The sequence below is a fragment of the Psychrobacter cibarius genome, assembly GCA_030686115.1.
Lineage (GTDB): Bacteria > Pseudomonadota > Gammaproteobacteria > Pseudomonadales > Moraxellaceae > Psychrobacter > Psychrobacter cibarius_C.
Genome location: CP131612.1, coordinates 2,305,889 through 2,421,231, shown reverse-complemented (window position 1 = coordinate 2,421,231; position 115,343 = coordinate 2,305,889). Strand labels below are relative to the sequence as shown.

Here is a 115,343-nt window from a genome sequence, read left to right as displayed (position 1 = left end):
ATGAAAATAAGGGTAGAGCAGCTGCATTACCACTAGCGTCTAATTTATGGTTATTAATAGATTGATGCCCAACAATACCGTCTGGTAATGAAGATTGTGGCTCAAAACTAATGTTGTCCCCTTTAGAGCCTGAATGAACACCTTTAGAAATGTGAGTACCAAAACTGATTTGGTTAGCCATTTTGTTAGCTGCGTTATCCATCCAGTTATCAAGTTGGTACTTATCTTTAGCTATTGTTAACTTTTCATTTAAGGTGCTAATTAATAGTAAGTCATTACTTTCGACTGCTTTAGCGAGCTGCTTTTGCTCCGTTTCAGTCTTTTTATCGTATTGGCTGGCAAGGAAGGCCTTGACAGCATTACTTGCTAGCTCTAGTGGTATGTCGTTCAAGACAATCTCCTTTTGTAACTTGTAAAATTAGTCTGTCAAATTATTGATCAGTGATACTTTTTTATGCCTGTAAGTTAGTCGCGAACAAAGCCAAAAAACTCGTGAAATGCCCAGCCACGACTATTGCTAGACTTAATGCTGTCTAGCGATACGGATGAATAAGTAATTGCTAACGAACGTAGGCTTTTGTCAGAATGTGAGTGTTGCAAATCTTGTAAGACGTCATTCAATGAAGTCGTCAACCAAGGTTTTATTTGTGCATGCTCAAATTTAAAGGCTAGTGGCTGAATCGCTTTATTCTGAGGGGTAGATTTGGTTAAACCTTTTTCAAAGACATCTTCTGCATAGTACGCGTCAAACCCTATACTTGGCATGTCAGTATCTTCATCATTGACCATTCTCGGGATTAATAGCCAGTCCTCCTGTGGCGTTCCTGCTCGAAAGGGGCTAATTTGCTGTAAATAAGTATGAGTACGATTAGCCGTAGCCTTGCTATCCCAATATGCGTTAACGTAGTTAAGTTTAGGGCTATTTAATAAATGCCGCATAACTCGATGTTCAAGGTCGCTTAGCGTCTCTATAGTTTTATTTTGAGACGTTAAAATCCTAGGTCTTGCATCGACTTGTGCTAACTGCTCTTGAGTCATCAGTTTATTTAAATCGTAGCTTGGTGGCTTGAATAGCGTGGTCTCAAACCCTGGATGTGTGAAAATAGGTCGTTGACCGTTAGGGTGCTTAAAGTAGCGGATATTGTATTGTAGTAATAGAATGTTTGGCTCATTGGCAACTTTATTAGGACGATGTCGCCAAACACGCCCAGCCAACTGAATAATAGAGCGCATAGAGGAGGGTTCTACGATCGCCCAATCATAGTCGTGGTCACGTCCGACCTCAGCGACTGGAGTGGCGAGTACCATAAAGATATGGTTTTTAGCAGGCTGATTGGCAATGGCTTGTTCAATCTCAGGATGATTAAAGATACTAACTTTAACTTCGCTACGGTCTAAGATTCTATCGAGCTTATTCTCTAACGCATTGCGTAGTAGAAGTAGCTGCTTGGCGTGATAGCACACTACATGCATCACCGTATTTTTGGGTACTATTATGCTGTCTACTTTGAACAATTGCATCGCAATATTAGTAATGTTATTGATATTTGCGACACGTACTAGTCCAATACTTATTTGGGTGCTTTCGATAGATTTTTTCTTATTAGAATTAGGTTGTAATTCATGATGTTTACTATGCAAATTGATAGCCGCATCGACTATGGTTTGTGCCAAAGCACTATAAAACGGTGTAGCTTTATCCTTTGTATAAGAGGCTGAAAAGGGTAGTATTGCTGCTTGACGTCTAACAAGCTGTTTAGCTAAATAGCTGGCACGCTTATCACAAAATTGTTTATGGTTATTTTGAAAAACATCAACATCGGCGCATTGTTCAGACATCATCGCTTTAGGTTGTTCATCAAACCATGCACAGACTACTTTTGGTACAGGCTTATTTTGACTTTGATTAAATAGTTTGCGCCCTTCCATATAAGCTTCAAATAATCCTGTTACCAAATCAGGGGTCAAAGTCGCAGACGAGAGTAATACGCGCGTACCAAACAGTCCAGCAAGATGCACCAAACGCGACAGCGCAGGCAAGTCTGCTTGATCAAAATCATCGGGTTCATCTAATATCAAATCACTACTGAGCAGGCGCAGCATCGGAGCAATGTATTTACCGCCGCGTTTGCATTCGCTAGCTTGGATAATATGGTCAACGGTGCAAGTCACGATAGGCGCAAAGATTAAATCACGCGCTTTAGGGCTGGCGATAACGGTATCAAGATTCAGCGCTTCATAATCTTGATAGTCTATGTCGCTATCGACGATTTCATCTAATAAATCTTCGCTGGATTCACTACCAAAGGTCGCAGACTCGTTATCGGGTTCATTGTCCTTTTTGTATTCATCGATAATGTCTGTAATATCGTTCGTCTTGTTATCGTACGCCAGCTCGAACAGTTTTTTATTGGCACTGCCACCGACCAATATGGCTAATTGATCGCCTTTTAACTTCAAGTCTTTACGAAAACTTAGCCCTGTTTGTAACGTTAAAATTCGCAGACCTAATGCAATAGTAAAGCGCGCACCCTTCTTAGGATCAGCCAAACCATACATAATCCGTGCATTACCGATAGTCTTACCTGCACCTGTCGACGCCATATTAACGCCGAAAAACCCATGTTCGTGCGTGGCTTCTTGCAGACCATAGCTCATTTTAAAAGCTTGATTTTGCCATTTAAAACGCTCAATACCTGTTGGTTTGGCCAATGGGTCATGGTTACGCAAGGTTGGCATTTCACTGGCAATAATAGGTAGCGCGCGACAGAAGTGAGCAGTAAAAGTACCTACTCCTAATAAGTGTTCCTCCAAAGATTGCTTGACCGTTGGTATGCTAGCCGTGCGATCCGTATTTGCAGCTAATTTCTTAAATTGGCTATTAACGGCTACACAGCGTGAATCGTTTTCCTTAAGACTAGAATAATTATGATCACCAACCATTAGGCATAGGCGAGACAAATGTAGCAAAAATGGATCACTAATTGCTTTGTTAGATTCAACAGCTTTTTGGCCGATTTGCATTAGTGTAGAGTCATTTAGTGCTTTTTTAGACCAACGTCTAATATTTTTTTGCCAAGTTGAACTATTAATAACTAAATAATCAAATTTCCAAAAGCTTTTAAGTTGAGTTTGTGTCATTTCCTCTAACGATTTAGGGTTTTTAACCCAATAATCAAAAGGTTTTAAGCGACCGTAGGACTGCTGTAGGTTTCGCTTGTAAAGTGCTGTTTCTTGAGGCTGCTGCATACGTTGAATAGCGGTAAAAGAATGAAATACTTTATCAGCAGGCGGTAATCGGTGATGAGTGACAATTAACCAAGCGACCCACTGAGCAAGTGGTGGCATCGCTTCTATATTGACAGTATCTTGATTGGCATTAGCAAGACGTTTTTCTATATCGTTATTCTTTAACCAATCACCCAATTGCATTAATCGTTCAAGCCATACCTCATCTGCGTTACAACCTTCAATCATCAACTCAAATAGTTTTAATGATATCCACTCATGACGATAAGAGTCACCTTGCTTACTACCTTTTATGAGTTTATTTTGAAAACCAATTGTTGATTTGCCGATATCATGGAGCAGGGCAGCAATGGTGGCGATAATTTGCATACTACTGGCATAAGCCCAGTCATTTTCCCATTCAGTATGCATAATATTTCTTTTGGTACGGTTCACAGGAACAATTCCAACCTCATTAAACTTACGTTTATTACCTACCACCCATACCAGTTCAGTCAGCTGGCGTGTCTTATTGCGATGACAGCTCACCGCCGTTGACTTAGTCGCTGAACTGCGTAATAGCTGCTTAACCGTCTTAAGACCTTCTTCAGTGATAGCCGTTTGCCAGACATTATCGCCAATGCGGTTAGCAAAGGCATCTAAGATTCGTCGAGTACGCCCCAGCGCCTTTTTTTCACATTGCGAGACTAAAGTGACAATCATTTATCCCTCCCAGTCTTTAGTCATAGCAATCTGCTTGATGACTTCAAATTGATAATCTAGCGCCTTGTGTTTAGTAAACATATTCAGACATTCTTGACGAAACTCTTGCTCGCTCATGTTTTCGCTCGCGCAAATGAAGGCGAGAGGTAGTACCAGAGCGTCTTTGATAATATCGGCGATATCAAACACCAATGCACCGCGCCGAGTCTTGCCATGCATCACCGCAAAGCCATGCGGAATGCCCAATGTCCATGCTGTTGTCGCTCCAAGTCCATAGGCTAAGTAGTTACCGTGATTCAAAAAGCCATTAGCCTTATCGATACCTTCATGCTCACGAGTAAAGCCATCATAGCCGGTATTCTTTGCCGCAAGTTTATAGAGTTGTTTGGTCAAGCGGGCTTCAAGCTGGAGTAAATGCATGACCTCTTGTTGTTTATTAATTTGGTGAGTATTGGCGTCAAATAGGGTTTGTACCGCTTCTAGAGTACTATCAAAGCCCCAGCGCTTTAGATCGCCGTCTTTATTCCATACAGCTTTTAGATAGGCAAGGCGGGCATGCTGCAAGTGCTTAGCAGCGGCCAAACGCTTGTCATCATCCCACCACCAGCTCATCCATCCTTGGATATATTCTGTGGGTCGATATTCACTTTGGGGTGTCATCCACTCGATAAATATTTCACGCTCTGCGCCCATAAATAACGGCGATCCGCCGCCACCGCAAAAACCTACTAAGACTCCAGCTTGTGAGAGTAGGCGCATTGCTGCTTGGGTGATGGAGGTGCCTGTACCGAGAAGGATTGAAGTGGTATTGGCGATAGGAATATTGTAGTAAAGGTTGGCTTTGTCATCTTCAGTAAGATATAGCACGCGACCGTCTTTTTGCATAACGCGGCAGTGCGATAGATAGTAGATATTGGCACGTTTGGAGTGAAGAATAGTTTTGAGGTCGGATGATGCAAAACTGTTGTCAGTATAGGCATTATTGGGTTTCGCCATTATAGTTCCGTCTATTAACAGTGATAAACAATTGAATATGAATTCACTTTAGCGGAACTTTGTTGACAAGACAATATGTAAAAGGACTTTAGCGACAACAGATGTCGCTAAAGATTTAAAAAACAATAAAAAACCAGATAACCTAAGTTACCTGGTAATAAGTGACCTCTAAAGCTTTACCTACCTAAGACAAGCTGCCCACCAGAAAAGCTGATACATCCCTCACAAAACCAAGAATTTAATCTCATTGCATAAGGTACATCTGCTGGGACATCTAATTGATAGGGACGACCACAGTACTCGCAGTGTACGTCATTTAAATAAACCTGACATTTTGCAAGTGTAGCAAATAATACATCAATCTCCGTGTTGTGGTCATAACAAAGCAGTTCTAAATGCGCTACATAATCATTTGGCGACACATATGACCAATACTCATTGCACAAACGCTTTGTCGTATCATCAAAAGCTGAATCAAATACAAAGTTTACGCTCATAATATCCTCCTTAACAACCATAGCCAGTTTGTGGTAAAAGCCCGTAAAGCTCACTCTGTAGCTGACTATACATATCATCAACGACATAGTCAGGATTGGCCTCTAAGCGCGTCTGAACCCATATGCGCAGCGCCATATGATTATCAAAGCAACTATCAACACTCAGGAACCTAGCTAAACCAGTACCTGACTGAATACAAAGCTCACAAATGAGGTAGTTAGCAATATTATCTGCGCCATTACTGATGTAGCCACTAGGTCTAAACGTCGCATGCAGTTTATCGTAATCAATCATTTTCATCGTGACGTCTCCTTGTCAGTAGATACCTGAGCAATCTGACTGCGATTGACCAATGCCTCAAATGCACTACCATCCTGCCTAGTCATATTCGGTACGTAACGGCTATACGTGTTAAATAGCATCTTGGTCGTAGAGTGTCCCATTTGACTGGCAATCCACTCAGGACTTTCGCCAGCAGCTAACCATAGCGTTGCTGCAGTATGACGAGTCTGATAAGCATTACGCTTCTTCAGACCCAGAATCTTAAGAGTAGGGTGCCAAACACGCTTATTCACGTTGTTATAGTCAAGTGGCTCACCGGTATGTGCGCAAAACACATAGTCAGATCGCTTATAAGTGATGGTCTGCTGTTCCTTCAGAGCATCGTAGACCCAAGGTGACATTTGAATTGCACGGTAAGACTCTTGAGTCTTAGGAGGAACAATCTTGCCTTTGACATAAGCTTGTTTGATCACAATCTCACGTCGATTAAAGTCAATGTTCTCCCATGTCAACCCATCAATCTCACTCGTACGCATACCTGTGAAAAATCGTACCAGATAATAATTGCGATAGTCTGTTCTCACACCATTAATAAACGTCCAAACCTCATTCAGTGTGAATGGTTGAATATCCGTTTTAGGTTGCTTGAGCGCATTGATATCGTAGTAAGGATTATCAAACTGATAGCGTTTAGCCGCTTCTTTTAGTATCATACCTAAAGGTACCATGATCGAATTGATGCGTGCCGCTGACAGATGTTTGTTAGCTTTTCCGTACGTTACTTTGGCGAGCGATGAACGGAAGGCTAGTACATCTGTCTTTTTTATGAGATGAATGGGCTTAGTCCCAAACTTAACAATCAAGTACATATCAATAATCTCCTTTATTTTGCGCTTGTAAGTATCACGCCATTCAATTTCTTTTTCAGAAAACCATAATTTTGCAAACTGTTCAAAAGAGGGCGTATCGGTATTAATGCATTCCTTGCGATCGTTTAACGCTACCATTTCTGCCGCTCTGTCACTTTTTGGAAAGTACTTAACGTAGTTGAACAGTCCTAGAATGATTTCTGCTTCCATCTTCTCAATCACTTTTTCAAGCTTCTTACGATTCGCTGGCGTGTCCGTCAGGTTTGTCGTCTCCCGACAGCGTATACCCATATAATAAAAATCGACAACCAGCTTACCGTATCTACTTCTGATACTAGCCATCCTATTTCTCCTTATTGAAGTGCCATGGCATTGATGCTACCGGCGACGCCAGTGCGCATATCTTTTTCAATCTCCTCCCAAATGTACAAAATCTTACGACCACCGAACGGGCGTATATAATGAATGCCCTCAATAAGCACACTATCTTTGAGCTCATTACGGATAGTACGAGGGTTGTATTTGATGAGCTCAGAAAGCTCTTGGGTAGTTAGGTAGGTATGTGACATAATATGTTCCTTATATAAAGTTTAACCATAATGGTACTTTGATATACCATAGTTGTAATTTATCATAAATTTATAACTATGCAAGTACTTTTTATAATTATAATTGGAGTTTATAGGATGATAGTTAACCATCTCCCAACTTTGCTAGCTGAAAGAAGGCTAAAAGTAGCGGATGCCGTACGAGCAACAGGAGTAAGCAAAACAACGTTGCACAAGATATATAATGATCAATCATCTAGAATTGATTTCGATACTATAGATAAGCTTTGTGAGTATTTAGAAGTAGAGGTAGGAGATATTTTTGAATATGTAAAAGAGGATAAAGAGAGAAATACTGAGAAATAGGTTCTAGCTTAGAATTTGAAGTAGAGGTCAAAAAGAGGGTTTTAATTTTAATGGTTGGTCACGTTTTGGTCACCGTCGCTTTTTCAATTGATTTGAAGCTGATTAAATAATCATAACTATGAGTTGATGCAAGCAAGAATTTTCCTCTACAGCCCATATATTACAGACAAAAAAAAGCCCCAATCGTGAGATTGGGGCTTTCTAAATTTGGTAGGCATAAGCAGACTCGAACTGCTGACCTCTACCATGTCAAGGTAGCGCTCTAACCAACTGAGCTATACGCCTATTTAGGTTGAGTATTCTATCAAGTTTTTGAGACTTTGCAAGCTTTATTTCTAATAAATTTTTTTATTAGCATAATAATGATTATCACACTTTATATTAAGTGACTTTTAATATTTTTTTATGTAGTTATATTAAATAGTGATTGAAATTGGTTTATTTTTTATTGTCAGTAGAACTACAAACCTTAATAGCTAGGTGATATATAACTGGTATCATCATTCTCAAAGTAAAGTGAGGATTGTGATAATAGTTTCACAGTACTCATAGTGCAAAAAAATTATATCAAAATAGAATGTTGAGGAGAGTGATATGGGTCTATTGGTTGATGGTCAATGGCAAGACAAATGGTATGACACAGAGGCGAGCGGTGGACGCTTTGAGCGAGAAGATGCCGGTTTTAGAAATTGGGTCACGGTCGATGGCAGCGCAGGCCCATCAGGTGTTGGCGGTTTTAAAGCCGAAGCTGATCGCTATCATTTATATATCTCGCTTGCATGTCCTTGGGCACATCGTACCATTATTTACCGTCAGCTAAAGGGTTTGCAAGACCTGATTTCGCTGTCAGTGGTGCATCCATTTATGGGCGATAAGGGCTGGACGTTTTCAGAGGGCGCAGGCGTGATTGCTGATCCTATCGTAAATGCTAATTACTTATATGAGATTTATACGGCGGCAAAGCCTGACTATACAGGACGGGTGACGGTGCCAGTATTATGGGACAAAAAAACCGATACCATTGTCAGTAATGAGTCCTCTGAGATCATTCGTATGTTTAACTCAGCTTTTGATGAGGTTGGGGCGCTAGCAGGTAATTTTTTACCAACCGAGTTATTAGCAGAAATTAATGCAGTTAATGAGCTCGTTTATTCTACGGTCAATAATGGCGTTTATAAAGCAGGATTTTCAACCACACAAGAGGCTTACGAAGAAGCGGTGACGGAGCTATTCGATGCATTAGAGACACTAGAGGCACGTTTGACAGGCCAGCGTTATTTGCTGGGTAATACGATAACTGAGGCGGATTGGCGCTTATTTACTACGCTGGTGCGTTTTGATGCGGTATATGTCGGACACTTTAAATGTAATATTCGCCGCATTGTTGATTATCCCAATCTTTGGGGTTATCTGCGTGATTTATATCAAGTGCCAGGTATTGCAGAGACGGTAAGCATCGAGCATATTAAGCAGCATTATTATACTAGCCATGCCAATATCAATCCCACGCGTATCATTCCTGTTGGTCCAGTGCTTGATTTTAATGAGCCACACGAGCGTACACGTTTATAAGTTTTATTGAGATGTTAAAATAAGGTAATAAAAATCGCGCCAGCTGATTAATCACAGTTGGCGCGATAGATTGATGGTATAAATAAAAAGCTGCTTAATTTATATTAGGCATTATTCAACTGACGAGCGGCTTCTAGCGCAAAATACGTCAAAATTCCATCAGCGCCTGCACGGCGGAAACCAATCAACGATTCTAAAATCACCGCGTCGGTTAGCCAACCATTTTGAATCGCAGCCATGTGCATGGCATATTCGCCAGACACTTGATAAGCAAAGGTCGGTACGCCAAAGGTATTTTTAACTTCGCGAATAAGGTCTAGATACGGCTGACCCGGCTTAATCATGACCATGTCTGCACCCTCGGCTATGTCCATCGCCACTTCGTGCAACGCTTCGGCACGATTGCCGAAATCCATCTGGTACTGTTTCTTGTGTCCACCTTTTAGGTTGCCAGCACTGCCGACTGCATCACGGAACGGACCATAATATGCAGAGGCGTATTTGGCAGAGTAAGCCATGATAGCGGTATTCACAAAGCCTTCGGCTTCAAAGGCGTCACGCATGGCTTTGATACGGCCATCCATCATATCACTAGGCGAGATGATATCAGCACCAGCGCGGGCATGTACCAATGCTTGCTTGACCAATACTTCAACCGTTTCATCATTAACCACATAGCCTGAATCATCCAGCAGTCCATCTTGACCGTGCGAAGTATAAGGATCTAACGCCACATCGGTCATTACTACCATTTCAGGCACAGCATCTTTGATCGCTTTTACGGTACGAGCAGTAAGGGCATTTTCATCATAAGCTGATTTACCGTCGGGTGTTTTTAAGGAATTATCAATAACAGGGAAGATGTCGATGGTAGTGACGCCCTCGCTTAATAATTCTTTGGCATAGTTGATCAACAGGTCAATCGATAAGCGTTCAACGCCTGGCATACTAGCGATTGCTTCGCGCTTATTTTTGCCTTCTAAGACGAAGACAGGGGCGATAAAGTGCTTAGGATGCAGCTCAACTTCACGAATCATCGCGCGTACGTTATCGTTGTAGCGTAATCGACGTAGACGAGTTTCAGGGAATTGACGGTTAAAGGTATAAGTCATGATTTGTCCTCATTAGATTTTAGTCATTGTTATTTATCAGCTTGATTAAATAAGCTGTTTTGAAGCATATTTTTTTATAGAACGGACATTAATAAGTGGATAAAAGTATGTGTAAGCTAATTTGTCTACTATAACTAAAAGCGCCTTACAAAAGCAAAAAGCCCTACCAAGTCGGTAGGGCTTTTTGTACTTATCGACTATCAATGTGAAGGAATTCACCTCACACTATTTATGAGTGTTTAAGGCTCAACGATCTGCGTGACCGGTACTTGCTCAACGCTGGTTTCGTTATACGTCGTCTGTTTGGTAACCACTCCTACAGCAGCATCTTTTTTACCATCATTATTGACGTCAACGACAGCGGTTGGCTCAAAGGTGGCCGTTTCCGATGGTTGCGCCTGTTTAATGGCGTTTGCTTCTTGTGCAGAAGCAACTCGCGCTGAGCTAGCCGCATCGATAGCATTTGCCGCTTTTGCTTTATTGCTATTGGAAGGTAGATTCACTAGTTGCACTAAGTTTTTATGCGGTACAGGAATCGCCGTTGGTACATCCAGATTGGCACCGCCACCCAGCACTTGGTATAGCTCGACTTGGCTCACAATTTTTTGTAGCTCTAAATCCAAAATACCTTGCTGCGTTGAGAACAATGAACGCTGTGCATCTAGCACATCTAGATAGTTGGCAATACCTGCTTTAAAGCGTGCATCTGCTATCTGGAATGTTTGTTCAAAGTTATCTTGTAGACGGTATTGTGCTTCGAGCTGCTCACCCAGTGTGGCTCGTGTCGCGAGTACGTCTGACACTTCACGGAACGCAGTTTGGATAGATTTCTCGTAGCCTGTGAGCGTTTGTTCACGCTCAATTTTAGCCACATCGTAATTGGCGTCTAAGCGACCAGCGTCAAAGATAGGCACGCTAATGCTTGGACCAAACGACCAACCGACAGCGCCGCTTTTGAATAAGTCATCTAAACTGCCGCTACTAACCCCAATGCTACTGGCTAAGCTGATAGACGGGAAATAAGACGCGCGTGCCACTTCGATATTGGCACCAGCAGCTTTTAGGTTGTATTCTGCTTGCAGTACATCTGGGCGATAACGTAGCAACTCACTTGGTAAGCCTGCACTAAATATCTGCTGGCTAGTGATGTTGCTGACTGCTGGTGTTGGAATTAGATTGGTTGGAATCGGTCCACCCACCAAGAACTGCAAGGCGTTACGTGATTTTAAAATGCTACTTTGTGCCCGTAGGACAGCAAGTTTGGCATTTTCTAATGACGCACTGGCTTGTAAAGATGGCAGCTTCGGATCAATGCCTGCTTCAAAGCGTTTATCAGCGATAAACAGGGACTTTTCACGACTCTCAACCGTGGCTTCTGCCAGCTTTAACTGCGCTAAGCTATAGCTCAAGTTGGCATAGCTCTGAGCGATATTACTAATCAAGCTGATTTGGGTCGAATCTTTGGCCGCTGTAGTGGCTAAGAAATTCTGTAGCGCTTGATCTTTTAAGCTAGCAATTTTGCCCCAAAAGTCCAACTCGTAATTAGCCAACCCTAGGTTGACGTTATAACTACTATTGGGGTTTTTGTCAGTTCTATTTTGTGCTTGACGCGTGTATCCACCATTACCATTAATCGCTGGTAGATCATTAAGATCAGTAATTTGATACTGTGCGCGTGCTTTCTCGATTGCTAAACGAGCACTTTCAAAATCTTTGTTGTTCTCTAGCCCTAAAGCAATCAAGCCCTTTAAACGCTCATCGCTATAAAAATTCTGCCAGCGTTGACCCGCAATACTTGCTTGATCAGCGTTACTAACCGTTTCTTTATCGAATGCCCCATAGGTTTGTTCGATAGGGATATTTGGCTCAGCAAGCACAGGGCGCATATCTGCTTTTGGAATCGTGTTACAAGCAGCCATGCTCATCGCTAAAACGGTCAAGCCGATTAGGCGACCAGCATTTCTGCGCATATGTGAGCCCGCTGGTTGCGCAGTGATAGCAATGTTTGCTACCGCTGCTGAGTTGGTGTTATATGTTTTCTGAACACTCATTGTGTATTGTCTCCAAAGCTTGCAGGCTGATAATTCTCAGAAGGCGTTGGGTTTTTCGGGTCAGGCGTACTATTATCATCATCTTTATCGTTTGGTTTATTATTCTCGTATTTGTACGGGAACATACTACGTACCCAAATATAAAACATGGGAATAAAGAAGATACCTAACAATGTCGCGGTCACGACGCCACCTAGTACACTGGTACCGATGGCATTTTGACTGCCTGAACCAGGACCTGTGGCGATAAATAATGGCACAACACCCAGTCCAAAGGCAAGCGAGGTCATGATAATCGGGCGCAAACGTTGACGCGCGGCTGTCATGACGGCTTCTCTCAGACTATAGCCTTCCTCTTGGTGCTCTTTTGCAAACTCAATGATCAAGATAGCATTTTTAGCGGATAGACCAACGACTGTGAGTAGACCTACCTGCAAATAAATATCGTTATTAAAGCCACGTAGCCAAGTAAAGATGACTGCACCTAATACCCCAAGTGGAATGACCAATAGCACAGAGAAGGGGATAGACCAGCTTTCATACAAGGCTGCTAGACATAAGAATACCACCAAGATTGAGAGTGCGTATAGCATCGGCGCTTGTGCACCTGACTTTTGCTCTTCAAGTGACATACCCGTCCACTCATAGCCCACACCTTCAGGCAGATTCTCCATCATTGCTTCCATAGAACTCATCGCTTCACCCGTACTTAGACCGGGTGCAGCACTACCTTGAATATTCATCGATGGTAAGCTGTTATAACGGGTCAGACGCGGTGAGCCAGATTGCCATTCGCTGCTAGAGAACGCATCAAATGAAATCATTTCACCTACATCGTTGCGTACATACCATTTGGCAATATCTTCAGGATTAGTACGGCTGCTTGGTTCACCTTGAACAAAGACGCGTTTAATACGCCCGCGATCGACGAAGTCATTAATATAACTTGAGCCCCAAGCGGTAGAAATAACGCTATTAATACTAGCAAGTGATAAGCCATAAGCAGCGGCCTGCTCTTGATTAATATTCACTTTTAACTGCGGTGCATCTTCTTGACCATTTGGACGAACGCCTGCGACTTTGTCGTTTTGCGCAGCCATGCCAAGCAGCATATTACGTGCTTCGAGTAGACCCTCATGTCCAAGGTTACCGGTGTCTTGAATCATTAAGTCAAAACCACTGGCGTTACCAAGTTCGGTAATGGCTGGCGGTACAATCGCAAATACTTGTGCTTCATTTAGTTGGGTAAAGAAGTAACCCATGGCGCGATCAGCGACAGCCTGTGCAGTGTTTTCTTCACCGGGACGATCAGCCCAATCCGATAAACGTACAAAGGCCAGTCCCATATTCTGCCCTTGTCCTGCAAAACTGAAACCTGCGATCGTAAAGACTGAAGCGATATTATCGCCTTCTTGGGTACTGTAATAATCACTGACTTTATCGAGCACTTCTTGCGTTTCATCAAGCGTCGCACCAGCAGGTAACTGAACCAAGGTAAACATAATACCTTGATCTTCTTCTGGTAAGAACGAGCCGGGAATACGTAAGAATACCACTGCCATAATACCGATAATGGCAGCATAAAGAATTAAGTATAGCCACTTCAAGCGGAAACTTTTGCCAACTAAATTCTCGTAACTACGACTGACTTTATAAAACGAGCGGTTAAACCAACCAAAGAAGCCTTTTTGCTCTTCTGTATTGCCTTTATCATGGCTCTTGCTACGCTTGAGTAAGGTCACACAAAGGGCAGGGGTAAAAATAAGTGCTACTAAGGCTGATAGCACCATACTGGTAATCAAGGTGATAGAGAACTGACGATAAATCACACCTGTTGAGCCACCGAAGAATGCCATCGGTACGAATACGGCAGAGAGAATCAGCGCGATACCAATAACGATTTTACTAATCTCGCCCATCGATTGTACGGTAGCATCCTTAATAGAGATATCAGGATCTTCTTCCAAGATACGCTCGACGTTTTCGACAACGACGATCGCATCATCGACCAACAGACCGATGGATAGTACCATGGCAAACATGGTCAAGACGTTAATACTAAAACCAGCGATGTAAAGTACAGCGAAGGTGCCAAGTAGTACCACAGGCACAGCGAGAGTAGGAATGATAGTCGCACGCCAGTTCTGTAAGAAAACGAACATAACGATAAATACGAGAACAATTGCCTCAAGCAGTGTCATAACCACTTGTTCGATAGACAAGCGCACAAATGGTGTGGTGTCATAAGGGATAACGGATGTTAGACCTGCTGGGAAGTTTGCTTCCAGCTCTGCCATACGAGCCCCAACAGCTTCACGAGTTTCCAGTGCGTTTGCACCACCCGCCAATGAAATACCAAGACCAGCTGCTTCTTTACCATTGTAGAGCGACACTACGCCGTAGTCTGCACTACCAATCTCAACCTCTGCCACATCACCTAAACGCACTTTTGCGCCAGCAGTATCGGTTTTTAATAGAATGTTTTTAAATTCATCAGGCGTTTGTAGGTAGCTTTGAACCGTGACAGTCGCATTGATAACCTGTTGACTGGTATCAGCAGGTGCTTGACCTAGCTGACCGGCAGATACTTGGGCGTTTTGTGCACGTACTGCCTCAACCACATCCGCTGGTACCATGTTATAGCTACGTAAGCGCGCCGGATCTAACCAAATGCGCATGGCATAAGCAGAACCGAAAACTTGTACTTCACCAACACCTTCCACACGGCTTAACTGGTCAACAACGTTTGAGTTGACATAATCGGCGATATCCGCACGATCCATACTGCCATCTTCAGAGATAAAACCTTGCACCATTAAAAAGCTGCTAGAGGATTTATTAACGTTGACGCCTTGACGCTGTACCGACTCGGGTAGTGAGCTCATGGCGGCTTGGAGTTTGTTCTGTACCTGTACCTGTGCAGTATCAGAATCTGTACCATTTTCGAAAGTGAGCGTAATGGATGCAGCACCATTCGAGGAGCTCGATGACGACATATACATCAGACCATCAAGACCCTTCATGCGTTGCTCAATAATCTGAACGACTGAATCTTCAACCGTCTGAGCATTAGCACCAGGATAGCTTGCGCTGACTGAAATCGTCGGTGGTGCAATACGTGGATACTGCTCAATCGGTAAGTTAATGACCGATATCACCCCGATGAGCATGACTAAAATAGCCATAACCCATGCAAAAATAGGGCGATTAATAAAAAAACGTGACATAGTATATTCCTAGTCTTCCTATCTTTGAATGGAATTAGTTAGCGGTAGACTCTGCTGGTTTCTGAGCAGTGGCATCTTTGCTAGCTGGCTTATCCATCGCTTTAGCAGCTTGCGGCGGTGTCTGGGCATTAGGGGCACCTTCTTTAGCTGGTGCTGGGTTTGGATTCTCTAATGGCTTAACGACCACCTCTTGTTCAGGCTTAACTTTTGAGCCGCCGATAACAACTATCTTGTCCCCTGCTTGTAAGCCGTCAGTGACAACCCACTGGCCTTTATAGGTGCCATTAATAGTGACAGGACGTACTTGGATTTTATTATTCTCATCAACAATGTAAACTTGCGTCTCACTTTTCGGTGTACGCATTACGGCGCTTTGCGGTACCAATGCAGCATTGGTAATCACGCTCTGTGTCAAACGTGCCGTCACATACATACCAGGCAGCAAGATGTTATTGCTGTTTGGGAAAATAGCACGCAAGGTCACAGCGCCTGTTGACTCGTCAACCTTTGCTTCAGATAAAGCAAGCTTGCCGCGTGCTGGGTAGACTGAGCCATCTTCTAATACCAACTCAACCGAATTCATACCCGGCTGTGCTTTGCCTTCAGCGATTTGCTGACGCAGCTTTAATAGCTCAGAGGATGATTGGCTGATATCAACATAGATAGGATCTAAGCGTGAGATAGTCACCAGCGGATCAGCTTGACCTGCGCTGACTAAAGTACCAGCGGTGACACTAGAGCGGTCAGTACGACCTGACAGCGGGGCACGTACGATGGTACGGTTAAGATCTAGGTTACTAGCATCTAAACCCGCTTGAGCAGTTTGAATGCCTGCTTTTGCACTTTCGATGCCTGCTTGTGTCTGTCCAACAGCGGCGGCCGCACTTTGTACCGCTGCTTGTGCAGTACGTACTTGTGTTTGTGCTTGCTCATACTGCTGCTTTGAGATGGCGTCGATGCTGACCAAGCCTTGTAAGCGCTGTAAATCATTTTGCGCTTGTGCCAATGATGCCTGACGGCTGGCTAGCTCGGCTTTTGCATTGGCATTATTTGCTTGTGCTGTCTGGTAATTTGCTTGTGCTTGTTGCACTGCTGCTTGACCACTGGTGACAGAAGAAGCGTAGTTATCAGTATTGATACGATAAAGTGGCTGGCCTTTTTTGACGTTGCCGCCTTCACGGAACAATACTTCGTCAATAACGCCATTAACTTGTGGGCGGACGTCGGCAGTCTGATAAGCCGTGGTACGTCCAGAAAAAGTCTGCACTTGGGGTACAGTATCGAGCGTGACAGTCTGGACGTTAACAACCGCAGGCGGCATCTGCTGCTGTGCGGCATCTGCGCCAGCGGCGTCCTCGTTTTTGTCACAGCCAATCAGTACAGCTCCAGATAGTACAGATGCTATTACAAGCGCAAGAGTAGAGTGCTTCATCAATGTCCTCGGCAATAGGTATAAAATAAGTAATGACAGTATAAAAAGTTTATCAATAAATCTAAGCGTATTGAATATAAAAATGAGTATTGATTCTAATGATCTTTACTTTCTCGGCTAAATTTGTTCTTAATAATATGAATTTAGCCAAACATCACTATTAGAACCTCTAATAGCGATATAAGTATCAAGTATCGGTGTAAGAATCTTAAGCATCAAAGCTGTAGCCAAACCACAACCTTGATTAGTAAAGTTAACGAGTAATTATAAACTATCGGGATAACCCCACAGTCAAGTAGTTGAGCGCAGGATTTATGGTTAGAAATCGTAATATCAGCTTTTGTGAATGCATTAAATGCTGTCATGGCAAGCGCCATCTTCATTAACAGCTAATATACAGTCATACAATGGTCAGTGAGAAATAATTGTAAACTTTTGTGAAAATAGCATAACCATATAGATTGTAAGGTCTTTAATGAATGATAAATAAGGTTTGCCAACAAAACAAAAACTTTAGCAACTATTAACTGTGACCATTAACACAATTACTCATTAATGGTCTTTATCAACAGCTAATGGCTGCTAGCCGCAAGTATTGACAGCTGTTATGACGATACTGACTACAGCAAGCGCGCGCTAGCCAATTCAGTCAATTGATACAAGCCTGTGCGATAACGATTGTCAGGTAGCGTACTCAATGCTTGTTGCGCCAGCTTGGTTTCTTCCCAAGCTCGCTGCTTACAGTAATCTAATGATCCTGAGCGGCGCACTAACTCAATAAGCTGCTCAGCGTTCGGTGTCTTTCCAGTTTGTACAGCGACACGCAACTGCTCATAGCCTTCGATGTCGCTGTCTTTGAGCAGCTCAAGCGCTTTGATGGTCGGTAGGGTTGGCTTGCCTTCAGCGAGGTCGTCTCCTAGGTTTTTGCCCATTACCTCACTATCACCACTATAGTCGAGTACATCATCGATAATTTGAAAAGCATTGCCAAAGTGCTGACCAAAATCGCCTAAAGCCTGCATATGCTCTATTCTGTCTTGTAAAATTGCAGCGCCTTGAGTCGCCATCATAAACAGCCGCGAGGTTTTACCGTCAATAATGCGCAAGTAGTCCTCTTCTGTCGCGGCAGGGTTGTGCTGATGCTGGAGCTGTAATACTTCGCCTTCAGCGATATCGCAGGTGCCATCTGAGAATACTTGCAACAGTGGTAAGCTTTGGAAGCCAACTAATAAATTAAAGGCGCGAGCAATCAGATAGTCACCGACTAGTACCGCGGTGGCATTATCCCATGTGGCATTAGCAGTCGGCTTACCACGGCGCTGTCCTGACTCATCAATCACATCGTCATGAACCAAGGTCGCTGTATGCAGCATCTCAGTAATAGCGGCTAGATGCATGGCTTTTTCTGAGGGCTTGTCCTCAAACATGCGTGCACATAACAAGGTAATCAGCGGGCGCATGCGCTTACCACCAGCATTAATTACATGCTGTGAGACGCTCATTACCAGCTGAACTTTGGAATTAAGATTACCGAATACTTGCTTGTCCATAATCTCAAAATCATCCGCCACGATACTTTGAATATCAGCATAATTAGGCATTGATTGAGTCATTGAATCTGTTTTATATGAAGGGATGCTGGTCATAATAAATAGTCATATTAATAAGAATAAAGAGAATTTTTTATAGCCTTAGTTTTATAGATAGGTCAGGCATTATTTTCTATAATAGCATAGCTATGCCTTTAGATTGTGGGTTAAAACGTGCCTAAAACATCGCGCCTATCTTTCATATAAGATTTACTATATATAGAAATTGACATAAAAACTGTAAAAATTGGCTGAAATTTCACTATAATTAATGGTCATTTATCGGCGACATTTAAGGTCATTTAAGAGATGTATAAAAGGCTGTAAGTCGCTGATTATATAAGTTATAATAGCCGCTATTATTATATAGTGTTTTTTTGTTGGAGTAGCATCTTAGATGCGCTCCTAATCAGCAGTAGATATAATAAAAAGTGAGGTGGTTATTCGTGTAACTGCCTTACAAAAACCAGTTAAACAAGTGAGATAGACGGCTTGCTTTTATGAGCAAAAAGCCGTAAAATCTTGCCTTTAATTTTTCCCTGTCGTGTTCGTCGTAAAAGCGTTGGTATAACATCAGCCACGGCACACGGGTTAAACGGAGTCATACAATGTACGCAGTAATCAAAACTGGTGGTAAACAGCACCGTGTAGTTGTCGATGAGTTGCTTAAAGTTGAACTACTAAAAGCAGAAACTGGCGCAACAATTAAATTCGAAGATGTATTGATGATTGTTGACGGCGAAACTGTCAAAATCGGTCAGCCTATCGTTGAAGGTGCTAGCGTTGAAGTTGAAGTGGTTGAACATGGTCGCGGCGAAAAAATCCGTATCGTTAAGCACAACCGTCGTAAGCATTATCACAAAGAGCAAGGTCACCGCCAATGGTATACCTTGTTAAAAATCAAAGCTATTAATGCCTAATTATCCACTTAGCAATTACTGCTAAATAGTGCACTAAATGCTTAAGAGTTATCGCATCAGCGATAAGTCAAATTAACAAGGAGATTTTCCCATGGCACATAAGAAAGCTGCCGGTTCAAGCCGTAATGGTCGTGATTCAAACCCAAAAATGCTAGGCGTTAAAATCTTTGGTGGCCAAGCTATCACAGCTGGTAACATCATCGTTCGTCAACGTGGTACAGAATTCCACGCAGGCGAAGGCGTTGGCATGGGTCGTGACCATACTTTATTTGCACTGAATGACGGTGTGGTAAAGTTTGCGACCAAAGGTAAGTTCAACCGTCGTTATGTAATGGTTGAAAGCGCATAATTGCCCCTCTAGGTTGTTTTAGTCAAAGACTAAAATAATCAGATGACTAAAAAGCCTCTATTACCGTTTGGTAGTAGGGGCTTTTTTTAGTTATTTTCGTAGTGGTTATGGATACTAAATTGGCTTAATGCTGCTAAACAATATTAGTAAATAACGTTAGGAAATAATGAATAGGTAAAAAACTCACCATCCATGCGGTTTATTATTGTGTAGCCACTTATGATCACAAAAATGGTCAAAAGAGTAGTTACAAGCGTGTATGGCAGCGGTAGTAAAGATTGCAAATCATGACTAGGCGTGTAATAAAAAAACTGGCACACTGTTGTCATTGTTTATGAGCCGCTATTTTATGGCTGCTAGATAAACATTTATGGAAAACAAAAATTTTAATAAGATGTCTTATTTTTAAGCGACAATTTTTAAGCGATTATGCATTTTTAGAGAGGATTTATGATGACTTTATTAACCAACAAAACAACTTTAAAACAAAAAATGATGAGCGGTGCTTTAGCTGGTGTATTAATGACATCGCTTGGTGTTGCAGCCCCGATGATGGTATTGACACAATCAGCTACTGCTGCACCAGCTGATAATTTGACCGCTGCCAAACGTTTAAACAAGCTGCTGACAAATACCAAAAGCATGACGGCTAACTTTAGCCAAACGACCAAAGGTGCCAACAGTGGTACTTTTACGGGTACGATGAGTGTACAACGCCCAAATAATTTCCGCTGGGAAACAAAGTCGCCGTCACAGCAACTGATCGTCGCTAATGGTAACTCCATGTGGGTTTACGATAAGGATTTAGAACAAGCGACCAAGCAAAACGTTGATAGCCAAGTTGGTAATACACCAGCACTGCTGTTATCAGGCGACCCAAGCCAAATTGACAAGAATTTCAAAATTACTCAGCCATATGATAATAAAAATTACTATGTGCTGTACCCAAAATCAGACAGTGCCAGCTTTAAGAGTTTATCAATGAGTTTTAGCGGTGGGAAGCCAGTAATGATGGTGCTAAATGACAGCCTTGGTCAAACCACTTCCATCAAATTCAGTAGTATCAAACTAAACCCAAGCATCAGTAGCAGTCAGTTTAAGTTTACGCCACCAAAAGGCGTTGATGTTATCAATCAATAACAGGTCGTTATCAAGAGCCAATGCTTAAAAGTTAATTCTTGAGAGCCAGTCAAAGACTTTCTTGATTAAATAAAAAAGACAGATCCTATGCGGTCTGTCTTTTTTTTGAATAAAGATTCTCTGGAGAATAATGCTAAATCTCTTCTATACTATGTTTTAATTGCTTAACGCTTTTTAAAGGCTTCACGCTCTAAAGGCTTAAGACATCGCTTTGATGGCGCTTATATCTGGCATCGGTGGTAACTCGCTCAACTCACTCAGTCCAAAGGCATCTAAAAATTGTGGCGTGGTATGTAGCAATGCTGGGCGACCCAAGGTTTCCTTGTAGCCCTTCTCTTCAATCCAGCCTTTATCGAACAACTGACGCAGTATATTGCTCGATAGCGTGACACCGCGCACGTGCTCTATGTCGCTACGAGTCACTGGCTGCTTGTAAGCAATCACACTAAGCGTCTCAAGTAAGGCTTGGCTCAGGCGTTCTTGGCGCTGCGGGAAGACGCGTTGAATTAATGCACTATAGTTATTCGCGATTTGCAGTCGATAACCGCTGGCAGTTTCGTGCAAGCTTAGTACGCCCATATCCAAGCGCTGTCTTAGTAGCGCCAAAGCCTGTGTTAGCTCTTTAGCCGTTAAAGACAGGTGTTTTCTTAAGACAGTGGCGGTGAGGGGCGCTTCGGACGCATGTAATAGCACTTCGATATGCTTGCTTAAGTCTTCTAGATGCTGTCGCTGCTCATCGGTCAATGACAGTAAAGCGCTAGATAATGAGGGTGGTTTGTCATAATCTTGCTTGGTATTGTCAGTATCTGTCATTAGAAAGCGACTCTTTTTAAATGATAATGTGTATCGATATTTATAGGAATAGACAGGTCGATAATAACTATGCCAACCACTGTAACGTTAAGGGTTTAATATGACTGTCTTCAGCATCATTATTGTCAGTGGTAGGGTGACTTTCTAACTCAGTATTTACGATACCAACCAACTGTCGTTTTATCAGCTCTAGTATGGCGACGAAGCTGACAACCACACCTATTTTACCTTGTGTTTTATCTAGTAGCTCATAAAAAGAGTGCTCACCATCCGTACTGAGCTGTCGGCTAATACTGGCAATACGATCAGCAAGGGGAACAGCGTCGACTTTAATGGTATGCATTTGATAATCGGGCTGCAGTTGCATTTTAAATAAGCTGTCAATCAAAAGGTTTGGCGAATAGCTAGGTAATTCCGCATTCATGACGTCTTGACCGGGCATACTGACCATGGCTAAAAACACATCACGCTCAAGACGCACCAGATTATCTAAGCGTTGACTGGCTACTTTGATTTGCGCATATTCTTCAAGGCGCTCAATCAGTTCTGCTTTTGGATCACGCTCATCGCTCGGAGTTTCAGGTTTGGGCAGCAACAGCTCGGTTTTAATGGCAATCAACGTGGACGCCATCAACAGATAATCGCCTGCCAATTCAAAATGCTCGGTATCTAATTCGCTGATGTAAGCCAAATACTGCTCAGTTATGGGTAGTATCGGCATTTGGGTCAGATCAACATTATTTTTTTTGACCAAATATAATAAAAAGTCTAATGGTCCGGCAAACTGCTCAAGCCAAATGGCAAAGGCTTGCGGCGGCACATAGAGATCTTCTGGTAGATGTTGTACGGATGTCTGGTAAATGCGTAAAGACATATCATTGATAACTGAGCCGTCGTGCGCGCGCTTAATATCTAAAGAATCAGAGGCTTGAGGCACAGTTAAAAGAAGAGCGGCTTTTGGTAAAGCCGCTTGTTCATTTTTTAGCTCAGTCTGCACGCTTAGTATCCATCTTGGTTAACATAATCAAATGATTATTTAAGTTTGGCAAGTGGACGGATACCAATGGCACGACGAGTCTTGTCTAGTTGCTTACGGCTATGACGACGGGCTTTTTCTGCCCCCATTTGTAAGATTTCTTCTAGCTCTTTTGGGTTAGCCATAAGATGCTCATAACGCGCGCGGAAGGGTGCTATTTCCGTATTTATTTTCTCAAACAGGGCTTGCTTGGCATCGCCCCAGCCAATACCAGCAGCAAACTGCGCGCGCATATCGGCAATCTCAGCAGGGGTCGCAAAGGCTTTATAAATCTCAAAAATAGCCGAGTCGTCAGGGTCTTTTGGCTCAGCAGGTAACTGTGAGTTGGTCACAATTTTCATGATGGCCTTATGCATCTGCTTTTCGGCGCTAACTTGTGGATTAGAATCACCAAATAGCGGAATGGTGTTGCCATAGCTCTTACTCATCTTGCGACCATCCAAACCCGTTAGTAATGGGATATCGTCATCTACAACGGCAAATGGTAAGGTAAAGAGCGTTTTATAGCGATGATTAAAGGTACCAGCAATATCACGTGCCATTTCAACATGCTGAATTTGGTCGCGACCGACAGGCACATGTGTGGCATTAAACATCAAGATATCTGCTGCCATGAGTACAGGGTAGCCAAACAATCCCATGTTGATACCTTGATCAGGATCGACGTCTTCTTTTTTCATATTAATATCAACAGCTGCTTTATAAGCATGAGCACGATTCATTAAACCTTTGGCACATGAGCAGTTCAAAATCCAAGCAAGCTCTGGTATTTCCGGCACATCTGATTGACGGTAAAAAGTGACGCGCTCAGGATCAAGTCCACAGGCAAGCCAAGTCGCTGCAATGGCTTTGGTCGATTCGTGAATAATAGCAGGATCATAACAGCCGATAATGCCATGGTAATCTGCTAAAAAAAAGAATGCTTCGTCATCACTGTTTTGGATAGACTGAATGGCTGGACGAATCGCGCCAACGTAATTTCCTAAATGTAAGGTACCCGTCGGTTTGATGCCCGTCAAAATACGCTTGGCTTGCGTTGAGTGATCAGGAGCTTGGTTGTCAGAACTTTGGTTATCAGAAATATGAGTGTTATTCATGGTAAATCCATTATTTGGTTCATCAAGGTTTTATTTATAAAAGTTTTGTTTTTCAATTTATTATAAATTCATTGTTATTTATATGTAGGTAATATAAAAAATATAAGCTGCAAAGTATAGCAAATTTTCTGGCGATCTTTCGTAGCAATACACGCTTACTTATAGATATCAGTACGACCATCAGGACCATTTTTGAAACGACGATGGAACCACATCCACTGAGTGGGATCAATACGAATCAACCCCTCTAGCAACTCATTGACTCGCATCGCATCAGCCAATTCATCGTTACTTGGATAGTTTTGAATTTCTGGGGTAATCGTTAGATGATAGTGCGGGCGTTTGCCTTTGGGTAAACTGTCTGGTGTCTGCCGGTAAGTATGCAGCGCCATTAATGCGGGTGGATGTGCCTTGTCGCCCAATTTTGCCATGCGCCGTGATGCTGTAATAGTCGCTGCTGGCACACCAAAGAATGGTGCCATGACGCCTTGTTTTAGACCATAATCTTGGTCAGGTGAGTACCAAATCACGTGACCGGCTTTCATTGATTCAACAAAACTGCGCATGTCACGACTGGCTATTTGCTTGCTAAGAATACTGGCACGACCATTATAAACAAACCAATCAAGTAGCGCGTTATTCTGCGGTCGATACATCCCATCCATCGGAAAAAATTGCGTACAGAGCATGCCGCCCAGATCAAGCATCGTATAATGAGCGCCCAGTAAAATAACAGGACGACCCTCATTCTGTGCATTGATAACGTGCTGTAATCCTGAAATTGAAACGGTACGAGTAAAAACATTTGGACGATACCAAGCGCATAAGGTTTCAAAAACACCAATGCCCTGATTGACAAAGACTTGTTTTGCCATCAATTCGCGCTCGACGTCTGGTTTTTCTGGAAAAGCCAGTTTCAAATTGATAAGCGTATCACGCCGACGTGAGCCTGCTATTTTATAGATAAGTATGCCCAGCTGACGTCCCAGCCAAAACTGCCATCGTAGCGGCAAATATATGATGGGTAAGATCATTGCTGCCAATAGCCAAATGCCCCAATATTTAGGCAACAAAAACTGCCATTGAAAAGGCTTTTTTTCTATGGGTGCTGTGCGCTTATGATTTTGGGTAATCGTTGGCATGCCAGCAGGTATCGTTGGGGACTTAGCAGGCTGCTGTGTACTTGGCAGTGGCAGGCTGCTTTTGGCAGATGGTTTGCTGGGGTCGTATTGTTCAGGCGCTTTCATAAAATTGTTACTAATAATGAAAAGTTATCATCATGATGGGGTAGTCAGCATTGCTTTGCAAGGTGGTTTACGCACAAAATCACGAGCAAATGCAAAAGTCATCAGCCATAAAAAAACCTTATAAGCTGCGAACAGCTTATAAGGTTTTGCAAATCTACTCTTTTCTTTAATATTATGACTGTCGCTCTGAGATAAAGACAACAGCCGCAAAAAGATAAGAGATAGCTTTGATTAACGTTTCGAGAATTGTGGACGTTTACGTGCTTTACGTAGACCCAATTTCTTACGTTCAACTTGACGTGAGTCACGAGTAACAAAGCCAGCTGCTTTTAGTGCAGGTTTGTTGGCTTCGTTTAGCTCAATCAATGCACGCGTGATGCCGTGACGGATTGCGCCAGCTTGACCACTAATACCGCCACCTTTTACAGTGATGTAAAGGTCATAAGCAGTAGGTGAGTCAAGTAATTCTAGAGGCTGACGAACAACCATACGTGAAGTTTCACGGCTAAAATACTCATCAAGTGGCTTACCGTTAACAACGATGCTACCAGTACCTTTAGCTAAAAAGACACGAGCAGTAGACGTCTTGCGGCGACCAGTTCCGTAATTGCGTTCCATAAGTATATCCTTAGATGTCTAGTTCTTTAGGTTGCTGTGCAGTATGTGGATGTTCAGTACCCGCATATAGCTTCAGCTTCTTGATCATCGCATAGCCAAGAGGGCCCTTTGGAAGCATACCCTTAACTGCTTTGTGTAGAACATCTTCAGGCTTATGTGCAAGCAACTTACTGAAGTTGGTTTCCTTGATACCACCTGGGTAGCCACTGTGACGATAGTATTTTTTATCTTGCGCTTTTTTACCCGTTACCGTGATTTTATCAGCATTGATGACAACAATGAAGTCACCAGTGTCAACGTGCGGCGTAAAAGAAGGCTTGTGCTTGCCACGTAAGCGACTAGCGATTTGAGTGGCTAAGCGACCAAGGGTTTTGCCGTCAGCATCTACGACATACCAGTCATGGGTCACTTCAGCTGGTTTTGCACTAAGTGTTTTCATGATAAAACCTTAAAATTAGAATTCGTTGAGAGTTTAGCTGGGAACGGGGCTCTCAAAAAACAGACTGCACATTATAAGCAGTAGTGCCTACGCTTGCAAGCTGCATTGGGGTTTATTTTCGCCTTATATACATTAAACTGCAGCGTTGGCCAGTTTTTAGCGGTTCTAAACATTTGTAAAATTTGTTAATGGCAGGCATTAACCCGACAATTATGACGATGATAAACGATAAAGTCCAGCAACAACTTGTCCAACCTTGGTCTGTTTGACACATTCAAAGCGGATTATTTGCTGAATAGTACCTGATTGGATATCTGGATTTTTATTAAGCGTCTCTTCCAGTTGCTTCAATTGGCTCTCTAAATCTTTATCCGCTTCTAGATAAATCAGGGTTTCACTATCAATTAATGACTGGGTAATCAATGCCATTAAAATAGGTTGCCACAGATCTTGAGCATACGGTGGATCGATAAATACAATATTAAAAGGGCGCGGAACAATCTGCTCTTGCATCAATACTCTCTCTGCAGTGCCTTGGATAATTTGATGGGTATCAGTGCTCAGATGCAACTGTTCAGCACTTTGACGTAGCATATTACTTTGCGCAGGATTTATTTCGATAAAGGTGGTATGCGCGGCACCACGAGACAGTGCTTCAAAACCTAAGACACCGCTACCGGCACAGCTATCAAGCACATAAGCGCCATGAATATCAGGAAGTAGCCAGCTAAATAGCGTCTCTCGCAAGCGATCTGGGGTCGGACGTAGACCCTCTGCGTCGATAAACCGTACAACACGGCGTTTAAACTGACCTCCAATGATCCGCACGTCGCCCGCAGCTATATTTTTGCTCTTATGATTGTTCCTATGCTCGCGGCTGCTTATAGATTTTTTCATAATATTTATATGTACCGTATCTCGTTTAGCGTATTTTTACTCAGAGGTCGTAGTGGCCGTAGCTGCTTCCGCCTCTGCCTTTTCTTCTAGCGCTTTTTCTTCTTTTTCACGCTGGGCATCACGCATCAATTTTTCAAAAGCTTTTTGGCGTTTGATGACTTTTAGTTGATCAGCCGTTGGTGGCAAGATAGGGTCGTTTTTGCGCTGTAATATCCAGTAGTCAAATAGTGCGCGACCTATCGGTGCAGCGACTTTACTACCGCCACCGCCATTTTCGACCAATACGGCAAGCGCAATCTCAGGATTTTCTACGGGTGCAAAACCATTGAACCAAGCATGATCCCAGTGACGTTTGTCTATGGCAGATTTATCATAACGTTTGCCTTGCGCAATGGACTTGACTTGCGCAGTACCTGTTTTGCCCGCAATACGATAGCGCGGCGTATAAATCCCACGTCCAGTCCCCCTTTTGACTGTATCTTCCATCGCATCATGCATACGTAACCAGTCAGAGGGTTTGCCATTGTAGTCAATTTTACCATCTGGTTTAGTGATTACGTTAACTTGTGCTGCACCATCGCTACTTTTTAGTAGATGCGGAGTAATGTGATAGCCTTTATTCGCTGTCATGGCGGTTGCATTGGCAATCTGTAATGGTGTGGCTAAGAAATAACCCTGCCCGATACTGACTGAGATGGTTTCACCCGGCAACCAGCCTTTACCATAGGTGTCTTTTTTCCATTTCGGTGATGGCATAATTCCTGATTTTTCATTGGGTAAATCAATGCCTGTCGGCTCACCAAATCCAAAGCGTGTCATCCAATCGTGTAGGCGCTGGATGCCCATCTCATAGGCCAATTTATAATAATAGGTATCCACCGACATCATAATTGATTTTTTAAGATCTACTGACCCGTGACCACCGCGCTTCCAGTCACGGAATCGATGTGAGTCTCCCGGTAAGCTAAAATAACCGGGATCATAGATAGTGGTTTCCCAATTACGCAGCCCATAATGAATGCCGCCTAAGCCTTCAAAAGGCTTAATAGTGGAGGCAGGAGGATACATCCCTTGTAGCGCACGATTATAGAGCGGCTGATCCAGATCTTCACGCAGATTGCCATAATCCTTAAAGGAGATGCCTGAGATAAAAGGGTTGGGGTCATAGCTTGGATTACTGACAAACGCCAATACATCGCCATTTTTTGGATCGATTGCCACGATAGCGCCGCGACGACCGTCTAGCTGCTGCTGGGCGACTTGCTGTAAGCCATAATCTAAGCTCAGCGTAATGTCATTACCAGCTACGGGTGGTTTAGTGTCTAATTGACGCAAAATATTGCCAAGAGCATCGGTTTCTACCGACTGATAACCCGGTTGCCCTAGCAATATGTCCTCGTAATAATCTTCGATACCGATTTTACCGATAAGGTCAGTGCCAGCGTAGCGATCTTTGTCAATGCGTTTGGTTTCTTTATCATTGATACGCCCAACATAGCCGATGACGTGTGCAAATAGCTCGTCATAAGGGTATGAACGTGTCAGCTTGCTTTGGATGGTTACACCGCGAAAAAAGGGTTTACGCTCACTAAACTGCGCCAATTGGGCATCGGTTAAGTCAATTTTAATGGTCACAGGATCGTTTTTGCTTTTACTCAGTCGCGCTAAAATATCGGTAATATTTTCATCTGTTAGCTCAAAAATAGGCGCAAGCAAATTTAGCGTACGCTCTGGATTTTCAACTTCATCAGGGCTTAACATGGCCGTAAATACGGGCTGGTTGTCTGCCAATATGATCCCATTGCGATCATAAATATAGCCGCGGCTGGGCGGTGCAGAGATCAGCTTAATACGGTTATTGTCTGCTTGCGTCGTATACTTATCGTGCGCATAGACTTGTAGGTAACCATAACGCACGATCAAGCCACTCAATCCAATGAATATCAGAATTCCAAGGATAATAATACGACTGGTGAAAACACGATTGACCTGTTCAGTATTGGGAGTTAGCGGTTTATTCATAGAAAGTAAGAGCCCAAACGGTCAGTGAGTCAATAAAAGAGAGTAAAAGGGCAGGGTCGTTCACCAAAGTGCGGCGAGCATAAAGGATAATAATAAGAATTTCAATTACATGGACTGAGATGAGTTGAAATAATAATCCCTCAATCTATATACAGCGATGTGCGGTCATACAATCACAAATTATAACAGAACAAATGAGCCGCCGCAGTACACCGCCATTTATTTTGTGGTCGTTATTATCTAAAGCGCCTGTAGATGATATTAATATTGTTACTATGGAAAGTAATAGTAAAACGTGTCATCCCTAGTCACAACTTACCTAGGCTCGACGTGTGCTAATGAATGGCAAGTATGCTAAAATCAGGCGATTTATTTGATAATAATTATCATGGGCAGAGCGGCTTTTTGTTAAGCGTTCTAATTTGCTAATCCTTTTTAATTAGCGACGACAATTAACCTGTCAGGGGCAAGATAAGTCATGGATGCAACTTCATTGTGGCAGACAATAGCTGAACACCCAGAGTTTTTTGCCATGCTGACTATTCCGCCTGTGACTGCATTTGTCACATGGATACACGTGTGGATGGCGCTTAAAATGCTGTTCTATCCGATTAAGTTTCGGGGTATTCGTATTCCAAACTTCCCGTTTTTTGGGTTGCCGGGTATTGGCTGGCAAGGTATCGTCCCACGAAAGGCTGGCAAGATATCAGGCGTTATCGTGGATCAAACGCTGTCAAAGCTTGGCTCGCTTGATGAGTTTTTTCAGGCGATGGAGCCTGAGCAGATGGCGGTATTTATCACGGATACCGTGGACAAAAACCTTGAAGCATTGATTGATGAAATCATGTTGGATCATTCGCCAGCGCTGTGGGGTAATCTGCCTTATGCGTTGAAGCGCCGTGTCTACGCTCAAGCGCATCAAGAGTTGCCCAATATCATGCAGTCTTTGGTGACTGACTTGACCCATAACGTCGAAGACTTGGTTGATATGCGCAAAATGATTGTTAACACGATGGAAAGTGATCGTCGTTTAATGGTCAATATGTTTTTGAAGGTTGGTCAAAAAGAGATCGATTTCATTTGGCATATCAGTGCTTTGATTGGTTTGGTCTTCGGTATTATCCAAATGTTTATATTTTTGGTGGTGCCGCAGCATTGGACAGTGCCGTTTTTTGCCGCGATTTGGGGCTTTCTTACCAATTGGATTGCTATTTGGATGGTGTTTAATCCTGTAGAGCCGCGATTTATTCCTTATGTGAAATTTTTTGCCGTCCAGAGTCGCTTTCCATTTATTAGACCGCAATTACCACATATCGCCCAGTATCGTTTGCAAGGCGGTTTTATGAAACGCCAAGAGGAAGTTTCTGATGTTTTTGCTGAAATTGTCGTAAAAGATTTGGTGACGCTTGAGAACATCATGAATGAGATGATGTATGGTGACCGTGCTGCGCAAACGCGTGAGTTGATGAAGTCGCATTTATATAAAGTGCTGGAGTCGCCAGTGATTAGTACGACACTGCGTCTAGGCTTGGGTCGCCGCGAATATGGACAGCTAAAAAACACCATCATTGATAAGTCGATTGTTGCGACAATGGTGCCATTGCGAGATCCTGAGCTCAATGAAAGCCGTGCCAGTAAAATATTTGGGCTATTTCGTGACCGTATTCGCGCGCTGACGCCAGATGAGTTTCAGAACTTATTACGTCCCGCTTTTCGTGAAGATGAGATGACCTTAATCGTGTTGGGTGGTTTGACAGGGTTTTTAGCAGGCTGGTTGCATCTGGTCTTAGTGTTTTTTCCTGCGATTCAGTGATGACGCATTTTTTATGTCTTTATACACATCGCATACAGAGTGGATACAGAAACGTGACAAGTTGACGCTAATGTACCTTGCTGTAAGCGCCCTCAGCTGCAATGGCTAATGGCGCTTTTATAATAAATAATACTAATGAAGACCAGTAGTATAAATACTCGTAGTAACGATTACTGGATACTTTCGAATATCCTAAAAAACCAATCCCTAAAATAAACAATGACCGTATTAAGGTAAACAAGGTTAGACCGTATGTTAATCACAGAATTGGGTTATTTTGCCTTGCTAGCCGCCTTTATATTGGCGATTTTGCAGGTGGTATTACCAACCGTCGGTATCATGCGTGACCACGTTGCTTGGCAGCGTTTGGCACCAAGTCTGGCGTGGGCACAATTTGCTGCCATGATCACATCATTTGCCGCGCTGATGGCAGGCTTTTATTACAATGACTTCAGCCTCGTCTATGTCACTCAGCATTCTAATACGCTGTTGCCTTGGTACTATAAGCTGTCGGCAACTTGGGGTGGTCATGAGGGTTCATTGCTGCTTTGGATGACCATCATGGCTACTTGGTGTGCGCTGGTTTCTTACTTTAGCCGTGGTTTGCCACTGTCTATGCGTGCGCGAGTGTTGGTAATTTTGGCTGGCGTGCAGATGATGATGCTAGCGATGCTGATTTTTACCTCGTCGCCATTTGATCGTACATTGCCAAACTTACCTGTTGATGGTGCGGATCTAAATCCTGTGCTACAAGATTTTGGTTTGATTATTCATCCACCGATGCTGTATATGGGCTATGTGGGTTTGGTCGTGCCGTTTGCCTTTTGTATGGCGGCATTGTGGGAAGGTCGTTTAGATGCAGTGTGGACACGCTGGTCGCGTCCGTGGGCATTGGCGGCTTGGGGCTTTTTGACCGTTGGTATCGCACTAGGCTCATGGTGGGCCTATTACGAGCTTGGCTGGGGGGGTTGGTGGTTCTGGGATCCAGTAGAGAACGCTTCATTGATGCCATGGCTGGCTGGTACAGCGCTGCTACATTCGCTTGCCGTTACAGAAAAACGTGGTGTTTTTAAAGCATGGACGATTATGCTGGCGATTTTTGCTTTTGCACTCAGTCTATTGGGCACCTTTCTCGTGCGTTCTGGCGTTATTACCTCGGTGCATTCGTTTGCCGCTGACCCAACGCGTGGTCTGGTCATTTTAGTTATTCTCGGTGTGATCATCGGCGGTGGCTTATTGATGTTTGCGGTACGTGGTTGGCGTTTAACGGTCGAAAGTCAGTATCAACTGATCTCACGCGAGTCATTTTTAGTCATTAACAACGTTATTATTTTGATTTCGACTTTGGTCGTACTACTCGGCACACTGTATCCTATCATTGCTGACTCCTTTAATTTAGGTCAGGTGTCTGTCGGCCCTCCTTACTTTAATGCGCTATTTGTACCGCTAACGTGGCTGATATTAGTGGCAATGGGTATGGGCTCGAACATTCGCTGGAAAAAAGACAGCCGTCCGCTATTGGGCGCTGGTATGGTCATTGCCGCCAGTAGTTTAGTGCTTGCGGCAGTTATCACGTATTTTGTGAGCCCGTCTGCGATGCTTAATATTGGCGTTACCTTGGCGGTCAGTTTTTGGGTACTGCTATGGATGGTGGTTGATTTCAAAGACAAAACTAAAAACGCACCCAATTTTGTTAAAGGGTTACGCCAGTTACGTCTGAGCTATTGGGGTCAACAGACCGCTCATATCGGTGTCATTATTGCCGTCATCGGCGTCGCATTTACCAGTACGTTAAGTATTGAACGTGATGTCGCGCTTGGACCAAACGATAGCGTTCATGTCCAAGGCTATGATTTTACCGTTAAAGGCTTTCGTGAAGTCAAAGGCAGTAATTTTGATGCCACCCAAGCTGAGGTTGAAATCAGCAAAGATGGCCGTGCTGTGACCACTCTGTATCCTGAAAAACGTAATTATATCATTAGTATGATGCCAGTCACAGAAGCCGCGATTGATGCTAGCCTCATGCGTGATGTTTACGTGGCACTGGGCGAACCTATCGCCGAAGATAGCAACGAATGGGCAGTACGTATTTATGTGAAACCGCTTATCCGCTGGATATGGCTAGGCGCTCTGATTATGGCGTTTGGTGCAGTATTGAGTATTCTTGATCATCGCTATCGTATTAAGAAGACCAAGACACCTGCACAAATTGCGGCGAATAAAGCAGGCTTTACCACCGTCGCCGATTTGGATGCGTCAGCATTAAAGACAGGGGATAATTAATATGAGCACATCAAAGCAATCCCCTGAGCAAAATGCAAAGCAAGATAAGATAGGTGGCACGAAAACCATGAATAAAAAGCAACTTAAGCTATGGTTTTTGATTCCACTGATCGTTTTCATTGGCTTAATCATCATGCTATATCTGCGTTTGGGTAAGCCGACGGATATCGTTACCAATACGGCACTTGAGCGCCCAGTGCCCGCTTTTGAGCTACCTTTATTATCAGATACCAGTCGTATCATGACCAATGAGAATTTGCCTGATAAGCCCTTTTTGATGAATATCTGGGGCTCTTGGTGCCCAACTTGTATTATTGAGCATCCTTTTCTTATGCAACTAGAGGAGCGCGGTGTCAATCTGGTCGGGGTCAACTATAAAGATGACATTGGCGATGCACTAGGCTACTTAAACCGAGGTGGCGATCCGTTCTCGATGTCTATTCAGGATTTATCTGGTCAGTTTGCTTTGGACTTAGGTTTAACGGGTGCGCCTGAGACTTTCGTAGTCGATGGTAATGGTATTATTCGTCAGCACATAATTGGTGAGATCAATGAAAGCAACTGGCAAAGCCGTATTACGCCTTGCTTGATGGTGCTCAATGAAGCCAATAATAATGACGTCAGTCCAGATCCGACTCAGGTTGCGGAGGCGTGTAAATGATAGCCAATAAAATAACAGCCGTTACGTTAAAAGTCTCGAGCTTATTAATAGCTTGTCTAATAAGTATGGCAAGCTATGCTGCTATTGAGGTCTATGACTTTGATTCTGTGCAGCAAGAAGCCCAATATCGTGGTCTCATCGAAGAGCTGCGTTGCCCAAAATGTCAAAACCAAAATCTTGCAGGATCGGATGCGCCTATTGCTCAAGATTTAAAGCAAAAAACCTATGATTTGATAAAAGATGGTCGTAGTGATGGCGAGATTCGTGCTTATATGCAGGAACGTTATGGCGATTTCATCACTTATAAGCCGCCTGTCCGTCCATCAACGTGGATTTTGTGGTTTTTTCCGCCACTATTACTCATCAGTTTACTCATAGGCTGGTTCTGGCAAAGCAAACGACGTCAGCTTGTCGCTAGTGGTGAAAGCGGGGTAACGGTCAATAGTACGGCTACTGCTCTATCTGCTGCTGAAAAAGCCGAGATTGATCGTCTGTTATCACGTGCTTCGAGCGATGACAAAAACGACCATGATATTACAAGCCTCAAGGACAAAAAATGACCATATTCTCTACTGTGGGCTTATTTATTGCTCTAAGCTTACTCATCGCCCTAATACTCGCTGTTATTACTATCATGCCTTGGCTGCGAGCATCACGCTCGCCAGAAAAGCCTATGGACAATCAGCTGTTGGATATCAACGTTGCTGTGTTCCGTGAGCGTCTAGCAGAACTAAAAACAGATAAAGACAATGGCACTATCGATGACAGCCATTACCAGAACCAAAAACTGGAGCTTGAACGCCAGTTATTGGATGCTCAGCGTGAAGTCACACCGATGGTTGCACCTGGTATCAAAAGCCGATTGATTATTACTGTCTGGGTGCCTGTCCTCGCGGCGATGGCGTATTTGATGGTCGGCGATCGTACGCCTGTGTTCGAGCTTTGGGCAGCTGAAGACAAAGTGGGTCAAGTGGCTGATGAATTGTTAACGGGTAAGATTGATCAGCCGCCTGCTTGGGCGATTGAAGATGGTCAACAGCTGATTAGTGCCATGCAGACCAATGTCTATCGTCACGCTGATGATCCAGATCGCTGGATGCGTTTATCAGAATTATTCTTATCATTAGAAGCGACGGATTCCGCAATTGAAGCCTTGTCGCGTGCTTATCGTTTGTCACCAGACAATGAAGAGATTGCAACCACCTATGCACAGATTAGCTTCTTTGCCAATAAAGGCCAATTAGACGCTAATAGTCGCCGAGTGCTACAAGACGTGTTGGCTAAAAATCCAGAGCATGAGGGCGCGCAAATGCTCATGGCAATGGGTGAGGCACGGAGTAGTAATTTTGATCAAGCACAAGGCTGGATTAAGCGTCTACGTGACAGTATTGCGGCTAAACCTGGTGATCATACCAAAGCATTGGCGAGTCTAGATGAGCTAAGTGCTAATGTCACCGCTCAGCAACAGCAAGCCTCTGAAGGTGTTGAAGTGACTGTTACGATTAATGCTAGCCTGCTGCCGTTAGTTAAAGCCGACGATGTGTTGTTTGTCGCCATACGTGATGTCAATGGTGGACCACCATTTGCTGCCAAACGTTTGCCGATCAGTGTTATCAAGCAAGGTGAAGCCAGCATTAGCCTAAGCGATTTGGATGCCATGATGTCTGAACGTACTTTGAAATCGGCGAGAGCGGATAAAGTTCAGTTGGCTGTCATCGCTCGTATCAGCCATAGTGGTACTGCCAGTGCAGAGTCAGGGGATTTGTCAGGTAATCCAGTGGTGATTAGTGCGGAACAAAATCAGGTCAATGTTGAAATTAATCAACAAATTCCATAGTATTTATATCTGTTGTTGTCAGCACCTCTGACGTAAGCGCTGTTGTCCGATACAGCAGCGCGCAATAGCATTATATGAACAGATAAGTCATGACAACTTATCACTGCAAATAATGAAAATACTTGAGCTTTGCCAAGCCACAAGGTAAGGTAGCTTGGCAAACAACCAATCCCTGAGTTTTATTAGTCCCAAAATCCTATCTATTAAGGAGAATCGTGTAATGATGCGTATTATTTTGCTAGGTCCACCAGGCGCCGGTAAAGGTACCCAAGCCCAGTTTATTTCTAAAGAATATGATATCCCGCAGATCTCAACTGGCGATATGCTGCGTGCAGCGATCAAAGAAGGCAGCGAGCTTGGCAAAAAAGCCAAAGACATCATGAATGCTGGTGGTTTGGTTTCTGATGACCTCATTATTAACCTAGTGAAAGAACGTATCGCTAAGCCTGATTGTGCCAATGGTTGTATTTTGGATGGTTTTCCGCGTACGATTCCACAGGCTCAAGCACTTGCAGATGCTGACGTTGCTATCGATCATGTAATCGAAATTAGCGTGCCGGATGACGAGATTGTCAAGCGCTTATCTGGTCGCCGCCAACATCCTGGTTCAGGTCGCGTTTATCACGTTGATCACAATCCACCTAAGGTCGATGGTATCGATGATGTGACTGGTGAAGCACTAATCCAGCGTGAAGATGATAAAGAATCTACCATTCGTGATCGTCTAGCGACTTATCATGAGCAAACATCAGCGCTTGTTGGCTTTTATCAAGACAAGGCCAAAGAAGGTGCCGATGCCCCTAATTATGATAAGTTTGATGGCACGCAAGGCATCGATGATGTTAAGCAACAAATTTTATCAGCGTTAAAAGGCTAATCATCGATTTTAAATAATTGATGACGCGATTGAAGACCCTGTTTATTAGCAGGGTTTTTTTATGTCTGATGGTTTTAAGTATCTGTCTTACAATACTACTAAACAGAACTCTCATTGCTCAACGATTCTATTGAGTAAGCGCTTAAACAGCATCCACAAAAAAGCCGCTCACTCGTGATGAGTAAACGGCTATTTTATCAAAACATATGACTCATAAAGCTCATATACTTTAATTAATGCTTAGGCGTTACCTTCAGCATCAACTTGTGCTTGTTGCTGGCTTTGCGCGTAAGCTTGGTCAAAGTTGACAGGGGCTAGCAATAACTGCGGGAAGCTACCACGCGTTACGATGTCGCTGATGACTTCACGAGCATACGGGAACAAAACGTTCGGGCAGTATGCCCCTAAGATTTGACCGATTTGGTCTTCTGGGATGTCTTTTAATAAGAAGATACCTGCTTGATGCACTTCAGCGATAAATGCCGCTTCTTCCGCATTTTTTGCTGTAACGCTCACAGTTAAGATGACTTGATAATGATCGTCATCCAGTTTTTCAGCGTTGCTAGACAAATTGATATCAAGCTCTGGGTTCCACTCTTTGGTGAACACACTAGCGCCTGGGACTTCAAGTGACATATCTTTTACGTAGATACGCTCTAGTGCCAATTGTGGTTGTGCTTGTTCTTCAGCCATGATAAATCCTCTAAAAGTTGATCAAGTAGTTGGACAAACTGTCATTTTAATAAAAGTTCATTGTAATATAAATCGAGACAAAATCTGGATGTTTTTATTACTCTCTTTTATCTTTGCCGCTGTCTATCATTGCACAGGCAAAGACAGACAGCAACGAAAAGTAGCAGATTAACCTGCTAATAGCTCGTCAAGTTTGCCTTGTTGGTTCATTTGATTGAGCTCATCAAAACCACCGACAAAGGTCTCACCGACGAAGATTTGCGGCACAGTGCGATAGTTATTGGTTTTTTTCATTAATTCTTGACGCTCTTCGCGGCTCATATCGTGCATGCCAATTTCTTCGTAGTCAACGCCTTTAGTTTTTAAGAGTTGTTTGGCGTTTGAGCAATATGGGCAGATAGGCGTCGTATAAACTTTAACAGCGACAGTCATGGTAAATCCTTATTTATAAGTTTAGAAGGTAAGCGTTTTATTATAAAAAGTATTATAAATAATTATTTGATAAAAATTCTTATAATCCGTTACCAGCAAGTAAATTGAAGATAGATTCGGTGATGCTCGTTATTAAAGTGGGGATGAGCAGAGCAAATTCAAGATGTCTGAGTATAAAAGCGCTGACGGTAGCACAAATGCCACAAACAAAAAAACACCTATCGATAAGGTGTCTTTTTTATTTGTGAATATTCAACGCCCCTCAATCATATATGAATTGATACGGGCTAAATATTTTTAAACAGCAGTATAGCGGACTACTTATGTAGACTTGGTTTGGCTTTGCCTTTATTTTTAGGCTTTGCATCCTTTAACCCAACCAATGGCATGCCCGCTGCTTGCCAACCGCCGATACCACCTTCTAAGCGATAGACACTGTCCTTGCCGATCATCTGAATCGCCGCGCCTGCTTGCACACCCATATCACAAATGATAATTACTGGCTGCTCAATTGCACGGATTTCTTCTAAGCGGTCTTTGAGCTCAGTGAACGGTATGTTACGGCTGCCTTGGATGTAACCAGTCTCAAACTTCTTTTTGGCACGAATATCGATTAGCTGCGCGTTTTGCGAGTTAACCATCATACCTAAGGTATTGGGCGATATTTTTCTGCCACTACGTTTGTTTTCAATCGTAAAAAATAGCACGGCAAGTACGGCTAATATACCAAATAAAAACGGGTGGTTGCCCACAAATTCCAGCGCACGATCCAAACCATACCTCCAAAAAAATAAGTGTTCGGTTAAGCTGAGAAGACAGCCTAACGATACTGAACAAGGCGCTATTATACCGATTAGACCATCCATAGTAAACGGGCGATGGTCAACCAAGCGATTAACGACCCATAAGGCAGCGATTAATAAGGCGGATACTAATAATGCCAATATTAATAGGGCTTAGTATCTGCCTCTTCTCTTAGGGTAACGAGGTTTTCCACACGGCGCTGCAATACCACGCCGTCAGCAACCGCTTGCCATAGTGCGCAGCCTTTGCTGTTGTGAGTATGACGACAATCACGGAACTGACAGTTGCCAGATAACGGTGCAAGCTCTACAAATCCTGAAATGATATCATCGGGTGTAAGATGCCAAATGCCGTACTCGCGGATACCTGGGGTATCGACGATACCGCCTTGGGTCAAGTCAGCTGGATTAAATGGTAATAAGCGACTGGTGGTGGTGGTATGTTGACCAAGTTTTGAGTTATCAGAGATGATATTGACGCTTTGTGCCGATTCAGGTAGTAGGGCATTAATCAAACTGCTTTTACCGACACCAGATTGCCCCGCAAAAATAACCAGTTTTTTATCGATATAACGTTTTAATTCATCCAGCCCTTCTTGCTCATCACTATACGCGACGTTTTCAGGGCAATCGACTGAGGTGAGAACGCTCTCATAACCGAGAGAAGCATATTGTGCCAATAATTCTTTGGTATCGACGCCGTTTTCTTCTGCCAATAAATCGGCTTTATTAAGCACCAACAGTGGCTTTACACCAGCATGATGACAGACGACCAAATAACGATCGATGAGGGTTGGCGCGGCAGCAGGTAGCGGCGCGAAGACAATGGCTAAAATATCGACATTGGCGGCGACAGGTTTAAGTTTATGATAACGATCAGGACGCGAGACCAGAGAGGTACGCGGCTTGACCGATTCAATACGTCCAAAGCCAGTATTAGGGTCAGCACTCCAGCGTACTTGGTCACCAGCGGCTAGCATCGGTAAATTGGTACGCACATGACAACGCCAAATATCGCCTAATGCCAGCTCTTGCCAAAACGGCTCAGGATCATCGGGTGCAATCTCCGGCTGCACAGGTATCACCGTAGGCAAGCTGGTCACTTGTACTTCCAACTGCTTGCCATAATGCGCCATGACCACGCCATCCATCAAACTGTCATCGATGCTGTCTTGACTTGCCAGCTGTTGTTTGTCGATGCGACGAATCTGTTGCTTAGTCAGCTTGCGTTGCCGAATTAATGCCATGGGTTTTAAACCTATTAAAAAAATATTGCTAAGTGTAGCGTGAAAGTTTGATAACATACAGCCTAAAGCGCCTGCTGCAGACAGAGATTTTGTAACGTTTTAAGGGTTATAAATCAGTAGATGCAACGTTTTGCTACTTATGCATGAACATTGATAGGCGATTTATCTAATTAATATTGCTCCAAAGTTGTTCTAAACTTTATTGACCATAGGATATTTTATGAGTACCGGTGACCACCCCAACAAGATTAAAATTAGAAACCAAGGCAAAAAAGGGCTGGTATGGATTGACCTAGAAATGACCGGGCTGGATACCTTGAATGACGAGATTATCGAGATTGCTACCGTTGTCACTGATGAAGATTTAAATGTCCTTGCCGAAGGGCCAGTGTTCGCTATAAAAGTATCGGATCAAACGTTAAATAAAATGGATGATTGGAATACCAAGCAGCATGGTCAGTCAGGACTGGTCGACCGTGTCCGCCGTAGTACCGTGACATTGGCAGAGGCCGAAGCTGAGACGATTAAGTTTCTCAATAAATGGGTCGATAGTGGTAAGTCGCCAATGTGTGGCAATTCTATCTGTCAAGATCGCCGCTTTATGGCGCGTCAAATGCCGGAATTAGAAAAATTCTTCCATTATCGCAATCTGGATGTGTCGTCAATCAAAGAGCTTTGCTTCCGCTGGCGTCCTGATATTCTCAGAAACTTTGAAAAAGGTGGTAGTCACTTAGCGTTAGATGATATTCGTGATTCTATTCGTGAGCTAAAGCATTATCGTCAGCATTTCTTTAAATTAATACCGTAAATTAAGAGTTGAGCGATCAATAGTTTGACACTTAGATTCGCGTCAATCATGCAGTGTCATTTATATAAAAAAAGGTCTGTTGATAATTCAACAGACCTTTTTTATTATTTAGAGGTGCTCAAAAAAAACGAAATTAAATGAGCGATTTAAACTCAATCAATCTAAATTCAGCAGCATTACTATTAAAACTGTCATTTGAATGCTCGTCGCCTGTCACTGCGCCAATCACCGCACTTACTTTTGGCTGGCGGGTGTCTTTATCTAACAATCGCCAGTCGCCGAGTACGTAGCGTTTTTTATCAGTGGTAGCCTGATGAATATCTGGACGATGGGTGTGACCATGTAGTAATGCATCGCTATCAGCCACTGCTTGTAACACCGCTTCATCATTCACATCCATGATATACGCCGCTTTATTGGCGTTGTTCTGCTGGCTCTTTTGCCGCATTTTATCGGCGATAGCCAAGCGTTTTTCTAATGATTTATTGAGCAAATACCACTGTGTTAAACGGTTACGCATTATCTTGCGAAAGAACTGATACTTTTTATCATCGGTACAGAGCGCGTCGCCGTGTTCTAGCCGATAAGTCTGCTGCCCGACAGGTAGGGTGTATGGCTCATAAATAAGCTCAGCACCGAATAAATTGCAAAATGGCTGACCTAACAAAAAATCACGGTTGCCATGCATGACCAAAATCTCGCAGCCAGCTATGCGCAGTTTTTTTAATTTAACGATAAGCGGAGTGAGCCAATGACTTTGTCGTTCCTCGTCGGATAAAGACAAATAAAAATCATCACCGAGCCAAACTTCAAACCAATCACCTAAGATAAATAAGCGCTTGAGCGCAGGCAGAGCAAGGCAATCATCAAGCAGCGCCAAAAAAGCCTGCACTAAGGCAGGCTCTTCAGGCGATAAATGCAAATCGCTAATCAATACTTGCCGCACCTCATGAGGGCGGGTGGTAATTAGGTGGTCAAAACTTTGCATTTATCCTTATCCTCGTAATTTTAAACAGCAACGACTCATAAGCTTTTACAGACTCATCGCTACTGAGTAATAACTATTGAAGAATGATTACTGAGAAACCGTTATTTAATAGCAGTTACTTAGTGATGATAGTCGCTGAGTTGATAACCACTGGCTCTTTTGGCACATCAGCATGCATGCCGAAACGACCAGTAGGTACGCCGCGCATTTTTTCGATGACGTCCATACCGCTTGTTACTTTACCAAATACAGTGTAGCCCCAACCTTGCATGTTTTTGCCAGAATGGTTTAGGAAATCGTTGTCTTTTACGTTAACGAAAAACTGGCTGGTTGCTGAATGCGGATCTTGCGTACGCGCCATCGCAATCGTACCAGCATCGTTTTTTAGACCGTTGTCTGCTTCGTTTTCAACTGGAGCATTGGTCGCTTTTTCATTCATTTCAGCGTCCATTCCGCCGCCTTGAATCATAAAGCCGTCAATAATGCGATGGAAAATCGTACCGTCATAATGACCAGATTTTACATAGTTTAAAAAGTTTTCAACGGTTTTTGGTGCTTTTTCTTCATTGAGTTCGATAACGATCGCACCCATATTGGTGTCTAGTTCTACTACTGGTGGCATGTCTACCATGTGATATTCCTCTTTGATTGCAGCGCCTAAAATGACGCTGTTAAGTGGTGGCTAAAAAGTTGGTGGTTAAAAAGTTATGGCTAGTCTAACGGCTTTTTTATCTCGTGTCATGTATCAGGCTGTTAATGCGTTCGCAAAAGCTGATAGAATAACGCAACTTTAGCTTTTTATTATCATTTTTAATAACTTGTTTTTAATGATTTGGTTTGAATTTTCCATGCTGCGTGATGGCACGTAGCATGAACTGACAATTTGCGTTAGGAGCAATGCCCGATGAGTGAGCACTCAAGCAACAATGCACAAAAAGACGAACAAAAAAACGATTTTATTCGCAATATCATTCGTGACGATGTCAAGGCGCAAAAATACCCACAAATCGTGACGCGTTTTCCGCCAGAGCCAAACGGCTACTTGCACTTGGGGCACGTAAAATCTATCTGCCTAAACTTTGGGGTGGCCAAAGAGTTCGGCGGTGTGTGCAACCTGCGTTTTGATGACACCAATCCTACTGCAGAAAAGCAAGACTTCATCGACAACATCGAGAACGATGTGAAATGGCTTGGATTTGAGTGGGCAGGAGAGGCGCATCATGCGTCAGGTTACTTTGACCAGTTGTATGCATGGGCTGTGCAGTTGATTGAGCAGGGCGATGCCTATGTAGATTTGCAATCGCCTGAGCAAATTAAAGAAAACCGAGGCTCATTCAATGAGGCAGGCACAGCGTCACTACATCGTTCTGCCAGTGTTGAAGAAAACTTGACCCTCTTTAATGACATGAAAGAAGGCAAGTTTGCGGAAGGTAAAGCAGTGTTGCGCGCCAAAATTGATATGGCAAGCCCAAACATGAATATGCGTGACCCCGTTATCTACCGCGTTATGCATCAAGCACATCACCAAACGGGTGATAAATGGTGCATTTATCCCATGTATGATTTTGCCCATCCGCTCTCTGATGCACTCGAAGGCATTACCCATTCATTGTGTACGCTGGAGTTTGAAGATCATCGTCCATTTTATGATTGGGTCATTGACAAAATTGGCTTTGATGTACCACCGCACCAGTATGAATTTAGCCGCTTAAATGTCGATCATACCTTGACCAGCAAGCGTAAGCTTAAACAGTTGGTTGACGAAAATATCGTTAGTGGTTGGGATGATCCGCGTATGCCGACGATTGCTGGCATGCGTCGCCGTGGTTATACAGCAGAGGGTTTACGTGATTTCTGTGAGCGTGTTGGTGTAACCAAAGTAGACAGCGTCGTTGACTTTCGCTTATTAGAATTTAGTATTCGCCAATCATTAGAGACGACCACAGGTCGTGGTATGGCGGTACTTAAGCCATTAAAAGTGACCATTACCAACTTTGCCGAAGCGGTCAGCAGTTGGGAATCGCAAAAAGCGGACAGCGTCAATGCTCGCTTTGATGATGCTTCGCAAACCTTATGGCTGACGCAGCCAAATCATCCTAATGTCGATATGGGCGAGCGTGAGATTCCTTTCACTGAGACTCTCTATATCGATCAAGGCGATTACGAAATTGAGCCGCCAGCAGGTTATAAGCGTCTATCACCAGAAAAGCCAGAAATTCGTCTGCGTAACACCTATGTCTTGGCAGTGACCGAACATGTACTAGATGACGCAGGTAATGTCGTTGAACTAAAAGCGACGATTGATCCGGCGACATTGGGTCAAAATCCTGAAGGTCGTAAGGTTAAAGGCGTGATTCATTGGGTATCGGCTAGCCAAGGCATCCCAGCAACGGTGCGCATGTATGAGCAGTTATTTAGTGTCGAAGACCCAAGTGGCGTCGCTGACGTCCACCAAGCATTGAATCCTAACTCGTTGACTGAACTCAATGCCGTGGTTGAACCTTCATTGGTGAATGCGGACGCTGGCACACGCTTCCAGTTTGAGCGTGAAGGTTACTTTATCTCTGATAGCGAAGACCATAGCACTGACAAACCAGTCTTTAACCAAATCGTCAGCTTGCGTGACAGCTATAAGCCAGCTTAATTTATCACTATTAACGGCATTAGCGCTTATTTGAAAAACTACTGAACAATAGTGGTTTGCAAGCTTACCCATTTCTAGTACGCTAGGGATGGGCTTTTTTGTGCATGATTATAAAGTGATTGATCGTAAGATTTGAGGAAATAATAATGGCAAAATTTTTAAACAGCAGTGGCACGACTTACCATTTAGAAGAATTGATTAAAAATGCGTCTGATAGGTTGATTATCATCAGTCCCTATTTAAAGCTGAATGAACGTATTAAAGAGTTGCTAGAAGATCGTAATCGTCTCAAAATTGATATTAGAATCGTTTATGGTAAAAATGACCTGCACCCAGAAGAAATAAACTGGCTCAAAAACCTGACCTTTATTCGTACCAGCTTTTGCAAAAATTTGCATGCGAAGTGCTACCTCAATGAAAACGAATGCATTATTACCAGTTTGAACCTTTATGAATTTAGCCAAGTCAATAATAATGAAATGGGCGTGCTGATTTATCGTAATGAAGATGCCAAACTATATGCCGATACTTATGAGGAGGCACAGCGCATTATTCGTATCAGCGATGAAGTGCGCATGTCGCTTGAAAAAGTGACGGAATCTGATGGTAGGACTGATAATACTGCTACTGCCAGTCATACAATGCCCAGCAATAATGCTAATACAACGGTCGCACCTACTGCTACAGAAGCGGCAACGCCTAATTACTCTAAATTAACGACGGCGAAACTTGCCAAAGAGCTGGGTTTTAAGACCCAAGAGTTAAATGATAAGTTGCTTGCAGCGGGATATTTACAAGAGCAAGAAGGTGAGCTTACATTAACAGATACTGGGCGTGCAGCAGGTGGCACCAGTAAAAAAGGTAAATTCGGTGATTTTTGTTTGTGGGATTCTGGGATGGTGATTTGATTCATTCGTTAAGTCTATGCTAAATTACTTAGTAATAAACAGAATAACCGCATTACAATCCTTCACAAGACAGTCATAACCAGTTTGCTAAGATAAAATAGAATTTTTGCTGACGTGCTTTGAGTAATTGTGTAATATCTGACAGAGCACGTTGATAATAAGAAGTACGTTGATAATAATAGAGCACGTGAATATCTTTGGATATTAGTGCTCATCACTAACATAGCTAAGGAATTAAGCATGGCACATTTACGTTTAGGCGATACCGCACCGAATTTTGACGCTGCAACCACAGAGGGTAATATCAATTTCCACGAGTGGGCAGGCGATAATTGGGTCGTTTTTTTCTCTCATCCAGCTGATTTCACGCCAGTATGTACTACTGAGCTTGGTCGTGCTGCGGCACTGAATGGCGAATTTCAAAAGCGTGGTGTCAAGCCAATCTGTATCTCTGTTGATGGTATCGATGACCATCATGCGTGGGCAAAAGACATTGGTGAGACGCAAGGTACTGAGTTAAATTTTCCAATCATTGCTGATCCGAATAAAGAAGTCGCTGAGCTATATGACATGATGCATCCAAATGCAGATAGCACGCATACGGTACGCAGTGTCTTCATTATTGATCCAAAGAAAAAAATCCGCTTAACGCTGACTTATCCTGCAAGCTGTGGTCGCAATTTTGACGAGATTATCCGTGTCATTGATGCTCTACAACTGTCTGATGAATATAATATTGCGACGCCAGTTGACTGGAAAGATGGTGATGATGTCATCATTCCACCAAGTGTCAAAAACGAAGATATCGCGGCTAAATACCCTAAAGGTTATACAGAAATTAAGCCTTATTTACGTACCACGCCTGCACCCAATAAATAAGTAGTATGATTGGATGAATGAAATGAAGCCTCATGACGTAACGTTGTGGGGCTTTTTGTTATTTAGTCTCTGATCAAAAAAGCAAGCCTAATAAGGCTTTGCTATGATGAGCAGAGTAGGATATAACTGTTGTATAAAGAATCGCCAGTCTTCATCTATCATCAACAGCGTAATAACCATAATAAAACCAGATAGCGTTGAATCGCTTTTGTTCAATCTTACAAGGAGTTTGCCATGAAAAAACTATACGTCACCCGTACTGCGCCCAATCCACGTAAAGCCCTTATTTTGTTAGCATCAAAAGGCATCGATGTCGATGATATGGATGATGTAGACGTGATTGATATTGATTTTGCTGCCAATGAGCAAATGTCAGACGAGTTCACCAAAATAAATCCAATGCAGACCGTGCCAGTTCTCATACTAGGGGATGGCACGGTACTCAATGATTCACAGGCTGTATGTGAGTATCTCGACCGTGTCTATGGTGAGCGTTCGGTGATGGGTAATGATGTAATACAACGTGCGCAAGTGTGCGCTATGCGCCGCATTGCTGAGTTTGAGGTATTATATAACTTCATGCTGGCTTTTCAACACAGCCATCCGTCCAAAGCCCAACGCGTTGAGCAAGTCCCAGAGTTTGTCGCGCCATCTGTTGCACGGGCTGTTAAAGCCCTCGCTTATTTTGAAAATATTTTAGAAGGTCGTAAGTATTTGGTCGGTGAACAATTAAGCTTTGCTGATATCGTCCTATATCTCGGTTTAGATTTTGGTAAAGTCCTTAACGTAAATCCGAATGAGCAGGGCGAAAATCTTGCGCGTTTTTATCAAATGATGAATGAGCGTTTTAGTATTAAAAATATGGCAAAAGCCAAAATTGCTCATACAAACGAGTAAGACTAGCGCGAAAAATTAAAAATGCGACATCATTGATGGTCTTGAATAATTGATGAAATTTCCAATTATCAGAGACCATTGATTTTTTATGGTGCTTTTAAATATCAAAATAGCAGTTACGATGAATCCATAAAAATAAACACTTTGTTACAACCATAGTAATCAACGGCGCTATAGTGGTGAATTGTGACGCTTTAATTAAGTGGATATCATCAGCCCCTTATTGTTAAATATTTAACCTGATTTTTTAAATACTTTGACTTAAAAAAGGGATAACCACAAGGTATAACTGCTATGACCTCATCTGTTAAAAAACGGCCAATTCGATTCACTTTACTACCAAGTTTGTTGGCACTAAGCGTTTTTTTAAGTGCCTGCCAAGATGCCTCTTTGCCCAATGAAAGTGATGTACAAGAAGGCACTCAGACAAGCGCTGATGCAATAAATGATGATGGCATAGATATGAACGCTGATGCAGTAACGGATGAGACTCAGATGGATAAGATGAGCGCTGAAGAGAAAATGATTGCCAATCTTTCACGTTATCGTTGGACATTGATGTCTGTAATGGACAAAGGCGCACAGCCATTAAACATGCTGACGGATATTAAAGACCAAGTGCGTTTGTCTTTTAATCAATACCAAGGTGAGAATACGTTAAGTTATAGTGTTGGCTGTAATACCATGAGCGCCGGCTACCAATTGCAAGGTCACACTTTGAATATTGAAGAGGGTATGAGTACGAAAATGTCTTGTGGTGAGCTCGATAAGGCTGAAAATAGTTTAAATCAGCTGATGCAAGGTGAAAGCCAGTTAACATTAGTGAAAGCTAACAGTGCCAAAGATGGCGACGCTAAAGACAACAACTCTCAGGATGATAGTCTCAAGAGTGATAAGCCAATATTAACCCAAGTGACCAGTGTCGGAGCAACGTTGATTTGGGAAGGCAGGCTTACCTCACAAGCCAAGTATAATAGTAAAGGTGAGACCGTATTCTGGGCAGTAAGCTCGAAAATGATACCTTGCACCGATAATGGCTCAGAGATGTGTCTACAAGTGAAACCCATTACCTATGATGACCAAGGTATTAAAACGAGCGAAGGCAAGTGGGCAGTCTTTACGGGTGAAATCGATGGCTATCAGCATGATGGCATGCACGATGAAGTATTACGTCTACAGCGTTACCCATTAGACAGTGACAATAGCAATAGTATAGAAGGCGAAGCATATGCTTATGTGTTGGATGCAGTGATTGAAAGTGCCGTCGCAGAGTAGTCGGTTTAAGCCGTTGCATTTTTATAGTAAAGCTATTTTATAGCAAAACGATAGTATAAATAACTTAGATAGTTCGAAAAACACGCGGCATTTGAACGCGTGTTTTTTTATGCTTGTTTTATAAGCGTTCTTAACGCAAGTTCCCTAGATCTTCTTCTGTCAAACGCCAGCGGCCTTTTTTCTTAGATGCACCGCGCCCACGCATGGCGCTGTTTAATATTAATTTATTCATAGAATGGCTTGAATGCGCATGACAGATGGCGCAGGCAAGACCATCGGCGGCATCTTGCTGTGGCACGACATCCAAAGATAGTATGCGGCAGACCATCTCTTGCACTTGCTCTTTTGCCGCTGCGCCATAACCGCAAACAGCTTGCTTAATCTGGCGTGCAGTATATTCTGATACTTCTAAGTCTAGAGCAACCATGGCGGCAATAGCAGCACCTCGCGCTTGCCCAAGTTTCAACGCTGAGTCAGGGTTTTCAGCCATAAACACTTGCTCAATAGCTGTATAAATAGGCTCATCTGCATATTTCAAATGATGCTGTGTGATGCGCGTTAAGCCATTAAAAATCCGCTTTAGACGTTCAGGCATCTCTTTGGTGTCGGTACGTATGGTACCTGCATCGATATAGGTGAGTTTGTCGCCTGTTTGCTGCACGATGCCATAACCGGTCATGCGCGAACCAGGATCAATTCCAATAATAATTGCCATAATATTCCATCTTGCTTACATTTTATTTTCAATCCTATATAAGTTGGATACGGTGTCAGACTCGCTCAGCCTACTACTCGTAGTACCTTTACTCATCTTCCTTGTATCCAAATTATATTGTACCGACTATATGGCTTAAAAATCAGCCTTAAGTTTGATAGTATAGCAATCAATCCCCATATACATCATATGTTAGCCATCTTAATTTGCATGGCGCTCAATTTATTGGTTTTTATTTTATAGGACGACACTTTATGGGTCAGATAGTTGGTATTGCCATTGTTTGGTTTATTATCGAAATGCTACTTTGGTATTTGCTTGCTCAGTTTATGAGTGGTTGGTGGGTATTTATGTGGTTTATTATCGCCGCAGTCATCGGTATCTCCCTCTTGCGTAAAGGGATGGCTGCCCTCAATCCAATGGCACAGCAGATGAAAGCAGGTGGCATGATGAACCCATCAATGCGTCCGCAAGAATCAACCATGATGAAAAGTGTGGCCATGGCAGCGGCTGGTATTTTGCTACTCATTCCAGGTGTGCTGAGCGATTTACTCGCATTATTGGTGATATTGCCACCCGTGCAAAAGAAGCTCAAAGACTTTGCTAATAATTATGTCATGAATAATCAGCAAAAAATGATGGAAATGATGGCCAAGCAAATGGGTGGACAGATGGGCGGCGGACAAAATCCGTTTGGTGGCATGGGCGGTCAAAACCCATTCGGCAGCGCAGGTGGTATGAATAATCAGAACCCATTTGGTCAACAACAAAACCCGTTTGGTGATGGGTTTAAACAGCATACAACGATTGATGGGACAGCAAAAACTATTCCCAAGGATGTGAAAAAAATCACCAAATCTGCTAATGATGAATAGTTAAATTAATAGGCAAGCATAAGAAAAGCCCCTTTCATCAATGATAAAAGGGGCTTTTTAATGGTTACTATTAAGTCTTTATGAAATGGTAGATTATAAGTAAACCTACCGAATATAAATAAGATAATAATTAACCGAATAGAACAACCGAAGTGCCGCTGTAAGATGGTGACCCATGAACCGTGAAGTTCAGGGCGGATGCGTCACTGCCTCTGCAGGTTTCCTGATACACCGCAAGCGGTGCAGGCATACACAATGAAGCAATAGGTACCACATCCTGGTAAAGCATTATCGGCTCAGGGAATAAACATCTACTAGCCAACACTTCAGAATATAATTATATTAACGAATGGTTTGAATGATTGCAAGTATGATTTACAGATTGATACGTAGATTTAGAGAGTGGCATTATTGCTATTAACTTTTAACCGCCTTTTCTACTGATAGATGTGCTTTAAATAAGTATGCTTTAAACGCTTAAGAGTGGGCGTAAAATGACGATTTTTCAGCTATTTTAAGATGTGTGTTAATATAGAGGGCTTTAAACATCCTAATATAGCATTATAGGCGTTCATTCACTTGAGGAGCGGTAATCCATGACCAATACCCAGCAACAATCAGCATTTATCGATGATAATCAGGCTCAGCTCAATAGTAAGCAGGATGGCGATCAAAATAAAAAAGTGCCGCATGTCTTAATGATATTAGATGGTTTTGGGCATCGTGAAGACGATAAGGATAATGCGATTGCTGCCGCCAATATGCCAAATTTGGATAGGATTTATCAGCAATATCCGCATGGATTGATATCTGCTTCTGGAGAAGACGTTGGTTTGCCAGATGGGCAGTTTGGCAATTCAGAAGTTGGGCACATGAACTTAGGCGCGGGTCGCGTTCTGTATCAAGATTCGACTCGTATCTCAAGTGAAGTAGCCAATCGTGAATTTTATAAAAACGAAGCCTTAGTCAATGCGGTAAAAGCCGCGAACGAGTTGGGTGGTAACGTCCATATCATGGGTTTGCTGTCAGACGGCGGGGTCCACTCTCATCAAGATCACATCGAAGCGATGTGCCACTCGGCGTTAGTGCACGGCGCCAAAAATGTTTTTGTTCATTGTTTTTTAGACGGACGCGACACCCCACCTAAATCGGCGGATAAGTATATTAATCGTCTGCGCGATCATATCAATAAGCTTAATGCTCATTATGAAGGCGGCCGCGTACAGATTGCCAGTATCATTGGGCGCTATTATGCAATGGATCGTGACAATCGCTGGGATCGCGTCCAAAAAGCCTATGAGCTTATCACTGAAGGTAAAGCTGATCGTCTGTCTACGCGTGCAGATGGCGCAGTACAAGCTGCTTATAAGGCACGCGAAACCGATGAATTTATCAACCCGACCGTAGTCATTGGCCGTGATGAAGTGCCTTATACCGTTGATGACAATGACGCGCTTATCTTTATGAACTTCCGTGCTGACCGTGCCCGTGAGCTGGCGCAAGCTTTTGTCTTGCCAGATCATGAGTTTTCAGGTTTTGCCCGTAATAAGCAGCCAAAACTTGCGGCATTTGTGATGCTGACCAAATATTCTGACGTGTTAGCAGACAATCCAAAAACTAGCGTTGCTTATTATCCCACGTCATTGACCAATACGCTTGGCGAATATTTGCAAGACAATGGTAAAACTCAGCTGCGTATCGCTGAAACTGAAAAATACGCGCATGTGACGTTTTTCTTTAGCGGTGGTCGTGAAGAAGAGTATGAGGGCGAGACACGTATTCTCGTACCCTCTCCAGATGTGGCGACTTATGATCTGAAACCAGAGATGAGTGCGCCTGAAGTGACTGATAAATTAGTGGCTGCCATTGAATCAGGCAAATATGACGTGTTAATTGTCAACTATGCCAATGGTGATATGGTCGGGCATACAGGGATTTTTGATGCGGCCGTAAAAGCAGTAGAGGCACTAGATGTCTGTGTTGGCCGCATCGAGTCAGCGGTACGCGCTGCTGGCGGTGATATGCTTATCACGGCAGATCATGGCAACTGTGAGCAGATGCAAGATTACGAAAGTGGTCAAGTACATACTCAACATACCACTGAACATGTACCACTCATTTATGTGGGTGAGAAAAACTTACAAGTACGTAGTCGTGGTAAGTTGAGCGATGTCGCACCGACTATTTTGACGCTGATGGATATTGAGCAGCCTGCTGAAATGACGGGCGAAAGCTTACTGGTTCCAGCGTTGTAAGTTAGGCATTTAATACTATTATATTGACAATTTACTAGCGTTGTTAGAAGTAATAGAAAGGGGAGAGATATTTATTGTCTCTCCTTTTTTTGATCTGTTTTTTAAGAGATATTTGGCTGACTTTATATAATTTTAAATGTTTAAGGAGTGAGAAAAATAAGGGCAAGCATGATATTTCGTCTGCTAAACAAACTTGACACCGCTACTCATCATTTGATGAAATCATATGAGTTGTCGTGAATGTTACTTGCAATACTCTCCTAGTCTTAGACTGGCTCTTGGTGCTATCTTATGAGATAAATATTCATCCATATATCTATAAAAATAATTCTATTATTAAACGAGTTCTCTTATGCGTTCTATTTATTTTATGCGCTTACCAGTGACGAAGCGATTGGGCAAACAAGCAATGAAGGTATTCACTGCGCCGACTATTTTTAAACCTGCATTGATGATAGGTCTGATTGGGCTCAGCACTGCCAGTATTTACGCACAAGCAGCGAAGTCACCAGCTAATGCGACCATCAATAATCCCACCGCCAGTCTACAACTGATTAGCTTAAATACCGATGAGATAGTCACAGAAGATGACACTAATAATTTATCAGATGTCGCTGATATGCTTGAGTCGGCCGACCAAGTTGACGATTCGATAGACAGTGTCGCAGATGAGAGTGCCTTGACCGATGATACGAACGAGATCGATGTCAGTATTCCACCTGAGGTTGCGCAAGTATCATTGAATGCCATTTCTCCAGAAACGCTCAAGACGTTTGTTGCGGTAGTGGATTTGGTACGCCGTGAATATGTAGATGCGGTCAACGATGAAGAGCTGTTCAATAATGCGTTGAGTGGTATGTTGACTAAGCTAGATAGTCATGCTGAATTTTTAGATGCTGAGGCTTATGAAAACCTGCGTGCCTTTACCGAAGGTGATGTGGGCGACGTCGGTATCAAAGTCAATTATCAGCCTACAGATGGCTATTGGGTGATTACAGAAGTTATTGATGCATCGCCTGCAGATAAAAAGGGCATTGCGGTTGGCGATTATTTACATCAAGTCGGTGATTTCAAACTTGATGAAGACAAAGAAAGTAACGATATCGAGCAACTTTTGACAGGGATTGCGGGGACGCAAGTAGATGTTGTCACCTCAAAAGCTGGTCGCCGCAAACATACCACGACCTTGCAGCGTAATAACAGCCACCCTCAAACGGTCGAGGCAAGTCTCATTGACGGTGTTGCTGTTATTAAGTTACCTGCCTTTCAAAATAATAGCCGTGAAAAGCTCTTGGAAGGCTTGATAGATCTAGACGCACCTATCACAGGTATCTTGCTAGATATGCGTGATAATCCAGGCGGGGTGCTCACGTCGGCGGTGAGCGTGGCCAGTTTGTTTATGAGCGACACTGATGTGGTACAAGTAAAGGGTCGTCAAAGTGACACGCGTACGCTATCCACTCAAGGTCTGGCGATACTTGAATCATTGCCAGTGGTGGTGTTGCAAAATCGCTATTCTGCGTCAGCGGCAGAGGTGCTGGCCAGTAGCTTACAAGCACAAAAACGTGCCACAATCGTTGGTGAAGTCAGCTATGGTAAAGGGTCGGTACAGTCGGTCATTCCACTGAATGATGAGCAGGCTGTCAAACTAACCGTCGCCAACTACATGACAGCATCAGGCAATAAGATCGATGGAATCGGGGTAGAGCCTGATATGACCTTGTCAGGAAGTGAAAGTACATGGGAGCAGCAAGCGCTCGCTTTACTAAAAACAAAAGCACTTGATTCGGGCATTCGTTTTGTCCGAAAACCTGCCAAAGTTGATCAAGCGGTGGCAGGCAAAAGGGTTCAGTAATGCTCGCTTAAAGACAGGCTATCGCAATATATCAACGTTAAAATATCATTTGTCGTTATTCAAAAATGGCAAATGCTATGGCTCGAATTGATCCTCAGCTATCTCTAGTTTTTTCATGCGATAGCGTAACGAGCGAAAAGTGGTACCTAGTAGTTCAGCTGCTTGCGTTTTATTCCAAGCCGTTTGTTTTAGCGCGGTAATAATCAACTGTTTTTCTTGTTCTTGTAGGTAGTGTTCCAACCCTTGAGAGGGTAACTGACCATCCTTTAATTTGCTTAGAATTGCTTTTTCATCACTTTCTTGCAGAATAGATCGATGGGTGACAGATTCTTCGTGAGTATGACGGGCTGTATGGTTTGGGATTTCTGCAAGATGGCTTTCTGAACGCTGTATCATAGAAGGGTAGTGCTGAGCGTTAGTACGATAAGGGTGCAGGTTGGTCGTCACTTGCTTGACCTGTGGCGCTATTGTCTCATCCATAGATTGAATGACTTTTTCTCTATTTTCTATCGATTGAGCGATCATTTGATGGTTTGTTTGACGCTCAGAATGTTGAGTATTATTGACAACCGCTGGCTCACTCTTCTGATCTTGAAAGACTGTGCGGTGATGGTTTATATCCATATCAGGCAAACCCAAGTGGCTGATGTCAATGTGCGGTGTCTCTGCTAGGGTTACTGCCCGTTCAAGGACGTTACGCAGTTCACGAACATTGCCCGCAAAGTTATGATCTTGCAAACGCTCGCATGCCTCAACAGTGAGTATGGGTGGGTTCTCTAGCTGCCATTCATCAGCAATCAATGCTAAAAAGTGCTTGGCTAATACAGGGATATCATCACGACGTGCATTGAGCGTCGGCAGTTTTAACTCAATCACATTGATACGGTAGTACAAATCTTGTCGAAACGCACCGTCTTGTACCAATTGGTTTAAGTTTTTGTGGGTGGCGGATAAGATACGAATATCTACGGGAACCTCTTTGGTATCACCAATGGCTCTCACCGTTTTTTCTTGAATGGCGCGCAGTAGTTTTACTTGCATGGCTAAAGGCAAATCAGCCACTTCGTCTAAAAATAACGTGCCGCCATTGGCTTGCTGAAACAGCCCTTGTTTGTCAGCGACAGCTCCCGTAAAGCTGCCTTTTTTATGACCAAAGAACTCTGACTCCATTAGCTCTGATGGTATTGCTCCACAGTTTACTGGTACAAAGCTACCATCACGGCGTGGGCTTAAATCATGAATCAATCGGGCAACCACTTCTTTACCAGTACCCGAAGCGCCTGACAAAAATACAGGTGCTTGTGAGCGTGCCAATTTTAAAATAGTATTTTTCAGTGGGTGCATCACCGCAGAATCACCAATGAGTCTACTGTCCAACAGTTTTTGTTCAGGTGAGCATTCGGCTGTGGCTTTTGCTTCATTGTCTTGATGAATAACTTTTAAAGCATTTTCCACCAGTTGACGTAGGCGCGGTAACTCAAGAGGTTTATTCACAAAGTCAAAAGCACCAAGCTTCAATGCTTCAATGGCGAGATCCATACTGCCGTGAGCAGTAATCACGGCAATGGGCGTACTAGAGCTATTACTGATTTCTTTTACCAACTCTAGTCCTGACCCATCAGGCAGCTTTAAATCAGTCAGGCAAAAATCGTAATCATTGTCTTGCCAGTATGATCTTGCTTGCGACAGAGTATATGCTACATCACTTTTAATGCCCATTTTGGTCAAAGTAATTTGCATCAATCGGCACAGATCCACTTCGTCATCAACGACTAGCGCGGTTGTTGTCATACATCATCTCATCGTATTCAATAGCTATAAAATGGTAAAAACCAAGAGGCCTTAATGGCAAAGTATTCTATGTAATGTTAATACTTGGTAACGTTAATATTTATAAAATAGTGGTATCAACACTATGTTCAATTTTATTAATATGACTATAGGCGCCAATAGCAGGTGCTATCAGGCGAAAACAGGTTTTCTCATGTTCAGGAATATAAAGCAAGCGAGTTTGGTTGGCCTCACAAAAAGCTTGTGATAAATACAGTCCTAAGCCTGTCCCTGCTTGGTCTGTCGTAAAAAATGGATTAAATAAATGTTCCAAATCTTTGGTGCTAACCCCGCGACCAGCATCCAAGATATCAATTATAACATCGTTATCCGCACAATAAATCTCGATTTCCACATAGGCATGAGGGTGGGCGTAGCTACTGTAGCGCAAGCCATTGTTAATTAAATTGATTAAGACTTGCTCTAGTTGATGCGTGTCGAATGATATGGTCGGTTGTGTTTTTACATGTAGAAAAACATCGTGTCCTTGAAAGTAATTCTCTAAAAATATTGGCATCCAGTCTGCCAATATAATCGCCTGCTGGTTTGCGGTTTGCTGGCGCGACAGTTTTAGTACATCTTCGATAATGCGATTCACGCGTTTTGTTTGTGAAAATATCATTTGATAAAGCTCATGATTCGCTGCCATATCATCACTTGAAATAGTCGGCGTTATCGTATTATCTGCTGTATCGACCTCTAGATTGGATTCTATAACATCTTCCATTAATAATTGGCTGGCTTGTGATATCGCTGCCAAAGGATTCCTTATTTCATGGGCGATGCTCGCTGTCAATTGCCCTAAAGAAGCCAGCTTCAATTGTTGGGCACTGGCTTGTTCGCGGCGTAAATCCTCTAACATTATCAGTTTACTGTCATCTTTTAATGGAATGATTTGTACGCGCAGTTTACCGAATATGGAAGCGTTTGCGACTGCAGGCAAATCATAAATAAAGGTGCGTGATTGGCCTGCCGCTACTGACAAACAGGCTTTAAATAGCTGCGTATGTTGTTGGCCAAGCTGCTGCTGGAAGTTAGATAAGAGTGCACTGCGAGTATTGTTCCTAGTATCTTTTGTATCAATAGAGGTGTTATGCAATGATGCGGAAGGGGTGGGCGAAAGGCTAAGTAATTGGTGAGCGGCAAGGTTTGCTAAAACGATATGCTGTTTATCGATGACGATGACACCATTAACCATTTGCGTGATGACTTCTTGGTTGATGACGTTTAATCGTTCAACTTCTTTAGCGTGACTCGCTGCTACTTTTTCAAGTTGTACCAAACGCTGTGAGATGGACCAGCTCAAACCACCAACCGCCAAAAAGCTGGCTGACATGAGCAATGCGTCCCCTAAATTTGTTAAGCTCATGCTATTGGCAATGGCATAAAAGAATTGCTGATAAATGACAAAAATAATAGCGAGTAAGGTAATAATTAAGGCTTGTGAGCCGTGTAGCAACATAAAACTCGCTGCGACGACCACCATATATAGCATGGTCAACTGTAAATCAGGCGCACCCGCTGTATATAGTAATAAGCTTAATATAATGACGTCTAATACTAAACCAAAGGCTAGCTGTCGCCGCATTTGCTGATTAACGACATAAAACAAGCCAAGTAAAATAAGGCTAAGCAGGAAATAAAAGCTGAGCGTTGTTTGTTGTAAAAAGCTTGGTAGAGAGAGGCTGTTGTCAGAGTGAGCGGTGATATACACCATCAGTAGAGAAAACAGACTAACAGCAAAGCGGTAACTGCTATAAATAAGCCCCAACCTGCGCAATTGAGGTAGAGATAGCGTGTCATCACGATGCAAATAGTGAGTAACAGCAGAGACGATATTAGTAGCAGGCTTCATAGATTGACCGCAATAAGGGAACAGTTGCTAGGGCGTGTCCTCATTTTAAAATAGATATAAAATTTAGCCATTTTCAGCCCATGTAGATGTCCATCAATTGAATTGAGGACACGCCCTAATGAGTTATGGCTGAATTAGACCATGACGAATGGCCAGATGTGTTAACTTCACATCGCTATCAACCCCAACTTTCTCATAAATACGATAACGGTAAGTGTTGATGGTTTTGACACTCACAAATAGCTGATCAGCGATTTGCTGCGGGCTTTGACAGTTAACGACCATCATTGCCACCTGTTTTTCGCGATCACTCAGTAAGTCAAAAGGCGAGTTGGCATTATCTGACAGCAAAACATCAGCCAGTTGCTCAGCGACATCTTGGCTAAAATAACGACCACCTTGATAGATTTTTTTGACAGCGCGAATCATCTCATCGAGCGGCGTGCCCTTCGTAATATAGCCATTTACTCCCGCTTTGATAAGCATAGAAGGGTAAGGCTGCGCTGACATACTGCTGACGGCCAATATTTTGATACCCATATCCAGCTGAATTAAGCGTTTGGTTGCTTCAAGCCCACCAATATTAGGCATATTGACATCAAGCAAAACCACATCAGGGCGTAATTGTTTGGCCAATTTGATGGCCATGTCACCGCTGTCCGCTTCGCCGATTACTTCGATATCGATACTATCTGACAACATGCGGCTAATACCCATTCTCACCAAATCATGATCATCTACTACCAGTACTTTAATCATAACGATACTCTTTGTTGTTTGTCAGAATGAAGGCTTTTATTGACGCTAAATGACAAAAAATAAAATCATTAGAGTCGTTTTTTTAGTTTTTGAAAAAATAAAATATTGCTAATCTTTTAGATCGATACCATTGTTTAATATAACAAAAAACGAATAATTACAGTGTTCAAAGTTAAGATATATTGCTGAAATGTGAGTCAATGTTTCTGTAATATAAAGTGGTTGTAGTAAAATTTGAATTACACCAAAATAAATTATTAAATCAGCTTGATACATTAAACTTAAATGCAAACCATGATACACTAAAAATACAAAAACTCTATACGAGTACTTATAAACCCATTCATAAACGCTACGTACGTTGTTGCTATTGGTTAGTATGTAACTGATTCTCTACTTAACAGCATCGTGACAGCAGGAGGCATAATGAAGCAACTACCATTAACCAAACAGCAATTAATCGCTGCTATGATTTCATTGAGTTTGGGCAGTGTTGCACAAGCGGCACTTACTATTAATGGTAGCGCCGACACTAGCTCTAGTGCTCGCATGAGTTGGGGCGGTGCCGATAGTTTGTCTGAAGCACGCAATATTATGTATAAATCCAAAGGCTCAGCTATCAAGAAAGTTGATAGTGGCAATGGTACGACCAGTATCACTAACGCCAATAGCTTCGGTAGTAGTAATAACAGTTACAATAGCAGTAATAGCTACAATACAACGTATCGTGGCTCATTTGGTAGCAGTAACATGATACCGATCAGCACTGATTCGCGTAGTGTTGCGGTCATCGATGCTGAAACGGGCGAATCTATTTATGAAAAAGATGCTGACATTGCACGTCCAATGGCCAGTATCTCTAAAGTGATGACGGCCATGGTCGTATTGGATGCTGGTCTCGATATGCGTGAAGAGCTCACACTCGATCCAGAAGATTTCGTCGGTCCTAAGCGTGCCAGCTCTAACCTCAAATCAGGCGATCGTTTGAATCGTGCTGAGATGTTGCTTATGGCATTGATGAAATCAGAAAATCCAGCAGCAAAGAGTTTAGCGCGTAATTATCCAGGTGGCTATACTGCCTTTATACGTGCCATGAATCGCAAAGCTCAAGATCTGGGTATGACCACGGCTTTCTTTGGTGATCCAACGGGTCTTGATAAGCGCAACGTCGCTTCATCAAATGACTTGGTTAAAATGGTTCGTGCGGCGGGTAACTATGACGTAATTCGTCGTTTCTCGACCACTAAGAGCTATGACTTTTATGTTTCTAACTACTCAAGTGGTAACCGTACTTATAAAGCCAATAATACCAGTAGCTTGGTTCGTGCCGGTGATTATCCAATTGGTATCTCAAAAACAGGTTTCATCAATGAAGCTGGTCGTTGTGTGGTAATGGAAACACGTGTGAATAACCGCCCAGCAATTATCGTCATCTTAGGAGCGAACAGCTCAGCCACACGTTGGGGTGATGCCAAAAATATTCTAAACAGTCTAGCGACACGCCGCACGGTATAACTTTACTGTTTTAGCATTTATAAAAAGGCTGTTATTCGATATAACAGCCTTTTTATTGTGTTGAATTTAAGGTGTGTCTTTAATTTAATCAATGGACTTTTACATGGGCTAAAAATTTATCTTATTTTTATCTCCATTTTTAAAATGAGGACACACTCTAGGAAAAATAACATGACTCAAATATCGACTGTTATATCAGCGCCAAAGCTATATTTACTGACCAATGACGATGAGTTTGCGCTGCTGTATCGCAAATTAGAAGCAGCACTAGCAACAGGATTCATTGCGCTGTTACAAATTCGTCGCAAGCAGATATTGGCGCTACCTGATGGTGAGTCTCGTCTATACGAAGAGGCTAGACAAATAGTTGAGTTGGCGAAAGCGTACAACGTACCAGTCGTCATCAATGACAATATTAAATTGGCTGCCAAGCTCGGCGTTGGTGTGCATTTGGGTCAACAAGATGGCGAAGTCACTGATGCTAAGCACGAACTTCAACCAAACCAAATGATCGGACGCACTTGTCATGGCAAGATAGAACTGGTTGAAGAAGCAAAAAATGAGGGCGTAAGCTATGCCGCTATGGGTGCGATTTTTACCTCAAATACAAAACCTAACGCCAATATTATCTCGCGCCAGCAGCTTATAGATGGCTGTCAGCAAAATATAGCGATATGTGTTATAGGTGGCTTGACGGCAGAAAATGTCATCGAGCTGGCAGGTTTGCCCATTACTTACGTGGCGGTCGTTGGGGATATTATGGATTTACCTGTGGATCAAATCGCGATGCGCTGTAAACAATGGCAGCAGGCATTCTCTCAATGGAAAATGCCTACTTGATCACTAGAACTTTGGTTTGGAATGGATGTTTTAGAGTAAAAATGGGTCGTTATTCAGCGTGTTCCATACATAGGGTAGCGTAAGGCAGTGCTTGTAAGCGCTGTTCTTCAATTTGCTCACCGCAGACTTCACATTTACCATAAGTCCCGTTTTCAATACGACTTAGTGCATTTTCGACATAGATCAAACTTTGACGGGCTTCAACCATCAAATTTGTACGCATGTCGTTTTGACGATAAGAGATGGCTTGGTCTTCCCAATGCTCATTGAGGTCGTCTTGCGGGTTTTGGATATGATCTTCGATTTTATCGATACGAGTCTCATATTCTTCTTTAAGCGTGAGTAGGTTTTGTTTGGCAGCTTGAAGGTCGATACTCATTGGGTTCTCCTAATGGGTTATTTTTATTGTGGGTATTATTTATTATCAGTGCTAATAGCATCTTAAACAGCCTTATTACTAAGTGCCACCACGAAATGTTACTGATTTTTATTAAAATTCAGCCATTTGTCTTATTTTTATCCCTATTTTTAAAATAAGAATACGCCCGAGTAAAATTTAATAGTGCGTTCTTTATGAGCACTTGCTAGTATTCTGCTAGAATACACCGCCTCAAATTCTTGCTTGGTTACTTTTATAAAGCCACAGACAAGAGCAGCCGATTTGATAAATATTTTCAGTAATGAGTAAAAAGCCAACCGATAGATTAACAAGAGATGATGCATAGGAGCAGGTAATGAATTTTTTGCGTATGAGTGAGCTGAGCTTAACGGATAAAATGGTGTTGATTCGTGAAGATCTCAATGTGCCTATTAAAAACGGTAAAGTCGCCAGTGATGCACGCCTGCAAGCCAGTTTGCCTACGATTAAGATGGCGTTAGAAAAAGGCGCGGCCGTTATTGTTTGTTCACACTTAGGTCGTCCAGCTGAAGGCAGTCCTGAGTCGATATATTCGCTAGCACCAGTTGCTGAGTATTTAAGCGATAAATTAGCCACACAACTTTCAAAGCCCGTTAGCTTAAACAATGACTACCTTACAAAGGGCGTGGCAATTAAAGCAGGCGAGGTCGTGCTATTAGAAAACGTACGCTTTAATCAGGGCGAAAAGAAAAACGATGCGGATTTAGCACAGAAATACGCTGATTTATGCGATGTATTCGTGATGGATGCATTTGGCACCGCACATCGCGCACAGGCCTCAACAGAAGGCGTTACCCAAGCTATGCATCGAGCAGGAAAAACAGCTTGTGCAGGACCTTTATTGGCGGCTGAGCTTGATGCGTTAAGCTTGGCACTTGAGACCCCAGCACAGCCAATGTTGGCAATCGTTGGTGGTTCAAAAGTATCGACAAAGCTAGAAGTGCTGCACAGTTTGTCTGAATTATGCTCGCAGATTATCGTTGGTGGCGGTATTGCAAATACATTCCTAGCCGCGCAAGGTCATAGCGTTGGTGCATCACTTTATGAAGCGGACTTGGTTGAGACAGCTCGTGACATTATGACTAAGACTGAGATTTTATTACCTGAATATGTTGTCGTTGCTGATAAAAATGAGATTGATTTTGCTGACTTCACGGGCTCATTACAACAAGCTACTGCGACCATCAAATCTGTCGATACGATTGGCGAAAATGACATGATATTGGACATCGCTCCAGAAAGTGCTAAGCAATTAGCGGATGCTATTATCAACGCAAAAACCATTTTATGGAATGGTCCGGTCGGTGTTTTTGAAGTCGATGCTTTTGGTCAGGGCACACAAATCATAGCAAATGCCGTTAAAAACAGCGAAGGATTTTCGATCGCTGGTGGTGGTGATACGCTTGCTGCAATTGATAAATATCAAGTGGCAGATGGCGTTAGCTACATGTCAACAGGTGGTGGCGCATTTTTAGAGTTTGTAGAAGGCAAAGTATTGCCTGCGGTTGCTGCTCTACAGATTGATGCGTAACGCTTTAACGATATTTAGCAGATGAGTAACATTAGCCGTACAATTTAGCCTAACCATCTCATGTACGCTGTATCAATAATATTTTGGCTGCTATTCTTATCTTATTGTTTTAAGAGAAATAAGAGTCAGTGGCCACTCATTATTATTAAGTAGTAATTATTTGTTTCTATACTGAAAATTATGATTGCATGTCTAATTTGCACTCTATAAAATAGCGCAAATCATGTATTTGACATGCTTTATTTATGAGGGATTTATTATGTTAAAACGCCATTTATTACTTGCTAGCGTACTTGCTGGTACTTTTGCAATCACTGCATGTAGCCAACAAACAGAAGAGAACGCCGAAGCTGCTGTTGAGTCTGCTGGTGATGATGTTGCCGCTAATGCTGATACTGCCGCTGCTGAAACAGAAGCCGCTGCTGCTGAAGCTGAAGTTGCTGCAAAAGATGCTGGTACTGAAGTTGCCGAAGGCGCTGAAACTGCCGGTGTTGCTGCTACAGATGCACTAAAAAACACTGGTGAAGCAGTTGTGGTAGGCGCAAATGAAGCCGTTGCCAAAACTGCTGAAGTGGTTGCCGATGGCGCATCTGCTGTTGAGAATAAAGCCAGTGAAAACGCAGTAGAAGCAGAACAACAGTACTAATTATCAATACATAAGCAACTGGACCTAAGCCATTGATCTACTAATTTATCGATTGATGAATAGCTTATTAAGCTGTTGGTTGCAGGTATTGATTGCTGTATAAGTCCTCAAAATATTTAAAAAGCTTTGGTGATAGCCAAGGCTTTTTTGTATTTAAAATCATAATCTAGAGGTTAGGGCGTGTCCTCATTTTTAGCCCATTTAAATATCCGTTGATTGAATTGAGGGCAGGCCTTAGTCAGTCAAAAATATGGTGCACAAGGTTTATCCACTTTTTTCAATTAGCTGCGTATCATATGGAACTTATCCAGTTCCTTTATAAAACTCGCTATCATGCTGTTTTATGAATCAAGCAAAGAAAGAAATAGTCGGTTAACCGCTACGAAGCGCTGGCAATTTTTGCTATAATCACGGCGTAATAATTACGATCAAAAAACACCGGTTTTTTGCTGGTCTGGCTATTATCAGGCTAGGGTTTTAGGGCAATTGTTGCAACATCGTATTTTTAAGAATGATTTCTTAATATCATATTCAAAATTTAATCAGAGAGCGTCTTATGGCTTTAATATCGTTACGTCAACTTCTAGATCATGCCGCCGAAAATAACTACGGTGTCCCTGCTTACAATGTTAATAATTTAGAGCAGATGCGTGCAATCATGATGGCAGCCGACGCCTGTGATTCTCCTGTTATCGTACAGGCTAGTGCTGGTGCACGCAGTTATGCGGGCTCTGCGTTTTTGCGTCATCTGATTATTGCTGCAATCGAAGAGTGGCCACATATTCCAGTCGTTATGCATCAAGATCATGGTATGTCACCAGCGATTTGCCAACGCTCAATTCAGCTTGGCTTCTCATCAGTAATGATGGACGGCTCGCTCGGTGAAGATGGTAAAACGCCAATGGATTATGATTACAATGCCAGCGTGACTCGCGAAGTTGTCAAGATGGCACACGCGTGCGGCGTCTCTGTAGAAGGTGAAATTGGTTGCTTAGGTAGCCTTGAGACCGGTATGGCTGGTGAAGAAGACGGCTCTGGCGCAGAAGGCGTATTGGATCACGAGCAGCTATTGACCAGTGCTGATGAAGCAGAACAGTTCGTTAAAGACACCAACGTCGATGCGTTAGCCATTGCCATCGGTACCAGTCATGGTGCTTATAAATTCACCCGTCCACCGACAGGCGATATCTTATCCATTGAGCGCGTAAAAGAGATTCATGCCCGTATTCCTAACACGCATTTGGTCATGCATGGCTCGTCATCAGTGCCGCAAGAGTGGCTAAAAGTCATCAATGAAAATGGTGGTAATATCGGTGAGACTTATGGTGTACCGGTTGAGCAAATCGTTGAAGCGATTAAGCATGGTGTGCGTAAGGTAAATATCGATACCGATTTGCGTTTAGCATCAACGGGCGCTATTCGTAAATTCCTTGCAGAAAACCCAAGTGAATTTGATCCGCGTAAATACTTCAAAGCCTCTATGGTTGCGATGTCAGATATCTGTACCAATCGTTTCGAAGCCTTTGGCTCAGCTGGGCAAGCGCATAAAATTCGTCCAATCAGCCTTGAAGGTATGGTCGATTTTTATAAATAAGCATGTCTGTGAGATATGCTTATTTAATAGCATTTATCATTAAATAGCAGCTCAGTTCATTTTTTATATCAGCTCTAATAAAGGTAGTGGATTATGATTGGATTGATTAGTGGTCAAGTGCAGTATTTGATGGCACCGACTGCCTGTGTCATGACTACCTCTGGTGTCGGCTACGATATAGAGCTGCCGCTACCGTCATTTTGCCAGTTGCGTCTCAATGAACAGGCGAGTATTTGGACGCATTTTCATGTACGTGAAGATGCGCAGCTGCTTTATGGTTTTATCGATCGCAAAGAGCGTGATGTCTTTCGGCAATTGATCAAGATCAATGGCGTTGGCGCAAAAATGGCGTTAGCAATGCTATCTGCGATGTCAGCTGCTGAGCTAAAGATGCATGTCGAGCAAGAGTCAGAGACGGCATTAACCCGTATTCCCGGTATCGGTAAAAAAACAGCGCAGCGCTTATTGATTGAGCTAAAAGATAAGCTGAAAAATATCGAAGTCGATAGCAGTCATTTAGAGTTTGCCATGCAACCTGCTGAGGTATCTCACGAGGGCAGCATCATCGCTGAGGTAGAAGGCGCGTTGATTAGCTTGGGCTATAAAGAAAGAGAGGCACAGCAAGCGATTAAAGCCGCTAAGAGTAATGGTAATACCTTTGCCGATACGCAAGGTTTACTAAAAGCCACATTGCAACAGTTGTCAGGATTTTGATTCATTCAGCTCACTACCATCAATAAGTATCAATAACTCTTAAACAGATAAGCGACATTCATTGTCGCTTATTTTCGTTTTAGGCTGTGCTTTATTTAGTAGCTGCTTTATGATGTTTTGCATGACTTATACGTAGCGTTTGGTTATGCTATTTATACCTATTCTTTAAAAATAATGATTTAATATAATGATAAAACCTATGATGCAAGATCGTTTGATTAATCCATTTGAAGGGGCAGGCGATGCGCCTGATTCTAATATTCGACCGGCATTATTGGCTGAATATATTGGTCAGCCAGTGGTACGTGAGCAGATGGAAGTATTTATTGGCGCGGCGCGTGGTCGCAATGAGCCGTTGGATCATACGCTTATTTTTGGTCCACCGGGGTTAGGTAAGACAACCCTTGCCAATATTATTGCTCGTGAAATGGGTGGTAATTTGCGTTCTACCTCAGGGCCTGTGCTTGAGCGCCCCGGTGACTTGGCAGCCATGCTGACCAATCTAGAAGAGGGTGATGTGCTATTTATCGACGAAATTCATCGATTGAGTTCCGTTATTGAAGAGATACTGTATCCCGCCATGGAAGACTTTCAGCTGGATATTATGATTGGTGAAGGGCCTGCGGCACGTTCTATTAAGCTGGATTTACCGCCGTTTACCTTGGTTGCTGCAACCACGCGAGCAGGATTATTGACCTCACCACTGCGTGATCGTTTCGGCATCGTGCAGCGGCTCGAATTTTATAATATTGCTGACCTGACCACGATTGTGAGTCGTGCCGCCCGTTTGATGCGTGTACCGATGAGTGAAGATGGCGCGGTGGAAATTGCTCGCCGTGCGCGTGGTACGCCAAGGATTGCCAATCGTTTATTACGCCGTGTACGTGATTATGCTGAAGTGAGAGGCGACGGTAGCATCAATGGCGCGATTGCGGGCAGTGCGCTCGATATGCTGGCAGTTGATAGACGTGGTCTTGATCATTTGGACAGACGTTATATTGAGATATTGCACGAACGTTTTGATGGTGGTCCAGCTGGCGTTGAAGCGGTAGCAGCAGCAATGGCTGAAGATCGCGGTACGCTTGAGGATGTGATTGAGCCATACCTTATTCAGCAAGGCTATGTATTACGTACCGCACGTGGACGCGTACTGACCCAGATGGCGATTGACCAAATGTTATGAAATTAGCCTAAAAAATGCCCCTACGTTTAATACTCTAGTTAAACGTAGGGGCATTTTTTAGGCTTTGGTTTCTTATAATCACCATTTAACAGTTAAACAGTGGGTAAAGCCTCAGGCCATATTTTACCTGGATTTAAGATATTTTTAGGGTCAAGGGCTGATTTAATCGCTTGCATCAGCACTAAGGCGTTACCGTGCTCTTGCTGCATATATTTTTGTTTGCCTTGCCCGATGCCATGCTCACCTGTACAAGTACCATCCATCTCAATAGCGCGGGTAGCTAAGCGGCTGATAATACCGTCAGCGGTAGCGATTTCTTCAGGATTTTCGGTATCGACCAATAATAAGACATGAAAATTACCATCGCCAACGTGACCGACGATAGGCCCAATCATACCTGACGCTTCGATATCTTTTGCTGTCTCACTGACACATTCTGCTAAGCGTGAAATGGGCACACAAGCATCCGTCGATAAGGCACTGGCTTCAGGTCGTAGGGCAGAGCTGGCATGATAAGCGTTATGCCGTGCTTGCCACAGACGCTTGCGCTCGGCTTCATTGGTATCCCAAGCGAAGTCACGACCGCCGAATTCTTCGATAATATCCGTAAACATTTGAGCTTGTTCAGCGACGCTGGCATCTGTGCCATGGAACTCTACAAATAGCGTAGGCGTCTCATCCAGATCAAGATTGGCGTATTGATTACACGCTTTAATTTGCATGGCATCAAGTAGCTCAATGCGCGCAATCGGCAAGCACATTTGAATGGTCAGCATCACTGCCTGACAGGCATCTTCAATCGTTGGGAAATGGCAAATACCGCTACCAATACACTCGCTGATGCCGAATAGTTTAAGCGTCACCTCAGTAACAATACCAAGTGTCCCTTCTGAGCCGATCATTAATCTTGTCAAGTCATAACCCGCCGCAGATTTTTTGGCACGGGTACCAGTGCGGACAATCTCTCCACTAGCGGTGACTATCTCAAGCGCGAGTACCACATCTTTCATCGTGCCATAGCGTACCGCATTGGTGCCTGAAGCGCGAGTGGCAACCATACCGCCGATACTGGCATTAGCACCCGGATCTATTGGAAAAAACAGTCCTGTATCACGTAAATAGTGATTGAGCTGCTCACGTGTGACGCCTGGTTGTACGGTCACTGTCAGATCTTCATTATGTACCTGCAATATTGCATCCATCGCATGCATATCGATGCATAATCCACCATAAGGCGCGTTTAATTGACCTTCTAAAGATGAACCAATACCAAATGCAATCACTGGCATTTGATACTGATTGCAAATCTCCACCGCAGCTGCTACCTCATGCTTATCTTGTACTGTCAAGACGGCATCGGGTGGCTGATTGGCAAGCCACGTCATCGTATGCCCATGCTGCTCACGTACCGTTATATTGGTAGTAAGTTGTTTACCGAAACGAGTTTGTAAGGCAGCAATAGCCTCGCTGTGATCTTTTTTAGCAATTGATATTTTAGCGGTAGACATGGGTGACTCCTATACAGGGCGTCTTTTTTAACGACACAATGAGAAATGAGGCAATGTAAAAACTAAGCTCTCACTCACTTTAAATGTCACTAAAAAGCAATGAAAGTGAGTGAGAGCTTATTGAATAAAAATTAGATAGTAATGGCTATTAACCAATACTTATTTTTATTAAAAATAACAGAGCGTTAGGCTAAAATACGCCAAACGACAACCAAAATAGCCAATATATAAAAGATAGGCGAGAGCCAGCCAACAACCTGTGTTGCAATGGCGATGAAAATGGCAAAACCTGACAGTGCTAGCCAATCTCGGCGGCGATCATTAAGCATATCCGCACGAATTTGTTGTATTTCTCGCAGTTGACTGTCTTGGCGTGATCCTTGTGAGGAAAGGCTTTGTAAGCCTTGATCCAGTAGCTTTGGAATATCAGTCGTCGATAATAAAATCTCTGGCAACTGTTGGCGTAAGTGTTGCAAGTTACGCATCGGATCGAGCTGCTCTTTAATCCAACTGCTTAAAATCGGCTTGGCAAGTGACCAGATATCAAGGTCAGGATATAAGTCGCGACCGAGCCCTTCAACATGTACCAAGGTTTTTAGCAGTAGCATGAGTTGCGGCGGAATACTCATATGGTGACGACGGGCGATATCTAAGATTTGCATTAAGACACCAGCAAAGTCGATATCATTAATAGATTTTTGTAGCATTGGACCAACCGTGCGTTTCATATCGCGCATCAAGGCATGCTTGTCTGTATTTGGTGGAATCCAGCCAGCTCTACTGACGATATCAACCATCGCCGTAAAGTTGTTATTCATCACTGCCAACAGCATGCGTGCCACAATGAGCTGATCGTCTTTTGATAGCGTACCCATGATGGCGCAATCAAGTCCGATATAGCGTGGTTCATGCCCTAAGTCAACCGCTGCCATATCTGCGGTGAGTGTTTTAACCGGCGGCGTCTCTACAAACACATTACCTGGATGCATATCGGCATGGAAGAAGTTATCGCGGAATACTTGGGTAAAAAATATCGTTAAGCCTTTTTCTGCTAGTGCTGCTCGGTCATAACCAAGTTGATCAAACACTGCAACTTGCGAGATAGGAACGCCTTGGATACGCTCCATGACCATCACATTTTTGGCAGAATCATAGACTTCTGGTACATACATCAATGCCGAACCCAAGAAGTTGTTGCGCATCTGAGTGGTATTGTCTGCCTCTAAGGTCAAATCCAACTCGTTTAACATCACTTGGCGATAGTCTTCGACAATATCGACGATATGGATGGCACGTGCCGCTTCAATACGCGCTGATGCCCAATTGGCCAGCTCACGTAGTAGCTCAAAATCAGCAATGATGGTGGTACGGATATCAGGACGCACCACTTTTACCACCACTTCACGACCATCATGCAATGCAGCAGTATGTACTTGGGCAATAGAAGCCGCCGCTAGAGGTTTGACATCAAAGCGTGCGAACAAGGTGCCAATCGATTGACCAAGACCGTGTTTAGGGTCTTGGATTTGGGTAATGGCCACATCAGAATTGAAAGGTTTGACTTTATCTTGTAGCTGAACCAATTGCTCGATAATCTCAGGCGGCACTAAATCGCGACGCGTTGACAGCAGTTGGCCAAGCTTTAAAAACAGCGTGCCCATGTCTTCAAGCGCATATTTAATCGCATTGGGTTGGTGTTTTTTACCCCACGCCGCTGGATGCAGGCGAATCAAACGCGCCAAAGGTTGCAGCTGTGGCGCGTCTTCGATAGAAAGATGAGTATCGATGCGATAAGTTGCGGCGATACGCCAAAGCTCAAGTAAACGGGCGCGATGAGATAATAGCATGAGGTATGGGTACTCTAAAAAAAGTCGAAAATAGGGTGGGCACTGCACTTATTTATAAACTGTGCTTGTCTATAAATTGCACTTATCTATAAAAAGCGCTGTTGATAATAGGATTTAGCGATCATCGACGACAACAGTTATTGATGAAACGAGTTATTGAGAAAGCGTGCCTGTTCATCTTTGATAGCAGCAAGTTTGGCCTCTTCACGTTCGACATCAGCCCGCAGCTTTAACAGTTGCTGCTTAAGATCATTTACTTCTGCTGCCTCGGTAGGATCAGGAGCACTATTACCTGCTACCTCATTAGCCCAGTCGCTGACATCGTCAAAAGCGCGTTTGGCACTATGGCGCCAGCTGCCTTTAAGCTGCGATATAAGCAGATGCAACTGACTGGCCATCGGCTTACCAATAAATGGCTCAAGCTGTCCTGCAACATCTGGATCGAAACCTGCGACCAGTTGTTTGAGCTGCATTAGTACCTTGTAATCACCCGCGATAGGCAGGTTGCCCTCAGTGCCACGCATCAGATTCAGCAGTTGCGCTGGGTTATCTACAGTAATGGTACAGTCTGGGCGACTATGACCAATCCGTGCGCGCTCCATAGTGGCTTGTTGGTGCTCGTTCATCGCGCCACTTTGCTCAAACACGCTGTCTGTTGTCACCGGCTCAAAACGCAAACGCTCATGAGTGAATAAAATATCCAAACGAATCTCAGGCATGGCCATATTGAGTCGCAACACTTTGCCAGCAAGCGGTGCCAATCCTGATTTGGTAATTTCATCACTCGCAATAGCAAGGTTAATCAGCTTTTCGGCACCCGCCAAAAGTAGAACAGTCAGCATAAGGCTCTCGCATAGTCAGTTGAGCGCCTTAAAAGAGCGCATCATTTGTAAAGGTCAGTTGCCACCACTTTACGTGATGGCATGTCTATTACTATGTAATGTAATTTAAAACTTAATCTTACGCTTTAAAGCCGCGATGGACAGCGACAATACCAGCCGTCAAGTTATGATAATCACAATTTTCAAAGCCCGCTTGCTGCATCATTTGTTTCAACGTCTGTTGATCAGGATGCATACGAATCGATTCGGCCAAGTATTGATAACTCTCAGAATCATTGGCAATCAGCTTGCCCATAATAGGTAAGGCGGTAAATGAATATAAGTCATAGGCCTTAGACAATGGCTCAAATACAGGTTTTGAGAACTCCAAAATTAATAAACGTCCACCTGGCTTCAGCACACGGTACATAGATTTGAGCGCTGCGTCTTTGTCCGTGACATTACGTAGACCAAAGCTGATAGTGACCAAATCAAAGCTATTGTCATCGAATGGCGCGAGTGTTTCTGCATTGGCAAGTACAAAATCGACGTTGTTGCAGCCAGCATTGATTAAGCGTTCACGACCGACTTCTAGCATGGCGGCATTGATATCTGATAACACCACATGGCCATTTCTACCGACTTCACGGCTAAATACTTTGGCTAAATCACCTGTACCGCCAGCGATATCAAGTACATGCTGACCCGCACGCACGCCTGATAAACTGATGGCATAACGCTTCCATAGGCGATGAATACCAAATGACATTAAGTCGTTCATGATGTCGTATTTTTTGGCAACTGAGGTAAATACGTCCGCAACGCGTGCTTGCTTTTCAGCCTTGTTGACAGTCTTGTAGCCAAAATGCGTTTCTTCATTACCATCGGTATCAGGCGTATGCGGATTATTGATATCATCACGCTGATTAAAAAGTGTTTGTTTGGCGGTTTGTGTTTGTGCAGATGCATTATCTACAGTGTTGCTGCTGGTAGTATGGTTTGGCATAGTGGTTTGCTGGCCTTGTGGCGTTCCCGTTGGTAGGTCTTGGACTTGTGTAAAGTCATTTCTCTTGCTGTTTTCGACGCCAGCATCAATACCCGTATTAAGCGTGGTATTAGTTTCATAGCTTTGACGTGCTTGCACTTGTGACGTAATATTTTGATTGTGGGTGATGCTATCTCTGACCAATTTATCTTGTAAATGACCATTGATGGTAGGTTTTTGATCGAGATGAGCGTTGTTGTTATTGGTGTTATCGGTCATAGCATTATCCTGTGATTCACTTTTATGATTATTGGTTTGCAAGGTATAAAATAGCAGCTAACCAAGCAAATGATGCGTCTATCATACACCAAACGTCATTGGCTTACCGCCATTATCCGTCTCATGAACACGGTCAATAATCTCAAGCTCACGCTCACAAAACGGTTCAATAAAGCCGCTGACACTTTTTAATGGTTTCATCGCTTTAAAGCCTGAATCTATAAATTCATACAAAGGTCGATAGTTGTAACGGTAGGCGGTGCCTTTAGCCAAGGCAAAGGCTTTTTGCAACATAAAAGAGTTTATATGTTTATCAGTACGATAGCACACCTCTTTTAAGTGACCAATTTGGATACGTCTGGTGTCGGCTTCGTTGACTACGCGATAGGCGGTCAGCATGTTGTCTTCATTAACGGCTAAATCTTGAGCCAATAGCCATTCTGCTAAATGTAAATCTAGCTCTATCGCTAAGATAGCTGCTTGTATTGCCATGCTGCCAGTCTCTAAAGCCGCTGCTGGCGCAAAACGTTCAACTTTTTGCGCTTTAGGCACAATACGTTCTAACTGTCTGGCCAGCAATTTAAACTCATCGCCGCCATACAATTGTGTCAAAAAATAATCTGCCATCAGCTGATTTTGAGGTTGCTCGAACAAGTCTTTGTGAGTGTTCTGAATACGATCTCGTTGCCAAGCTTGCACCTCACTAAGTTTATCGTTTAATGCCAAATCTTCATGATAAGGCAGTGCCCAAAAACGGTTCAAATGTTGTTGTAAGTCGGCTAAAGAGGCCATGGTCAGTAAACCTGCATAAAAGTAAAGAGGATTAAAAGGTTGCGAATAAAAAGCTCAGGATAAACCGTGTTTTATATTTTTGGTTTTTGTATTTATAGAGCGTGATTACAGCATGTGTCTGAGATTGTGTTCACCTTAAAAGAAAATAAAGCAGAATACAAATGTCAAACTGTTACATAGCAGCGTTATTTACCGAATTGCTGCAATGCTATGATGACGCTAATACGCTTTCAATCATAGGATGATGACAGTTATGAGCAAAAATAATAAGACGACTGAATCCACCGCACCACAAGCGCTAAGTACACAATTTAGTGAGCAAATTGTCGATGAGCGCCTAACCCCCAATCCCCTGAGCCAGTTTTCTATGGACAAAGATGCACTGAGATTGGCACTGGTCACGGCCCAATATGCTCTACGAGCAACGCGGCAACAGACGCCGCCAATCCTCAATAAACCAACAGGGCTATTGGTATTGGTCAATGGTATGGAGCAGGCAGGCAAGGGTACCGCTGTCAAGCAATTGCGCCAATGGGTAGATCCTCGACTACTTAAAGTTGAGGCAACCGTTGGTGATTGTCCCTTAGCATATCAGCCGATTTGGCAGGCACATACCAAGGCGTTACCCCGTCATGGCGATGTGATGGTTCATTTTGGCAACTGGTATGCTGACTTGCTTTATAACGTCATGCGTATGGCAACGTCAGACAATGATAATGATAGTGATAATAAGGAACAGTCAAAAAATCTAAAATCAAAACGCACAAAGCCTGACAATGACAAGTCTGACAAGGACAAAGCGTTACCGATTGCGCAATGGCAAGCATATTTACAGCAGCAGCTTATTAAACTACAAGCGTTCGAACAGGACCTCGCTGCCAATCAAACCCGACTGCTTAAATGCTGGTTCCATGTCGATATCGAAACGTTGCAAGCGCGACTGAATGACGATGAAGCCGATCCGCAGTTTTTATACCAAATTGACTGGAATAGTAAAAAAGTTATCGAAACCTTTAATCAAGTGGCTACCGTTCTGCTACGCCAGCAAGATGATTGGATCATCATTGATGGTGATGACAAGTCAGATGCGGCTGACCATTTTTGCCATGAAGTGCTACAAGCGATGCAAACCGCGCTAATGAGTAGTAAAATAAATACAGTACAAACCTCTGATAAATCGAAGGCTAAGAAGCAAGTTCAGCAAGCACTCAAATCAGCAAAGTTTGAACCCGTAAAAATTCCTAAATTTTTAAAAGATATCGATGATGCAGAGATTGATAAGTCGGACTACCGTGATGCGTTGGTAGAAAAACAAGTTCGCCTTGCCCAGTTGCTGCGTGCGCGCAAAGGGCGTCATATCGTTTTTGCCTTTGAAGGAATGGACGCTGCTGGCAAAGGTGGCGCGATTAAAAGGTTGGTTGCGCCGCTCGACCCACGCGAGTATCAAATTTATAATATCAGTGCGCCAATGTTATATGAGCTGCAACATCCTTATCTATGGCGTTTTTGGACCAAACTTCCGAACGAGCAAACCGACCGTATTAGCCGTATTGCCATTTTTGATCGGACTTGGTATGGGCGCGTTTTGGTTGAGCGCATTGAGGGTTTTGCCACGGATGAGGAATGGCAGCGTGCTTACGATGAAATCAATCGCTTTGAGGCGGATTTAGCCGCGGCGGGGACAATCGTTATCAAATACTGGTTGGCTATCGATAAAAAAGAACAGCTTAAACGTTTTGAGGCACGTCAGGAGACACCGCACAAGCAGTTTAAGCTGACGGACGATGACTGGCGCAACCGTGATAAATGGTCGGATTATGTGCAGTCTGCGGCGGATATGCTGGCACGTACCGATACAGAGTACGCACCGTGGTGCGTCATCGCGACCAATGAGAAGCGTCAAGCACGTTTGGATGTTTTAGATCATGCGATTAAGCAACTATCAGCGGTGTGTGGCAGCTGATATGTGATTGGTCATTCAATTAGGTAGCTGTTTACAAAGCGCCATAATTATATATTTAACGTTAAATAAATTCAGGGAAAGAGAGTATAATGCGGCGTTATAGCAGGATGTTCTCTAACACATATGCTGGCAGTTACAAATCTTGCAATATCATCATGCATTATGCGCTTATATTTAATATAATAGGCGCGTAATAGCTCCTGCTGTGCACGCTACTCACTGAGTGAGTAGCGTGTTTTTACCCTTTGATACAGACATTTTAATCACTCTGGTTAATAAGTTTGGCAAAGGTTCTTACAATAGCAGTTATTAGCACCAAAATTATTACTACGACATCTCTAAGCCGCAAGCTGCTGTAATCAGACGATTTGGCAATATTCCTTGCGGCTTTGTGACATATTGAGTGATGTGTTTTACCTTATTTACTGCCTTTACGTAAAATAAAATACGAGTAAATAAAAAATAAGCGTTAGGGTAGAGCACCAAGATAGCAGTAAGAAAAACCGTTTTTTAGCAAGCATATTGCGCGTTTCATATACGTTATATTAATGTCAGAAGCTATCACGAGCATTATTAATAGCCGCGCAATGTCATCAACCGCCTATAATTTCAATCAGCTTACGCAGGACGTATCAACGTATGGGTATTAGCAACAGTTCTACAGAGCCAGTCAAATCAGTCGGTTCTATGAGAATAAATCTATTTTTTGCCATTTTACTGATTGCGATGACCGCCTACTTTTTGTGGTGGGGTCTAGATTACACGATGCGTCAACAGACGACGCTATTTATTGTGGCTACTGCTTTTGGTGTCTTTATGGCATTCAATATTGGTGGTAACGATGTCGCCAACTCCTTTGGTACCTCAGTAGGTGCAGGGACATTGACCATTCCACAAGCGTTGGGTATCGCAGCGATATTTGAAGTGTCCGGAGCCGTACTGGCAGGTGGTGAAGTCACCGATACCATTCGAAGCGGCATTGTCGATTTAGATGGTCTTTCAGTAACGCCCAACCAATTCATTTATGTCATGCTGTCAGCGCTCATCGCTGCCGCATTTTGGCTGTTATTTGCCACCAAAAAAGGTCTGCCCGTTTCGACCACGCACGCCATTATTGGCGGCGTTGTTGGTAGCTCTATTGTATTAGGTATCACGTTAGGTGGTACTGAAATGGCATTGTCAACGGTGAATTGGAGTACGATTGGCACCATCGCGATTTCTTGGGTATTATCACCGCTATTGGGCGGCGTTTTGTCCTATGTATTATATGGACAGATTAAGAAAAATATCATCGAATATAATGATAGAACAGAGGCGCACATTGCGACTTTGAAAGGCGACAAAAAAACCTTAAAACAAAACCACAAAGAATTTTTGGACGGTTTAACAGAATCAGAACAACTTGCCTATACGTCAGCGATGTTGCGTGATCAAGAAATCTACAAAGATGATGATTGCGATGTTGAAGATTTAGAGACTGATTATTATAAACAGCTTTATGAGATTGAAAATGAACGCAGCAACCTTGATACGCTAAAAGCGTTGAAGCAATGGGTTCCTATCATTGCGGCTGCAGGCGGCGCGGTCATGGCCTCTTTGGTCATCTTTAAAGGTCTAAAGAATGTCAATAATGGCATGACGACGCTGCAAGGCTTTTTAATCATGGGTATGATCGCGGCGCTAGTGTGGCTTGCGACCTTTATCTATACCAAGAGTATCCGCGGTAAACATAAAGAAGATTTGACCAAAGCGACGTTTATTATGTTTAGCTGGATGCAAGTCTTTACCGCCTCTGCTTTTGCCTTTAGCCATGGCTCAAACGATATTGCCAATGCAGTCGGTCCTTTTGCCGCGATTATGGATGTTATCCGTACCAATAGCATTGCGACTGAAGCCGCTGTACCACCTGCTGTCATGCTGACCTTTGGTGTTGCGCTTATCGTTGGTCTTTGGTTCATTGGTAAAGAGGTCATTCAAACGGTTGGTACAAATTTGGCAAAAATGCATCCCGCTTCTGGTTTTTCAGCTGAATTGGCTGCGGCTGCAGTGGTTATGGGCGCATCAACCATGGGGCTGCCCGTCTCAAGTACGCATACGCTAGTTGGCGCGGTACTTGGTATCGGTATTGTCAATAGAGACACCAATTGGGCGTTGATGAAACCTATCGGTTTGGCATGGATCATTACTCTTCCTGCAGCAGCGGCAATGTCTGCAATCAGTTATATCATTTTGGTCAATATTTTTTAACACGTACGCTTATTAAGGTTTTTGCTTAAATCTTATTTAACGTTATTTATAAGCAAGTTTCAAATAAAAAACGCTTATCAGTATCATGCCGATAAGCGTTTTTTTATGTCAAATTAAGGTCTATTCGGTACCAAATTGTTTGCGTTTTTTGGCAAAGAAGCGATCTAAGCGGTCCATGGCATCTTCTAAATCATGTAAGTTTGGCAAAAACACCAAGCGGAAATGATCGGGCTTATCCCAGTTAAAGCCTGTTCCTTGCACCATTAATACATTTTCTTCAACAAGCAAATCCATCATAAATGCCATATCATCTTCGATAGGGTAAATATCAGGATCCATCTTTGGAAAGCAATAAAACGCGCCTTGTGGCATGGTACAAGAGATACCTTTGATCGCATTAAGCCGTGACACAGCCATTTCACGCTGCTTATATAAGCGCCCACGCTCTGACGTGAGCTCTTTCATGCTTTGATAGCCGCCCATCGCGGTTTGAATAGCGTATTGACCTTGGACGTTGGAACACAAGCGCATAGACGCTAACATGTCCAAGCCTTCGATAAAGTCAGTAGCATGGTGCTTTTTGCCAGACACCATCATCCAACCTGCGCGGAATCCCGCGATACGATGCGATTTTGATAATCCATTGTATGAGAGCACCAGCACATCATCAGTCAAGGTGCTCATTGGGGTGTGTACCATATCATCATAAAGAATGCGATCATAAATTTCATCGGCCATGATGATTAAATCATGCGCTTTAGCGACCTCAATAATTTGTTTCAGCAATTCATCACTATAAAGCGAACCTGTTGGATTATTAGGGTTAATCACCACGATACCTTTGGTTTTAGAGGTGATTTTAGATTTAATGTCTTCGATATCAGGATGCCAATTGTCGTCTTCATTACAGCGATAATGTACCGCTGTGCCGCCAGCTAGGTTCGCCGCTGCCGTCCAAAGCGGGTAATCTGGCATTGGGATAAGCACTTCGTCACCATCATTCATCAAAGCCTGCATGGTCATTACAATCAGCTCAGAAACTCCGTTGCCCAAATAGACATCACGGACATCAACTGCCGATAGCAACCCCTTTGATTGATAGTACTGTAGGACGGCTTTGCGCGCTGAAAAAATCCCTTGCGAGTCGGAATAACCGGTCGCGTCTGGTAGGTTCATCGCCACATCGCGCAAAATCTCATGCGGGGCTTCTAAACCAAAGGGGGCTGGGTTACCGACATTCAACTTTAATATACGTTTGCCTTCTGCTTCCATCTTATTGGCTGTTTGTAGGAGCGGGCCGCGAATGTCGTAGCAAACATTTTGTAATTTATCCGATTTTTTTATTGTGTTCATAGTGTGACCACTCATAGGGTTATTTTGTGAGTTTGTATCTATAGAAGGAGTTGTAGTAGTGTGATTGGCTTGGGAGTCACGTATCTTGTCAGTTTGAGCAGATGACGTATTTTGACTATCCTTATTATGAGAATGAGTGCTTTCACTCACCTCTTTATTATTATCACTGTCGTTTTTTAGTTCACCGCGTAACAGATAGCCTTCGCTGCAGCCTAAAATGTGTGCTAGCGTTGGTAGCTTAGATGACACAATGCCATTGGTGCCACGCTCCCAATTCGAGATAGCCCCGCGACTGACTTTTGCGCCTGCTGCGGTCATGGCTTGCGCTAATTGCTCAGCAGTCAGCCCTTTATCACGACGTAGCTGTACCAGTCTTTCGGCTTGTGTGCTTTTATTTTTGTCATCAGCCATAATCATTCAAGCCTTTATTCATTAGTTGGTAATGGAGAGAAGGAAAGCAGGCATTTGTTTTAATTAAGCCTTAATGCAAGATATTATTGCATTATCAGTATCAATGCAAGCTGTTTTTAAGGCAACAACGCTAATGCAAGAATAACTTGCATTAGCGTTGTTGCTTCATTGCTGCTCTACTAGATATTAAACTTCTTTCAGAGAGTTATTATCATGGCTACATCTGTATTCATTGATACGTTAAGAAAATTTGCTGTATTTTATTTATCATAGCTTTTTCGATACCTTACGCTATCACTTGTTTATGATGGTTTTCTTGTAATGTATGCCTTGAATATTGAGTGAATAAACAATAGATAAGGCCCATCGTTTTTATAAAAATATGGCGATAAAGTGTTAGTTAATAGCAGATAAAAGCTAATGCTAATGGATGAGATAATACATACCCAAATTAAGGATACATTATGCAAGACAATCAACTTAGCCAAGAAGAAATCAGCCAATTAACAGAAGCTGATTGGAAAGAGCGTTTGAGTGCTGATGAATATCACGTGATGCGTGAAAAGGGTACAGAACGCCCATTTACGGGCGTCTATAACGATGCGACTGATGATGGTATTTATCGCTGCAAAGGCTGCGGTGCGAGCTTATTTGACTCAAGCAATAAATTTGATGCCAGCTGTGGTTGGCCAAGTTTTGACCAAGGAGTTGATAACAGCGCTATCGAGGAGCATGTGGATAATTCGCTTGGCATGACGCGGACAGAAGTAACCTGTAGTAACTGCGGCGCACATTTAGGTCATGTCTTCCCTGACGGCCCAAGCGAGACGACGGGGATGCGCTATTGCATCAATTCTGTGTCTATTGATTTAGATAAATCTGAAAAGTAATTGTTAAAAAAATTGCTTAGAGTATTTTAGAGTCATGGCAGGGAAGCGCGAGATGCTGCCTTGCCAGTTATTAGTATTATTAACGTTTTCAATGTTATTGAAAAATGAGCACAGTTTAAAAAAACCAAAATAATAAATTAATCAATTTAAGGACAAATGATGAGTACTATTTATGATTTTACCGCTGAACGTATGGACGGTACTTCACAAGCCTTTGCTGATTATCAAGGTAAGGTGTTATTAATCGTCAATACCGCGAGCAAATGTGGATTTACGCCGCAATTTGAAGGCCTAGAGGCAGTATATCAGCAATATAAAGATCAAGGATTGGTCGTTATTGGTTTCCCCTGTAATCAATTTGGCGGGCAAGATCCAGGCAGTAATGAGGAGATTGGCGCATTTTGTCAAAAGAACCATGGTGTCAGTTTCCCAATGATGGCGAAGGTTGATGTCAATGGCAAAGACGCTCATCCTATTTTTGATTGGCTTAAAGAGCAAAAGGGTGGCGTATTAACAGACGGTATCAAATGGAATTTTACTAAGTTTTTAATTGGTAAAGATGGACAGGTCATTGACCGCTATGCGCCAACCACCAAACCAGAAGCCATAAAAATGGATATCGAACAAGCATTAGCCAGTAAATAGGGTCATGCTTGAAAATTTATTGGTTTTTTATAAAAATATAAATCCAATGAAAACATAGGCTTGTCAGATTAATAAATAAAAACCTATAAAATAGGTTAAAAAACTGAAAATACTGTTTGACAGCCATGTGTAAATCTATATAATACACACCCACAGCAAGGGGACTTAATTAAGTTCAATGTTGTTAGAATTTTTACTGACTTAAAGCGTGACAACTTTAAAGATTAAACTTTCTATAAAATTCCTTTTAAGGAATTTTAACTTGCGAAGCTAAAATTGCAGTGCAATTTTTTAACGCTTCTCAGGGTGATTAGCTCAGTTGGTAGAGCGTCTGCCTTACACGCAGAATGTCGGCGGTTCGAATCCGTCATCACCCACCACTCTTTTTAGCGAGTGTCTCTGTAATAAGAGAAGATGCTAAGACGACCTAAGCAGCGGTAGTTCAGTTGGTTAGAATACCGGCCTGTCACGCCGGGGGTCGCGGGTTCGAGTCCCGTCCGCTGCGCCATATTTAGTAAAAAGCTAAAACAAATTTAAACCTTCGAGTTTAAGCAAGTTTCGCCTCAAACATAATTTTGTTTGGGGTTTTTTTGTGTCTGTGTTTCCGCTTAAAGCCTTTATCCGTAAGGTTTGATTATTCTTTCTCTATCAACCCCTAAGAAGTAGTCTACTCTTTAATAATATATTTTCTATAAGTCTGTGTGCATGCACTCTGCTTTTTAAAAATCGGTGACCACCTGCTCGGTGACCAAATGGTGACCATTTCTCGATCAAACCCGCCCTATGATTCTTTTAATAACTGTACGTTAACTTGAAAGTAATACTCATCCTTAATGGTAATACTGACTTTGCCGTTATGGGCATTGACGATCGCTTGTACGATGGCCAATCCCAGCCCTGTGCCCGAATGCTGATTATTGGATTTGTGATGACGATAAAAGCGTTCAAACAGTCTATCTGCTTCCGCTTGAGTTAGAGGCGTCTGCAAGCGATTAGTGATGGTGATGTTTAGCGATGGCTGCTGAGCCGTTTCTCTAAGGGCGTGAGCGTTATGTTTTATGAGGCTAGCAGTCTTAGAAACGGCGGTAATAGTAATGATACTGTCGCTGCCGGCGTAGTAAATCGCATTAGATATCAAGTTGGCAAACAGCCTTTGTAACAAGCTCTCATCCCCTAATACCACATCAAATGCCCCTTTTTTCTCAAAAGAGATACCGCGCTCTTCGGCTATCAGCTCAAAATAATCGATGAGCTTAATTATCAGTGAGTCGGTATCGACAAGATGACGTTGTGAGTCGTAGAGACCTTTTTGAGTTTTTGCCAGCAATAGCATATTGTTAATGAGCAGGGATAGTTGCTTGAGCGTGTCGTGTTGATGATGTAGCTGCTCGACATATTCTTGATGGTCTCTAGGTTTACTGAGCATCACTTGAGTTTGGGTACTTAATGTTGCCAGTGGTGTGCGCAGTTCGTGAGCAATGTCATCTGAAAACTGTGATAATGAGGCAAAGTTGTGTTCAAGTTTATCCATCATGGCATTATAAGCGTCAGCCAAGGGTCGCAACTCGCTTGGCATTTCAGAGACGATGATTCTATCGTCTAACTGCTCGGCGTTGATACGTGCCATTTTTTGACTGATGGTCGCTAAGGGGGCAAATCCTAGATAGACGCTAAAAGCCGCCACTGATACCAAGATAAAAGTGATCGCAATAAGTATCAGAATAAGATGGCGATTAAACTGGGCAAGGTATTGATGGTGCACATCAATCGGTAGCGCGATTAATGCCAAGCGACTAGAGTGCTCAATGACCAGCGCGCGATAATGACGATGATTAAGCTGCAAGTCAAAGGGTTGATCGCGGTGCTGCTGCCATAGTTTTTCGACCAATTGGGAGTCATTGAGTTTATCAATAAAATCCTTTGGCTGACTATTGATGACTTGTCCATTATGGTCAGTGATAATTGTTTTAACTTCATAATCTGGTCGAAAGATATCTACCACAGATGATGCTGTATTGTCGAGATGAGCAGGGTCGGCAAGGTTGTCAGAGCGCTGATCATCCGATGTCACCTCTGTCATGTACTGTCGTAAATTAAACGCAGCGTGAGTCAGGATCTCTGAGTCCATTTGTTCAAAATGATCATTAACCGAACGCTGTATCCATATGTACAAAAAAGCTTGAGATATCAGCACACACACCGTTAATACTAGGGTAGTGCGCCACAGTAATGACAAGCGTCGATGCTCAGATTTATATGCCATGCTATTTCACTTCAACGTGATTGAGTTTAGAAATCGTATTAGCCTCATTACTCATATCAATGCTAGTTTCATTATTGGCTGTAACGGCGCTATTATCCGCTTCTAGTTTATAGCCCATACCGCGTACGGTATGAATGAGCTTATTTTCAAAGCCATCATCGATTTTACTTCGTAAGCGTCTTATCGCCACATCAATCACATTGGTATCGCTATCAAAATTCATATCCCATACTTGTGAAGCGATGACAGAGCGGGGCAATACTTCGCCTTGATGCTCAAGTAAAAACTGCAATAGCGCAAATTCTTTGGCCGTCAATTTGATAGAACCCTTATCTCGATGCACGCTACGTTTAGCGATATCCAGTTTTAAATCAGCTATTTGAAGCACTGTGCTGGCGTAATCTGCTTGATTGGCACGGCGTAGTAAGCTTTTGATTCTGACCAACAGCTCAGCGAAGGCAAAAGGCTTGGTGAGATAGTCGTCACCGCCAATCTCAAAGCCTTTTATGCGGTCGCTAAGGTCATCTTTTGCGGTCAAAAATAATACAGGGGTGGTGTTACCAGCAGCGCGATAATTACTGACTAATTCAAATCCGCTCACATCAGGCAGCATCACATCCATCACCACGACAGTGAAGTCCTCAGTCATCAGAGCATGATAACCATCTAAACCTGTGGTTCTATGCTCAACAATAAAACCTGCCTCGCTTAAACCTTTTTTAATGTAGTCGCCAAGCGATAACTCATCTTCGACTAACAATATTTTCATAGCATACTCGCGCCAATTATTTAGGATGAGATCAATATAAAATGTCTCTATTATTATCAATCATAGAGGAATACTGGTAATAAACCTATGCTCAGTCTAGAAGATGACAAAATTGTCATCTTGGCGTCATCTGACTGTCAGAGTGGTTATGCTAGTTTGACTTCAATACATCCTAATTTTAATATTCAACACTATGAGAAGCCTCTATGAAGCCTTTTACCGTTAAGTTTGTTCGAGGGTCAGCGGTCTTATTAACCGCTGCCATATTATCAGCGTGTGGGCAATCTGACAGCAATGCTTCTAATGCTAGCACCTCTACTGCCAATGCCGCTAACGCCAGCAGTGGTGAGGCAAACGCTATACAGAGTAGGCAAACAGTGACAGAGACACCAGCCAACAACCCAGACCTGCTCAAGAACGTGTCAGCCACTGTCTATAAAGATGCCAACTGTGGCTGTTGTAAAGAATGGATAGGGCACGCAGAAGATAATGGGTTAACGACAACTGCCCATGATGTTGCAGACTTGTCATTATTTAAAGAGCGTTACGGCGTGCCTGCTGAGATGCGTTCTTGCCATACCGCCGTTACCAGTGATGGTTATGTTATCGAAGGTCATGTTCCTGCCAAGTATGTGGCTGAGTTTTTGCAAAATCCACCAAAGCAAGCCATTGGTTTGGCGGTACCGGGTATGCCCGTCGGTAGCCCTGGTATGGAATATCAAGATAAGTTTATGCCATACCAAATTATGCAAATCAATAAAGATGGCACAAACCAAGTATACGCTGAGATTGAGTCCGCAGAGCAGCAGCTATAAACCAATACTTTAGATAGATTTTTTAAATTTCAGCTACTCATTGTAGTACTGATAGCAGCATTGATGGAGACTGACTGATGAATCATACAGAGCAAAAACAGATGAACCCTTATGTAAAATTCACCCTCATGATTCTGACGTCTACCGTGGTGATGTATATCATGATGTACTTCAATACTTATGAGTGGGATCATATTTATTTTAGTGAGACCAGAGCCTATATGGCGCTATATATGGGCGCAGGCATGGCAATGATTATGCTCGCCTTTATGAGCAATATGTACAAGAAAACTAAGGTCAATTTAATGATTTATGGTCTTAGTGTGCTGATGTTTGCCGTGGGTATCTGGGGCGTCAGATCTCAAGCAACCGTCGATCAAGTGGATTGGATGCAGGCTATGATACCGCATCATTCAATTGCGATCTTAACCAGCTCAAGAGCCGATATAAAAGACCCTAGAGTACAGCAACTTGCTGACGACATCATCGAAGCACAAAAACGTGAAATTAAAGAGATGCAGGCACTGATCGAAGCATTAGAATAAATAGCCTTAAAACACACTGCTCTTAGTACATAAATTAAATGATTTTTCCAACTGGTGGATCTTAGCTGATTTGCCAGTTTTTATATGAACCATAACTACCAAACGATCGTAATTAAGGATCTACTATGAAAATTATAAGAAACTCACGTCTTGCCATGCTTGCAGTTAGTGTCAGTGCCATGATGATGCTTGGCGCTTGTCAGCCGACGAATGACGTAACAGAGGCTACTGTCAAAGACGAGGCGGCTCCCGTTAATAATGCTACAACAGACACTAGCGCGATGGATGCTCATGCAGGTCATGATATGTCAGGCGATGCGATGACGGGCATGCATGGAGAGTATAATGACTCTATGACTAAGATGCATGATGAGATGATGGCAGGCATGGCATACAACGATCCCGATGCTGCCTTTGCTCAAGGAATGCTCGGTCATCATATGGGTGCTGTTGATATGGCAGAGATTCAGCTAAAGTATGGTACAGATGCAGAAATGCGTCAGTTGGCACAAGAGATTATTGACGCTCAGAAAGCTGAAATTGAGCAAATGCAGAACTGGCTTGCCAACCATCCTGATGCTGCTGAGCCAACGTCTGATACTAAAGCCATGCAGACAGCTTATGCTAAAGGTATGGATACGATGCATAGTGAAATGATGGCAGGTATCGCTGACCCTAACCCAGATATGGCATTTGCTCGCGGTATGTTGCCGCATCATATTGGCGCAGTAGATATGGCAAAGATACAGCTAAAGTATGGCAAAAATGAAGAAATGCGTCAATTGGCACAACAAGTAATTGACGCGCAGCAGCCTGAAATTGAGCAAATGCAAAGCTGGATAGCCAAGCATAATAGTTAAATAACGAGTGCTTAAGAATGGATGTATTTTAGATAAAAAGCAGTGTCTTATATTTATTAAGGTACTGCTTCTTCTGCTCTATATTTTTTCTAAAATTCCGCCATTGCCTGTATCAATATTCGCGTCGCCACCTTTGTCTACCATAAGCCTTAAAAGGTTGAGTCTTTTAGGTATGCCATTGATATGAGTAAGACTTGCTAAGATAGTGTATCTGTATTTAAACCACCCGAAGGTGGCTAAGTCGTAATTAATCACTCTAAACTATCTAAATCAGGCAAGTTTGATGAATCTTCAACACCAAAAGCCATTTGTCCTAAGCGTTCGAAGTCAATATGTTGAATTTCAATCAAGTCGGGTAAAAGATTGAGATGGACAAAGATATTCATCTTATCTATATTTTTGATAGAAGCATTGTCACTAATCGCAAGGGCAGGGACAAAGCCAAACATTTCATCATAATCAAGTGCACCAAACTTCTTGATACAGCGTTTGAATAGTGGTTTGTCGTTGTTGTCATATATATCTGTATGATCTAGCTTACTAAAACCAAAAAATAGCTCTAACTTTTTATCTGCGTACCCTTCTGCAATATCTTTTTTGTCTCCTTCTTCTTGATATACCCAACCACGAGTCGGAGTGATTGTATAGGCATGACCTGTTTTTTCTCCCCAAACGTAGAGCTTGCCAAAGCCACTACGAGCGATCACATAATAGTTATCTTTCCGCGTGATTTCTTCATCTAGCCAGATAGCTAATTCATCTTCATAATCAGCAGGATTAACCATCCAAAACAGCCCTTGTTTAAAGCGACAAAAACCAAAATGCTGCCAATAAAAAAGAAGTTTACTAGGTAACTTTCCACGATAATAATCTAAGGTAGCTTGATCAACCGGTTGTTGCCAATCAGGTTGACCGAATTTTTCTAAAAAATAATCAAATCCTTCATCAATAATAAAGTGACTCATTTTGTAATCCTTTAGATGTTTATTTGTACATATTAATCAGTGTCAATGATATTTGTTGGTAGGTATTGGCTTGCTATTTATTATTACTGTTTTCTAATGCCTTATTAATTGCCCTGTGGTCATTTACTTCTCTATCAAGCCCTAGTTGTATCAAAGTAGCAGGATGATACTGGTAGTTGTCCTGTTTGCTATTGGAGTTCGAGCTTGATTTGAGAGTCATAAATATAAAAACCACCCGAAGGTGGCTTAAGCAAAATAATAACAAACTATCCTTCTTCACCGTCAAACTGCCAAATCACTTCACCCCATTGATTATTAGGATAGTCTGGCATGATGTCGTCTTGCTTGACTGGTAATTTCAGGTTTGTTGGCTTTGGTTTGATTCTCATAATAAGGCGTCATGTCTTCACCCGCCTCGGAACGTTTAATGAACTCTTCGTAAGTGATTTTATAAGGGTCAATAGATACAGACTTGCTGGTATCTATGCCTGTTTCTTTGAGTATGAGTGGTAGCGTATAGTCAGGTTGATTTTGCTGAATTCTTAGACCCATATTGATGGCAGAATTTTCATTCTCTAGTCTCCACGAGGCTATTTTTGGATGAATTTTTGGATAGGTACTCTGCCATCTGATTCTATCCTTGGAGTCTAAGTTGATTTGAATTTTTCTAATTCATCATAAATATCTAAGCTGACAAGGTAATGACGATTACCAGTAGATGGATCTGTTTGTCTATTTATCCTAATGTCCATATAAACTTCTGTACCATATCTTAATCGCCATAGCTGTAGATCATTCAGTTGCATCCATTCTTTAAAAGTAATTGGGTAACTATAGTCAAGATATAATTCTGAACCTTCCTCTGTCGTTGCAAATGTAAAACTGTCTTTGGCAGTCAGCCTAGGGGCACTGTTTGAATGGGCGTACGTCCAACCCTTATTTTGTAGCTCTTCAAAGAAAGACATTATTTTTTTATACGCATTTTCGTCTGATATGCCGTTGTCTGTCTTGTCGAAGAAAAAATCAACTGTAATTTTATTTAACCCTCGCTGCTCGCTAGTTACCTTATCCATCGCTAAAACAGTGACAACTTGACCAATCTTAAAACTATCATCAGAATAATGGAAAATCACTTCTCCCATATTGCTTGTCGGAAAGTCATATCCTTGAAAAGTAACTCCTATAGGTTGAGCGTCTGCTTCTTGAAAAGCTTTATACTCAGGGTTGGCATCGTATAAATCTTTAGCAGTCATGTTTAATGAAATTTCTAAAGGTTTATCAGGCATATTAACCTCTTTTTCTGCTTGGCAGGCAGTAGCTAAAAAAAGGAAGCTAAAGCAAATCAGAGTAATGAAAATTTGTTTAAACATAATACCAAACATGCCTTAGTTGCTTGAATAATGGGATTTTATAGCCTTACCCTTGTTAACCTTCAAACTGCCACATGACTGGCGTAGTTAGTTTGATATAATTTGCCTTATTCTAAGGGTTAGATTTAGAGTTATATAAAGACAAATCTGTTCTGTTATCAAACTCACATGATGTCAAATCCACCATCGCATATTTTGATTGTTTTTGTTGAACAGTACATCCTTTGTATTTAGTGATCTTAGGGCTGCTGATGAGCTCTTGGAAAAATACTTCAGGGTCATCTGCTCCGCTTATCTCTAATATTTTATATACTACATCTTTATGGATGTTATTAAAGGGTTCATGTGGTTGGTATTTCCCAGCTAAGGTAAACCTCTTCACAAAATATTTATTATTAACTTTATCCAGTGAGTAATCTAAGATAGTGCCATCGTCATATTGAATGACAACAAAAAAGCCATATGCTGTTTCGTCAAATTGTTTACTATTTATTTGGTTTAAACTATAGTTTTTGTGGAATAAGTTTTTAGTTTCTTTTACATTTTCGTCAGGTAGGAAAAATAGTTCATGAGCTTGCTTTGCAGGGGTTCTAATGATGAAAGGAACAGGGTCTGTTGTATTGAAACCTTGTTGTATCTGGGATTCAGACTTAGGGTTTGATATACTCTCAGCGCTCTTCGGTTCAGCCAGTGTTACAGAAGGTTTTATTACTTCTTCTGAATTTAGAGTGACTGAGTCAGAAGAAGTGGCGTCACAGGCAGCAAATAATGTAATAACTACTAGAGTAATAAGTGCGAGTTTTATTGTTTTCATAAAGACCTCTTATAGTTTGTATACACTGGGATCTTTTTGCATCAGGTACCATTGATATTTTGTAAATGAAACAAGTTTATTTGGATTACTAGGTGCAATACCTGTTTGCCATTTATAATCCATTACTTTATCACTAAAACCCTGATAGAATTTATATTGGTTGGCAAGATTAGGCTCAAATACATGCGGTACTCCTAGACTATGGGCTACTTCATGAACTAAAGTTTCGTAATCGTCTAAACCTGATTTTAAAACGAGCGCAACATTACCTGTTGCAAATTGTCCAGTAGAAAAATCAGCAGGTGCTTTACCGTACAAGTCTTTTACATCAAAATCTAATAGAAAGATATAAGTTTTTTTGTGTCCTCTTTGATTAATAGATAAAGTATTACCATGTTGATCTCTATGTTTTCCCAGCCCATACTTATCATAAGCTCTCATAATGCCGTCACTTACTGTTTCTGGAGTATGGCTATTTGTCTTTGCATGCTTTATATAAGACTTTATACGTGTGTCGGTATCAAATTTATTCAAGTCGAATGGTTCTGTAGTTTTAATTTCTGCTCTTATAAGTGCTTGGTTAAATGCTTTATATTTTAAATACCATTCTATAGATTCTAAGGATTTTTTATTTATACCCGTAGATGTTTTAGTAGGCACTAATATTAAATCAACTTTATATGTCTGACTGTTTTTATGTACCATCAACTCTCCTACTAAGTCCTTAGAGTTAGCAGAAATAGCATAAACAGCGATGCTCTCGTGTTTGCTAAGTGGCTTGTTCTTTACTCCCTTAACCAATATTGCTCTTTTAAGAATATAATCCTTCCGAGTTTTTTTATTAGCCTTATCAACTGTCGTGTTTTTATATCCCTGACTGATAAAGTCTTTAATTGAAATGCTTGAAGGTGAAACAATGAGTTTACTTGAATTCGAAGATACAAACTCTAGCTTCGTATATTTATTGGCCGTTAGTTTAGAGGTGTCCCCAATTAGTTGCTGAAGCTCAATATCTAGTTTTACTCCATCTTTGTGCATAGATGAGCCGCCTCTATAAACACTGTTGGTTGTATACGGAAAGATAGCCAACCATGCAGGTAAATAATTGTATTTATGTAATAGTGGTGAGTGCATAGCGTCTTTAAGGTAAATATCTTTAAAATTAGAAATATTACCTCTAAATAATGCTTTGGGAGTACGCTTACCTGTTGTAGGTTCTGTTACCTTTTCCATAGGATATCTGTCAGCATCTCGTGGATAATCAAAGCCATAACGTCCAGCCATGTCTGTTGGCTGTCTAAAATGAACCGTGAACTCACGACGGCTGATCCTAAGCACTTTAAAAGGATCAGAAGGACCAGTAGTACCATTAGAGTTTTTACTCATTATTCATTACCTCTTAATTCATCACTCTGCCAATCCAGCTCTAGATGAATTTCAATCTCATCCTCGCTATCAGAATGGAAACGTTCTGACCAGCCATCTTCATTAGTGACACCTTTGAACTCTTCGCCCGTCTGTTTATTTACCGCTGTATAAGGCGTATTAGCATAAGGCTCATCATCGTCATCCAAAAACTGGTAGGCCAAACTATAAACCCCATCCATCATCGTCTTTTTATGAGGAACTAAGCTGGGCAACCCCGCCAATCCCAACCCATCCATCCCCCCACCAGCCTTACTATGCTTCCCTGCTTTTTCCGTAAACGATTTTGCACTGATGGTAATATCAGCACCATCAAGCGTGATACTCGCACCACCAGCCGTCAGCGTAATTTTATTCGTCGCTACTATCTCAACCTCTTTAGTCGAGGAGGCAATATTGACATCTTGCTTAGCCGTGGCTTCAAGCTTACCCGTATGGGCGGAGAGGGTGATATTCTCTTTGGCATTGGTCATACTAAACTGACCATCGGCTATGATATTGAGTGACTCGCTACTGGCTTGGCTATGACTCTCCCCACTACTGATCATCATATCTTGCTGCGTGGTGGAGACCATCTCACCCATGCTTCTGTGAATCAGTGTATCGTCACTGATATAGCTGCTGTCTGCTGCGCTGTCGATCAGCATGTAGGGCATTGTTTGATGAGTTTTGGTTTGCTGTTCCTCTGCGATAGTTTCAAGTTGCGTCTTAATCGCTTTGTGGTCATTGACATGACGTCCAAGCCCTGTCGCCAATTGTGTTAAACGTTCGGCTAAGTGCTGACCACCAAGACCAGTTTGGGTCAGAGTAGGAGTATGCTGCTGGTAGTTATGCTGTCCTGCTTGTGCGTGGGTTTGTGCTTGAGTGGAAAGGACGAGGGCTTCACCTGACTTTATGTTGATTTGAGCGTTAGTAGCCGCATTGATGCCTTGACGTTTGGCGGTGTCTGACGGATTAATAACCCCCATTTTTAGACTGGCGGATATCCCACCACTGTCTACTTTTAGCTGCGAGTAAGCTTGTTCTGTACGATGATCAGTAATCCATTCTGATAAACCATTGTCCGTGTTGCGATAACCGCTTTCGACGGCTTGATCGTTATCCGTGGCAAATAGGCTAGGTCGAGTCGATGACAATAAACTACCAGTATTAATCAGATGTTCGCTATCACCGATAGACTGCATCAGGGTCTGGTCGTCCGCTCTATGGGTGAAGTGGGTGCCGTAGTTAGCGCCAGCTTGTGCCTCCAATCGGTTGATAGGCTGAGATGGACTATCCAGTAAATAGCTGCGCGTGGGCGTCATATGATTGCGGCTATCGATATCGCTTTGCGCTTCGGTGATACCTGTCATCGGCGGTAGAGATCGCCTACTATAAAGCGATCCGACCCACGGGGTATCAGCGGTAATGAGGCGCAGCTGAGTTAAATGAATGCCAGCTGCTAATGTTGACGCATGACGCTGTTGGTGGCGTGAGCTTTGGGTCAGCCCTGTGACATGCACTAGACTATTGCGAGCCAGATGCACGATATGGGTAGCACGGTAGTGCTGATTGAGCGCACTGTGATCGACAAGTATAAAGGTATCAGCAACACTCAAATCCGTAGCATGGGCTAGAGCATGATAGACGCTATATTGACTTTGATGACTGTTTGCCACGATGGTTGCTTCGTCTATGGTTTCAGTATCTGTTACTGGCGCAAAAGCAGCAGGCGTGTCTAATGTGAGTGTGTAGTTATTCGAATGGCTTATGTCATCAAGGTTACGGCTCATCGCAACGTCAGCGGACTGCGTTGGGTGTGCAACACTGCTGCTATTAAAACGCTGCATCGTTACTGAGTTTGGCTGGGTGATGACCTGCTCACTCAATGCCAATATTGGTGCATGGACACGGTCATGTAACACTTGCTGGTAACGCAGCGCGCCAATATTTAAGCTGATGCCATCGCTATCACTTGGATCTGCGGTGGTAATAATGAGCTTTGGTGGACTATGCTCGTCCGTTTGCTCATGGCGTAGATAGGCTGTCAGCCCTTGACGCGCGAGCCGCTCGCAAATATGTGTCCAGTCGCTTATTTGCCACTGGGTCATGCGTGCTGGTGACCAGTTAGCATCTTCACCATTGTTGCTGTCATCGATTATTTCTATATCCAGCGTAGCCGTGCGCTCTGCTACCATAGCTTGTACGGTCAAATGAGTATCAATATGACTGCGTATATGCTGATGCAGGCGATAAGTGATGGGCTGTACAAGCAGGCGATAATAGCCGTAGCTGCCATCATGATCTAGCTGATGCACAGCCGTTATATACAGATGACGAAAGCTTAGGCCACTCGGAATATCAAAGCTCAAGGTCAGAGGGCTACCGATGAGATTGGTTAATGGCGTAAAGGGAGGGTGATGCCGCTCATGGATATAAACGTGTAGCACATAAGTGTCGATACCGTGCTGCTGGTACTGGCAATTACCACTGGGGTTTAGTTGAGCAATGATATCGGCTTCATCAGCGCTATGCATGAGCTTATCTTGCCACGCACGATGAGCATTGATGTCTTGGCGAGCGCTCGGATAGGGCGCTTGAGTGCTGCCTTCACTGGCATAGAGCCGATCAGGATGCATAGGCAGCACGGTATTGGTCAAGCGTAGCATAGTTATGTCCCTATTTTTTTAGCAGTGGCTCTCTTTTGGCATTGGCATTTTTTGTAGCATCGATATCTCTAGTAGCAATGACAGTATGTTTTTCAGCATTATCAATCCAGCTATCAGCACTTAACCGTCATTGCTTAGTTGCCGTTATCGTCATACGTTCTACATAGCGATGTTATTCATTAAGGGTAAATTCGATACGGCGATTGCGAGTGCGACCTTCTTCGTTGTCGTTACTAGCGATAGGATCTGAGTCCCCTTTACCAGTAGTACTGAGACGAGTTGCATTTATATTTCGACCGATCAAGTATTGTTTGACGGCTTCTGCACGCTTATTTGATAGGGCAAGATTGGCAGTAGAATTGCCGACATTATCGGTATGACCTGTAATAAGAACAGGCTTATCACCGACCCGCTGTAACACCCCTGCCATATCGTCTAAGATACCAAGGCCCATAGGCGTTAGATTGGTGCTACCAGACTCGAACTCGACGATACGGTTGCCTAAAGTTTCGTCTATGAGGCGTTGTTCACCTTCTACCACGACCAGCTGATTTTCTAATTGATAGAGATCAGTTAGGCGAGAGTGAATACGGTTTTGAATGGCTTGCTTTTGTTCAAGGCTGCTTACCTTGCCATGTAAGCTAATGGTCGTCCCATGAATGTCGATACGCCCTTGACGAATGTTAGAGATATCGCTATCAATGATAGTCGTGGCTATCTGTTGCCAGTTGGTTGGTATACTGATGTTCGAACGTACTTCGATTTCATCTCTGACAGGTTTATCAGGATACTGTGCTTTTAGCTTGTCGAGCAGTTGCTGTTTGTCTGAGCTGGTAGCGACCACACCCTTGATGACCACTGGCACATTTTGTGAATTATTTGTCACATGAGTGTCGTTATGTTCTGCAAATACAACGGCGCTCATAGGCAGGGTGATAGCGGCGGCTAATAGCAGGTTTTTCGCGTGATTTGTTCGCTTGGGTTTTGTCATTCTAGAGAGGACTTTCATTCAAGTACCTTTTTAATCTGTCTATTATTGAGCAGTGACTAATTGCAGGGGTATGATGCATGGTGGCTACTATCAGCTGTTACAAATCAGCAGTTATCGTGAGCCATTATTTATTGTGCTAAAAAAGTTTTTTTAAACAATTGCCTAGTATCATACAGATATAAATTATCTTGTAACAATACTTTATTAAACCGTGTCAACCCAATGTCTTCATCAATATATCCTTGAGTCCAGTCGCTATGAGCGATGACCACCCAATCTTCAGGATAAGTTTTTTCACTTTCTGATATTTGCTTGAGTATACGTCCATCGGGTTTAGTAAAACTCATGAGCAGGCGATAGCAATTAGCGACACGATATAAGTAGGTATTCAAGTAGAGCTGGTGTGGCTGATAAAAACCATTGATGAGATCGTGCCAAAAAGTGGCCATGTGTATCGAGTTTTCTCTATCAGAGGTAAGTGACCAGCAGATGGCTTTATTTAAGCCATGGAAACCCTTAGTAAAGGTCGGTAAAAATAACAGGCCAGTGGCAATGATTTGCTGTATCAGTTGCGCTTTATCAATGTTCATTAAGATCGCTATATCATGCAACGTAGTGGTATTGATAAAATCATAGTAGTAAGTACTGGCATTAGTATCGATGCTGAGTTGGCTATGGTTGAGATGCTCCATAAGATCGGTATTGTCAGTTTTGGATTTGGCCATGCTTAAAACTTCATAAGTGTCATTCCAAAGCGCTGATGACTTGACGGGCAGATAGTTCATCCAGTTTTTCGGTTTATCGAGATGAAGCACGCCAAAACCTATCAATGGGTAATTTCTATAGCTACTATCGTGACTAGGGATCAAAACGCCGGTGATAATCTCATTAGCTCTAGTATCGATATGACTGAAATTTAAAAAGGCAAAGTTATGATTACTGACATTGTCTATCGGAATTCCGCTAAATACACTTTCCGACACGGCTAACGCTTCGCTGACCCACTCATCAATGGCATTGGTCTCAGAGATATGAGCGCGCGCCCGTACAAAGTCCCCGCGAGCAGGCAATTTTCCAAAATATACTAAAGGCAAGGAGTCTGGAGTCATGGCGTTTGCTCCTGCTGTTCAGTCACGGCTGAACGATCATCAGTAGCCGTCGTGCTATCAGTAGGCGGTTGCACTGGTGGACTGTTTTCACTATTAGTATTAGGGGTTACAGTAGATGTGCGGGCTGGCGGCGTGACATTGCTTGTATTTTGCTCGCCAGTCGGTACTGGCTGATTGGTGCCAGAACCCGCATTAGGAGTATCGCCATCAACAGCATTATTATCAGAAATTGGCCTTGCTGTACGTGTGACACCAAGGGCAATAATCTCCTCTGGTAGTTTCATTCCGGTAAAGGGATTGGTAGAGCGACCTTGACCGGTAGTGGTACTACTGCCGCTGCCGCTGATGATTCTAAAGCGTACAGAGATAGTGATACCGTCACCAGACCATGCCATCTCAAAGATATCATTGCCAAGTTCAGTACGGCGTGCACTGTTAATGAGCCTTTCTACCCCAAAGCTGCCTGCTTCTTCAAAGACAGTAAAGTCTCTGCCATCATAGTCCTTGGCTCGAATACTGGCACCAGGTTGGCTACTTGGATTTGGCCATACAAACGTTGTCCACGCTTGAGTACCCATGCGATAACGCAACTGTTGACCATCGACCACAATAGTATATTCAGTCAAACCGCTGACGGGTAATGGCATGATTTGAAAAGTGGTTTGATTGGCAGCGCCACCAGTATTATTCGCACCAGCAGCGCCTGTGCTATTGCTGCCCATATAATTGGTAAAGTAACGGCCAAAATCAGCGACAAACTGCGGGTTGAGACCCAGACCTGCACCATTCCAGATTTTACTGGAGATTTGATCGCCGCGGCGAATGATAAAGGGCGATAACGTTTCGTTGACGAATCGCGCCACATAGCCATCTTCGCCGAAGAATTGACCGATCTCTGCAGGCGTCGCTTCTAAGTTTGCATTGGCGGTAAAGGGATACTTACTGCCTAAATTATCGAGGAAAGGCTTATAGACCTGCGCTTTCCAAACTTTATTAATCTCAGCCTTAGTGGGCGTCAGCAGCATGTTAAATGAACGAGTCAGTGGCTCACTCAACAACGGACGAACCAGTTGTTTTATTTCAGAGTTGGCTTGACTCAGGATCTGCTCATCTAATATCTGTAGAGATTTGGTTAACTCTGAGCCTTCGGGGCTGAGGGTTTGTGAGGCAAACAACAAAGCATCAGGGCCGATGTCGTCACTACGAGCGATATTGTTAAAACGGGTTCTGATATCGCCTAAGCTGACTAAATAGCTGTCTAATAATGACAGATCCTGATTTTCTTCTCTTGGCGTTACTAGCGCATGTATAGAGGAGAATTCTTGCGCAATCACACCTGAGCTTGCTTGTGCTACAGGCGCGGCGTTATTAGAGCTACCACCATTATTCATCGCTGCTTCTGCTTGCCGCAGCTCAGCAGGGCTTTGACGCAGGATGGTTTGCTTAAACCAATTGACAAATGAGCGACGAGATTCGCCACCATTGCCAGCTGCTTGATTAGCCGCTTTATTGTCCCATTGAGTTTGGCGATCTACTGTCTCAAACAGGGTTTTTAACGGTGACTCTGCGGCATTGGACAGCTGATTTAATAAGACCGCATGATCATCGAAGCCTGTGCTATCCCGAACATACACTTGAGATAAAAAACGTTTCCATTCACTGATATATTCTTGCTTATAGCGATTGACCAGATATTGTCGTATCTGTTCAGGACTGCCCGTCAAGGTAAGGTCATCTTGGCTGCTGGTGGCCAACACCCAATCATCGGCGACCACTCTTGTGGTGGCAGCTTTATCAATCTCATCACTGACGAAAGCCTCCCATGCCTCTTTAGTAAAAGTGCCTGAAATGACATAGCTACCAAGCAGTGCTTCATTAGCATTGTTTTGCGTGATCTGTGCAACCGTGACCGATGGGAAGCGGGCAGATGCACGCATTTTAATCTCTGAGTAAACACGCTCACGAGCAGGTTGACCTTTGCTAACCTTGGATAAATTGCTACGGGTTTTGTCTATCAGCCCTAAGTCATTTTGGATCAATGGAAAGGCGGGGTCGTCGACATGAGCCAAGGTAAAACTCAAGATACGCTCAGCTTGGCGAATCATCTTGTCACGCGGCATGTCAGCGCGATTGGCTTCGAGCCAGTTGCGCCAAAAACGGGTCATCTGATCACTCAAATGACTGGCCTCTAAATTGTCATGATTGCCAAGCATGAGATAAGCTTTGAGCGCGTTATAAGCATCTTCAACGTCTGTGGGGTCGGACTGGATATAAGCATCATTAACGGCAGCATCAGAGGTGTCATCAGTGCTTGAGTCTTCTGTACGGACTTCTAATTGATCGGCATTGGTATTTACTTCGGTCAAAAACGTTTCGATATTTTGTTTGGTTGGCGCTAAGACGATGATGCTGATGCCGTTATAATATTCTGCTAGCAATTTTTGCTTAAGCTTATCGCCTTGATAGAGGCCAAAACTTAAAGACAGCGGCTTGTCGTCTTCATAGCCTTCAAGCTGCTCGATTCGACTTTGTAGAATATTGAGCGACTCAAGCTGGGATTGTAAATCACCGTTAGAATTTTTTTGTAGCGCTGCGACTTGCTGTAAGTCAGCCACGACACGCTCAGTGAGCTGTTTATTATTGGCATAAGACCATGTCCACAGACCGACAGCCGCACACAAAGTCACGACAGCAGCTAGCGTCGCAAGCGAACGATGACTGCGCTTGTGTCGGTTTTTATGCTGCTTGACCAAATGCTTGTCTTTTAAAATGACTTTAGAAAATAGATCTTGTAAAAAATAAGGCTTGTCTGCGGCTTCTTGCTGCGCATTGAGCGGTATCGCAGGTGGGTGCAAATCGTAATTTTGTACCATTTGCAACGTCATTTGGCTGCTAACTTGCCCGTCCTGCAAGGCGCTGGTAAAGTAAAAGCCACGCAATATGGGCTTAAATTGGAAAGGGTTGTCCTCAAACAACGCATGCATCAGCGTCCGTATCATGGGACGTAATGACTGAAATTCCATTGGGAAAGTCATTAGACTGGGAGATACCGTGCGCTGATGACGTAAGGATAGCTTAGTGGTGCTCAAGTCTTTTAGACCATTGACCAAGACATCAAAATGTTCTTCGAATACGTCAGTGATATTGATATTTTCTGGGTCTTCAGGGTAGGGGATGGTCGCGCCCCATACTTGGCTGCGCTCTTCTTGCTCATAGTCATTAAAGAAGTCACGGAAGCCTGAAATTAAATCCATTTTAGTAAAGACCACATAGACAGGCGCATAGACTTCTAACTGTTCAGTTAAGTCTTGCACACGGCTTCGCAGATTCTTGGCCAAATCCAATGCATAGTTTGGGTCATTTTTGGTGAGTTCGGCGATACTGACCGCGATGATGATGCCATTGATCGGTGCTTTAGGTCGATTCTTTTTGAGTAGGCTTAAAAATGACAACCATTCTGAGCGATCTTCTTCATAGACGGAGTAACGTCCTGCGGTGTCGAGCAAGATACCTTCAGTCGAAAAAAACCAATCGCAGTTACGTGTACCGCCGACGCCTTTAACGGATAGCTTGTTACCTTGCTCCATAAAGGGGAATTTTAAGCCAGAGTGTAGCACTGCAGAGCTTTTGCCTGCTGCAGGATTACCAATGACCATATACCACGGCAGCTCATATAACGCCGCTTTGCCTGTTTGATCGCCTATCTTTGATTTGCGAATGGTTTTAATGGCATCTTGCATTTGCTGACGTAGCGCCTGCACTTCTTGAGCGTTTTCATCTTTGGCCACATGAAGGCTATCGTCACCTTGGCTCTCGTTGCCATTATCCTCCACTAAGTTTGCCAGCTCATCTGAGGCAAGCTTACGTTTTTTCCACAGGTAATAGCCAAGTGCCCCCAGTACCGTACATGTGATTAGGACGCCAATGATTATGACAAAGGTTTTAATAGCCACATAATCATAAAGTAAGACTAGAGCGACAATGAGCCCCAGCGCCAATAATACTCTTGGGTTATAGATAAGATGAAAAAACCTTGAAAACATGCGTGCTACCTAGTGTGAACTTAAGATAATAAAACGAGTATTTACCACGACAAAACATCATTAAAACTACGACTCAGATTTTTGAGAAGAGTCTAGCAACCAAAGCATATTGCAGTGCTTATGTTGAGTAATTAGAAATGACCTGTCTGACTCTTGTTGGTCTTCTTTGGCTAAGTCAATGAATAACGATAAGCTGATGAATGGCTTCAACCAATTATTCAATGGCATATAATGCCCTAAATGATGCTCATTTACTAGAGCGCCTTGTGCTATAAATGCTTCAAGAAAGCTCATATACGTTGATAAGTCATAAGGCTGATTTAATGGATTAATGTCAGACATGGCGGTAATGGATATGTCTGTTATAGAAACATTAGTCTTGTTTTTTTCTTTGCTGTTGATGTCAGACGATTTTTTTTCGGGCTTTACTATCTGTTTATCGGTGGTTTTTAGCGTGGTCGTATCGGTCGGCGACAGTGAAAGCATATTGTCTATTAATAGGTTTTTGATAGTCGTTAAATGATTCAAATAGCGACGTTTATCACTCAAAAGCTCAGTGCGATGAGCTGTAGCTATCTCCGTTAATAAAATACGGGTACTAGCGTCAATATTGAGTAGCTCTTGAGCCGCTTGATTCGAGAATAGCAACAGCACACCCGCCTCAGTAGGAATGACATTGGTCATTTGCTCAGCATACAAATGAGTGTCTAACCATTCTTCACTTATCTGTGAATCTGCAATGAGAATTAAGTAAAGATCCGGCGCAGTTGATTTAGATAAAGGCAGCAGATGTCTATTGATGAATTCTGTAGGTGTGGCAATGGTGCTATTGTTAGCGCTATTATTTGCTACGGTGTTTGCGACGTCAGTGCTGTCAGTTATGATGGTCGTAATAGCAAGCCGTGTATCAGGAATACCGTAAGCTGCTAACTGTTCTTTTATGGTCGCGATCAAAAATGCTGAATCGGCGCTGGCAGGTAAGCATAAATAGATAGGAAGATTGGTTAAATGACCAGCAGAGGCTGCTGTCATTTTGTCATCACTGTTCTCTTTACGGCTGTTATTTTCACTACTTACTTCGTTGGCACTCACCAAATAATGTTGCTGCCATTCGGGATGAATATGAATGGCTGCGTTGGACTGAGTCGTATCCTGTTGGTGATGTTGGTAAAAGTGTTCGGCAAGGCTAGACAGCATCTCCTCGCTCAAGACTAGCTGCTCATAAATTAATGCCTGTAAACGCAAGGTAGTATCATTTAACGCGGCTTTACGTTCGGTAACTCTCTCACCATCGAGATGGCTGTCTAAACTAAGGTCTAAATCACTGTCTAAATCACTGTCTAAATCACTGTTCGAATCTAAATAACGGTCTGAATAGCTGTCGTCAAATTCTGAATCTGCTGAATAGGCATCAGACAGACTAGGATATGGTAGTGCGGATACATCAGGGAGTCTTGCAATCGGTTTGACTAACATTGGCATACCATCAATATCTGTCAAATCCTCGCTCAATACGGTTAGGTCTGCGTCATTGTCCACCACTTCAGACCAACAGTCTCCTTCTGGTAGGCAGACACGGCTATAGATGAATAACTGATAAGTATTGGGCGGCTTAATAGCGTCTGTTTTATCTGTTGTTCCATCAAGTATCTCTGGTGAATCGGTTGTTTGTTTATCCAGTTTTTTTTGCCACCATGAGAGCGCCATGATAGAGCCAAGAAACAATAAAGGGATGGTAACAAACCATAGTAATAAGCCAGATGAGGTCAGCTGTCGCGCATTGTCTTTAAAGTACATCCAGACCAAAATGAGATACAACACCAAAATCATGACTAAAACAGATCGGCCGTATGACAGTATTTTTTTTGCGCCCACTTATTTAAACTCCCTATTTGTTGGGTTGTTATTATGATTATTACCATGTAGACAAGCTTTGCGATCCAAATTTTATGATATCTATAAGCTTGTTTTTACTATGCTAGTTAACTTTATTTGTCTTATTTATGATTCGGTTGTAATGATAGGAGTCGCTTTGAAAATGTCGTTAAACTATAAAATCGATAACCAGTAAGCCTTCTAAGCATTATTAAGTGAATTTTTATAATGAAATGGTATTTTTAAGCTGTCTATAGATAAGCTAATGGATAGAAATAAATAAAAATTAGTGTAATTAAGTTAGCTTTATTTTAAAAGGAGATGATTTGTCTATATAATACTGACGAAATCGTAATTATCAACGCCTGTTTATTATTATTTTGTTTTTATCGTCTCAACTGTCGCTGACGCTTGCCTATGATTTACTTGACTGTATCGGTCTTTACATTGCTCTCTATCCTCATGATGGTCATGCTTTTTGATCGGCAGCTATGTGGGCGACTATTAGATAAAGTAATGGTGTTTTTTCATCGATTGTCTAGCCTAAAATTCAAGCGTCCATCAATAAAGACACCAAAGAAAGCATTTGATTATCGTATCAAGCAGTTTATTCGTTTTATTTCAGATATAGATGTTTCTCGTATTCCAGTGATATCGGCATTGTCTTTTTTGATTGTCATGGCAACGGTTGGATTGTGTTATGCCCTGATTACCAATCATTCTCTGGAGGTTTATCATACCAACGATACCGTGGCTAGCACGACAAATTTGCAAATCAGTCAACTACTTATAGGAGAGCGTCTGCGTCCGCCGTCGCCTCCGCCAGAGGAGCTGTTTGCTGAACTAGAAGCTGAGATTGCAAGCTACCAAGCTGACAAGACAGAGGAAGGGTATTGGCCAAATAATCAGACAAATATACCTCAGATTGATAGACCGCTAATGCTCCCTGAGCCTGATTTGTCTGACTTAAACACTCAAGATCATAGCACTGGCTATTCAGGTGACATGTTGGCTGCACATCTAAACAATGGTCATATCAATATCAAAAATGCTGACCGTAATTGGCAAAAAATGAACTCGGATTTTGTTCAACGGCTGTTGACTGTGTATAAAGTAATGAGTGACCAATATGGCTATGACATGGTGCTGCTAGAAGGCTATCGTAGCCCTGCAAGGCAAGCAAGACTATTGAAAAAAGGCACTCATGTAACGAAGGCAGGATCATACAAGAGCTATCATCAGTTTGGTTTGGCGGGCGATAGCGCCTTTATCAGAAATGGTAAAATTGTCATAAGCGAAAAGGATCCTTGGGCAATGCGAGGCTATAAATTATATGGTAAAGTAGCCAAATCTGCCGGACTTGTGTGGGGTGGTGATTGGCGTATGATGGATCTTGGGCATGTCGAGCTGCGCAAAAAAGGCGTGCTCGGTCGCCCAGAAATGGCTGAGATTTTGACCAGTCAATAATGATAATAAAAAGCTAAGGTAAACTGAAAGTATGAATAAATGTATGACATTGCCAGTATCATTAATCGCCGCTACTTGCTTGCTAAGTGGGGCGATCGCCGGATGCAGCACTGATAAGTTGAGCAAGTCAAATGACAAGGTATCGGCATTGGCAGGCGAGCCTCCTACTATAGATGCCATGAGCCATATCGTTGATAATGGCAAAAATAGTGCTGATTTGCAAAGTTTAAAAGCACAGCTAGAGCTGCAGCAACAGCAGCTAGCGACTATGAGTGCTGAGCAGCAAGCATTGCAAGAAAAATTAAAGCGTCAGCAGATTACTCTAAATATTAAACCCACCACTAATGCCAATGCAGGACGTACCAAAGTAGGCACAGCAAGTACTGCCTATATCGCATTTTTGGAAGAAGAGAGCCAGTTTACGGATATTGAAGCGCTGGCTGCCAAAGAGATCAGTATTATTCCAAATCGTGAGAGCAGTCTGACCGTGAACATTCCACAAGACGCGCGCTTTATCGCTATTAAAGTGGGGCTGAAATATACCAAAAAGCGCTCACAGTTTCTTATCCCACTTGCCAGTCTCAATTTTGATACGCCACTGGCGATCAATATTGGTGGATGCGATGTCAGCATTACTGAGGGTGTTGACCCAGCTCTGGCACCTACATTTACTACCAAACTTAAATATTATCAGCAGCCACTAGTCAGCTGTTCTTAGGAGATTGTCTTGAGTAAACACAGGGTATTATGGGGAGAAGGGTTGTTTTTGCGACCCCAACATTTTCAGATTCAAGACACTTATCATGACTCGCAACGAGCTTTGAGTATGATGCTGGTGCATCCTTATGCTTATGGAGTATCTGATGTTCAGATTGATAAGCAACTTTTGGAAAGCAATTTACTAAGTTTTCAAAGTATTTATGCGGTATTGCCAGATGGCACGATATATCATGCGCCTCGTACCGACACCTTACCGAAAGCCATTACCTTAGATACCCAAGACAATGGCGATGAAGTTTTCGTATTCTTGAGTTTAGAGATTGTCCATAGTGGCGGCAGCAATATACAGACGGATCGTAGTGACAATCCAGCACGCTATGTAAGGGGTGCTATTGAGGCACAAGACCTATATAGCCAAGCGGCTGAAGCAGTCATTGACGTGATTAAACTGTCGCCAAGTTTGCAATTAAGTCATTCTGCGCAAGCGCCTAGCCAAGATACCGTGTCCTTATTGGTAGCCAAGCTCGTGCGTACCACTCAAGGCGTCTATCAAGTCGATGATGATTATATCGTCCCAAGTGTGCATATTACGAGTAACCCTGCGCTTATTGGTCACGTATATCGTTTGATGACGATGATTAATACCAAGTCTACGTCGCTGTATGACCATCATCGTCAGTCAAACAATGACTTACTGGAGTTTCGCTCCTCGGATATTGCCTCTTTTTGGCTATTGCATACGCTAAATACCGCATACTCTCAGCTCAGTCATTTATATAATAATGCCAAACTACATCCAGAACGCCTTTATGAAGCATTATTAAATGTCGCCAGCCAATTGGCTACTTTTAGCTCATTATATAAGGTGGGCGACTTACCTTCTTATAATCACGATAATGCCAATGACTCATTTGTTAGTATCATTTTGATTATTCGTGAGCTACTCAATACTGTCATTGCCAGTAACTTTATCTCGATTCCATTGCGTCAGAATAAGCCATCTTATTATACAGGTGAGCTAAGTAGTGACAAGATCACGCGTGGCTCACAGCTGTATCTGTCTGTTAGCTCATCATTGCCGATGCACGAGCTCATCGACATCGTACCACGCCGATTTAAAATTGCGACGCCTGACTCAGTAGAGAAACGTGTGTTGTCAGCGCTGCCAGGCTCTTCTATTTCACATGTCAGCCAAGTACCCAGTGCGATACCAGTGAGACCAGGCTTTAGCTACTTCACCATCGAACCGGTAGGCGAGCTATATGACGAAATGCTCAAATCTGAATCTATCTGTATTTATGTACCCAATGGCTTTGATGATTTAAAAATAGAGCTGATGGCTATCGTACAGTAATTCTTTTTGTCTCTAGAGGTGCTGAGGTTGCAAGATGAGTATGCACTAGGGCGCGTCCTCATTTTGAGGACACGCCCTCAATAGTATTTGAAATAATAAGCATTAGGAATAATCATGTCAGGGAATAATTCAATGGGTTCTGCACCTTCGTTGTTAGATTCAGGCGAGGTGGCTTCAAAGGTCTCAGCAACTGGTCTAGATAAGCGTATCAGTAGTCAGTCGCTAGTAGACATCATGTATGACGGCTTTTACTTGGTATTTTTATTGCGTAATCATTATTTCAGCACTGAGCCGCGTCAATTTCGTCAAAAAATATATGATTTTTTAGATAAATTCGAGATGAATGCGCGCAAAAAAGGATTTCTGTCAGAAGATATCCATGAAGCTAAGTATGCGTATTGTGCGTTGATTGATGAGACCATCATGACATCGCAAGAGCCAGAGTTTCAAACTCTCAAAGATGCTTGGGAGCTAAATCCTTTGCAGTTGGATTTATTTGGCTCACAAATTGCTGGTAATGAGTTCTTTGAGCGTTTAGATGGGCTACGCGAGCAAGGAGAGAGACGTCTGCCTGCTCTGGAAGTCTATCACTATGCGATGCTACTTGGTTTTCAAGGGAAGTATCGTTTAGAGGCGCCAGAGAAAATTCGTTATCTTATCTCACGCTTAGGGGATGAAATTGAGCATCTACGAGGTAATAAGAACGAGTTTTCGCCATTTTGGGCGATACCGGACCAAATCAAACACACGCTCACGAGCGAAACGCCACTATGGGTCATACTCACGGTCATGGCAGTGTTGTTGACCGCAATATTTGCTACCATGTGGCAGTTTACCAATAGTTTCTCGAATGAGCAGCTGTCAGCATACGACAATGTGATTCAAGAAAACAAAGAGCAAGCTCATATCTCAATTTTTCTACCTTAATTATTTTCCTTACTTTAAATGCTAACTTTTTTAACAGTTTTTATTTCAGCTGCGTACGTTGTGCTGAAATAAAAACCGTTAGGACAGCAAGGTAATGATTGTTAGACCGTTGGCTACTTATTTTTCTACTGAGTTTTATATAAGTTTCTTCATGCCAATAAAAATAGCAGCCATAAAAAAACCCTCATCAAAGAGATGAGGGTTTTGGCAAATGCCATAATTGAATTAAAGATAATTCAAGAAATTTACAACTAAAATGTGGCTCTCCAACCTGGGCTCGAACCAGGGACACACGGATTAACAGTCCGTTGCTCTACCAACTGAGCTATTGGAGAATAAGCTGCAAGTGTTTAAAACCTTACAACGAGCCTTAGAAGTCTCTAACGAGTTCTTGCTAAGTGGGGCGTATTCTAGCAAAAATAAAAAATACGTCAAGCCTTTTTTGCATAATTATCAAAGATAATTATTTTAATAAGGAGATAAGGCATTTTTCGAGGTTTTTTGCAAAAAAAACTCCCAATTGTGAGATAAGTAAAAAAGACGCCACATAGAGGATAGGTGGCGTCTTTTTTATAAGCGCATGTCTAAGCGTAGTAATTTTAAGACAGTGGCTGTTTATTTATTATTCAGCAACGTCTAGATCAGCCACCGCTTTTTCGATACGTGATAAGGCATCTTTTAGCGTTGCTTCATCAGTCGCGTAAGAGATGCGCATATAGCCACCAAGACCAAAGGCGTCACCAGGCACCACTGCTACGCCAACCTTCTCTAACAACCATGCTGAAAATTCAGTACATGATGACAGACCAGCAGCTTTGATGAGTGGTTTGATGTCAGGATATACGTAGAAAGCGCCATCAGGACGCAGGCAGGTAATACCTTTAATCGCGTTCAAACCATCAACGACTAGATCACAACGCTTCTCAAAGGCTTCTACCATCGGCGTGAGCACGCTTTGATCGCCACTAATAGCGGCTTCGGCAGCCACTTGGCTGATCGATGTTGGGCATGAGGTTGACTGTGATTGTACTTTTTTCATCGCCCCAATCAGCTTGGCAGGGCCACCAGCGTAACCAATACGCCAGCCAGTCATCGCATATGCTTTTGACACGCCATTTAAAATGATCGCCCGCTCTTTTAGCTCAGGTGCGGCATTCAAAATATTGTAGAACTTATCGCCCGTCCAGCGGATGTGCTCATACATGTCATCTGACACAACATAAACTTGTGGGTGCTTTTTCAGCACTTCAGCGATGGCTTTTAGCTCATCCAACGTGTAAATCATACCTGTTGGGTTAGAGGGGCTGTTTAGTACCAGCATTTTAGTTTTGTCAGTGATGGCGTCTTCTAACTGCTCAGCGGTGATTTTGAAATCTTGCTCAGCAGGGCATTTGACGATGACTGGCACACCTTCTGCAATGATGACCATGTCAGGATAGCTGACCCAGTAAGGTGCCGGAATGATGACTTCATCACCTGGATTGATAAAGGCTTGCGCAAGATTAAAAAATGATTGTTTACCACCGACCGATACTAGGATTTCATTGGGCTCATAGCTGATGTTGTTATCACGTTTGAACTTCTCAATGATGGCTTTTTTGAGCTCTGGCGTACCATCGACAGCGGTGTATTTGGTAAAACCGTCATTAATGGCATCGATTGCTGCTTTTTTGATGTGCTCTGGCGTATCAAAATCAGGTTCACCCGCACCCAGACCGATTATGTTTTTACCAGCGGCTTTTAGCTCTTTGGCTTTATTGGTAATCGCTAGCGTAGGCGATGGCTTGATGTTGTTGACGCGGTCAGAGAGTTGCAATTCGCTCATGAGAGATCCTTTTTATAGTGGAGTGGGATTGGTGAAGCACTATCATTAATTGTATAACGTTTGAGGTGTCATTAGGACACGATATCAGGCAGTTTCAAAAACTGTCGGAAGGGAAGTTGATTTTTGAAAATAAATAACCGTTAATAAAGACAAGCGCTTTCAACAGGTTGGATATTTTCATGATAAATACGTTGACTAATCAGCCCTTTAATTCAAATATATTTTTGATTTTTAGTATTGTAGCATGCCGTAATTAGGCTGTCTTATAAGGCTAGTAACATAAAACGACAGACCTAAGAGCAATTTTTCCAGTGCGTGAGAGTAGACAGGTTCAGTCAATTAAGAGACGCATTGATTGCGAAACCACAACAATAAATCGATAGTCTTGCGCTATGATTGTTTAGATTTAATAAATAAAATGGATGATACCTTAATAAAAAAAGGTTAATGCCATCAGCTGACTAAAGATGATAAGCAAGTATTTGACACCTTAATGCATGGTAAGTTTCGTACTATCAGCACAAATAAAAGGACGTTTACGATGACTGACTCTACTAAGAAATTACATATACTTATTACTGGCGCGACGTCTGGTATTGGCAATCAATTGGCAAAAGACTATCTACTAGAAGGTCATCATGTCTATGCCGTTGGTCGAGACGATAGCGCATTGGCTGAGCTTGAGTCGTTAGGCGCAGAAACGGTTGACTTAGATCTCATGGATCGGGATAAAGTTATCGACGCTTTTGGAAAAATTGAAGAGGTTGATTTGGCGATTTGTGGCGCTGGCATGTGCGAATATTTGGACATGCCAAACTTCGATAGCGCCTCGTTTATGAAAGTGATGTCGGTAAATATGGGTACGTTGTCACATGCTATCGAAGGGATATTGCCAAAGCTAATCGCCTCAAAAGGTCGTCTGGTGGGCATTGGTTCAGCATCTGCTTATGTGCCGTTTGCTCGTGCCGAAGCTTATGGCAGCTCAAAGGCTGCCATCCATTACCTAATGAAAACTTTGCAAATTAGCCTTGCACCGCATGATGTGTCGGTAAGTTTGGTCGTGCCTGGTTTTGTCGAGACGCCAATGACTAAGCAAAACGATTTTCCCATGCCCTTTATCCAAACAACAGCGCAGGCAAGCAAAGCGATTCGTGATGGTATCGCGAGTGGCCACGATGTGATTGAATTTCCCAAAAAGCTCACTTTACCGCTAAAGGTATTGGGGACGTTGCCAGATTTGGTGTGGCAGCAAGTCAGTGAAAAAATTAATAAAAAATAGCTTATATTGAAAAATTGCAAAAAATAAATTACTAAAAATATGGAAAGGAACGCATCAATGCTGTTTAACCGCCGTAAACGTAAGAACCTAGAGACAGTCTCCCATGAAGCCAGCAGCCTCTCAAAACAGACGACTAACCCTCAAGCTAAAAAACGTATTGCTATCATTGGCTCAGGTGTATCAGGATTGACTTGCGCTCATTATCTGGTGGCGCAACATGAAGTGACAGTGTTCGAGGCTAATGATTATATTGGCGGGCATGTAAATACCATCGATGTGGCGCTACAAGACGGCAAAAAAGCAAAGAGCAGCAATGTGGAAAACAGTGCCATAGATACTGGCTTTATCGTCTTCAATGAGCGTACTTATCCCAATTTCTTTCGGCTACTGCATGAGCTGCAAGTGCCATTTCAATCGACTGACATGAGCTTTTCGGTAAAGAATACAGCGCGCCATTTTGAATACAATGGTCACACGCTCAATACTTTATTGTCGCAGCGTAAGAATGTTTTCAATCCAAAGTTTTGGCAATTTATCAAAGATATTTTACAGTTTAATAAGCATATCAAGCAGCTACGCCAAGACTATGAAATGGCACGTGCTAAAGGGCAAGATGTTAGCATTTTTACTGAGCAAACACTGGGCAGCTATCTCACAGAAAAAAGCTATGGCAAGCTGTTTATAGACAATTATTTTCTGCCAATGGTTTCTGCCATTTGGTCAACCAGTCTGCATGAAGTACAAGACTTCCCACTGGTGTTTTTTGCACAGTTCTTTGACAATCACGGCTTGCTCGATGTAGTTAATCGTCCGCAGTGGTTTACGATCAAAGGTGGCTCAAAACAGTACGTCAATAAGTTAATTCCACGCTTCATCAAAGCGGGCGGTAAGGTGAGAGTAAACAGTCCCGTACAGTCTGTGGTTCGCGATGGTGAGCAAGTATTATTGACGGTTAAAAATAAAAGTATTACTGACAACAATATCGAAAGCTTAAACGAAAAATTGGTATTTGACGAAGTTATCTTTGCTTGTCATGCAGACACCGCGCTCAAAATTTTAGAAGATGCCAGTAAGGATGAACATGAGGTACTCAGTCATTTTCGCTTTACCAAAAATACCGCCGTACTGCATACCGATATCAGTGTCCTACCGAACAAGCCATTGGCGTGGGCCAGCTGGAATTATCTGATTGATGAGAATCTCGCAAATAAAACTGCGCGACAATCAGGACAATCAGCTACTGAAAACCATACTAAAAAAGCGCAAATATCAGCAAAACCAGTGCTGACTTATCACATGAATATTCTGCAACGCCTGACCAAAAAACACAATTATTTGGTTACGCTGAATCCAGAAACCGTTCATGAAAATATTGACGATAAGCACGTCATTAAGCGCATCGATTATAGCCATCCTGTGTTTGATAAAGCGATGATTAAGGCGCAAAGCAGATGGTCGAGTATCTCTGGTAACGGCATGCACACACACACACATTTTTGCGGTGCCTATTGGTTTAATGGTTTTCATGAAGATGGTGTACGTAGCGGTCTACGTGTCTGCCAGGCGCTCGGTCATGATATTGCCATAAAAGACGAGGTTGATCCGACTCATCTGCCTGATGCCGAGAGCGCACATACGCCGTTTCGTTATAAAGACCTGCCGGTAAAGGCAGATACCAAATTGCGCACACTTAATAAGCGTGAGGTGGTCACGGCGCTTACCAATCAGGAGCTGATTGAGTACATTGAACGTTTACAACCGACTGTTAAAAATGATGAACCAAAGCGAAAGCGTCGCTTATTTGGTCGTCATAACGTGCAGTGATTTTGGTCGTGAGATCAACGAACACTATTGAAGAGAGTGCTATGTCTATTGAAACCGACACGCCTAATAAGCTGTTACCCCATCAGTTATTCCATGGGACGACTTGGCACAGTCGGTTACTGCCAAGTGTGCATAAATTTGCGTATCCATACCGTTATTGGGGCATCAATATCAGCACATTGGCTAAAGGGCTGGAGCTTCCTGAGGTAAGTACAGGTATTAGTAGCAAAAATAAGCTTTTAAAAAAGTTGCTTTCAAAAGGACGGCTGGTCAAAGGATTGCCATTATTTTCAGCAAAGAAAAAAGCCTTGCAGCAGTTTTGTCCTGATGATTACTTACAAGGTCTACCTTTACAAAAGTCAAATAGCCTAAGTAATTGCTCAATGAGTGATAAGCAGGATAATTGTCGTTCAAATTCTGTTCAAGCACTTAATCACCGCTTAAACCAAGCGTTTACTGAGCAAACGGGTAGTGCGCCAACAGGCGATATTATTGGAATGCTCGTTTGCCGCAATGCGGGTATATATTTTAGTCCAGTCAACTTTTATTTAGGTTTCGATGAGCAGCAGATACCGTCCCATTTATTGGCTGAAGTCTCTAATACACCGTGGGATAAGCGCCATTATTATGGGTTTACACTCAATGGCGCGAATACTGAATTTTGTCATAATAAAGATTTTCATGTCTCACCTTTTAACCCGATCGACCAGCTATATCGTTGGCAGGTTAAGGTAAAAAAGCAGCCGGATAATTGCTTGCAAGTTCGTATTGCTATCGATATCAGCGATGAGCGCGGTGAGATATTAAAAACGGGTATAAAAATGGCTGGCGTTCTAATGACCGCCACAACGATTCGCAACAGCTTGCGAAAAAATCCGCTAATGAACATGACCTCTGTAACCCGTATTTATTGGCATGCTTTCAAGCTTTATGCGATTAAAAAAGTGCCTTATATTCATTATGATGAAAAACTGGCCGATAGCCAACAGAACAAAGCACCGACTCAAAAAGATATTCTTTGATAGTTTAAGGGCTAACGATCAGCCAAAGAAATTTATCAGCTTAACGCTTAAGCATAGAGCATTTAAACAAGGATGAATATACGATGTCAGCACGACCAACCGACCGAGCACCCGTTTCGACATTAGGAAAATTGACCGCACAGATGAGTAAGGTCGTCAATGAGAGCGCCATTTTTCAGCCCGTCAGTGCGGGAATGAATCAATTGGCAAGAAAATTCATCTTTCGCGCATTAGCGCATATCCAGTTTGGTAGCTTGACTATAGTCGGAGCATTCGATGAGCAAGCACCTAATACCGTCAGCTTTGGTAAAGTATCCGATAGTGTCGCGAGCAGTTCGGCAGTGGGTCGCCATTCACTACACGTCACCTTGATGATTCATGATCCTACTGTCTATCGGCAGTTGTTGCTTGGCGGCTCTATTGCGCTAGCAGACAGCTATATTAATGGTGAGTGGGATACGGACGATTTGACCGGGCTGATTCGGTTAGCAGCGCGTAACTTGGCGGTGTTGAATAAGTTAGAAAATCGCTTTGCAGGTGTGAGTAAGGCGTTTGAAAAAGCGAAGCATCGGCTGCGCAGTAATGATCAGTCTGGTGCCAAGTCCAATATTTTAGCGCATTATGACTTGGGCAATGATATGTATCAGCGGTTTTTGGACGATACGATGATGTATTCAGCAGCAGTCTATCGTACGCCTGATGTATCACTGAGCGCAGCGCAGCAGCATAAACTGGCGCTCATTTGCCAGCGATTACAATTGACGCCTGATGATCATGTGATAGAAATTGGCACAGGGTGGGGCGGTTTTGCTATTTATGCCGCCACACATTATGGCTGTCACATAACGACGACGACCATCTCTGACGCCCAGTATGACGAGGCGCAGCGCCGAGTCGATGCGGCAGGACTGTCTGATAAAATCACCCTGCTGAAGCAAGATTATCGTGAGCTGACAGGGCAGTACGACAAGCTAGTCAGTATCGAGATGATTGAAGCCGTTGGGCACGAGTACTTACCGACGTTTTTTACCAAATGTAATAGCTTGCTTAAACCCACAGGGCTGATGGTGCTGCAAGCGATTACTTTTAACGATCAAAACTACCAAGATTATGTTAATTCAGTCGATTTTATCCAAACGCACATTTTCCCTGGTGGTTGTTTGCTGTCTAATCAAGAGCTAAATACACAGTTTACGGAACAAACCGACATGGTCATCAAGCAGCTACATGATTACGGTTTTGACTATGCTCATACCTTGCGCGACTGGCGTGCAGCGTTCATGGCACAGCGTGAAGAAATTAAGGGTCTTGGTTATGATGATGCCTTTATTCGCTTGTGGGATTTTTACTTTTGTTACTGTGAAGGTGGGTTTTTAGAGCGCACCATCGGCGTGGTGCAGTTGACCGCAGTGAAGCCGGATAATATTGATGTGATGCATTTCTCTGATTTGTCTTCTCATGACACCCTCACCGATGAGCAAAGCAGCCGCCTGATTCACGATATTATGAATTCTCATGAAAGCGGTAATGCCAACAGTGATGGCCAAGACGCCTCCAAACGAAACATAGCGTCTTAACAAGTTGCGTTTCAATAGGCAGTGTCTTAACAAGCACTGACTTAACAAGCGATGCTGGAAACAAGCTGGGATTAAAAAACGCTAATTAAAAGGATGTGGTTATGGGTTATGTATTTATATATCTGGCTGCTGTGCTTATATTTTTGGGTATTGACGCAGTTTGGCTCAAGACTATGACTGGCTTATTTTATGAAAAGCGTATCGGGCATCTGCTTGCCGATGAGCCAAACATGATTGCTGCTGGCGTGTTCTATATGTTTTATCTACTGGCTCTCTGTGTCTTGATTTTATATCCACAAATCAAAGCAGGCGCTTCGATTGGTCATATATTCTTGCTTGGTGGCCTAATAGGGCTGATGGCTTACGGTACTTATGACTTTACCAGTTTAGCGTTGTACAAAGGTTTTACACTGGATACAGCGTTGGTTGATTTTGCTTGGGGCGGTATCTTGACAGGTTCAGTGAGCGCCATTGTCGCTTGGCTTGCTTATCGTTTTCATTGGTTGAGCTAAAGTTAAATAGTTCAAAATTTACATAACCTAGACCATTCAATGACAGAGTGCCGTTTGTGCTCTCTTGTGCGCTGCTGTATAAATGATACTTACTATCAACACGCCCTAAATCATTCAAGGATTTTTATGCCGCAATACAATACCAGCTCAACTGCCAAGAAAGCCCCATTAAATCATGAGCTATATATGTCGATACTCATGACGCCTGATATGGCGAATTTTATTGGCAATGTGCATGGTGGTGATTTGCTTAAGATGCTTGATCAAGTTGCTTACGCTTGCGCCAGTCGCTATAGCGGCAATTATGTGGTGACGCTGTCTGTCGACCAAGTGATGTTTCGTGAGCCTATATATGTTGGCGAATTGGTCACCTTTGCGGCAAGTGTTAATTATGTGGGGAATACTTCGATGGAGGTCGGCATTCGCGTCGAAGCAGAAGACGTACGAGCCCGTACCGTACGCCATACCAACAGCTGCTATTTTACGATGGTCGCTATCGATGATAATGGCAAGCCCACACCTGCGCCGCCACTTGATATCAAAAATCCCATGCAGCAATGCCGCGCTGATGCCGCACTAGAGCGTAAAAACCTGCGTCTGGAAAGCTCACATCGACCCAGTTGTGATATCGGGGATATGGTTGGTGAGCTGGCTAATTCTCATGATCGTTAAGATGAATAGACCCTGTATAGTCAGTTAAAATGCTTTCAATATACGGTCTATTGATCTGGTTAAATATATATATATCTGCGTTCAAAAGGCCTATATCGAGATTATTATGAGCTTAAAACCATCGGAAGCCGAGTCACATACTCCTATTTCTCATCAGCCAGCGCCGCATAATAGCCGTGCTAGGGGTGCTGGCACGCTCATTAAAGACGCCACTTCTGATGGTAATTCCCACTCTGTATTAGACGATTCTGCTAAGTCGACCACCAATAAAGACCAGCAACATTCCGCTTCATTGGTAACGGTATTAATTGCCGTTGGAGCCAACATTATCATTGCGATTGCCAAAACGGTTGCAGCATTTATGACGGGCTCTGCTTCTATGATCGCAGAGTCAGCGCATTCGTGGGCAGATGCAGGTAACGGTACTTTATTAATTGTCGCCGAGAAAAAGGCGATCAAACCTGCTGATGAAAGCCATCCCCTTGGCTATGGTAAAGAAGCTTATGTCTGGTCGATGATTGCCGCTTTTGGTGTCTTTATGGCAGGTTCGATTGTCTCCATTTATACCGGTATCACCGAGTGGAATGCTGCGGAAAGCGAGACCAACTATACCATCGGTTTTATTGTATTGGCGATTGCGTTTATGCTCGAAGGGTTTTCGTTAGGGCAAGCTTATTTACAAAGCAAAAAGCATGGTGAAGCGATAAATGTTAGTGCCATTGGTTATGTGGTCGATACGTCAAACCCAACTTTACGTGGTGTATTCTTTGAAGACTTGGCAGCTGTCATTGGCTTGGTTGTCGCTGCTGCTGCCATGGGTATGCATGCTTATACGGGACAGCCGTTTTGGGATGCGCTCGGCTCTATCATTGTCGGAATATTATTGGGTGCGGTAGCCATCTTTTTAATTAGCCGTAACCGTGACTTTTTGGTCGGTTATAAAGTATCAGAGAGGATACATGGCTATGCATTGACCGAGTTACTCAATCATCCAGATATCGATAGTGTATCGTACTTACATTTGGAGTGGGTGGGACCCAAAAAGATATTTATGGTGGCGGCAGTCGATATCGCTGGTAATCAAAAAGAAAAAGAGATTGCCCAAAAATTCGAAATTATTGAAAGTCAGTTCCGTGCCAATCCTTTATTTCAGGAAGCTATCCTGACATTATCTGTACCCAATGCTGAAACTTTGAGCTTACCCAATAGTTATAATCAAGATGCCTGATA

95 protein-coding genes, 4 tRNA genes and 1 other RNA gene (1 of these 100 cut by a window edge) are annotated in these 115,343 nt (G+C 42.8%); 47 read left to right on the top strand and 53 right to left on the bottom strand.

Annotated features, from left to right (window positions below):
• The 7 genes from csy1 to Q6344_10230 all read right to left on the bottom strand — a co-directional run.
• Positions 1-391: the start of a type I-F CRISPR-associated protein Csy1 gene (gene csy1, locus Q6344_10260; GenBank protein ID WLG12982.1), read on the bottom strand. 971 nt of this gene lie to the left of the window's left edge; 391 of the gene's 1,362 nt are visible here — the first part of the coding sequence; its start codon is at positions 389-391; its stop codon lies off the left edge, out of view.
• 74 nt (positions 392-465) lie between these two features.
• Positions 466-3,951: a type I-F CRISPR-associated helicase Cas3f gene (gene cas3f / locus Q6344_10255; GenBank protein WLG12981.1), complete on the bottom strand. Its 3,486-nt coding sequence runs from the start codon at positions 3,949-3,951 to the stop codon at positions 466-468.
• Complete coding sequence (cas1f, locus tag Q6344_10250; protein ID WLG12980.1) at positions 3,952-4,947, bottom strand: type I-F CRISPR-associated endonuclease Cas1f; 996 nt, start codon at positions 4,945-4,947, stop codon at positions 3,952-3,954.
• A gap of 176 nt (positions 4,948-5,123) precedes the next feature.
• Positions 5,124-5,444, bottom strand: coding sequence for a hypothetical protein (locus tag Q6344_10245; protein ID WLG12979.1), 321 nt, complete (start codon positions 5,442-5,444; stop codon positions 5,124-5,126).
• Between the two features lie 10 nt (positions 5,445-5,454).
• Positions 5,455-5,745, bottom strand: a complete 291-nt coding sequence (locus Q6344_10240; GenBank protein ID WLG12978.1) for a hypothetical protein — start codon at positions 5,743-5,745, stop codon at positions 5,455-5,457.
• Positions 5,742-6,938 carry a site-specific integrase gene (locus Q6344_10235; GenBank protein ID WLG12977.1) on the bottom strand — a complete coding sequence of 399 codons (1,197 nt, stop codon included), beginning with the start codon at positions 6,936-6,938 and terminating at the stop codon, positions 5,742-5,744. Before Q6344_10235 ends, Q6344_10240 begins: the two co-directional genes overlap by 4 nt.
• 11 nt (positions 6,939-6,949) lie before the next feature.
• Positions 6,950-7,165 (bottom strand): hypothetical protein, encoded by a 216-nt coding sequence (locus tag Q6344_10230; GenBank protein ID WLG12976.1) that lies wholly within the window; start codon positions 7,163-7,165, stop codon positions 6,950-6,952.
• A 117-nt stretch (positions 7,166-7,282) separates the two neighbouring features.
• Between Q6344_10230 and Q6344_10225 the strand changes: the two genes are divergently transcribed.
• Positions 7,283-7,510 (top strand): helix-turn-helix transcriptional regulator, encoded by a 228-nt coding sequence (locus Q6344_10225; protein WLG12975.1) that lies wholly within the window; start codon positions 7,283-7,285, stop codon positions 7,508-7,510.
• A 208-nt stretch (positions 7,511-7,718) separates the two neighbouring features.
• Here Q6344_10225 and Q6344_10220 read toward each other — a convergent pair.
• Positions 7,719-7,795 (bottom strand) — tRNA-Val (locus Q6344_10220).
• A 309-nt stretch (positions 7,796-8,104) separates the two neighbouring features.
• On the opposite strand from Q6344_10220, the gene Q6344_10215 reads away from it, so the two are divergent.
• On the top strand, positions 8,105-9,082 hold the full coding sequence (locus tag Q6344_10215) for a glutathione S-transferase family protein (protein WLG12974.1): 978 nt from the start codon (positions 8,105-8,107) through the stop codon (positions 9,080-9,082).
• A gap of 104 nt (positions 9,083-9,186) precedes the next feature.
• On the opposite strand, the gene hemB is transcribed toward Q6344_10215, so the two are convergent.
• The 5 genes from hemB to Q6344_10190 form a co-directional block, all read right to left on the bottom strand.
• Positions 9,187-10,194 (bottom strand): porphobilinogen synthase, encoded by a 1,008-nt coding sequence (hemB, locus tag Q6344_10210; GenBank protein ID WLG12973.1) that lies wholly within the window; start codon positions 10,192-10,194, stop codon positions 9,187-9,189.
• Between the two features lie 239 nt (positions 10,195-10,433).
• Positions 10,434-12,245: an efflux transporter outer membrane subunit gene (locus Q6344_10205; protein WLG12972.1), complete on the bottom strand. Its 1,812-nt coding sequence runs from the start codon at positions 12,243-12,245 to the stop codon at positions 10,434-10,436.
• Positions 12,242-15,472: an efflux RND transporter permease subunit gene (locus tag Q6344_10200; protein WLG12971.1), complete on the bottom strand. Its 3,231-nt coding sequence runs from the start codon at positions 15,470-15,472 to the stop codon at positions 12,242-12,244. The genes Q6344_10205 and Q6344_10200 overlap by 4 nt, the downstream gene beginning before the upstream one ends.
• 34 nt (positions 15,473-15,506) lie before the next feature.
• Positions 15,507-16,904 (bottom strand): efflux RND transporter periplasmic adaptor subunit, encoded by a 1,398-nt coding sequence (locus Q6344_10195; GenBank protein WLG12970.1) that lies wholly within the window; start codon positions 16,902-16,904, stop codon positions 15,507-15,509.
• A gap of 620 nt (positions 16,905-17,524) precedes the next feature.
• Positions 17,525-18,505 carry a polyprenyl synthetase family protein gene (locus Q6344_10190; protein WLG12969.1) on the bottom strand — a complete coding sequence of 327 codons (981 nt, stop codon included), beginning with the start codon at positions 18,503-18,505 and terminating at the stop codon, positions 17,525-17,527.
• 596 nt (positions 18,506-19,101) lie between these two features.
• Between Q6344_10190 and rplU the strand changes: the two genes are divergently transcribed.
• From rplU to lolA, 3 genes are all read left to right on the top strand, one after another.
• A complete protein-coding gene (gene rplU, locus Q6344_10185; GenBank protein WLG12968.1) occupies positions 19,102-19,413 on the top strand; it encodes a 50S ribosomal protein L21 in 312 nt (103 codons plus the stop codon).
• Between the two features lie 91 nt (positions 19,414-19,504).
• On the top strand, positions 19,505-19,762 hold the full coding sequence (gene rpmA / locus Q6344_10180; protein ID WLG12967.1) for a 50S ribosomal protein L27: 258 nt from the start codon (positions 19,505-19,507) through the stop codon (positions 19,760-19,762).
• 453 nt (positions 19,763-20,215) lie between these two features.
• Positions 20,216-20,902 (top strand): outer membrane lipoprotein chaperone LolA, encoded by a 687-nt coding sequence (gene lolA / locus Q6344_10175; GenBank protein WLG15197.1) that lies wholly within the window; start codon positions 20,216-20,218, stop codon positions 20,900-20,902.
• A gap of 198 nt (positions 20,903-21,100) precedes the next feature.
• On the opposite strand, the gene scpB is transcribed toward lolA, so the two are convergent.
• The 8 genes from scpB to mrdA form a co-directional block, all read right to left on the bottom strand.
• Complete coding sequence (scpB, locus tag Q6344_10170) at positions 21,101-21,652, bottom strand: SMC-Scp complex subunit ScpB (protein ID WLG15196.1); 552 nt, start codon at positions 21,650-21,652, stop codon at positions 21,101-21,103.
• A 130-nt stretch (positions 21,653-21,782) separates the two neighbouring features.
• Complete coding sequence (locus Q6344_10165) at positions 21,783-22,589, bottom strand: segregation/condensation protein A (protein WLG15195.1); 807 nt, start codon at positions 22,587-22,589, stop codon at positions 21,783-21,785.
• Between the two features lie 158 nt (positions 22,590-22,747).
• Positions 22,748-23,848, bottom strand: a complete 1,101-nt coding sequence (gene trpS / locus Q6344_10160; GenBank protein ID WLG12966.1) for a tryptophan--tRNA ligase — start codon at positions 23,846-23,848, stop codon at positions 22,748-22,750.
• A 155-nt stretch (positions 23,849-24,003) separates the two neighbouring features.
• Positions 24,004-25,095 (bottom strand): lipid A biosynthesis acyltransferase, encoded by a 1,092-nt coding sequence (locus Q6344_10155; GenBank protein WLG12965.1) that lies wholly within the window; start codon positions 25,093-25,095, stop codon positions 24,004-24,006.
• Positions 25,096-25,326: 231 nt separating this feature from the next.
• Positions 25,327-25,713, bottom strand: a complete 387-nt coding sequence (gene rpsI, locus Q6344_10150) for a 30S ribosomal protein S9 (protein WLG12964.1) — start codon at positions 25,711-25,713, stop codon at positions 25,327-25,329.
• Positions 25,714-25,723: 10 nt separating this feature from the next.
• Positions 25,724-26,152, bottom strand: a complete 429-nt coding sequence (rplM, locus tag Q6344_10145; GenBank protein ID WLG12963.1) for a 50S ribosomal protein L13 — start codon at positions 26,150-26,152, stop codon at positions 25,724-25,726.
• A 210-nt stretch (positions 26,153-26,362) separates the two neighbouring features.
• On the bottom strand, positions 26,363-27,049 hold the full coding sequence (gene rsmD, locus Q6344_10140) for a 16S rRNA (guanine(966)-N(2))-methyltransferase RsmD (protein WLG12962.1): 687 nt from the start codon (positions 27,047-27,049) through the stop codon (positions 26,363-26,365).
• A 36-nt stretch (positions 27,050-27,085) separates the two neighbouring features.
• A complete protein-coding gene (gene mrdA / locus Q6344_10135; protein WLG12961.1) occupies positions 27,086-29,071 on the bottom strand; it encodes a penicillin-binding protein 2 in 1,986 nt (661 codons plus the stop codon).
• 478 nt (positions 29,072-29,549) lie between these two features.
• On the opposite strand from mrdA, the gene Q6344_10130 reads away from it, so the two are divergent.
• From Q6344_10130 to adk, 6 genes are all read left to right on the top strand, one after another.
• A complete protein-coding gene (locus Q6344_10130) occupies positions 29,550-30,884 on the top strand; it encodes a hypothetical protein (GenBank protein WLG12960.1) in 1,335 nt (444 codons plus the stop codon).
• Between the two features lie 252 nt (positions 30,885-31,136).
• The gene (locus Q6344_10125; GenBank protein WLG12959.1) at positions 31,137-33,167 is read left to right on the top strand and encodes a heme lyase CcmF/NrfE family subunit; all 2,031 of its coding nucleotides are present in this window, start codon (positions 31,137-31,139) and stop codon (positions 33,165-33,167) included.
• A gap of 1 nt (position 33,168) precedes the next feature.
• Complete coding sequence (locus tag Q6344_10120; GenBank protein ID WLG12958.1) at positions 33,169-33,828, top strand: DsbE family thiol:disulfide interchange protein; 660 nt, start codon at positions 33,169-33,171, stop codon at positions 33,826-33,828.
• Positions 33,825-34,388 (top strand): cytochrome c-type biogenesis protein CcmH, encoded by a 564-nt coding sequence (locus Q6344_10115; GenBank protein WLG12957.1) that lies wholly within the window; start codon positions 33,825-33,827, stop codon positions 34,386-34,388. Before Q6344_10120 ends, Q6344_10115 begins: the two co-directional genes overlap by 4 nt.
• Positions 34,385-35,665: a c-type cytochrome biogenesis protein CcmI gene (ccmI, locus tag Q6344_10110; protein ID WLG12956.1), complete on the top strand. Its 1,281-nt coding sequence runs from the start codon at positions 34,385-34,387 to the stop codon at positions 35,663-35,665. Before Q6344_10115 ends, ccmI begins: the two co-directional genes overlap by 4 nt.
• Before the next feature lie 220 nt (positions 35,666-35,885).
• Positions 35,886-36,542, top strand: a complete 657-nt coding sequence (gene adk / locus Q6344_10105) for an adenylate kinase (GenBank protein WLG12955.1) — start codon at positions 35,886-35,888, stop codon at positions 36,540-36,542.
• A gap of 240 nt (positions 36,543-36,782) precedes the next feature.
• On the opposite strand, the gene secB is transcribed toward adk, so the two are convergent.
• From secB to rsgA, 4 genes are all read right to left on the bottom strand, one after another.
• The gene (secB, locus tag Q6344_10100; GenBank protein WLG12954.1) at positions 36,783-37,235 is read right to left on the bottom strand and encodes a protein-export chaperone SecB; all 453 of its coding nucleotides are present in this window, start codon (positions 37,233-37,235) and stop codon (positions 36,783-36,785) included.
• A 168-nt stretch (positions 37,236-37,403) separates the two neighbouring features.
• A complete protein-coding gene (grxC, locus tag Q6344_10095) occupies positions 37,404-37,667 on the bottom strand; it encodes a glutaredoxin 3 (protein ID WLG12953.1) in 264 nt (87 codons plus the stop codon).
• A 317-nt stretch (positions 37,668-37,984) separates the two neighbouring features.
• On the bottom strand, positions 37,985-38,440 hold the full coding sequence (locus Q6344_10090) for a rhodanese-like domain-containing protein (protein ID WLG15194.1): 456 nt from the start codon (positions 38,438-38,440) through the stop codon (positions 37,985-37,987).
• A gap of 173 nt (positions 38,441-38,613) precedes the next feature.
• Positions 38,614-39,717, bottom strand: coding sequence for a ribosome small subunit-dependent GTPase A (rsgA, locus tag Q6344_10085; protein ID WLG12952.1), 1,104 nt, complete (start codon positions 39,715-39,717; stop codon positions 38,614-38,616).
• A gap of 220 nt (positions 39,718-39,937) precedes the next feature.
• Here rsgA and orn point away from each other — a divergent pair, with 220 nt between their 5' ends.
• The gene (gene orn / locus Q6344_10080) at positions 39,938-40,525 is read left to right on the top strand and encodes an oligoribonuclease (GenBank protein ID WLG12951.1); all 588 of its coding nucleotides are present in this window, start codon (positions 39,938-39,940) and stop codon (positions 40,523-40,525) included.
• Between the two features lie 133 nt (positions 40,526-40,658).
• Here orn and Q6344_10075 read toward each other — a convergent pair whose 3' ends face one another.
• Together Q6344_10075 and Q6344_10070 are read right to left on the bottom strand one after the other, a co-directional pair.
• Positions 40,659-41,513 (bottom strand): UDP-2,3-diacylglucosamine diphosphatase, encoded by an 855-nt coding sequence (locus Q6344_10075; GenBank protein WLG12950.1) that lies wholly within the window; start codon positions 41,511-41,513, stop codon positions 40,659-40,661.
• Positions 41,514-41,628: 115 nt separating this feature from the next.
• The gene (locus Q6344_10070) at positions 41,629-42,144 is read right to left on the bottom strand and encodes a peptidylprolyl isomerase (protein ID WLG12949.1); all 516 of its coding nucleotides are present in this window, start codon (positions 42,142-42,144) and stop codon (positions 41,629-41,631) included.
• Positions 42,145-42,417: 273 nt separating this feature from the next.
• On the opposite strand from Q6344_10070, the gene Q6344_10065 reads away from it, so the two are divergent.
• The 5 genes from Q6344_10065 (at position 42,418) to Q6344_10045 (ending at position 48,116) form a co-directional block, all read left to right on the top strand.
• Complete coding sequence (locus tag Q6344_10065; GenBank protein WLG12948.1) at positions 42,418-44,157, top strand: glutamine--tRNA ligase/YqeY domain fusion protein; 1,740 nt, start codon at positions 42,418-42,420, stop codon at positions 44,155-44,157.
• A gap of 146 nt (positions 44,158-44,303) precedes the next feature.
• On the top strand, positions 44,304-45,065 hold the full coding sequence (locus Q6344_10060) for a phospholipase D family protein (GenBank protein WLG12947.1): 762 nt from the start codon (positions 44,304-44,306) through the stop codon (positions 45,063-45,065).
• Between the two features lie 240 nt (positions 45,066-45,305).
• Positions 45,306-45,944: a peroxiredoxin gene (locus tag Q6344_10055; protein WLG12946.1), complete on the top strand. Its 639-nt coding sequence runs from the start codon at positions 45,306-45,308 to the stop codon at positions 45,942-45,944.
• Positions 45,945-46,178: 234 nt separating this feature from the next.
• Positions 46,179-46,841 carry a glutathione S-transferase family protein gene (locus Q6344_10050; GenBank protein ID WLG12945.1) on the top strand — a complete coding sequence of 221 codons (663 nt, stop codon included), beginning with the start codon at positions 46,179-46,181 and terminating at the stop codon, positions 46,839-46,841.
• A gap of 294 nt (positions 46,842-47,135) precedes the next feature.
• On the top strand, positions 47,136-48,116 hold the full coding sequence (locus tag Q6344_10045) for an META domain-containing protein (GenBank protein ID WLG12944.1): 981 nt from the start codon (positions 47,136-47,138) through the stop codon (positions 48,114-48,116).
• 130 nt (positions 48,117-48,246) lie between these two features.
• Here the strand turns inward: Q6344_10045 and ruvC are convergent, their stop codons facing one another.
• Positions 48,247-48,831, bottom strand: coding sequence for a crossover junction endodeoxyribonuclease RuvC (ruvC, locus tag Q6344_10040; GenBank protein WLG12943.1), 585 nt, complete (start codon positions 48,829-48,831; stop codon positions 48,247-48,249).
• A 254-nt stretch (positions 48,832-49,085) separates the two neighbouring features.
• On the opposite strand from ruvC, the gene Q6344_10035 reads away from it, so the two are divergent.
• Complete coding sequence (locus Q6344_10035) at positions 49,086-49,706, top strand: FxsA family protein (protein ID WLG12942.1); 621 nt, start codon at positions 49,086-49,088, stop codon at positions 49,704-49,706.
• A gap of 140 nt (positions 49,707-49,846) precedes the next feature.
• On the opposite strand, the gene ssrS is transcribed toward Q6344_10035, so the two are convergent.
• A non-coding RNA gene (gene ssrS, locus Q6344_10030) (6S RNA) lies at positions 49,847-50,042 on the bottom strand.
• Positions 50,043-50,302: 260 nt separating this feature from the next.
• Here ssrS and gpmI point away from each other — a divergent pair.
• Together gpmI and Q6344_10020 are read left to right on the top strand one after the other, a co-directional pair.
• Complete coding sequence (gene gpmI / locus Q6344_10025; GenBank protein ID WLG12941.1) at positions 50,303-51,961, top strand: 2,3-bisphosphoglycerate-independent phosphoglycerate mutase; 1,659 nt, start codon at positions 50,303-50,305, stop codon at positions 51,959-51,961.
• A gap of 352 nt (positions 51,962-52,313) precedes the next feature.
• Positions 52,314-53,816, top strand: a complete 1,503-nt coding sequence (locus Q6344_10020; protein ID WLG12940.1) for a S41 family peptidase — start codon at positions 52,314-52,316, stop codon at positions 53,814-53,816.
• Between the two features lie 75 nt (positions 53,817-53,891).
• Here Q6344_10020 and Q6344_10015 read toward each other — a convergent pair whose 3' ends face one another.
• The 3 genes from Q6344_10015 to Q6344_10005 form a co-directional block, all read right to left on the bottom strand.
• A complete protein-coding gene (locus tag Q6344_10015; protein WLG12939.1) occupies positions 53,892-55,607 on the bottom strand; it encodes a sigma-54 dependent transcriptional regulator in 1,716 nt (571 codons plus the stop codon).
• Between the two features lie 100 nt (positions 55,608-55,707).
• On the bottom strand, positions 55,708-57,501 hold the full coding sequence (locus Q6344_10010) for an ATP-binding protein (GenBank protein WLG12938.1): 1,794 nt from the start codon (positions 57,499-57,501) through the stop codon (positions 55,708-55,710).
• Between the two features lie 123 nt (positions 57,502-57,624).
• On the bottom strand, positions 57,625-58,260 hold the full coding sequence (locus tag Q6344_10005) for a response regulator (GenBank protein ID WLG12937.1): 636 nt from the start codon (positions 58,258-58,260) through the stop codon (positions 57,625-57,627).
• A gap of 426 nt (positions 58,261-58,686) precedes the next feature.
• Here Q6344_10005 and Q6344_10000 point away from each other — a divergent pair, with 426 nt between their 5' ends.
• Both Q6344_10000 and Q6344_09995 read left to right on the top strand, forming a co-directional pair.
• Positions 58,687-59,775, top strand: a complete 1,089-nt coding sequence (locus Q6344_10000; protein ID WLG12936.1) for a serine hydrolase — start codon at positions 58,687-58,689, stop codon at positions 59,773-59,775.
• 171 nt (positions 59,776-59,946) lie between these two features.
• On the top strand, positions 59,947-60,615 hold the full coding sequence (locus Q6344_09995; GenBank protein WLG12935.1) for a thiamine phosphate synthase: 669 nt from the start codon (positions 59,947-59,949) through the stop codon (positions 60,613-60,615).
• Positions 60,616-60,664: 49 nt separating this feature from the next.
• On the opposite strand, the gene Q6344_09990 is transcribed toward Q6344_09995, so the two are convergent.
• Complete coding sequence (locus Q6344_09990) at positions 60,665-60,994, bottom strand: TraR/DksA C4-type zinc finger protein (protein WLG12934.1); 330 nt, start codon at positions 60,992-60,994, stop codon at positions 60,665-60,667.
• A 355-nt stretch (positions 60,995-61,349) separates the two neighbouring features.
• Here Q6344_09990 and Q6344_09985 point away from each other — a divergent pair, with 355 nt between their 5' ends.
• From Q6344_09985 to ruvB, 5 genes are all read left to right on the top strand, one after another.
• Positions 61,350-62,564 (top strand): phosphoglycerate kinase, encoded by a 1,215-nt coding sequence (locus Q6344_09985; GenBank protein WLG12933.1) that lies wholly within the window; start codon positions 61,350-61,352, stop codon positions 62,562-62,564.
• A 259-nt stretch (positions 62,565-62,823) separates the two neighbouring features.
• On the top strand, positions 62,824-63,210 hold the full coding sequence (locus tag Q6344_09980; GenBank protein ID WLG12932.1) for a hypothetical protein: 387 nt from the start codon (positions 62,824-62,826) through the stop codon (positions 63,208-63,210).
• A 556-nt stretch (positions 63,211-63,766) separates the two neighbouring features.
• Positions 63,767-64,804 carry a class II fructose-bisphosphate aldolase gene (gene fba / locus Q6344_09975; GenBank protein WLG12931.1) on the top strand — a complete coding sequence of 346 codons (1,038 nt, stop codon included), beginning with the start codon at positions 63,767-63,769 and terminating at the stop codon, positions 64,802-64,804.
• Positions 64,805-64,897: 93 nt separating this feature from the next.
• The gene (gene ruvA, locus Q6344_09970) at positions 64,898-65,518 is read left to right on the top strand and encodes a Holliday junction branch migration protein RuvA (protein ID WLG12930.1); all 621 of its coding nucleotides are present in this window, start codon (positions 64,898-64,900) and stop codon (positions 65,516-65,518) included.
• 202 nt (positions 65,519-65,720) lie between these two features.
• A complete protein-coding gene (gene ruvB, locus Q6344_09965) occupies positions 65,721-66,701 on the top strand; it encodes a Holliday junction branch migration DNA helicase RuvB (GenBank protein ID WLG15193.1) in 981 nt (326 codons plus the stop codon).
• A gap of 92 nt (positions 66,702-66,793) precedes the next feature.
• On the opposite strand, the gene Q6344_09960 is transcribed toward ruvB, so the two are convergent.
• From Q6344_09960 to Q6344_09940, 5 genes are all read right to left on the bottom strand, one after another.
• Positions 66,794-68,209 (bottom strand): FAD-linked oxidase C-terminal domain-containing protein, encoded by a 1,416-nt coding sequence (locus tag Q6344_09960; GenBank protein WLG12929.1) that lies wholly within the window; start codon positions 68,207-68,209, stop codon positions 66,794-66,796.
• 185 nt (positions 68,210-68,394) lie between these two features.
• Positions 68,395-70,056 carry an AarF/UbiB family protein gene (locus Q6344_09955; GenBank protein ID WLG12928.1) on the bottom strand — a complete coding sequence of 554 codons (1,662 nt, stop codon included), beginning with the start codon at positions 70,054-70,056 and terminating at the stop codon, positions 68,395-68,397.
• A 137-nt stretch (positions 70,057-70,193) separates the two neighbouring features.
• The gene (locus tag Q6344_09950) at positions 70,194-70,898 is read right to left on the bottom strand and encodes a hypothetical protein (GenBank protein ID WLG12927.1); all 705 of its coding nucleotides are present in this window, start codon (positions 70,896-70,898) and stop codon (positions 70,194-70,196) included.
• 118 nt (positions 70,899-71,016) lie between these two features.
• The gene (ubiE, locus tag Q6344_09945; GenBank protein ID WLG12926.1) at positions 71,017-72,141 is read right to left on the bottom strand and encodes a bifunctional demethylmenaquinone methyltransferase/2-methoxy-6-polyprenyl-1,4-benzoquinol methylase UbiE; all 1,125 of its coding nucleotides are present in this window, start codon (positions 72,139-72,141) and stop codon (positions 71,017-71,019) included.
• Between the two features lie 81 nt (positions 72,142-72,222).
• Positions 72,223-72,933 carry a hypothetical protein gene (locus Q6344_09940; protein WLG12925.1) on the bottom strand — a complete coding sequence of 237 codons (711 nt, stop codon included), beginning with the start codon at positions 72,931-72,933 and terminating at the stop codon, positions 72,223-72,225.
• A 253-nt stretch (positions 72,934-73,186) separates the two neighbouring features.
• Here Q6344_09940 and Q6344_09935 point away from each other — a divergent pair, with 253 nt between their 5' ends.
• Both Q6344_09935 and Q6344_09930 read left to right on the top strand, forming a co-directional pair.
• Entirely contained in the window at positions 73,187-74,896 is a 1,710-nt protein-coding gene (locus Q6344_09935) for an ATPase (GenBank protein ID WLG12924.1), read from the top strand.
• 639 nt (positions 74,897-75,535) lie between these two features.
• Positions 75,536-77,143, top strand: coding sequence for an inorganic phosphate transporter (locus Q6344_09930; protein WLG12923.1), 1,608 nt, complete (start codon positions 75,536-75,538; stop codon positions 77,141-77,143).
• 120 nt (positions 77,144-77,263) lie between these two features.
• On the opposite strand, the gene Q6344_09925 is transcribed toward Q6344_09930, so the two are convergent.
• Positions 77,264-78,913 (bottom strand): aminotransferase class I/II-fold pyridoxal phosphate-dependent enzyme, encoded by a 1,650-nt coding sequence (locus Q6344_09925; GenBank protein ID WLG12922.1) that lies wholly within the window; start codon positions 78,911-78,913, stop codon positions 77,264-77,266.
• A gap of 458 nt (positions 78,914-79,371) precedes the next feature.
• Between Q6344_09925 and msrB the strand changes: the two genes are divergently transcribed.
• The 4 genes from msrB (at position 79,372) to Q6344_09905 (ending at position 80,950) form a co-directional block, all read left to right on the top strand.
• Positions 79,372-79,797, top strand: a complete 426-nt coding sequence (gene msrB, locus Q6344_09920) for a peptide-methionine (R)-S-oxide reductase MsrB (protein ID WLG12921.1) — start codon at positions 79,372-79,374, stop codon at positions 79,795-79,797.
• A gap of 159 nt (positions 79,798-79,956) precedes the next feature.
• Positions 79,957-80,442 carry a glutathione peroxidase gene (locus tag Q6344_09915; protein ID WLG12920.1) on the top strand — a complete coding sequence of 162 codons (486 nt, stop codon included), beginning with the start codon at positions 79,957-79,959 and terminating at the stop codon, positions 80,440-80,442.
• A gap of 304 nt (positions 80,443-80,746) precedes the next feature.
• A tRNA-Val gene (locus tag Q6344_09910) sits at positions 80,747-80,822 on the top strand.
• A 51-nt stretch (positions 80,823-80,873) separates the two neighbouring features.
• Positions 80,874-80,950, top strand: a tRNA-Asp gene (locus tag Q6344_09905).
• 273 nt (positions 80,951-81,223) lie between these two features.
• Here Q6344_09905 and Q6344_09900 read toward each other — a convergent pair.
• Both Q6344_09900 and Q6344_09895 read right to left on the bottom strand, forming a co-directional pair.
• On the bottom strand, positions 81,224-82,705 hold the full coding sequence (locus tag Q6344_09900) for an ATP-binding protein (GenBank protein WLG12919.1): 1,482 nt from the start codon (positions 82,703-82,705) through the stop codon (positions 81,224-81,226).
• A 1-nt stretch (position 82,706) separates the two neighbouring features.
• The gene (locus Q6344_09895; protein WLG12918.1) at positions 82,707-83,474 is read right to left on the bottom strand and encodes a heavy metal response regulator transcription factor; all 768 of its coding nucleotides are present in this window, start codon (positions 83,472-83,474) and stop codon (positions 82,707-82,709) included.
• Between the two features lie 206 nt (positions 83,475-83,680).
• Between Q6344_09895 and Q6344_09890 the strand changes: the two genes are divergently transcribed.
• The 3 genes from Q6344_09890 (at position 83,681) to Q6344_09880 (ending at position 85,694) form a co-directional block, all read left to right on the top strand.
• Positions 83,681-84,289 (top strand): DUF411 domain-containing protein, encoded by a 609-nt coding sequence (locus tag Q6344_09890; GenBank protein ID WLG12917.1) that lies wholly within the window; start codon positions 83,681-83,683, stop codon positions 84,287-84,289.
• 77 nt (positions 84,290-84,366) lie between these two features.
• Positions 84,367-84,834: a DUF305 domain-containing protein gene (locus Q6344_09885; protein WLG12916.1), complete on the top strand. Its 468-nt coding sequence runs from the start codon at positions 84,367-84,369 to the stop codon at positions 84,832-84,834.
• Between the two features lie 125 nt (positions 84,835-84,959).
• A complete protein-coding gene (locus Q6344_09880) occupies positions 84,960-85,694 on the top strand; it encodes a DUF305 domain-containing protein (protein ID WLG12915.1) in 735 nt (244 codons plus the stop codon).
• A gap of 251 nt (positions 85,695-85,945) precedes the next feature.
• On the opposite strand, the gene Q6344_09875 is transcribed toward Q6344_09880, so the two are convergent.
• From Q6344_09875 to Q6344_09830, 10 genes are all read right to left on the bottom strand, one after another.
• Complete coding sequence (locus tag Q6344_09875; protein WLG12914.1) at positions 85,946-86,659, bottom strand: GAD-like domain-containing protein; 714 nt, start codon at positions 86,657-86,659, stop codon at positions 85,946-85,948.
• Positions 86,660-86,974: 315 nt separating this feature from the next.
• Positions 86,975-87,211 (bottom strand): hypothetical protein, encoded by a 237-nt coding sequence (locus Q6344_09870; GenBank protein ID WLG12913.1) that lies wholly within the window; start codon positions 87,209-87,211, stop codon positions 86,975-86,977.
• A gap of 95 nt (positions 87,212-87,306) precedes the next feature.
• Positions 87,307-88,029 carry a hypothetical protein gene (locus Q6344_09865; GenBank protein ID WLG12912.1) on the bottom strand — a complete coding sequence of 241 codons (723 nt, stop codon included), beginning with the start codon at positions 88,027-88,029 and terminating at the stop codon, positions 87,307-87,309.
• A 112-nt stretch (positions 88,030-88,141) separates the two neighbouring features.
• Positions 88,142-88,843 (bottom strand): hypothetical protein, encoded by a 702-nt coding sequence (locus tag Q6344_09860; protein ID WLG12911.1) that lies wholly within the window; start codon positions 88,841-88,843, stop codon positions 88,142-88,144.
• 9 nt (positions 88,844-88,852) lie between these two features.
• Entirely contained in the window at positions 88,853-90,229 is a 1,377-nt protein-coding gene (locus tag Q6344_09855; protein ID WLG12910.1) for a hypothetical protein, read from the bottom strand.
• Complete coding sequence (locus tag Q6344_09850) at positions 90,229-92,916, bottom strand: DUF2345 domain-containing protein (GenBank protein WLG12909.1); 2,688 nt, start codon at positions 92,914-92,916, stop codon at positions 90,229-90,231. Before Q6344_09850 ends, Q6344_09855 begins: the two co-directional genes overlap by 1 nt.
• A 172-nt stretch (positions 92,917-93,088) precedes the next feature.
• Positions 93,089-93,925 carry an OmpA family protein gene (locus Q6344_09845; protein WLG12908.1) on the bottom strand — a complete coding sequence of 279 codons (837 nt, stop codon included), beginning with the start codon at positions 93,923-93,925 and terminating at the stop codon, positions 93,089-93,091.
• Positions 93,926-94,035: 110 nt separating this feature from the next.
• Complete coding sequence (gene tagF / locus Q6344_09840; protein WLG12907.1) at positions 94,036-95,016, bottom strand: type VI secretion system-associated protein TagF; 981 nt, start codon at positions 95,014-95,016, stop codon at positions 94,036-94,038.
• Positions 95,013-99,059, bottom strand: a complete 4,047-nt coding sequence (gene tssM / locus Q6344_09835) for a type VI secretion system membrane subunit TssM (GenBank protein WLG12906.1) — start codon at positions 99,057-99,059, stop codon at positions 95,013-95,015. The genes tagF and tssM overlap by 4 nt, the downstream gene beginning before the upstream one ends.
• A 66-nt stretch (positions 99,060-99,125) precedes the next feature.
• On the bottom strand, positions 99,126-100,934 hold the full coding sequence (locus Q6344_09830; protein ID WLG12905.1) for a hypothetical protein: 1,809 nt from the start codon (positions 100,932-100,934) through the stop codon (positions 99,126-99,128).
• A 417-nt stretch (positions 100,935-101,351) separates the two neighbouring features.
• On the opposite strand from Q6344_09830, the gene Q6344_09825 reads away from it, so the two are divergent.
• The 4 genes from Q6344_09825 (at position 101,352) to icmH (ending at position 105,402) form a co-directional block, all read left to right on the top strand.
• A complete protein-coding gene (locus Q6344_09825) occupies positions 101,352-102,401 on the top strand; it encodes a M15 family metallopeptidase (GenBank protein WLG12904.1) in 1,050 nt (349 codons plus the stop codon).
• A gap of 31 nt (positions 102,402-102,432) precedes the next feature.
• The gene (locus tag Q6344_09820; protein ID WLG12903.1) at positions 102,433-103,119 is read left to right on the top strand and encodes a hypothetical protein; all 687 of its coding nucleotides are present in this window, start codon (positions 102,433-102,435) and stop codon (positions 103,117-103,119) included.
• A gap of 9 nt (positions 103,120-103,128) precedes the next feature.
• Positions 103,129-104,475 (top strand): type VI secretion system baseplate subunit TssK, encoded by a 1,347-nt coding sequence (gene tssK / locus Q6344_09815; protein ID WLG12902.1) that lies wholly within the window; start codon positions 103,129-103,131, stop codon positions 104,473-104,475.
• A gap of 114 nt (positions 104,476-104,589) precedes the next feature.
• Positions 104,590-105,402, top strand: coding sequence for a type IVB secretion system protein IcmH/DotU (gene icmH, locus Q6344_09810; protein ID WLG12901.1), 813 nt, complete (start codon positions 104,590-104,592; stop codon positions 105,400-105,402).
• 259 nt (positions 105,403-105,661) lie between these two features.
• Here icmH and Q6344_09805 read toward each other — a convergent pair.
• Both Q6344_09805 and Q6344_09800 read right to left on the bottom strand, forming a co-directional pair.
• Positions 105,662-105,737 (bottom strand) — tRNA-Asn (locus tag Q6344_09805).
• Between the two features lie 287 nt (positions 105,738-106,024).
• On the bottom strand, positions 106,025-107,227 hold the full coding sequence (locus tag Q6344_09800) for a pyridoxal phosphate-dependent aminotransferase (GenBank protein ID WLG12900.1): 1,203 nt from the start codon (positions 107,225-107,227) through the stop codon (positions 106,025-106,027).
• Positions 107,228-107,768: 541 nt separating this feature from the next.
• Here Q6344_09800 and Q6344_09795 point away from each other — a divergent pair.
• The 7 genes from Q6344_09795 to Q6344_09765 all read left to right on the top strand — a co-directional run bounded on the left by Q6344_09795 (position 107,769) and on the right by Q6344_09765 (position 115,341).
• Positions 107,769-108,506: an SDR family NAD(P)-dependent oxidoreductase gene (locus Q6344_09795; protein WLG12899.1), complete on the top strand. Its 738-nt coding sequence runs from the start codon at positions 107,769-107,771 to the stop codon at positions 108,504-108,506.
• A 57-nt stretch (positions 108,507-108,563) separates the two neighbouring features.
• On the top strand, positions 108,564-110,330 hold the full coding sequence (locus Q6344_09790; GenBank protein ID WLG12898.1) for an FAD-dependent oxidoreductase: 1,767 nt from the start codon (positions 108,564-108,566) through the stop codon (positions 110,328-110,330).
• 41 nt (positions 110,331-110,371) lie between these two features.
• The gene (locus Q6344_09785) at positions 110,372-111,352 is read left to right on the top strand and encodes a DUF1365 family protein (GenBank protein ID WLG12897.1); all 981 of its coding nucleotides are present in this window, start codon (positions 110,372-110,374) and stop codon (positions 111,350-111,352) included.
• A gap of 83 nt (positions 111,353-111,435) precedes the next feature.
• Complete coding sequence (locus tag Q6344_09780; protein ID WLG12896.1) at positions 111,436-112,929, top strand: cyclopropane-fatty-acyl-phospholipid synthase family protein; 1,494 nt, start codon at positions 111,436-111,438, stop codon at positions 112,927-112,929.
• A gap of 101 nt (positions 112,930-113,030) precedes the next feature.
• The gene (locus tag Q6344_09775; GenBank protein ID WLG12895.1) at positions 113,031-113,441 is read left to right on the top strand and encodes a DUF2177 family protein; all 411 of its coding nucleotides are present in this window, start codon (positions 113,031-113,033) and stop codon (positions 113,439-113,441) included.
• A gap of 126 nt (positions 113,442-113,567) precedes the next feature.
• Positions 113,568-114,113, top strand: a complete 546-nt coding sequence (locus Q6344_09770; GenBank protein ID WLG12894.1) for an acyl-CoA thioesterase — start codon at positions 113,568-113,570, stop codon at positions 114,111-114,113.
• 106 nt (positions 114,114-114,219) lie between these two features.
• Positions 114,220-115,341 (top strand): cation diffusion facilitator family transporter, encoded by a 1,122-nt coding sequence (locus tag Q6344_09765; protein WLG12893.1) that lies wholly within the window; start codon positions 114,220-114,222, stop codon positions 115,339-115,341.
• The last annotated feature ends 2 nt before the right edge of the window (positions 115,342-115,343 follow it).

Coding starts and splice junctions, on each gene's coding strand:
- cas3f (WLG12981.1), bottom strand. CDS start 3,951: ATGATTGTCACTTTAGTCTCGCAATGTGAAAAAAAGGCGCTGGGGCGT.
- cas1f (WLG12980.1), bottom strand. CDS start 4,947: ATGGCGAAACCCAATAATGCCTATACTGACAACAGTTTTGCATCATCC.
- Q6344_10245 (WLG12979.1), bottom strand. CDS start 5,444: ATGAGCGTAAACTTTGTATTTGATTCAGCTTTTGATGATACGACAAAG.
- Q6344_10240 (WLG12978.1), bottom strand. CDS start 5,745: ATGAAAATGATTGATTACGATAAACTGCATGCGACGTTTAGACCTAGT.
- Q6344_10235 (WLG12977.1), bottom strand. CDS start 6,938: ATGGCTAGTATCAGAAGTAGATACGGTAAGCTGGTTGTCGATTTTTAT.
- Q6344_10230 (WLG12976.1), bottom strand. CDS start 7,165: ATGTCACATACCTACCTAACTACCCAAGAGCTTTCTGAGCTCATCAAA.
- Q6344_10225 (WLG12975.1), top strand. CDS start 7,283: ATGATAGTTAACCATCTCCCAACTTTGCTAGCTGAAAGAAGGCTAAAA.
- Q6344_10215 (WLG12974.1), top strand. CDS start 8,105: ATGGGTCTATTGGTTGATGGTCAATGGCAAGACAAATGGTATGACACA.
- hemB (WLG12973.1), bottom strand. CDS start 10,194: ATGACTTATACCTTTAACCGTCAATTCCCTGAAACTCGTCTACGTCGA.
- Q6344_10205 (WLG12972.1), bottom strand. CDS start 12,245: ATGAGTGTTCAGAAAACATATAACACCAACTCAGCAGCGGTAGCAAAC.
- Q6344_10200 (WLG12971.1), bottom strand. CDS start 15,472: ATGTCACGTTTTTTTATTAATCGCCCTATTTTTGCATGGGTTATGGCT.
- Q6344_10195 (WLG12970.1), bottom strand. CDS start 16,904: ATGAAGCACTCTACTCTTGCGCTTGTAATAGCATCTGTACTATCTGGA.
- Q6344_10190 (WLG12969.1), bottom strand. CDS start 18,505: ATGCCTAATTATGCTGATATTCAAAGTATCGTGGCGGATGATTTTGAG.
- rplU (WLG12968.1), top strand. CDS start 19,102: ATGTACGCAGTAATCAAAACTGGTGGTAAACAGCACCGTGTAGTTGTC.
- rpmA (WLG12967.1), top strand. CDS start 19,505: ATGGCACATAAGAAAGCTGCCGGTTCAAGCCGTAATGGTCGTGATTCA.
- lolA (WLG15197.1), top strand. CDS start 20,216: ATGACTTTATTAACCAACAAAACAACTTTAAAACAAAAAATGATGAGC.
- Q6344_10165 (WLG15195.1), bottom strand. CDS start 22,589: ATGTCTTTACGCATTTACCAGACATCCGTACAACATCTACCAGAAGAT.
- trpS (WLG12966.1), bottom strand. CDS start 23,848: ATGAATAACACTCATATTTCTGATAACCAAAGTTCTGACAACCAAGCT.
- Q6344_10155 (WLG12965.1), bottom strand. CDS start 25,095: ATGAAAGCGCCTGAACAATACGACCCCAGCAAACCATCTGCCAAAAGC.
- rpsI (WLG12964.1), bottom strand. CDS start 25,713: ATGGAACGCAATTACGGAACTGGTCGCCGCAAGACGTCTACTGCTCGT.
- rplM (WLG12963.1), bottom strand. CDS start 26,152: ATGAAAACACTTAGTGCAAAACCAGCTGAAGTGACCCATGACTGGTAT.
- rsmD (WLG12962.1), bottom strand. CDS start 27,049: ATGAAAAAATCTATAAGCAGCCGCGAGCATAGGAACAATCATAAGAGC.
- mrdA (WLG12961.1), bottom strand. CDS start 29,071: ATGAATAAACCGCTAACTCCCAATACTGAACAGGTCAATCGTGTTTTC.
- Q6344_10130 (WLG12960.1), top strand. CDS start 29,550: ATGGATGCAACTTCATTGTGGCAGACAATAGCTGAACACCCAGAGTTT.
- Q6344_10125 (WLG12959.1), top strand. CDS start 31,137: ATGTTAATCACAGAATTGGGTTATTTTGCCTTGCTAGCCGCCTTTATA.
- Q6344_10120 (WLG12958.1), top strand. CDS start 33,169: ATGAGCACATCAAAGCAATCCCCTGAGCAAAATGCAAAGCAAGATAAG.
- Q6344_10115 (WLG12957.1), top strand. CDS start 33,825: ATGATAGCCAATAAAATAACAGCCGTTACGTTAAAAGTCTCGAGCTTA.
- ccmI (WLG12956.1), top strand. CDS start 34,385: ATGACCATATTCTCTACTGTGGGCTTATTTATTGCTCTAAGCTTACTC.
- adk (WLG12955.1), top strand. CDS start 35,886: ATGATGCGTATTATTTTGCTAGGTCCACCAGGCGCCGGTAAAGGTACC.
- secB (WLG12954.1), bottom strand. CDS start 37,235: ATGGCTGAAGAACAAGCACAACCACAATTGGCACTAGAGCGTATCTAC.
- grxC (WLG12953.1), bottom strand. CDS start 37,667: ATGACTGTCGCTGTTAAAGTTTATACGACGCCTATCTGCCCATATTGC.
- rsgA (WLG12952.1), bottom strand. CDS start 39,717: ATGGCATTAATTCGGCAACGCAAGCTGACTAAGCAACAGATTCGTCGC.
- orn (WLG12951.1), top strand. CDS start 39,938: ATGAGTACCGGTGACCACCCCAACAAGATTAAAATTAGAAACCAAGGC.
- Q6344_10075 (WLG12950.1), bottom strand. CDS start 41,513: ATGCAAAGTTTTGACCACCTAATTACCACCCGCCCTCATGAGGTGCGG.
- Q6344_10070 (WLG12949.1), bottom strand. CDS start 42,144: ATGGTAGACATGCCACCAGTAGTAGAACTAGACACCAATATGGGTGCG.
- Q6344_10065 (WLG12948.1), top strand. CDS start 42,418: ATGAGTGAGCACTCAAGCAACAATGCACAAAAAGACGAACAAAAAAAC.
- Q6344_10060 (WLG12947.1), top strand. CDS start 44,304: ATGGCAAAATTTTTAAACAGCAGTGGCACGACTTACCATTTAGAAGAA.
- Q6344_10055 (WLG12946.1), top strand. CDS start 45,306: ATGGCACATTTACGTTTAGGCGATACCGCACCGAATTTTGACGCTGCA.
- Q6344_10050 (WLG12945.1), top strand. CDS start 46,179: ATGAAAAAACTATACGTCACCCGTACTGCGCCCAATCCACGTAAAGCC.
- Q6344_10045 (WLG12944.1), top strand. CDS start 47,136: ATGACCTCATCTGTTAAAAAACGGCCAATTCGATTCACTTTACTACCA.
- ruvC (WLG12943.1), bottom strand. CDS start 48,831: ATGGCAATTATTATTGGAATTGATCCTGGTTCGCGCATGACCGGTTAT.
- Q6344_10035 (WLG12942.1), top strand. CDS start 49,086: ATGGGTCAGATAGTTGGTATTGCCATTGTTTGGTTTATTATCGAAATG.
- gpmI (WLG12941.1), top strand. CDS start 50,303: ATGACCAATACCCAGCAACAATCAGCATTTATCGATGATAATCAGGCT.
- Q6344_10020 (WLG12940.1), top strand. CDS start 52,314: ATGCGTTCTATTTATTTTATGCGCTTACCAGTGACGAAGCGATTGGGC.
- Q6344_10015 (WLG12939.1), bottom strand. CDS start 55,607: ATGACAACAACCGCGCTAGTCGTTGATGACGAAGTGGATCTGTGCCGA.
- Q6344_10010 (WLG12938.1), bottom strand. CDS start 57,501: ATGAAGCCTGCTACTAATATCGTCTCTGCTGTTACTCACTATTTGCAT.
- Q6344_10005 (WLG12937.1), bottom strand. CDS start 58,260: ATGATTAAAGTACTGGTAGTAGATGATCATGATTTGGTGAGAATGGGT.
- Q6344_10000 (WLG12936.1), top strand. CDS start 58,687: ATGAAGCAACTACCATTAACCAAACAGCAATTAATCGCTGCTATGATT.
- Q6344_09995 (WLG12935.1), top strand. CDS start 59,947: ATGACTCAAATATCGACTGTTATATCAGCGCCAAAGCTATATTTACTG.
- Q6344_09990 (WLG12934.1), bottom strand. CDS start 60,994: ATGAGTATCGACCTTCAAGCTGCCAAACAAAACCTACTCACGCTTAAA.
- Q6344_09985 (WLG12933.1), top strand. CDS start 61,350: ATGAATTTTTTGCGTATGAGTGAGCTGAGCTTAACGGATAAAATGGTG.
- Q6344_09980 (WLG12932.1), top strand. CDS start 62,824: ATGTTAAAACGCCATTTATTACTTGCTAGCGTACTTGCTGGTACTTTT.
- fba (WLG12931.1), top strand. CDS start 63,767: ATGGCTTTAATATCGTTACGTCAACTTCTAGATCATGCCGCCGAAAAT.
- ruvA (WLG12930.1), top strand. CDS start 64,898: ATGATTGGATTGATTAGTGGTCAAGTGCAGTATTTGATGGCACCGACT.
- ruvB (WLG15193.1), top strand. CDS start 65,721: ATGCAAGATCGTTTGATTAATCCATTTGAAGGGGCAGGCGATGCGCCT.
- Q6344_09960 (WLG12929.1), bottom strand. CDS start 68,209: ATGTCTACCGCTAAAATATCAATTGCTAAAAAAGATCACAGCGAGGCT.
- Q6344_09955 (WLG12928.1), bottom strand. CDS start 70,056: ATGCTATTATCTCATCGCGCCCGTTTACTTGAGCTTTGGCGTATCGCC.
- Q6344_09950 (WLG12927.1), bottom strand. CDS start 70,898: ATGCTGACTGTTCTACTTTTGGCGGGTGCCGAAAAGCTGATTAACCTT.
- ubiE (WLG12926.1), bottom strand. CDS start 72,141: ATGACCGATAACACCAATAACAACAACGCTCATCTCGATCAAAAACCT.
- Q6344_09940 (WLG12925.1), bottom strand. CDS start 72,933: ATGGCCTCTTTAGCCGACTTACAACAACATTTGAACCGTTTTTGGGCA.
- Q6344_09935 (WLG12924.1), top strand. CDS start 73,187: ATGAGCAAAAATAATAAGACGACTGAATCCACCGCACCACAAGCGCTA.
- Q6344_09930 (WLG12923.1), top strand. CDS start 75,536: ATGGGTATTAGCAACAGTTCTACAGAGCCAGTCAAATCAGTCGGTTCT.
- Q6344_09925 (WLG12922.1), bottom strand. CDS start 78,913: ATGATTATGGCTGATGACAAAAATAAAAGCACACAAGCCGAAAGACTG.
- msrB (WLG12921.1), top strand. CDS start 79,372: ATGCAAGACAATCAACTTAGCCAAGAAGAAATCAGCCAATTAACAGAA.
- Q6344_09915 (WLG12920.1), top strand. CDS start 79,957: ATGAGTACTATTTATGATTTTACCGCTGAACGTATGGACGGTACTTCA.
- Q6344_09900 (WLG12919.1), bottom strand. CDS start 82,705: ATGGCATATAAATCTGAGCATCGACGCTTGTCATTACTGTGGCGCACT.
- Q6344_09895 (WLG12918.1), bottom strand. CDS start 83,474: ATGAAAATATTGTTAGTCGAAGATGAGTTATCGCTTGGCGACTACATT.
- Q6344_09890 (WLG12917.1), top strand. CDS start 83,681: ATGAAGCCTTTTACCGTTAAGTTTGTTCGAGGGTCAGCGGTCTTATTA.
- Q6344_09885 (WLG12916.1), top strand. CDS start 84,367: ATGAATCATACAGAGCAAAAACAGATGAACCCTTATGTAAAATTCACC.
- Q6344_09880 (WLG12915.1), top strand. CDS start 84,960: ATGAAAATTATAAGAAACTCACGTCTTGCCATGCTTGCAGTTAGTGTC.
- Q6344_09875 (WLG12914.1), bottom strand. CDS start 86,659: ATGAGTCACTTTATTATTGATGAAGGATTTGATTATTTTTTAGAAAAA.
- Q6344_09870 (WLG12913.1), bottom strand. CDS start 87,211: ATGGGTCTAAGAATTCAGCAAAATCAACCTGACTATACGCTACCACTC.
- Q6344_09865 (WLG12912.1), bottom strand. CDS start 88,029: ATGTTTAAACAAATTTTCATTACTCTGATTTGCTTTAGCTTCCTTTTT.
- Q6344_09860 (WLG12911.1), bottom strand. CDS start 88,843: ATGAAAACAATAAAACTCGCACTTATTACTCTAGTAGTTATTACATTA.
- Q6344_09855 (WLG12910.1), bottom strand. CDS start 90,229: ATGAGTAAAAACTCTAATGGTACTACTGGTCCTTCTGATCCTTTTAAA.
- Q6344_09850 (WLG12909.1), bottom strand. CDS start 92,916: ATGCTACGCTTGACCAATACCGTGCTGCCTATGCATCCTGATCGGCTC.
- Q6344_09845 (WLG12908.1), bottom strand. CDS start 93,925: ATGAAAGTCCTCTCTAGAATGACAAAACCCAAGCGAACAAATCACGCG.
- tagF (WLG12907.1), bottom strand. CDS start 95,016: ATGACTCCAGACTCCTTGCCTTTAGTATATTTTGGAAAATTGCCTGCT.
- tssM (WLG12906.1), bottom strand. CDS start 99,059: ATGTTTTCAAGGTTTTTTCATCTTATCTATAACCCAAGAGTATTATTG.
- Q6344_09825 (WLG12904.1), top strand. CDS start 101,352: ATGATTTACTTGACTGTATCGGTCTTTACATTGCTCTCTATCCTCATG.
- Q6344_09820 (WLG12903.1), top strand. CDS start 102,433: ATGAATAAATGTATGACATTGCCAGTATCATTAATCGCCGCTACTTGC.
- icmH (WLG12901.1), top strand. CDS start 104,590: ATGTCAGGGAATAATTCAATGGGTTCTGCACCTTCGTTGTTAGATTCA.
- Q6344_09800 (WLG12900.1), bottom strand. CDS start 107,227: ATGAGCGAATTGCAACTCTCTGACCGCGTCAACAACATCAAGCCATCG.
- Q6344_09795 (WLG12899.1), top strand. CDS start 107,769: ATGACTGACTCTACTAAGAAATTACATATACTTATTACTGGCGCGACG.
- Q6344_09790 (WLG12898.1), top strand. CDS start 108,564: ATGCTGTTTAACCGCCGTAAACGTAAGAACCTAGAGACAGTCTCCCAT.
- Q6344_09785 (WLG12897.1), top strand. CDS start 110,372: ATGTCTATTGAAACCGACACGCCTAATAAGCTGTTACCCCATCAGTTA.
- Q6344_09780 (WLG12896.1), top strand. CDS start 111,436: ATGTCAGCACGACCAACCGACCGAGCACCCGTTTCGACATTAGGAAAA.
- Q6344_09775 (WLG12895.1), top strand. CDS start 113,031: ATGGGTTATGTATTTATATATCTGGCTGCTGTGCTTATATTTTTGGGT.
- Q6344_09770 (WLG12894.1), top strand. CDS start 113,568: ATGCCGCAATACAATACCAGCTCAACTGCCAAGAAAGCCCCATTAAAT.
- Q6344_09765 (WLG12893.1), top strand. CDS start 114,220: ATGAGCTTAAAACCATCGGAAGCCGAGTCACATACTCCTATTTCTCAT.